Here is a 115,343-nt window from a genome sequence, read left to right on the forward strand (position 1 = left end):
ATAGCGCAGTACAACTCTTTTGGGTGCGGCAAGCGCACTATATCAAGCGGCTCGTAGCTGCGCACCAGCACAAAACCACCAAACAGTGCCGGGGCAACGTTGTCTGCATGGCCGTAGCCACAGGCCATTTCCTCGCCTTTCATGGCAAAGGGTAGCTGGTGTATGGGGTCGCTGGTATCGCCTAATAAGGTCTTGGCGGCAAACAGGCCCGCCACAGTACTGGCCGAACTTGAACCTAAACCACTGCCAATAGGCATTTTTTTATGCAGCTCAATATCCAGCCCTAAATCTGTACGGCCAATGCTCTCCAGGTAATGTTTAACACTCACGCTTACCGTGTTTTTAGCCGGGTCCATAGGCAGGCGGCCATCATCGCCGGTAATTTTACTGATGGCGATGCCGGGTGTGTTGGTAACCCGCATTACGACCTCATCGCCGGGCGCATTTACGGCAAAGCCCAAAACGTCAAACCCACAAACTACGTTGGCAACGGTTGCCGGGGCAAAAACCTGTATGCTGGCACCAACTGCAGGAGCAGCACCAACCGAGGATATTTCTTGTATGTTATTTTCCATAATTGTCATTCTTTATTTCCCTACCGGGGCTAAGCGGTTGCCACATTAATTAAATCAGCAAATACACCGGCAGCAGTAACTTCGGCGCCCGCGCCCGGGCCTTTTACTACCAGCGGGCGGTCCTGGTACCTGTCTGTCGTAAAGGATATGATGTTATCACTGCCAGATAGCATATAAAAAGGGTGGCTTTCGTCAACCATTTGCAGGCTGATAGATGCCTGCCCATTGTCAAGCTTGCCAATGTAGCGCAGCACTTTGTTTTCTGCCTGCGCGCTATCTTTCAGTTTAGCAAAGAAGGCGTCTTCGTCTTTCAGGGTCTGGTAAAAGTCATCCACCGTGGCGGCGTCAAGGCAGGCTTGTGGCAACATACTGTCTATCACTACATCGGCTGCTTCGAGGGCATACCCGGCATCGCGGGCAAGGATGAGCATTTTGCGCATAAAATCGGTGCCGCGCAAGTCATCGCGTGGGTCTGGTTCGGTATAGCCTTTTTCTTGGGCAAGTTTTACGGTATCATGAAAATTGGCATCACCCTTAAAATTATTAAACAGGAAAGATATAGTACCTGATAGTATAGCTTCGATCTTCTGCACACGGTCACCGCTGTTCATTAAATCTTTCAATGTGCGTATGATGGGTAAACCTGCACCAACGTTGGTTTCGTAAAAGAAATCAACCCCATGCTGACGGGCACTGTTCTTAAAGGTTTTGTACTGTTCGTACGAGCCCGAGTTACCTATTTTATTACAGGTAACAATAGATATGGTTGATTTGAGCACCTCATCATAAAACTGTATGGGTACCGGGCTGGCGGTGTTATCAATAAACACACAGTTGGGCAAGTTTAAGGCTTTCATTTGCGCGATGAACGCCGGCAGGTTAGCTTGCTCTGCCGATTGATCAAGCTCTTCTTCCCATTTAGCTAATGAGATGCCATCAGCATTAAAAACCATTTTGCGGGTGTTGCTGATCCCTACAATTTTTACTTGTATGCCATTATTCTCCTGCAAAAATGCCGCGTGTCCGCTTAGTTGCTTAAACATGGTTTTACCAATGTTACCGGTGCCCAGGCAAAAGGCATGTAAGGTTTTGGTTAGCTGCACAAAAAAGGCATCGTGCACGGCATTGACGGCTTTAGCCAGATCAATGGCCGAAATAATAACCGAAATATTATACTCTGACGAACCCTGCGCTATGGCGCGGACGTTAACCCCGTTACGACCAAGCGCGTGGAATAACTTGCCGGATACGCCCGGAGTTTCCTTCATGTTCTCGCCTACTACGGCTAGTATTGCAAGGTCTTTTTCAATGTCGATATGTTCTAATTTTTTTGCTAATAACTCCAGCTCAAACTCTTGTTCTATCACTTGTTTAGCACGATCGGTATCGCCAGGCGATACGGCGAAAGTGATGCTATGTTCTGACGATGACTGGGTAATCAAAATAACGTTGATCTGCTCGCGCGCCAAAAGCGAAAACAGCCTGCCGCTAAAGCCGGATTTACCCACCATGCCACTACCTTCTACATTAAGGATACTGATATTGTTGATAGACGAGATGCCCTTAATAGCTAACGGCGATGGCTGACACTGGTGCTTAATAACGGTGCCTTCAAAATCGGGCTCAAAAGTATTTTTTATAGCGATAGGGATCTTTTTGAAAAACGCAGGTATCATGGTAGGCGGATAGATAACCTTGGCACCGAAGTACGACAGCTCCATGGCTTCGGTATAAGTGAGCTCGGTTAATGAGAACGCCTTTTTCACCATACGCGGGTCGGCAGTCATCATGCCGTTAACGTCGGTCCAGATCTCAATCTGCGATGCATTAAGCGCCGCACCGAAGATAGCCGCGGTATAATCGCTGCCGCCACGGCCCAGGGTGGTAACCTGGCCGGCATCGTTACTTGCAATGAAACCGGTGACGAACAATACTTTGTCCTTATTTTCCTGGTACAGGCCGCGAATCAACTGTTCAGACAGCTCGGTATTAACCTTTGCCTGCCCAAAGTTGCTGTCGGTTTTTAACACTTCAGATGCATCAACAAATACAGCCGGGAAGTATTGCGCAGCAATTTTACTGATCATCAGTGTAGAACAACGCTCGCCATAGCTTACCACCAAGTCGCGGGTTTTTGGGGTTAACTCTTGCAAAGTAAGTATGCCTTGCAGCAAGTCCTCCAGTTGGTTAAAGTTGATCTTTAAGCGGGTTAGCGCCGGATTTTGATTTTGAATCTCGAGCAGGCTTTTAACCACCTCAAAATGGCGCTTCTCTAATTCTGCAAGTTGCGGGGCAAAATCATTTCCTTTAGCGGCATCTTCGGCCATAGCCAATAGTTGGTTGGTAACACCGCTCATGGCCGATAATACAACTACCGGCTTGTTGTCTGGAGATGGCGAAGCCTCATTTTCTTTTTTGAGGATGTTTAGTAGTAACTCAATACTTTGGGCCGAACCTACGGATGTTCCGCCAAATTTTAACACTTTCATTACAGGGTTGTTTATAACAAAAGCGCCTTCCTCTGTGTGGAGGAAGGCGCTTCGTATGGTTTGTATTTTTCTATTTTTTCACCAAACAGCTATCTTCCTCCGGGGCTTTTGCCGGTGGTTGTAATTGTTGTTGTGGTGGTGATTATCAGTTTCATATAATGTCGGTAAAGTAAGTAGATATTTATTTAATAAGCAAGGATAAAATAAAAAAAGTGCGATAAAGCCTAAAAAGGGCTAATTTTACAACTCAGAAATGCAGGGACTAATAACAAAATCTACCGGAAGCTGGTACCAGGTGCAAACACCTGATGGGGAAAGGTATGATTGCCGTATTAAAGGCAAGTTTCGTATCAAAGGCATCACTACAACTAACCCCCTGGCCGTTGGCGATGTGGTTAACTTTGACCTGGAACCCGATCAGGATACCGGGGTTATCAACACCTTGCACCAGCGCAAAAATTACATCATCCGCAAGTCAATTAACCTATCAAAACAGGCGCATATCCTGGCTTCAAATCTTGATTTGGCCCTACTTGTTGTTACCCTTGCTTCTCCCCGCACCTCGCTGGGTTTTATTGATCGCTTTTTGGTCACCGCAGAGGCGTACGACATCCCCGCTGTATTGGTGTTTAATAAGCTTGACCTGTTTAGCGACGAAGGATTAGCGATACTGGCCGATTACAAATCTATTTATCAAAACATTGGCTACCCCTGCTACCAGGTGTCGGCGTTAAAAGGCACAAATGTTAAAGAGGTGCAAGATCTGCTTAAAGATAAGGTCACCCTTATATCGGGACACTCGGGCGTTGGTAAATCAAGCCTGATCAACGCCCTGTTACCCGACCTTGACCTGCGCACCAACGAGATATCAGACTGGAGCGACAAAGGCATGCACACCACCACTTTTGCCGAAATGTTTAACCTGCCGCAAGGCGGATCAATTATTGACACCCCCGGTATCCGCGAGTTGGGTGTTATAGACATCGAAAAGGAAGTGCTTGCTCACTTCTTCCCTGAAATGCGGGAGCGTATGCACGACTGTAAGTTTAACAACTGCCAGCACATTAACGAGCCGGGCTGCGCCGTGCTTGCCGCCCTTGAAAACGAGGAGATTGAGCTATCGCGCTATGAAAGCTATCTGAGCATTTATAATAAGAATGATACGCGGTCGTAAAACTTTAAAGAGAAACACTTACTTATATGTTTAGTTAATAATTCATTAAACTAATACTGACATGAAAAAGTGGATTTCGCTATTTCCTGCACTACTGTTACTTTGCGCGGCTTTTTACGCTTTCCAAATCAGCGACTGGGCCGTAGTACCATCAACAAACAGCCCGGCATCCGCAGCGAAGGCGGGCTGGCAGCTACCAACAGCAAACTTTACCTGATAGGCGGCGATGGTGACGCCATGGCTGTAGAAATTTTTGACCCTGCAACGTCAAAATGGACCAGAGGCGCTACGGCTCCATCTATTATACACCACTTTCAGCCAGTGGCTTTAGGAGATAAAGTTTTTGTGCTTAGCGCTTTTTCTGATCGTAACTATCCTAATCAGGTTCCTTTAGCTAATGCCTACGCTTATGATACCAAGGCAAATACCTGGCAACAATTAGCTGGCCTGCCTGAAAGTCGGCGTCGCGGTGGTGCAGGAGCCGCCGTATACAAGGGCAAATTATATTTAGTAGCGGGCATAACCCACGGCCACAATAACGGGACCAATGGCATGCTTGATGTTTACGACCCAGCGACTAACACGTGGACCATCTTACCCGACGCGCCTCACATACGTGACCATAGCACGGCGGTGGTTGTAAAAGACAAACTGTACGCCATTGGCGGCCGCAATACCAGCTTGCATGATGCCAATAACTTTATGTCTTTTTTTGATAAAGTAGTGCTGGAGGTTGACTGCTTTGACTTTAAAACAAACAAATGGAGCACGCTCGATGCTAAGTTGCCCATGGGTACCGGCGGCGGGGCCTGTGTAAACCTTAACGATAAAATATACTATATAGGCGGCGAACGCGCCGCGGGGTCATTACCCAACGGCCCGCAAAAGGATGTGTATTACATGGACCCTGAAAAGAATAAACAATGGACTACAGGCCCATCAGTTAACAAAGCCCGCAACGGGGTTGGCTGCGCGGTAATAGGTAATTATATTTATATTGCAGGTGGCGCCAGTGGGGATATTGGATTAGAGAGGTTGTAGAGACGCAATGCATTGCGTCTCCCACCAGACATTCATACTAGAAATACAAAGATTATGTGTCTACAACTTATTCTCCTAACAATGCCTTCAAATTATCCAGCGTATCGGCTTCCTCTTTGGGCTTATCCTGCCGCCAGCGCAGTATGCGGGGGAAACGCAGCGCGATGCCCGATTTATGCCGGGATGATTTGTTAATCCCTTCAAAACCTATCTCAAAAACAAGTTCGGGTTTAACGGTACGTACCGGGCCAAACTTTTCGAGTGTGTTGCGTTTTACAAAGTAATCTACCTTATTGATCTCCGCATCGGTAAGGCCCGAATAGGCTTTGGCAAAGGGCACCAGTTTGTCGCCATCCCAAACGGCAAAGGTGTAATCGGTATATAAGTCGGCGCGCCGACCGTGGCCCTTTTGGGCATATATCATTACGGCGTCAACAGATAGCGGGTCGATCTTCCATTTCCACCAGTCGCCACGCTTGCGGCCAACCTGGTAGGTAGCGCTTTTACGTTTAAGCATAATGCCTTCAGCTATCATCGCTCTTGATTGTTCGCGCACTATCGCCAGGTCATCCCAACTCTTAAAATCAATCAGCGCCGAAATTCTGAAGATTTCCGGATACTCCGTTTTTGCTTGTACAGATTCTAATAATGTCCGACGTTCGCTTTGTGATTTACTTCGGATATCTTCCCCGGCATACTCTAAACAATCATAGGCTATTAAGGCAACCGGGCTTTCTTCCAGTATTTTCTTCGACAGATTTTTTCTGCCGATGCGGGTTTGCAAAACATTAAATGGCATGGGCTGCCCGTTAGTAAAACTCAGTATCTCGCCATCCAACACCGTACCATCAGGAAGGGCATTTAAAAATGGATGCAACTCGGGGAATTTTTCCGTCGCCAAGTCTTCACCGCGGCTCCATATAAAGATCTTGCCGTCGCGCTTTATTAATTGCGCGCGTATGCCATCCCATTTCCACTCGGCCTGCCATTCATCCGCGTCGCCTAAGGCTGATTTAAGGTCGCCTGCCGACTTCTGTTTTTCCGAGGTCTCTTGTATTGGGTAAGCTAAAAAGAAGGGATATGGGCGGGATATATCATCTGATGCGCCCTGCTCTTGTACTAATTGATCATAAGTATATGTGTCGGGCATCCAGTTACCCATAATACGGTGAGTTAGGGTAGCTGCATCCAATTTAGTGATGTCGGCTAAGGCTTTAATCACGAGGCTTTGTGATACGCCTACACGGAAACTGCCCGTAAGCAACTTGTTAAACACAAAGCGCTCCTGGGTATCTAGCATCGCCCATGAATCCACAAGCCACAACTTGCGCTCCCCTTCTGTTTTTGCTGACAGCTCATTTAACTCGCCTATCCAATCCGTCAGTGTTTTGCTGCTGGTGCTGTTAGTGTTTTGGGGCATCAGTAGTGCCATTGTTTCGGCAAGGTCGCCAACAACCTGGTAGCTTTCTTCGAATAACCAAATAGGTATGTTAGTTATCTCTGTTGCCCAGGTCCGTATCTGCGTAGCATTAATAATGCGTTTAGGCTTACGGCCGGTAAACAGCGCCAGCATGTGCATCTTATCGGTATCTGGCACGCAATTAAAATAGTCTTTTAAAACCTTAACCTTTTCGTTGGTCTTATTGGTTTCATCTAAGGATAGGAATAGTTGAGCGAAGGCTTTCATATAATATCGGCCCCCTCTAAATCCCCCCCGGCAGGGGAGACTTTTTTATTCGTATCTTCATAACCTTCATCATACTCCTCCCCTCCAGGGGGAGGTTGGGAGGGGGCTCCTTCATCATCGCCGTACAGTGTATGCACCTCGCGGGCATTAAAGCCTATCTCATTTAAATAACGTGTAAAAGTAGCGGTGCTGCCGTGCGTTAAATAAACATTCTCACAGCCGGTAGCATCAATAGCGCTAATCAGGCCATCCCAATCGGCATGATCTGACATCACAAAACCGCGGTCGGCGGCCCTGCGTTTTTTAGCTCCGCGGATAGCCATCCAGCCGGAGCAATAGCCAAAACTATAAGGCCCAAACTTTCGCATCCAGGGTGTGCCCACAGAAGATGGCGGGGCAATGATGATCCCTTTACGGACTTCTTCCTTCACCGAATCAATTGTAATGCGATTTGTGGGATTTAAAATTACACCATTTCGGCGCAAGGCTTCATTTGTGTTTTCGATAACACCGTGGGTATATACTTTACCAATGGAGAGATCCAAATTTTGTAAAATGCGTTGCGCCTTGCCTAACGAGTAGCCAACAATCACGGTGGCTGCCCCGTTGTTTACATTGTTGCGCCACCAGCTATTTACTTCGTCAAAAATCTGCGCTTGCGGTTTCCACTGGTAAACCGGCATGCCAAAGGTACATTCTGATATAAAGTGATGGCAGCGTACCGGCTCAAAGGGGGTGCACACCCCGTCATCTTCCGTTTTATAATCGCCGGATACCACCCAGATCTCGCCTTGATACTCAATTTTGATTTGTGCTGATCCGATGACGTGGCCCGCCGGGTAAAGCGTTATAGCTACGCCATTTTTGTTAACCGTTTCGCCGTATTCAATAGTTTCCAGGTTTATGTTGCCAAGGCGATATAACATTACTTGTTTTGACAGGTGATGTGCCAGGTAGCGTTTATGTCCAAAGTAGGCATGATCAGCATGGGCATGGGTAATAACGGCGTCATCTACCGGTTTCCAGGGGTCTATATAAAATTTGCCCTGGGCGCAGTATATGCCCCTGTCGGTAAACTCAAGTAACGGTTTCTTAGCCATGTAAGTAAAACCGTTGCGGCGACAATTAGTTTTAAAGCAAAAATCCCGGCTGTTGGGCCGGGATTTTTGCTTTTAGTTTTTCAATTTAACCTCTCGGTTAGTATTTACCTGGCTAACCTTGGTATCAAGATTAATGTAATCTACCAATACCTGCCCTGCCTCTAACTTAAACGGATCAAGGTCCTCTTTTTTAGGCTTGGCATCTCCTTTTTTCAAGGCGGGATGACCAAACGAAGTACGCAAAGAGTTTTCACGGGCAAGCGACTTTTGCTCATCAGCATCACGTTGTTTTTTTAGCTCAGCTTCGTTAAGGGTTACGCTGTTCTCTTTATCTTTTTTACTATAATCTGCAATGCTTTCGTTTATCGCCTTAAAGCTTAAGCTGCTGCTTAAGCGCTGCTCGTGCATTTTTGTCAACTGCGGAATAACCGGAGCCAAATCGCCAACTTTTACGTAATCGCTTTTAGCAATTACATCAAAAGGCAATGCAGATGGATCTATGCCTTCGCCATATTTATCCATAGGGATTGTTGACGGGAATTTGACATCAGGAATAACGCCTTTATGCTGCGTTGAACCACCGCTAATACGATAAAACTTAGCTATGGTAAGGTTCAACTGGCCAAAGGTATTTTCGCTACCGGTTGAAGTCGCTTTTTTAGTGATACCCAACTGCTCGGCAATTGATGGGGTGATAATCTTATCCAAATCAATTTGGTTTTGCACCGTGCCTTTACCGTAGCTTTGTGTACCTACAATTATACCACGACCATAATCTTGTATCGCGCCGGCAAAAATCTCTGATGCTGATGCGCTAAAACGGTCTATCAAAACAGCCATAGGGCCGGTATAAGCTATGGATGGGTCCTGATCTTTATCTACATCAATCTCATTACGCGAATCTCTTACTTGTACTACAGGGCCGGTTTTAATAAACAACCCTGTCAGCGAAACTGCCTCACTTAACAAACCACCACCATTTGAGCGCAAGTCGACAACTATACCGTCAACACCAGCGCGTTTAAGTGTGTCAAGTACCAGTTTCATATCACGGCTTGTGCTATTATAGTTAGTTGCACCTGCCTGCAAGGCACTCATATCAGCATAAAAAGCCGGCACATTAATGATACCTATTTTGTAGGTTTTGCCATTGGTATTATAAGTTTTAATTTCCTGCTTAACCAACTGATCTTTTAGTACGATTTTATCACGAACGATCTCTACGATCTTAGGCTGGTCTGCGGCTGTTTTGCCTGCCGGAAGAATTTTTAAACGCACTAGCGTTCCCTTTGTGCCCCGTATCAGTTTAATAGCATTATCAATTCTCCAGCCTACAATGTCTTGAAAAACGCCATCCTTACCTTGGGCTACCTCTAAAATACGGTCGCCGGCAGCAATCTGGTGGCTCTTATCAGCAGGGCCACCCGGCACTAAAGCTTGTATACTGATGTATTCGTTTTTGCTCTCTAAAGTAGCGCCAATACCTTGTAACGATCTTGACATCTCTACATTAAATTGTGCTGCATGGAAAGGATCGAAATAGTTGGTATGCGGATCAATGGACTCGGTAAAGTCGTCCATAAAAATCTGGAAAACGTCATTGGTATTTAGCTTGCTATTTTGCAGCAATAAATCTTCGTAACGTTTTTTAAGTTTCTCTTTATTTTTAGCAATGTCTTTGCTGGCCAGCGCCAGGTTAAGCATGTCATATTTAACACGCTTTGTCCACTCTACGTTCATAGCCGCTTCGTTAGCAACCCATGGCAGGTCTGCCCTGTCATAAGTAAAGCTTTCCTTTGGGGTAAAATCAAAAGTTTTATCAAGCTGTGCAATAGAGTATTTTATACGTTCAATATATCGTTTTTGAAAAACGTTGAATATGTAATAAACATCATTAAGATTGCCGTTTTTAACACCGTCAACCAATGAGCTTTTGTACTTATCAAAATCCTCAATATCCGAAGCCAGTAGATAATTATGACCCCCATCAAGGCTTTTTATATATCGCCCGTATATCACGCCAGATAATGAGTCATTAAGCTCAACCTTTTTGTAGTTATATTTAGTTATAAACGTAGCTACGGTTTTACAAACCATGCTTTGCTGCTCGGTAGGCTCAAGATTGGCAGATCCCGGTACAGGGGTAAGCTTTGAAGGGGCCGCGTTACAGGCCAATGCCGCGCCCAGGGCCAGCACAAAATAAAATCTTTTAAACATATGCTTTACTAATGTTAATTCAGGTAGTGTTATTGGGTAGTACATCAATACTTGTGCCTATTATTTGCTAATGTAAAAAAGAGACGGCAAATAACCATCTCCATAGTGTTAAGAGTAATAACAAGTAACAATATTACAATAATGTTTTACTGTTTTATTATTGCCCTAAGTATTTTACGTAAATGTTATAAATAAGGATTTTAGTTAACCGGGGCGGCCTTAATACTGTTGGCAATTTCTACAGCGTTGGCATACCGTAATTCAACTTTGGTGAGGGTAGTTTTATTGTTTTGCAGATTTTTTATCTTCTTGTCAATAGCGCTTATGTCTATCTTAACGTCTTTTGACATTGCTATCTTGCGGGCTTCTTGTAAATCAAGAAGAGCCAGGGCGGTTTCGCCTATCACACTTTTTATATCAGCAAGTATCAGCAGATTGCTGATAATGTGCCTGTTATTGTCGGTATTGCGGGCAATGGCATTGCTTTGCAACAGGAACCATTTAGCTTCAGAAAAACGATTTTGACGCACGTAAAGATCTGCCAAATCATTAAAGCTATAACTGGCATCAACATATTGCCTAAAGCGCATGTGATGCTTGGCTACTTTGATCATAGATGCTTCTTGTACGCCTTTAACATAGTCAGATACATCTAACTCCATTTCAATAATGGCGTTTAAAGGGATAGGTGCTTTTTTAATAGCAATAACAGGTGGTTGCATTTGCACTGCGGTTATTGCAGGCAGCGGCTTGCGCCACAGTCTCCAAAACTGGGCCGACGCGTTAAAACCTAAAATACAAAAAGTAAGGAGTAATATTAGTCTCTTCAATGAGTTTTATGGCTAATTAATCAAGGTAAATATAACGATAATTAATTGTCATTATTGCACAAGGGTTTTGACGATTATCTGCCGCTAACAGTAATCTAAGCATCAGCCAACGGGAGGCTCAAATAAAAGGTAGTGCCCCGCCCTAGTTCGGTTTCAAACCAAACCTTGCCACCAGCATTTTCAATAGAGTTTTTAACAAAGGCCAAACCAAGCCCGGTGCCTGAGCTTTTGGTCGTAAAGTTAGGCTCGAAGATCTTTTGGCGCATACCTTCCGGGATACCGTTACCATTGTCTTTAACTGTTAGCAAAATATTTTTGCCGCTAATGGTATAGTCTATAACTAATAGGCCCTCCCTGTCTTGCGGGGTAGCTTCAATGGCATTTTTTAGCAGGTTGTTAAAGCAGCGTAACAGTTGGTCGCGGTCGGCATTGATTATAAACGGTGTTACGGGCACCTCGTAAACAATACTGAAATTATCCATTTGTTTGAATATGATAACGGCCTGGTTAATAATTTCAAACAGGTTAAATTTATCCATCCGCGTATCAGGCATTTTAGCAAACGCCGAAAACTCCGACGCTATCTGCGATAAGCTCTCTATTTGCTCAACAAATGATTTGCTGAAACGCTCAAACTTTTGGTCGAATTTAGGGTCCTTTTCCCTCCATGATTTTTCCAGCAACTGTAAGCCAAGTTTTAACGGCGTCAACGGGTTTTTAATTTCATGGGCTACTTGTTTAGCCATTTCCCGCCAGGCGCTTTCTCTTTCAGATTGCGCTAAACGCGACGCGCTGTCTTCAAGTGCACCTATCATTTTATTATACTCTGTCACCAGGGCGCCAATTTCATCATCCCGCCCCCATTTTATAGGCTCGTTCTTTTTACCGTACATGGTACGGCTTAAACTTTCCTGTATAAAACTAAGCGGACTTGTAATTTGGCGCGCGATGATTACTGCAAACAGCCCTATGGCTATAAATATCAGCGCATAAATATTAATCATTATATTAAGTAATGATCCTATTTGCTCTTTATAATCAGCTTCGTTAGAGAAATAAGGTAGCTGCAAATAAGCTTTTATATCGCCTTTAGAATTACGGAGTGGTGCATAAACTGTTTTATAATTCAAGCCACCTATGTCTTCGTCTATGATATATTCAGACCTGCGCTGACTATTAAGCATGTATAACGCTTTAGGGTTCATGTGTCTTGATACCAGGCCGTACTCATAAATGCGGGGCTGTGTGGTCATAATATGTGTGCCATGACTATCAAACAGGATCAGGTCGGACGAGTAAGAACTTGCCAGGGCATCAAAATTTATTTGTCTCTGCTCTTCGTTGCTGTCCATGTATTGATCAAACATGCCATTTTCCAATGCGTCAGTAATTCTAATGATCTTATCCCTGATCATTTTTTCTTGCTGAATTTGATATTGCGCGCTGATGGACACATAAGTGATAATGCCCACTAAAAATAACGTTACTACTACTGCAAACACCATCGAAAACTGGATCCTGGTTTTGTAAAGGACCTTGTCAAGCGTTATTTTAAGCCCCCATTTAATTTTATTATTAGTGATCGTTAATATTTTGATGCGCAGCCAAGCCCAGCTTGCTACAAGCGCAATCATGCTAAATGCCAATAGGAGTACAAAAAAGAAAGTTACAGAAGTAACGCTATAGTACACGGCGTTTTCTTCTTTACTAATCACGATCAAATTACGATCGGTTGGCTTATAAATTAAATGGCTGTAAGTGGCAAAAGGCCTGAAACTAGTTGGGCTTACAACATCTGTTGTTTTAAAGTTGTAGGTCTTTGCGGGAAATTGGATTTTGTCGCGGACCAGTTTATAAACAAAAGCCCCACTTTGTGCAACCAGTTTATCGTCAAAATAAAAGGCATACGAATAGTTTTTAAGGTCGTCATTGCTTTTGAGATTTCCATCTATTAACAACTCAGGGAAACGGTTAGAAGTTTGTAAAGCCTTTGACTTAAGTTCGATCACGATAGAGCCCAGCCTTTCCTCTTTATCGTTTACGGGTAAAATGGCGAAGTAACTTTGGAAACCAAATGAATCGCTTTCGCGGTAAAAATATTTTGACACTTTAAATGAACTGGAGAGCACCATTTCTTTAAATACCTCTAACGAGTAATCGTTGTCGGCGGAAAGTGATTTGCCATTGGCATTAAATACATGGATCTTAAAGTCAAATTTTGACAGGTAGCCGTCAAAATATAATTTTTGGATACGGTTTTTTAATGCAGCGATGTTATGCGTAGTATCATTAAAATATGGAAATATCCATCCATTATGCGTAATCTGTTCTTCTGCTTTTTTGAACAGGTAATCAGCCATTACATCCCTAGGATTCTCCAGTTTTTTTACCAGGCTTCTGCGAACCTGATGCTCCTTAACTGTCTCGAAATGATTAAGCTCAATACTTGATATCAGCGCGCAAATAAACAATACGCCGGCAAACATAAAAGTGGTTATTTTGCCATTTTTATAGTGATGAGCATACCCCCGTATCGCTACCATCATTGACCATAAAATGTAGAATGTTACCAGTTCTTGCCTGCGAAAGCAATAATATAAGGTAACTACTACTATTGGCACCGCCAACAACTGTAACTGGCGTCTTGGTGGTACAGCTAATCGGCTTGACAGCGTAAGGAAAACTTCGGAAAGTAAGTAAAATATCAGGAAAGCAAAACATAACATCAGAATGCCACACATGCTGTAACCAGACAAATTGAGGACATTGTTTACATCGAAGTTAATCCGGGATTTTACCACCAGCCCGTAAAAAACGCTCAATAATACGGACGATGCTACGATAAGCGTAATAATACCCCCTATAACAACAGCATAGCTACCATTAATGCTTGTAGGTAGATGCTTAATTAATTTAAAACGCTGCCGGTAAAAGTATGTTACTAGCCAGCTTGACATCAATAAGTTTATGCAAAGGTCGCCAAGGTTTGGAAAAATTTTGTTTGCCGAGTATAAGTGCGGGTCAAATAACTCAAGTCTATAAGTAAAATTAGGCCAATGTAAGCTTAGATTAATGAACCTTAAGCCAACTACAAATACCCCAAGCGCTATAAAAGATAAAAAAAGATGCCCCCTGTTAGCTATGTAAATGCAGCTATTTTGTACTAGGGTACAAATAACTAAAAGTGTTAACATCCATAAAACAAGTTCGAAATAAAAAAAGCGATAGTTAACCTCGTTGTTTTTAACCTTAACTGAAAACAGGTAGGTATCGGCGATGGTGTGTATGTTATAAGTATTTTGGTCAGTAAAGTCGGCAATGTCAATATTGTCGTCCTCAATCAAATCCTTTGTAAAAGTGTTTTGCAGGTATCTGTTTTGTATGGTATAGTTGGTTTTAACCGGTATTAAAAAAATCACTGAAAAGTCGCCTTCAACCTTTTTAATTGCCTCATAGTAACCGTTACCTATAGTTTTATAACCAGCCCCCGTTTTTATGAACGAGTAACCCTCTTTTATGGCCCATGGCCTGTCTGGTATATAAGCAATATCGCTCCAAAAACGCAGCTTGTTACCTCTAAAGGTTAAAACCTTGATGTTGCGGTCGGTAGTGAAATTTTTAATATGCTTTAAGCCAAGTTCATAATTAACTGCTAAATGCTCAAAGGGCTTTAAGCCGGCGGGTGTATTAATTGCTTTTTTAACAAACTCTTCCTTTTCGTGAAGGTTGTTTTCTAAGATCTTGGCAGTTTGGATTAAATTTATGGCAGGAGTATACGTAGCCCTTACAATAATGGCCGTTAACAGTAAGCTGGCAGCCAACAGGCCCAGCATTAAACGTATTTTACCCGCGTAACTCAATGATGTGTTTTGTTTAGATGCGTAAACTTACAAATAAAAAAAAGCCGCTTTAGTTTGCGGCTTTAAAAATTATTATTGAATTGACGCACTCGACGTCGGTATGGCTCTGTCAACCTTTTTGACCAAACCTTGCAATACCGCACCCGGGCCAACCTCTGTAAACGATGTGGCTCCATCTTCAAGCATGTGTTTTACGGTTTGTGTCCACCTAACCGGGCCGGTAAGCTGGGCTATCAGGTTTTTCTTTATTTGCTCCGGATCAAGGTATGGCTTGGCATCAATGTTTTGATAAATGCGGCAAACCGGCTGATTAATGGTAGTATTTAATATAGCGTGCTCCAGCTCAACCCGGGCAGCCTCCATTAGCGGCGAGTGGAACGCTCCGCCTACGTTTAATTTCAATGCCCGTTTAGCGCCGGCCGCTGTCATTAATTCGCAAGCCTTGTCAATACCGGCAATTGTGCCCGATATTACCAATTGGCCAGGGCAGTTATAGTTTGCAGGTACTACAATATCGCTAATGCGCTGGCAGATATCTTCCACCGTAAAATCATCGAGACCTAAAATTGCAGCCATGGTTGACGGTTGCAGCTCGCAGGCTTTTTGCATAGCATTGGCACGCGCGGCAACTAAACGTAAACCGTCTTCAAACGATAATGCGCCGGCAGCGGTCAATGCAGAAAATTCGCCCAGTGAATGGCCGGCAGCCATATCAGGTGCAAAATCCGCTACTACCTTAGCTAAAATAACCGAGTGTAAAAATATAGCCGGCTGCGTTACATTAGTTTGTTTAAGGTCTTCGTCTGTGCCATTAAACATCACATCAGTAATGCGGAAACCTAAAATTGCGTTAGCTTGCTCAAATAATTCGCGTGCTTGTGCTGATTGGTCGTAAAGGTCTTTACCCATACCTACAAACTGCGCGCCTTGTCCTGGAAAAATGTATGCTTTCATGAGCCCCCTAACCCCCTAAAGGGGAATTTTAAAGTTATAATTAGTTTATATAATAGTCAATCATCCCTCCCCCTTTAGGGGGTTAGGGGGCTTAACTCAATTTAGACGTTATCAAATGTAAAAACTCAGCTCTCGTTTTTTCGTGATAAAAACCGCCTGAGAAAGCAGATGTGGTGGTAACAGAGTTTTGTTTTTGCACCCCACGCATACACATGCACATGTGGCGGCACTCAATTACTACCCCCACGCCTATGGGTTGCAGCGCATCTTGTATACAGTCGCGTATTTCGTTCGTTAAACGCTCCTGCACCTGTAGCCGACGTGCATAAGCGTCAACCACACGTGGTATTTTGCTCAGGCCAACTACGTACCCGTTAGGGATATAGGCAATGTGCGCTTTACCAAAAAATGGCAGCATATGGTGCTCGCACATCGAGTATACCTCAATGTCTTTAACCACTACCATCTGGCTATACTCCTCTTTAAATAAAGCCGAGTTTAATATCTCTCTTGGATTTAAATCGTAGCCGTGGGTTAAATACAACATGGCTTTGGCAACACGTTCGGGCGTTTTTAACAGGCCTTCGCGCTCGGGATTTTCGCCCAGTTGTTTAAGCACCTCCTTGTAATGGCCGGATAAGCTTTCAATAAGTTCGGGGTTGTAACGGTCTACCTTTTCGTAACCGTTTATATCATCACTCCTGTCGGGCAGGTTGTCGTCGTCGTAAATCATTGTGCAGGTTTAATCACCAAAATACTCGGCCGAATTGTTTTCGGTTTCGTGCAAGCGTACCGAGTGTAAAAACACGCCGGGATAAGCCTCAATAGGGCCCTTCAACTGGTTAAATATTTCAATGCAAAGCAGTTCGGTTGATGCCATTTTGCCTTTCATAAAATCAACATCAAGGTTAATGTTTTTGTGGTCAAGCTTTTCAATAACATAATCGTTAATGATTACTTTAAGCTCTTTTAAATCAATTAAATAGCCTGTGGCATGCGTAACCTGGCCCTTAACTGTCACAAAAAGGTTGTAGTTATGGCCATGCCAGTTTGGGTTGGCACATTTACCAAAAACTTCGGCGTTTTTCTCTGCGCTCCACTCATCACGGTACATTTTATGGGCCGCATTAAAATGTTCCTTGCGTGTTATGTGTATCATCATAATTAATAATGGTGCAAATATATAAACTTTTGGTTTGCAGTTTAGCTTTCAGTTTGCAGTTACCTTGGGCGATTTTACGTTGGCAGTAAAAAATTATTACAAGATGATTACCCGCAGAATAACTACCTGCTAAAGACTATATACCAGCAGAAATAAATATATTTTGCTGTAGCCTGAAATACTGCTTAGTGAAAACTGGCCACCGCCAACTTTATTTGACTACCTTGGATTATAAAACAAAATACTATGCGAATATTAATTGTTGCCGCTACACAGGGCGAAGTACAGCCTTTAATGGATGCGCTTGGTATGCAAAAATCAGACGAGGCCGATAACCTGTTTGTACCACGCCATATTTCTGTAGCAAATTGCTCGGTACTAATTACCGGCGCAGGTATGGTGCCAACGGCTTTTGCGTTGGGAAAGCATTTGCCACTTAACGTTTATAACCTGGTAATAAACCTAGGCGTAGCGGGCAGTTTTGATCGCGAGATCCAACTGGGCGATGTGCTCGAAATATCCAAGGACACCTTTGCCGAGCTTGGCGCCGAAGACGATAGCCAGTTCATCAATATTGAACAACTGGGCCTGGGCGCAAGTATTTTTAACCCTACCACAACGCTGTCGCACTTTACGGCTAAAGCCGGTTTGGCGACAGCAACCGCTATAACCGTAAATACCGTGCATGGTAATGAAGAAAGTATTGCCGCAGTGGCGGCCCGTGTTAAACCGCAGTTAGAAAGCATGGAGGGGGCCGCTTTCTTTTACGCCTGCCGAGAGCTTAAAGTACCCTGCGTGCAAATCAGGGCTGTGTCAAATTATCTAGAAAAACGCAATCGCGACAACTGGCAGATAGGGCTTGCTGTAAAAAATCTGAATACCTTTGCGCTTGATTTAATCAGGGAATTGTGAGTGGTGAATTGTGAGCAGTTAATGGTAAGTTGTTTTTACTATCTACGTTCATTACTCGCAAGTCTGCACTCACTCAGCACACAACTATGAAATTAACGCTCGGCTTTTCGCCATGCCCTAACGATACCTTTATTTTCGACGCGCTTATTCATCATAAAATTGATACCGAAGGATTGGACTTTGAGGTTTTTTATGACGATGTAGAAACTCTGAATCAAAAAGCGGTACGCGGCGAGCTGGATATTACCAAACTAAGCTATCACGCTTTTGCCTACGTAGCTAATCAATATGTACTGTTAGATGCAGGCAGCGCACTAGGTTTTGGGGTGGGGCCGATGTTGATTTGTAAAGATAATCCCGACGAGATCTCCTCAAATCTCAAGTCTCAAAATCCAAATCTCAAAATCGGCATCCCCGGTAAATACACCACAGCTAATTTTTTATTGGGATTGGCGTTCCCCAATGCGACAAACAAAGTTGAGCTGGTATTCTCTGATATTGAAAACGCAGTTTTAGAGGGCCGGGTTGATGCAGGCCTTATCATCCACGAAAATCGTTTTACTTACCAGGACAAGGGCCTCAAAAAGATCATCGACCTGGGCGATTACTGGGAAAAAGAAACCGGCTGCGCTATCCCGCTCGGCGGCATCGTAGCTAACCGTAATTTACCATTAGCTGTTCAGCATAAAATAAACCGGGTACTGCGCAAATCTGTTGAATATGCTTTTGCCAACCCAAAATCGGGCCTTAACTTCATCCGTCAACACGCCCAGGAAATGAGCGAAGAGGTGATGTATAAACACATCGACCTATACGTCAATAAATATTCTGTTGATTTGGGCGAAGAAGGAAGGAAGGCTATCCGGCTGTTGTTTGACACAGCGTTGGAGAAAGGGATCATCCCGGTGATTGAAAAGGGGCTATTTTTAACATAATATCATATTGTCATTGCGAGGAACGAAGCAATCGCACGCTGATAGGTGAGCTACTTTCCTTCTTGCGATTGCTTCGTTCCTCGCAATGACAAATCTAGTGACGGTTGGTCCTAATACAACAAATTATCATACGGATACCTATCCACATGTAACTGCATTACATATTTGTAAATCATGTCTCTAAACTCGTCGATGTTTTGTTTTTCTGTCGCTGATATGAAGATTGCCGGGCTGTTGTTTTTAGCCATCCAACTGTTTTTAAAATCCTCCAGCGTTACCGGTTCGGCTTCATCTTCGGGATGCATTTGAAAGGGCTTAAAAGCGTCTATCTTATTAAAAACCGTTATCATTTGCTTATCACTGGCGCCGATATCTTTCAGCGTTTCGTTTACCGCGCGTATCTGATCCTCAAAACTTGGGTGCGATACGTCAACAACGTGAATCAGCAGATCGGCCTCGCGCACTTCGTCTAATGTTGATTTAAAACACTCTACTAAATCGTGCGGTAGTTTGCGAATAAAGCCTACGGTGTCTGACAATAAAAAAGGCACATTCTCTATCACCACCTTGCGCACCGTCGTATCCAGCGTAGCAAACAACTTGTTCTCTGCGAACACTTCAGACTTCGAGATCATATTCATGATCGTCGACTTGCCTACGTTGGTATAGCCTACCAGCGCGGCCCTCACCATGGCGGTGCGGTTTTTACGCTGTGTTTCGTTTTGGCGGTCAATTACTTTCAGGCGATCTTTTAGTACCGAGATTTTGTCTAAGATCAACCTGCGGTCAGTCTCAATCTGGCTCTCACCCGGGCCACGCATACCGATACCACCTTTTTGACGCTCTAAGTGAGTCCACATACGGGTAAGGCGGGGCAGCAGGTATTGCAGCTGCGCCAGCTCAACCTGGGTCTTTGCCTGCGCAGTTTGCGCACGATTGGCAAAAATGTCCAGTATCAGGTTATTGCGGTCAAGAATTTTAACCTGTAGTTCGTTAGCTATATTTCGCAGTTGCGATGGGGTTAGCTCATCGTCAAACACTACAATATCAATCTCTTCTTCTTTTACAAAAGCTTTAATATCCTCCAGTCGGCCTGAGCCTACAAATGTAGCCCTATCAGGCTTTTGCAGTTTTTGGGTAAATGTCTTAACCGTTTCAGCACCGGCGGTGTCTACTAAAAATTTTAACTCTTCTAAATATTCTTTGGCGCGCTCGTCCGTCTCGTTAGCGGTAATAACGCCAACCAGTATAGCACGCTCCTGCTTCACAGCAGTATCATAAACTTTTTGTTTCATTAATAATTAAATAACAATCAAAGTGCCAATTTACAAAAAAGGCCAGTTTGTCATTACACCACAAGCAGAATACTTATGGTTTTACAGGCACGCCTATCGGATCATTGTTCCTCTGATCAGTTATTACAGGGTGATCCATGCCAACTATGGGCATATTGTATTTAGTAAGATCTACTTTGACGATAGGCATATTACGTGAAGTATTGGGAAGCTTTACCACAGGCATATTTTCGACATAAGCGAGGACTAATGGCTTATTTAATTGTTAGCAACTAAGCTTTTTTAATATAATTGGTGCCGTAGGGGTAGCGCTGCGTTCTGGATAACAGCTTATTAGCCTCTGCGTTGTTTTTAAACTTTTCTGTTTTAGGGTCCCAGTATAGTTTACCGGGTACTTTCATGGCAATATGAGCCACCAGGCAAGCACTGCATGAGCGGTGCGCTACCTCGGCCGGGCTGATTGTTGGTTTTTTATTTTCGATACAGTCCAGCCAGTTGCCGTGCTGCTCGTGGTCGTCGGCATACAGTTGTATCTCATTTTGGCCTATGACGGAACTGAGTATCTTAGGATCACTGGCCATTAGGGCGGCATTTTTACCAGCCACCGGATCAGATGCGGTAACACCTCCGCCATCCCGGGCCACAAAGATCCAGCCTTCGGTACCTTCAAACTTTATTCCGTTGGTGTTTTTGCTGTTAATGAGCATAGTAACGCCGTTGGCATACTTGGCTTTTATATCAAAGTCGAGGTGCACATCCCACAAGCCTGTTTTAGGGAACGACGCATGACCCTCAACCTCTATCGGGCCGGTATATTCGTTGTTCATGCCCCAATGCGCAATGTCAATATGGTGCACCCCCCAGCCGGTTATCATGCCCGCGCCAAACTGCTCGCAACGCAACCAGCCACCGCGAGAGCCTATATCTGTTGGCGAATGTGCCCTGTCTTGCGTGTAATAAATCCATGGGGTCGAGCCCAGCAGCATATTGTAATTCAGCCTCTCGGGGATAGGCATTTCAGCAGTATTGCCGCCAACAATATCAGCCGGAAGGCCCACATGTACGGTATGCAGTTTACCTATGCGTCCGTTACGCACCAGTTCGCAGGCTTTTTTGAATTGCGGCCATGGTTTATTGCCCCGCTGCTGGCTGCCTAACTGGAAGGTGACACCAGATTTAGTTACCGCATCGGCCATAGCCCTACCCTCTTCAATCGTTAGCGATGTTGGCTTTTGCAGGTAAATATGCTTACCTGCAAAAGCAGCTTCAATAGCAGGCTGCGCGTGCCAATGGTCGGGCGTGCTGATGATGACGGCGTCTACATCCTTATTAGCTAATAGCGCGTGGTAATCGTCATAAATTTTTATGTCGATGTATTTGCTGGTGGCCATCTTCTTATCGTACCAACCTTCTACCAACCGTTTACCACTTTGCAGGCGGTTGCGGTCTACATCGGCAATGGCCATAATGCGGGCCTGGTCGTATCTGAAAGTTTCTACCAGGTCATGCCCGGTAGCTATGCGCCCGCAGCCAATCTGGCCAATGTTGATCTTATTGCTGGGCGCGCTTTTACCGAATACCGACGATGGCACAATGGTAGGTACGCCGATAGCAGCCGTAGCAACAGCAGCAGTTTTAATAAAATTACGACGGGTGTAGGGGCTTTTAGCGTCCATATCTATTTGTTTAATGCATTGTAATAGTCTACCGGTGCGTCTTTAGCTGTTGCGTAAGCCTTGTTGTAATCAAGGTTTTTTGATATTGCTGTTATGTATTTAATGCCATCCAGGATATGATCAGCAAAGTCTGGCCGGCTGTAGTATTCTTTGTCATGCCCTAAGGTGGTTATCCAAATGTTGCCGCCGTCAAAACGTTGGTACCACTCGGCGGGTATTAAAGCAGCAAAGCTGCCTGCATTTTTTTTGATGGCTACAGAGTCGCGCTGGTTTAATGTAGCTATATCATGCACTGCGGTTACCTTAATGCCGGGGTAAAACTCTTTTAAAAAATAACACTCGTCGCCCAGGGCAGGTTGCCAGCTTGCCGGTAGTTTTTGTGTTGTAGGATGCGAGGGATCAATAACCCGCACCGTAAATTTTTGATGCGGCGGGTGCCAGGCAAAACTGCCGCCCAGCATTTGCTTAAACCAGGTCCAGTTGCGCTCTGTGCCAACGGCAGAATGCAGGCCTATAAAGCCACCACCCGCTTCTATATACCTGCGAAAAGCCAGGCGCTGCGCATCGGTATCAAAAACATTATTATTAGTACTGGCGAAGATGACCAGCGTATATTCCTTAAGGTTAGCTTCGGTATAAACCGTTGGATTGCTGGTGGTATCAACCGTAAAGCCATTGTCAACCCCAAGCTTTTGAATACACTTGGCAGTTGCAGTGGTGTTGTCATGCACATATCCCTTTCCATTACGGGTGTACACGAGTACTTTCTTATTTTTCAGGCTGATATTTTGCGCCATTGTAAAGGCCGGCAAGGCAAATACCCACGCAAACAGCAACACAGCTTTATACATTTTAATGGTCAGCATGAAATTATTACAACGGCAAGGCAGCCTACAGGTTAATATTGATTATACAATAATATTAAAGTTTACCCATGCTTTATGTTACTAATATAAAATAAACCAGTACTAAATTAGCAGCAACAAAAAAGGGAGACCGCTAGATCTCCCTTTTTTGTTTTCAATTAGTGTTGTTAGTTACCCATCGCGGCTATAGCTTCATTAGCAGCTTTTACCGAGGCGGCATCACCTTGCTTTTCGCGGCCGGTTTTAATCACAGTTATCAATTCAATAACGCGCGGACCAACGCCATAAGGCTTGTATTTAATACCAAGATCTTTAATTTGGCTTATAGCATCTTGCGCATACGCGGGGTTTTTAACCCTGCCCGCCATAGCGGCATATTCTGGCATTAATGCAAACTTGGTATTTAAGCCGGCATCATTAAACTGTTTTGAAACAAATGGCCATTCGGCATCTCCACCTGCGGTTGCATAGGCCCGTACCAATGCTTGTGTTAAAGCACCTTTGTTATCGCTTTCAAAACCTTTGGCAAGTGTTAAGCCTTGTTGCGGGTCTTGCAATAAAATAGCATTAACCGCAGCACCCTGCACGGCATACGATTGGCTTTTTAATGATTCGTTAAACAAGGTCATCATGCCTGCAGCTTTCATTTTACCCAAAACAGATATGGCGGAAGCCCGCACTAACGTGTTAGCATCATTTTTTGCAAGGTCCATTAAAATAGGTTGAGCAGCGTTACGCACATCATCATTACCCATGGTTAAGCCTTTGATAGCCTGTATCCGCAAACCAAAGTATTTATCTTTAAGCGCAGCCAACATCACTTTACGGGCACCGGCATTGCCTTGTTCAGGCGTTGCAGCTGTTATAGCTTCCATACGGTCCATCCATAATGGCGCATTAAAGTATTGGTAAACATACTCGTCCAATGTTTTGCTGTCGTTCTTTTTTGCCAATAAAATTTTATCGCCATCAACGTTAACCAGGTCAGGCTTTACGTCTGATTTAAAAGTCAGCGTGTCAGCTTTGTCGTTCATCCAAACGTTGTGGCGGGTTTTTTTACCACCGGCATAAATGTCAACCGCCATTGGCAGTATAAAACCATTGCCGTCCTGTGTTTGAGTAAGGTAAACGGTTTGCGTTTTAGTAGCCTCGTCCCATTTGTAGCCTATTTTAAGTGTAGGATGACCGGCACCATAATACCATTGGTTAAAGTACCAGCTCAAATCGCGGCCGCTGGCTTCTTCTAAGGCTAAGCGCAGTTGTTGTGCTTCGCCGGCTTTAAAAGCATTCGTTTTAAGGTAGATGTTTAAGCCTTTATAAAAAGCCTCTTTACCCAAATAGTTGCGCAGCATGTTTAATATACGGCCACCTTTTTGGTAGGTAACGCCATCAAACACTTCTTCCTTATCAGCATAATTAAAACGCACCAGGTTTTTGGTTCTGTTCTCCGGGTTACCCATATAACCCATCATACCGGCGTAGTTATGTGCGTCTGCTTCGTCTTGCCCATATTTATGTTCGGCCCAAAGCATCTCGCTAAAATCAGCAAACGACTCATTAACTGTCAAATTGCTCCAGCTTTCGGCAGTAACCAAGTCACCAAACCACTGATGGAACAGCTCGTGTGCAATGGTGCTGCGTCCGGCATCATAACCGGCATCAAGCAATTCGCGTGGGGTTAGCTGCACGTAATCGCCGTGTAAGGTAGCCGATGTATTTTCCATCGCACCACTCACATAATCGCGAACAACAATTTGAGCGTACTTAGCCCATGGATAATCGACACCTAAGGTTTTTGAGTAAAATTCAATTTGTTCCGGCGTATCGCCAAAAATTTGTTTGGCGTAAGGCGCGTACTTAGGCTCCAGGTAATAGTTTACCTCTTTGTCGCGCCATTTGTCTTTATAGATCTTAAAATCGCCAACGGCCATCATAAACAGGTAGGGCGAGTGTGGCAGGTCTTGCTTCCACACATCGGTACGGGTGCCATTTCCATTAACTTTTTGCGATGTCAGTTTACCGTTTGACAGTGAAACATATTTCGCAGGCACGGTCATCGCTATCTCCGCAGTAGTTTTTTGCTGACCCTGATCTATCGTAGGGAACCAGCATGACGATGCCTCAGTTTCGCCTTGCGTCCAAATTTGGGTTGGCTTATCTTTTTCGGTACCGTCAGGGTTAATAAAGTACAAACCTTTGGCATCGCTGATAGCCGCGCTGCCTTTTACATGCAGCTCGTTAGGTTTTGACGTATAATCAATGTAAACGATATAAGTTTCGTTGTTACGATAAACCTTATCCAGCGTAATAGCCAGGCTCAGGCTGTCCTGGTATTTAAATTTTAGCGGGATATTTTGGCCGTTTTTAACAATGGCAATGGTTTTAATGTCCATGCCTTTAGCGTCAAGCCTTAAAGTATCGGTTGGGTAAAAATGTGGCTTAAGTGTTATCCATTCTTTGCCGTACAGGTAGCGTTTTTTATAATCAAAACTTACGGCCAGCTTGGTGTGTACCAAATCATTAATACGCGGTGGCGTGGCCCGGTAGATATTCATTTTGGGGTTTGCTGGTTGCGTTTCTTGCGCGGTGGCAACACCCAATGAAGCGGTGGCAATTACAATACCGGCTGCTAAACCGGCGAGCGTGGTTTTTTTCATGTATTTAAGAGAGTCAGTTATAAGCTAAATTACAAGTTTTAACAATAGGTTAGACAGCTAAACGGAGAAAATGTTACAGCGGCCAGTATAACTATTGCTGGTATGGACAGGACTAAACAAAAATGATCGCTGCAAATTATTGCAGCGATCATTAATATGCGAAACATCAATGTTGTTTCTATTGATAATTCAAATTTGGCCCTAACCAGCGTTCAACCGTTTCCACAGTCATGTTTTTCCTGGTGGCATAATCTTCAATCTGATCTTTACTGATCTTGTTCAGGCCAAAGTATCTTGATTGCGGATGCGCGAAGTAAAATCCACTTACAGATGCTGCCGGCATCATGGCTAAACTTTCGGTAAGGTGCATATGCGCGTTATCTTCGGCTTTTAGTAAGTCAAACAGGGTGGTCTTTTCGGTATGCTCCGGGCAGGCCGGATATCCCGGTGCCGGGCGGATACCTTGATACTCCTCCTTTACCAATTCTTCCACCGTCAAGTCTTCTCCGGTTGAGTAGCCCCAGTATTCTTTACGCACCAGTTCGTGCATTTTCTCTGCAAAGGCTTCGGCCAAACGGTCGGCAATGGCTTTGGCCATAATGCTGTTATAGTCATCGTGGTCTTTCTCAAACTCGGCAACCAGTTCATCGCAACCAATACCTGTTGTTACAGCAAAACCACCAAAGTAATCTGCAACGCCGCTTTCTTTATCGGCTACAAAGTCTGATAAGGCATAATATGGATCGCCTTTAACTTTTTCTGACTGTTGGCGCAGGGTATGGATGCGCGACAATAACTGTGTGCGGCTTTCATCAGTATATAACTCAATGTCGTCACCCACGGTATTAGCCGGCCAGAAACCGATAACACCATTAGCTTGCAGCAGGTTATTGTCCACTATTCTTTTCAATAGCTCCTGTGCATCATCGTAAAGCTTTTTAGCTTCGATGCCTACAAACTTGTCGTCGAATATTTTTGGATAACTGCCGCGCAGCTCCCAGGTATGGAAAAAAGGTGTCCAATCAATATAAGGAACCAGATCTGCCAGCGGATACGCTTCAAAAACCTTGGTGCCTGTAAAGGCAGGTTTTGGCGCAACCTTATCAAGGTCGATCTTAAATTTATCAGCACGGGCCTGCTCAAGCGTTACAAATCGTTTGTCAGACTTTTTATTAGCGTGTGCCTCGCGGGCTTTAGCGTATTCGTCTTTTATGCCTTTTATGTAGGCATCACGGGTGTCTGCATTCATCAGGCTGCTGCACACCGTTACGCTACGCGATGCATCCAATACGTGTATGGCCGCGCCCGAGTAATTAGGGTCTATTTTTACTGCCGCGTGGATGCGGGAAGTGGTAGCGCCGCCAACTATCAAGGGGATAGTAAACTCCTGGCGTTCCATCTCTTTAGCAAAATGCACCATCTCGTCTAACGACGGGGTGATTAATCCGCTCAGTCCAATGATATCTACGTTTTGGTTTTTAGCTTCTTCAATGATCCTTTGCGCCGGTACCATAACCCCAAGATCAATAATCTCGAAATTATTACAAGCCAGTACCACGCCTACAATGTTTTTACCAATATCATGAACATCGCCTTTTACAGTAGCCATCAATATTTTACCGGCGTTGGCACGGCTTCCGCTCGAATCTTCTCCGGCATCAATAACACGTTGTTTTTCCAGCTCAATAAATGGCAGCAGGTAAGCCACGGCTTTTTTCATTACACGGGCCGATTTTACCACCTGCGGTAAAAACATTTTACCGGCGCCAAACAAGTCGCCTACAATATTCATCCCGTCCATTAACGGGCCTTCAATTACTTCTAGCGGCTTGGCATATTTCTGGCGTGCTTCTTCAACGTCAGCATCCAGGTATTCAATAATGCCTTTTACCAGCGCGTGCGATAAACGGGTTTCAACCGGTTCTTTGCGCCACTCTTCGTCGCGCACAATCTCTTTGCCTTTGCTTTTTACGGTATCGGCATATTCAACCAAACGTTCAGTAGCATCGTCTCTGCGGTTTAGCAGCACATCTTCTACTAAAACTAATAACTCCTTATCAATTTCCTGGTAAACCTCCAGCATCCCGGCGTTAACAATACCCATATCCATGCCTGCCTTAATAGCATGGTACAAAAAGGCCGAGTGCATTGCTTCGCGCACCACATTGTTACCCCTAAAAGAGAATGATATATTACTCACACCACCGCTCACTTTAGCGTAGGGAAGGTTTTGTTTTATCCAGCGGGTGGCATCAATAAAGTCAACCGCGTAATTGTTGTGCTCCTCTAAACCGGTAGCTACCGTCAGGATGTTTGGATCAAAAATGATATCCTGTGGCGGGAAACCAACTTCGTTAACTAATATATTGTAAGAGCGCTGGCAAATTTCTTTACGGCGCTCCAGGTTATCGGCCTGTCCGGTTTCATCAAAAGCCATTACTACCGTAGCGGCGCCATAGCTTAATATTTTGCGGGCATATTCTTTAAACTTTTCTTCGCCTTCTTTCAGCGAGATAGAGTTAACGATGCCCTTGCCCTGTATACATTTTAAACCAGCCTCAATAACCGTCCATTTTGATGAATCGATCATGATAGGCAGCTTAGAGATATCAGGCTCAGACGCAACCAGGTTGAGGAACTTAACCATCACGGCTTCCGAGTCTATCATACCCTCGTCCATATTGATGTCTATCACCTGCGCGCCGCCTTCTACTTGCTGGCGGGCAACGGTTAGGGCCTCTTCGTAATTCTCGGCCAGTATCAGCTTTGAGAATTTTGGCGAACCGGTAATGTTGGTACGCTCGCCTACGTTTACAAAAATGCTTTCGGGGGTAATGGTAACGGCCTCTAACCCGCTTAGGCGCATAAATGGAGCAACCTCAGGTACGAGGCGCGGCGAATATTTTTCGGCACGCTCGGCAATACATTTGATGTGATCCGGCGTGGTGCCGCAGCAGCCACCAACAATATTTACAAGACCTGATTTTATAAAGTCGTCTACCTGGTGGGCAGTCTCGTGCGGTGTTTCATCATATTGGCCAAACTCGTTTGGTAAGCCTGCGTTTGGATAGGCAGAGATAAACACATTGGCTTTCTCAGACAATTCCTGAATGTGCGGTCGCATCTCTTTAGCGCCTAAAGCGCAATTTAAGCCTACAGACAATAAATTAGCATGGCTTACCGAGTTCCAAAAAGCCTCAACCGTTTGTCCCGAAAGGGTACGGCCCGAAGCATCGGTAATGGTGCCCGATATCATGATAGGTAAATGCTTGCCGCTCTCTTGTGCGTATCTATCAGCAGCAAATAGGGCTGCCTTTGCATTCAACGTATCAAATATAGTTTCTATCAACAACACGTCAGACCCACCATCAACTAATCCACGGATCTGGTCGTAATAGGCATCGGCTAAATTATCAAAGGTAACAGCACGGTAACCCGGGTCGTTCACATCCGGTGATAGTGACGCTGTACGGTTAGTAGGACCAACCGCACCGGCCACAAAACGCGGTTTATTGGGTGTTTTTATATTGTATTCATCTACAACCTCGCGGGCAATACGGGCGCCTTCATAACTCATCTCGTAAGCCAGCTCCTCCAGGTTATAATCGGCCAGCGAAATTATCTGCGTGCTGAAGGTGTTAGTTTCAATGATATCCGCGCCGGCATCCAGGTATTCTGCATGTATGGCTTTAATCACATCCGGGCGCGTAAGGTTAAGCAGGTCGTTATTACCTTGCAGATCGCTCGGGTGATCTTTAAAGCGTTCGCCACGAAAATCTTTCTCGCTTAGCTGGTAACGCTGTATCATGGTACCCATTGCACCATCGATAATGAGTATACGCTTTCTTAATTCTTCTTTAATATCCATTTGCTGAGCTGCTTACTTAGAAAAGTCGGGCGGTGTATCTTGACTTTCACTTATTTGTCTCATGGCCCATGGCTCTACTGAGTAGAATGTAGCACCTTGTATAGTAACAGGTTGCTAAGACATCGCAGGGTCTAATCCCTCCATCTTTCTTTATAAGCAGCGCAAAGATGCGTAATAAGTTGGTAATTAGCAATTCAAATTAACGGGTGGTATCTGGGCGTGCAGCGTAATTCTTCTTACAATTTGGCCTGGTTTAAAATAGCCTTTGGTTGTAAAAACATGGGTTTATTCATTTCATTCATTGCGCAAATTGCTTATTTATTAAAAAGCTAGCTCTTAACTTTAAGTATTTAATTAAAGTACAATTAATCATGAATGTAGATACTCACTTAAGAGCCGTTGCTGCTAATATCAAAGACAGACGCACTGCTATGCGACTGTCGCAAGTGGATATGGCAAAGGAGCTTAACGTTACCCAAAATGCGTACAGCAAAATGGAAATGTCTAAAACCAAACTTACTATTGAACGCCTGTATAAAATTGCCGAAGTATTGGATATCGCCCCCGGCACGTTGCTGTCGACAAACATGGTGTCTATTCATCCGCCCAGTAAAGCAGAGTGAGGCCATCTGTTAACAATCAGACAGTGCATGACGGTTTTTGGATCTGAAATACTCAGATTTGGATAACCGATTTTACACCTGTAAGAGTTCCTGTAATGACTATCCAATTTAAACATACCATATTGTTAATGGCGCTGTCTGTTTTGTCTTTTGGCAATATCGCGACAGCACAAACTAAAAAATACGACATAGCAGCCTTTTTATACCCGGCCTACGTAAACGACGACCCGCGCCTGCGCCCCTTTTGGCCCAAAGGCATTGGCGAATGGGAAACCGTTACCAGCGTGCAGGACCGTTTCCCGGGGTTTTATTGGGACCGCAAGCCTATATGGGGCACCATTAATGAGGCTGACCCGTCTGTAATGGCGATGGAGATAAATGAAGCTACCAAACACGGCGTTAACGTATTCATTTTTGATTGGTACTGGTATGATGGCCGTGCGTTTATGGAGACTACCCTCAACAACGGTTTCCTGAAGGCGGAGAATAAGGACAAAATGAAGTTTTACCTGATGTGGGCCAACCACGATGTGGTAAACACCTGGGATGTACGCCTGAATAAATATAACGAGGACAACGTGATATGGCAGGGGCGTGTAAGCCGCGACGAGTTTGAGAAGATTTGCAAACGCACGATCGAAAAATACTTTAAGCAACCCAACTATTACAAAATAAACGGCAAGCCGGTGTACATGATCTACGATGTGCCCCAGCTGATAAACGGCCTTGGCGGTATGGAACAGGCCGTTGCTGCCTTGCAATGGTTTAAAGACGAAACTAAACGTGCCGGTTTCCCTGGCCTTGAGTTGCAGCTGACCATGTGGGGTATTAACCTAAATTACAGCGGTTTCGACGGCAGCAAGACAGAGCGACCGCAGAATGCCTTTGTTAAAAAGCTGGGCTTTACTAGTTCAACCCATTACCAGTTTGCGCATTTTGTAAATGTTAATGATGATTACCTTAACATTCTGGATAATGTAAAAAAAGAATGGGACCGCAACGACGCCCAGTTTGAGATACCCTACTACCCGCACATTAGCGTGGGTTGGGATAATAGCCCCCGTACCGGCCGTAGCGCCGTGGTTAAAAACAATACGCCCGAGAACTTTGCCAAGGGCTTGCGCATGGCCAAAGCCTATGTAGATGCGCACCCCAAACAAGTGCCGCTAATTACGATTAACAGTTGGAACGAATGGACCGAAACCAGCTATCTGCAACCAGACAACAAGTATGGTTACGGATATCTGCAGGCTATTAAACAGGTGTTTTTAGATGGTAAATAATCCTTAGTAACCGGTATAATCTTGCTTAGCCAGCAAGTCTCTAGCTACTTTTTTTATGAACATATAATTAGTCGAGCCACCTATTACCGCACCGACTACAGGCACCAGCCTGCGAGCAGATTTTGAGCCCAAAACGAGGAGGAGCTTAGAGGCTACCTCTTCAACAACTCTTTTTGATACTGCCAAACCAGCGTCGACACTTAATGATGAGGCTACGATGCCCAGAAGCTCCAGGAAGCTCACCTTGCTTCGGCCGGTTTTGTAGTAATTAACGGCCAGAGTTACCCTAAACTGCTGGGCAATCAAGTTGGTCATGTCTAACGGTACACCAACCAGCATGGTTGCAAAGCCACCCACACCCGTAACAGCCCCGCTACCTGCCGCCAACAACGCGCATTGGTTAACAAACTTGTCTATACCCATTTCGTCAACGCCCCTTTTAATGGTCTGCTGGTCAATATGATTATAGATGCGTTTAAAGCCGTCTTTAGCCAGGTTGGCAAATACTTGTTTTAAGCCGGCCTTCAGTGTGTCTTGCTTGTTATTAGGTAGTATGGTTAGCATAGTTTGGATGTTTTATGGGATAGTGCAGTTATTGTGCCAAATTGCAAATAATCGATGCATTACTCAATAGTTGTTCCCTTTGGTATTGAGTGGTTATTTATCGGTACAGCTTTTATAGGCCTTATTAGCATAGTAAATATTTTCTGCTGCAACAGGCATCCAAGGCAATCAGCACCACATAATTATCCTTTGAAAAATCAGTGTTAAGTTATTGTTAATACTTATCTAACGCTTTGCTAATTAACATGCTTGATGTATCTTGCGCCATTATTGACAGCCGAAATCTTTCGAACACAGCCTTTCCAACTGTCTCTTTAAGAGACAGAATATTGCCACCCTAATAAACTATTGAACCCACATTTAAACAACATGTTAACACCAACCAGCGAAGCTATTGAAGCGCAGGATCTTGCTGCTTTAGGCTTAATCAACACCTATCCCGGAGAGCTGCGACAGGCGGCTACCGGCCCTAACAACAGCGCCTACTTAGAAAGACAGGCGTCTACAGAGTCAAACGCACGGAGCTATCCGCGCAAACTTACTTTTGCTATAAGCAAGGCTAAGGGGATGTACATTAAGGACACCGACGACAATGTTTATTACGATTGCCTGTCGGGCGCCGGCGCATTGGCCCTTGGCCATAATCACCCGGTTGTTCAGGATGCCATACGGCAACAATTAGATGCCAATTTGCCAATGCTGACTTTAGACATTACCACCCCTGTTAAAGACGAGTTTGTGCAGGAACTGCTTAGTAGTTTACCTGCAGAATTTGCAAAAAACGCCAAGATCCAGTTTTGCGGCCCGTCCGGCGCCGATGCTGTTGAAGCTGCTATAAAGCTGGTAAAAATAGCTACCGGCCGACGCGGCATGATGGCTTTTCATGGCGGCTACCATGGCATGACACATGGCGCACTTGCCATGATGGGAAACCTGGGCAGCAAAAGCAAAATACCCGGCCTAATGCCCGAAGTGCAATTTCTGCCTTTCCCGTACACCTACCGCAGCCCCATGGGCGACGATGGCACTGCCTGCAGTGAGCTATGCAGCAACTACATTGACAATATTTTAACAGACGACGAAAGCGGTGTTGTAAAACCCGCAGGTATCATCATTGAAGCGGTACAGGGCGAAGGCGGTAAAATACCCGCATCGGCAGATTTTTTACAAAGACTGAGAAAAATCACCAAAGAGCAAAACATACCGCTAATTATTGACGAAGTGCAAACCGGCATTGGCCGGACCGGCAAAATGTATGCTTTTGAGCATGCCGGCATTATTCCAGATGTGGTTATCCTGTCGAAAGCGGTGGGTGGCTCACTGCCCCTGGCAGTGGTGGTTTACCATAAAGACCTTGACGTTTGGGGGCCGGGCGCCCATGCAGGCACATTTAGAGGCAACCAGCTGGCTATGGCTACCGGCACAGCGGTAATACGCCATATCCGTGAGCATAAGCTTATTGAAAATGCAGCTGCCATGGGCCAGCTATTTACAACTTTACTAGCAAACATACAGTTAACAAAACCATGTCTTGGCGATATCCGCGGACTGGGCCTTATGCTAGGTGTAGAAATTGTTAATCCTTATAGCCAGGAAACACTATGCGGCAAACCGCCACGTTATGAGCAACTGTCAAGGCGTATTCAAGCCGCATGTTTTTCGCGCGGGCTAATACTGGAGCTTGGTGGCCGTCAATCAAGCGTATTGCGCTTTATGCCACCTTTAACCGTTAACGAAAGACAGGTGCGTGCCATTTGCGCCATATTCGAAGAGGCTGTTACTGCGGCAGAGCTTGAACTTTTACCGCATCAAAATTAATTTAAGGTGATAGGACAAGACAACTTACAGGATGATCCTCTGGCGGCATCTGCCAGGGCCTTTAACCAATATTTTTTAACTAGCAGCAGCGATAGCGCCGCGCAGTATCGTACAATGATATCTGGCTTAGCCAATACCATTGCCAAACAAATAGAAAACCAGCAGCAGCCCTATAACGGCAAAAGCCCGGCAGAATTAAAAGCGGCGGTGGCCGCAATAGATATCTTCCCTGCCCAGGGTACCAGCTTGCAAGAGGTGCTAAAGCGTACGCATGAACTCATCATTGAGAGCAACATCTCGGTATACCACCCGCATTGCCTGGCGCACCTGCATTGCCCGCCCTTTTTGTCATCGTTAGCTGCCGAACTGATTATCAGCGTCTTTAACCAGTCTATGGACTCGTGGGACCAGGCGCCTGCTGCCAGCATGATTGAACAGGCGGTATGCGATCAGCTTTGTGCTTTATATGGTTTTGATACTGATGGCGATGCCGTGTTTACCGGCGGCGGTACCATGTCTAATTTTATGGGATTGTTGCTTGCACGCGACAGGTACAGCAAACAACAACTTGGCTGGGATATTCAACGCCAGGGCTTACCGGCAGATGCTCACCGTTTTCGCATCCTTTGTGGCGAAGACGCGCATTTTACAGTGGCACAATCGGCTTCAATTTTAGGATTAGGCAGCAACGCAGTCGTAAAAATACCCGGCGGAAGACAAGAAACCACTCAACACCTGGAAACGGCCATCAGCGCGTTGACGGCCGAAGGGCTATTACCTATTGCCTATGTTACTACCGCCGGCACAACCGACTTTGGCGCAATAGGCAATTTAGAGCAGCTTGCAAATTGCGCACATCAGCATAAAATGTGGTTTCATGTTGATGCCGCTTATGGCGGTGCGTTAATGTTTAGCCAAACTCATAAACATAAATTGCGTGGCATAGCCGCTGCCGACTCGGTGACGATAGATTTCCACAAGCTTTTTTACCAGCCTATATCATGCGGGATCTTTATGTTGAAAAACAAGGCTGATTTTGAATACATCCGGCTGCATGCAGACTACCTCAATCCTGAACGAAATGAGGAAGCGGGTATGTTAGACCTGGTTTATAAATCTATCCAAACCACACGCCGTTTTGATGCTTTGAAGCCCTTTATAGCCATGCAGCACATCGGTATCGAAAAATTTGGAGAGATGATTGACGCCACTATAGCATTAGCCGCGCAGGTGAGCGATCATATAGAAAGCGACCCCGATTTTGAACTGGCTTACCGCACGCCTATAAATGCTGTGGTGTTTCGCTATCTGCCACAAAATGATGACGATGAACAGCTTGCCGATCTGCTTAACGAGCAAATTAAAACCGATCTTTTATTATCAGGCAAAGCCATTATTGGCCAAACCAGTATTAACGGCAAAGCATTTTTAAAGTTTACATTGCTTAATCCAACAACAACATTTAATGATGTAACCAACTTGCTTGGGCAAATTAAAACCTTGGGGCAAACGCTGCAATTAACGCTGCAAACCACCTCATTGGCATGAAGCTCGCGAGCAAAATAATGGAGTGGGTAAAGCGCTACCTGCCTGCAGAAGTGATATCTACCGCTGTAACAGTGCTGTCGGCCTGGTTTATAAAACAGCAGGGGGGCAGCGCGCTCACCATTGCACTGGTAGGCACCTGGACCGGCAATATCACCTATTTTGGATACATTATAGCGGCCGATATAAGGCGTTCTATAGCTGTGCAGAAGCAGCAGCATTTACCTTACACAAAAAGAAACCTGGCGACAGATCTGCGCGGTGTATTTGTTGAGTTTGGGCTTGCCGAGATATTGGATAGCCTATTGATAAGGCCGGCAATGATGTATTTTGTACCACGGATAGTACCGGGGTTCACCGCTGGCATTATAGCAGCCAAACTAGCAGCTGATCTATTATTTTACGTGCCGGCCATCATCGGCTATGAAGTAAATAAGAAATATCTGAAGGAAAAATCGGCGACCACGCCCAATTAGTAACTTAAGCTTATAACAAAAAAGCCGCCTCAATACATGAGGCGGCTTTTGTTATTATGGTCTTTGCAATTTATAACCTAAGCCAATGTTTACGTTTACAAACACGCCGCTTTGTTTATCGGTTGGGCCGTTATTTAACCTGTAATTATCGTCAAAACGCCATTGGCTGTTTGAGGTTTGCAGGTAATAACCAAACCTTACCCCAATAGGCAAGCTACGATGGATGGTGTAATTGTCCACCGTTTTGTCTTTCATGCCAATAAGGTAGTCAAAGCCGGCGCCAAACTCCAGACCAAAACGCGGGTTCCATAGCGTTTTGCTGGCTGACAGGTTCAACAGTTCCGTCGAAAATTCTGAAGTGCTTTGCGTACGGGTATCATCCTTAATACGCAACCTTGCTGCCGACAAATTGATACCGACAAAAGGGAAAGCGCGCATTTTATCGGTAGTGGCTACATTATAGCCAAGCCTGCCGAATGCCTGATACTGGTTATACTTGGCTTTAATACCATTGGTGGTATTAGGTGCCGAGTTAGACATAATGCTTATGCCTATACCGTCTTCTATGATCCAGCGCTTTACAGAGTGGTTCATGGACAAGTTAATCCAGTAATTGTTTTCTGGCAGGGCGGGTATGCCATTAGCATTAAGCACAGTATTAAGCTGTCCTAACTTGCTTTGCCGGTACATACCTTGCACTTGCATGGTTCCCGAAATCTCTTTTTTCCAGTCGCTTTGCGCGTTGGCATTGGCTGCTACAGCCAGAGTGCCTGCTGAAAGTATTAGTGTTTTTAGTAGTCTTCTCATAATGGTATAATACGCAAAGAAACTTTTTTGTTTTAAAGAAAAACAGCCACCTCCTTTTACGGGGGCAGCTGCTCTAACCACATTTACTATTTGATGGTATTGTTTAAAATAAAGAGAACTCTACACGACGGTTTTGTTGACGTCCGGCAGCAGTTTTATTAGTGGCGATTGGCTGGTTAGGGCCGTATCCTGTAGCTTCGATAGTTGAAGCGTTAGCGCCTTTTTGTACCAGGTAAGATTTTACCGACTCGGCTCTGTCTTTAGACAAACGTAAGTTTAAGCTCATTGAGCCGGTATTATCAGTATGACCTGCTAATTTCAAGCTAAAGTTTTTCTCAACCAATAAGGCCGCAACGCGATCTAAGGTAGCGTATGAACGCTCTTTGATCGTTGCTTTACCGGTTTCAAACTCTAAGTTTTTAATCGCTTCGCCTACAACCTGACGGTCAGCTTCAGTAACAATTACTTTTTCGCGGATGATTTGTTGCGGAGCCGGAGCTTTAATAGGGCAACCTGCACCATCAACTACAGTACCTGTTGGGGTGCCTGCACATTTGTCAAATTTGTTAGCTACACCATCCATATCGTCGTCGCCAAGGTCTTTCATATATTGTTCCTGGTCGCGCATACGGGCTTGTTCAGCAGCAGCTAAGCGGGTGCGTAAAGCACTAGCTTCGGCAGCGCTTTCTTCGCGCAGGGCAGCAATAGGGCTAAAGTTTTGCAATTGCGAAGTGTTCTTTTTGCCAAGGGCAATTTCGATACCAGCATGTGCATAAGCAAAACGATCATTAAAGTTACCTACCACGCCATCAAAGTTGCGCGATTTCATGAAGTTAACGTCATAACCAAAATCAAGGTTAACTACTTTTGACAGGCCTAATTTAAAACCTGCACCAACCGGCACAAAAAAGTTATTGTGGAAAGTTGTGTTAGCAGCACCCGGCGTGTTTTGAACGTTAACGCTGTTTGACATGTAACCCGCACCGGCAGTTAAGTAAGGCGACAAAAAGCTACGTTTTTGGTTAAGGCTCAGGTTAGCTACTGTAAAGTTAGCTTTTAATGAACCCGCCCAGTTAATACGTGCATTGTAGCTGCTGGCATCCTGTGCAGCACCCGGCGCAATCGTGTTTGCGCGCACACCTTTAACGGTACCCGCTAAGAAATCGGCTTGTAAGCCAAAGCTTGGCAAAATTTGTTTTTTAATGTAAGCACCGTAACCCCAGCTAATTTGCGGGCTGCGGAAATCGCCATTATTCTCGCCATTAAAAGGCGTAGCAGCAGTTAGTATACCACCGTTAAGGCCGATAGACCACGTGCGGAAATCTCTTTTCTGAAAGTTGTCTGTTGACTCAGTACCCATAGTTTGGGCTGACGCTGCAGAAGTTAAACCTGCTATAGTTAGGGTAAGCAGCGATTTTGTAAAATTGTATTTCATGTTAATATATATAACGTCGGTCAGGAATATTCCTGACGATACGCCCCTTGCCAAAACCTTGCCGAGATAATAATAAACCAGCTTATTTGTGTTAAATAGCCTGACTAACTGTATTTAACATAAGTTTAACAAGGTTGCCTTACTCCAAATTTGTGTGCAGTATAACCGACAGTATGTAGTCTGCACACCAATTTTTAAGCCTTGCAGCTGGTATAGAGGTAACTGGACCGACTGAAAAGGAACATAACAGCGTCCGCAAAAGGTAAAATTCTGATCGGTGAGGTGATTTAGACTCGACAGGCGACCAGCTTCTTCTATCCGCACGTCATTGCAAGCAATAGCGTGGCAATCTCTCCATAGGTCCTCCAACCTGAAAATCACACGCGGCACGCGTGGGCCAGCGGAGGGGAATATTAGACCCCAGGGTCGCAAACTTCTTCCATCCGCGCGTCATTGGGAGCGATAGCGTGGCAATCTCTACTTAGGACATTCACTACCTGATCGTCCGGTTTTTGATCCCGGGACCATAGTGTTCACTATTCCGCGTTAAGGATAGAGCGGACACTTGCCCCAACACTTTTAGCGCAGACTTTATATAAAATACTTTATACACGCGACAGCAAATATCCCTGCCGCCTATTAGAGACGCAAAGCATTGCGTCTCTACGCACATCCATAGCGCCTCCGTTGGCCGGATCTGTGATACAGAACCATAATGTACACAATCCCCGCGTTAAGCATTGCAGCGGATACACGCCTCGCGCATAATACCTATTCATAGTACTTAGACACCAGCAACATGCGTGCGCCAACGCGTGGGATAACAGGCTATTAAAGACAGTTAAGCGTATAATTAGGACGCTCCTATGGAGCGCGTTACCAAACAAACAGATTTCTATAAACAGGTGACTCCTAACGGAGTCGACCTATGATCGACGGATTCGACCTATAATCGTCGGAGTCGAACTTATAAATCCCGTAGGGATAACCTGTTTATAGGATTAATAAATAAAGCTCTCCCGCTCCGTAGGTGCGTCCTGTCTATGTATGAGCAGTCGCGTTCTCAGAGTGAGAATGGCCCATTAGCGCCGCAAATTGGGCGGCGATAAAACCGGAGACCTATTGCTATATCCCGCTCTTGCTTTCTTTGATGATTTTATCTATCCAGTAGCCGCCATTAAACGGGGCGCTTACATAATGCAGGCGCACCTCTCCTTTTTTATTAATAACAACGTTGGTTGGGTACATATTGATGTTGTATTGATGGGCTGTGTCGCCCGCATCGCTAACCAACCGGTAGTCAAAAGGCAACTTTTTGATAAACTCTTTGATATCATAGGCATCATCTAAAGCAAAACCCACAAATACTACTTCGGGGTCGTCTTTATACTTTTGGGCTATCCTGCTCAGCTCGGGGATTTCGGCACGGCAGGGTGGACAGCCGATGAACCAAAAGTTGAACACAATGGTTTTGCCCGCCCAATCTTTCGCCTCTAGTTTATTACCCGCAATGTCTTTTATTTTGAAGGGCTTAATTACCTGTCCGGTTTTAAAAAAAGGACTGTCTTCGGGCTTAGGCATGCGCTCAGACCAGTAATCTTTTTGTTGCTGTGTGTATTTAACCAACAGAAACGGGGTGTCTTTGCTATTGGGCTGCAGAGGCTTGAGCCAATAGTCGTTAGATTGCAGCATTTTTTGCCATAACATAGCCGGATACTTCATCCCCGTCGAATCAATCACCACTGAGCTTGCCGTAGCTCTAGGCGCATCGGTTTGAGCCGCGGCGTAAAGTACCGGGAATAATAACAATAGGGATAACAACAGCTTTTTCATGACGATTGGTTTAGACCACGACAAGATAAATAATTGATTGCTTTTAGCAACAATTTTCCATTCACATTATAAACCAATTCTCGCTGCTTTTTAGAGGAAAGGTCTTTACCCTTCCGTTAGTCCGGATATGTGATCCTGCTGCCACAACGGAGACGCAAAGCATTGCGTCTCTACGCACACCCATCAGCGCCATCATAAAAAATCAGGGGTTTAAGCAATTGCTAACCTGCGCGTCGGCCACGTTAAGGCATGGCCGGATGCAGGCCGAGATCACACGTTGGTCCGAAGCTGCGATCTCAGACCACAATCACAAAGCGATCACATCTCCATTTTTGGTGCCTGATCAGCGCTGGGTCGCGCGGCACTAATAGCCGGGTATTTATTGATAATATCGTTGGATTTGTTTGAAATTTGACGCACCACCTCATCAAGCTCGGTAGCTGATATATCGATGTAATTCACAATGTCGGCCTGATCCTGCTTGTCGGTCGAAGCCACCAGCAGCGGTATTAACCCCATGATTCTTGCCAGCGGGGCCCTAACCAGGTGAGACTGCATCCAGGAGATCTCTCTGAAGGTTTTGTTTTGATCTTCAACCGTTTTTAAATACCGCTTACGCACCGTAATATCACGGCCGCTTAAGCTAATGCCGTCTACCGTGGCGCCGTTATACACGGGCGTTAGGGTGTAACGGATCCAACTTAAGTCGCCATTAACCGTACGGTACCTTCTATCGTAATCCACTAATTCGCCGTTGCTTACCTTAGCAATTACGGCTCTAAAGTAGGGCAACCTTGCGGGTTGAACAAAATCGAAGATACTTCTGCCGGTTTCAAACTCCTGCTTTCCGTCATTTAACCTAATTAATTCTGTTGCCCGGCCATTAAATAACTTAATGTTAAACTTTGAATCAAGCAGTACAAAACCGTCTACAGTACTGTCAAACACGGCGCGCAAATTGGCTTCAGATTCTTTTACTTTTTTGTGGGTATCAAAAGCCTCAAACTGGTGCTCTACCTGGTCGGTTATGTCGGTAGCAAGCACTAGCCGGGTCTTATTATTATCCAATTCTAACAGGTTGCTTTCTATTTTTACATAAATGTAACTGCCATCTTTTTTAATATGTTGCGATGTACCCTCGTAGTAAATACCTGATTTTTTGTTAAGATCAACCACCTGCTCTGTAGCAGGCACCCATTCTGCCGGCCGTATATCCCTTATGGTCATTGCCTTAAACTCTTCTTCGGTATAGCCGTAATGTATTACAGCCGCTTGGTTAACTTCTAAAAACGCAAGCGTTTCTGTATCGAAGATCCACATGGGTAAGGGGCTTTTGTCAAAAATACTTTTATAACGATGTTGCAATTGGTCTTTCTTTAAAATAGCAACCTGCAATCTTTCAAAGATCCGGTGAATAAGCGTCACCAAAACAAAGCTGGCAAAAACTAAATTTGAACTAAATGCAAGCCATGACGCGGGACTGTAAACCGCTGATAAAACAGTATTAAAGAGGTTGAATTTAATGATTAAAGCAAACACAGCCAGCATTACCGTATTGACAATAACCGACCAATAGCCGAAACGGATAGGCAATACCAGCGATATCAATATGGTTAAAAAAAGCAAATAAATTACACCCGGCCCCATATAGCCCAATGAATTGATGAGGACAACTGATAAGAGATAAAAAATAGCGATAGCGGCTACTTTTTTTCGAGGCAGGGTAAGTTTACCTGTAAATGTAATACCTAACAGAAAGGTAAAAACAAACAAGTCGACAAAGGCGATAAGAAAAAACTTAGCCTGTATGGCTATATATACGCAGGGCAACAGCGCGATTAAACTAACCGGTAAGCAGTAAACCAAAAAGGTTACAAAAAGCTGATCTTGCCAAAACCTAACGCCCGTAACCTCTTTATCACTACTAGGGGCAAGCTTAGACTTAATTAATGCGGTATACCGTATCCATAAATTCTTCATATCCGCCAATACTTAATTTTACGCAATAGCGCTTATAAGTTAGTTATATTAATTGATTTACGTTAAAAAAATGATCGAAAAACGGATTTGACATCAGCCCGTTTGCCGGTTTTTCTATTGTATTAAATATACTTTAGCTTATCATCTAAACAAATTCTCCCTGCTTTCCATGACAACTGCTTTCCTTTCCAAACAAATAAGCCCGTGTTTGCGGGCAGGTAATATTTCACCCTTTAAAAGCAGGTATTTAATCGGTTAACGCTAACAAATTGCCCTGTTTTTATCAGCGGACACCTCCGTTTTAGTGATTAAACCCCATCATTTACCTACGAGGAACGAGTGAAAAATCAATCTCTGCTCAATTGGTTTTTTGTTAAATCGGTTTTAACAGGGCTATTTTGTGTCAAAAATTCAAAAAACGATCATTTTTAAGCTGTTCATAATCAGATCTTTATACCAAAATCTTGTTTCATTTTGTTTCACTCCTTTTTTACAAACAGCTAATAATCAACTTATTGATTCAAAAACTTGTTTCACTTGTTTCATCTGTGTCACACACGCGTGAAACAAGCAGCTGTTAATGCCGGTATTACAATGCCCTCCCTACTCAGACAGCTAAACGATACTACAACTTAAACACGTTTTCGCCGCTTTTTAATGGCAATTGCTTGCCTTTCCAAACAAACAGACCCGTTGTTTTAGCCGGCAGCGTTAGCTTGATCTGCCAGGCTTTGCCATCAAAGGCATAGTCGGCCGATACTTTGCCGTTAGGGTGTGGTATCTCGCCGCTGGCTGTCTTAAGCTCGCCGAGGTGCGGTTCAATCTTCACTTTGGCAAAGCCGGGGGCATAGCTGTCAATCCCCAGTATCACCCTAAAAAACTCCACGTTAGGGCTTGATCCCCAGGCGTGGCAGTCGCTGCGGCTGTTGGGCACGTCGCTCATTTCGGCCCAGGTGGTAAGGCCCAGTTTAATGTCTTCGCGCCAAATGTCCAGCCATTTCATATAGTCGTTGCCCATGCCGGCCTCAACCAAAGCCAGATGCAGGTAGTACTTAAAGTAGATGGTGCATTGTATCAGGCTGGCATCGGCAAGCATCTTTTTGGCAATGGCAGGGGCCACCGTCTTAGCGGCTACGCCGGTCAGTATCGCCAAGGAGTTGGCATGCTGCGAATACACCTTCTTGTCCTCGTTGTCGGCATATAGCTGCCGGGTCGCATCCCAATACCTACGTTGGATGGTCTGCTTGAGCTGCGCGGCTTTGGCGGTATACAGCGCAGCATAGGCCGGCATACCTATTTTGGCTTCCATCTGCGCTGCTTGTTGTAAGGCGGTAAGCAATTGCATATCCAGCACCGCCGAGCCACCTTTGCTGCCCACCTGCGGCTGGCCGTTATTGAAACCATTGCTCCAATCTACAAAGGTCCAGTAAGGCACGCCCTTGAGCGTGCCGTCGGCTTGTTGATACCGGCTAAAGAAGCTGAGTACGCCACGTGCACCGTCCAGTTTGTCTTTAATAAACAGCGCGTCGGGCCGGTACATCCAGTAATCGTACAACACACCTACATACCATAACGAGAACGTAGAGATAATCTGTGGACTGTAAGACGGGTGCCTGCTCAGCGTTATGCCCTCGCCCAAACGGCTTTGATCCATCAGGTTAATGGCGTTGCGCATCAGGCGGTCGTCGCCACTGTTATAGTAGCTTACCATGGCCTGTATGCGGGTGTCGCCAATATATTGCAGCTGCTCGTAATATGGGCAGTCCATATAGGTTTCAAGGGCGTCCATGCGGGCGGTGCGCCAGCCAATGTCAAGCATCTGCTGCATTTCGGGGTTATCCGTCTTCAGGCTGGCGTTCATGGTAAACGGATAGCTTGTGGCGGTGCCATATATATCGTCAATAGTCAGAGGTTCATCTTTGGTAGTTACTATCAGGCGGATGTATCTGAAAGTGCGCCAGTATAAGGTTGTAAAGGCCTGCCCATTGCTGCCATCAGCTAATATGCTGTCTTTACGTCCGCCTATCTCTTTACCCTCCACCGCGTTACGGTCGCCTTTGCGAATACCGAATTTCTTGAGGTTATCAAACATCGATTCGGCATAGGTCATAGAGATACCCGCGCCCTTACCTTTGCTGAAATTAAGGGTTAGGTAAGCATTGGTTAAAAACGTCTGATCTAATATCAAAGTCGCCGTTGTATTTGCCGGAACAGTAAGCGGCGTTTTCGTAGCCGGGAAGCCCAGTGGCGCGGTCATGCCCACGATTGTTCGCAATGATGGTATCCGCTGATGTACCATCTCCATTTGCGGTATAGTTGATTTTACCAGCATCCAGCCAAAAGCATCAGCGACACCTTTTGGTTTGGCCTGCCCCAAATGCGCAGCGGCGGGCCAGGCTTTATCATCCAATGACGGCGACATGGCGTTCTTTATAGTTTTGCTTTGGTCAACCAGTTCACCCGGCCCGGCAACATAATACGCGCCGTAACCCAGGCTAACACCCAGTGGTTTATACGCGTTATCGCGAATGACTTTCCATGAGTTGTTAGTATTCAACACCTCCTCTACTGGCGTAGCGCCTTGAAGTATAAATGCGGTGCGAAGGGTTATCTGCGCTTCGGGGCGCGACTCGGCTTCGTTCCATACAGTTGCGGCTATGGTGTTCTTTCCGTGCACAAGGTAAGGGGCCAGATCCACATGTTCATAATTCCAGAAGTAAGTATCGCCCCTTGCCGGGCCTAGTGAAACCAACGTGCCGTTAACATACAATTTATAGCGATTGTCTGCCGATACATTCACAAAGAAAGTAGCTGGCTTTGCCGGCAGATCGATGGTCTTACGGAAATAAAATACACCGTATTCTTTGCCTGTTTCATTTGGGGCGCTTATCCAAATGGCATTCCATGGCCTTGTGGCGACAGGTTTATGTGATGGCTGCGCGATGCTAGTTTTATTAGACAGCAAAGCGCAAACAAGTACAAGGACGGTAAGGAGTGATTTCATACAGGTATATACAAGTTGAGCTAATATAGGACTAAGATTCGTGGGAATAGGCAGACACCTGAATTTTTTATCTGAACGACGGTTGTAGGATTAACTATTATCACATTAAGGCAACCGTAAATCCTAAAATCATGGTTCAACAATTACTGTTATCTTTGCAGTATCTGGGATAAAAACTCAGCAGCACTATGATCAAAGAAATTGAAATAGTTTGTCCACCAGGGCAGCAGGACGACCAGGACGTTTTAAAGAGACTGTCTGCATCGGCCTTAGATATATCGCCACAAAAAATTACCGGGGTACAGGTTTTTAAACGCTCTATTGACGCGCGCAGCCGCCGTGTGGTATACCGCATGCAGGTGCGGGTTTATATTGACGAGGTTTACCATCCCGAAACCTACACTCAACAATATCCTGATGTTAAAAATGCCAAGCACGTTGTCATAGTAGGTGCGGGGCCGGCAGGGCTGTTTGCCGCATTGCAGTGTATAGAATTGGGTTTAAAGCCCATAGTGCTCGAGCGCGGCAAATCCGTAAAGGACCGCCGTAGAGATCTGGCCAATATCAACAAAGAAGGGCTCGTAAATCCAGAAAGTAATTATTGCTTCGGTGAGGGTGGCGCGGGCACTTACTCGGACGGTAAGCTCTACACCCGCAGCACAAAACGCGGCGATGTAAACGCGGTGCTGAAAGCCTTTGTGGCACACGGCGCTACCGAAGATATTTTAGTAGATGCACGCCCCCATATTGGCACCAACAAGCTACCTCAAATCATCACCGCCATGCGCGAAACGATACAGAATGCGGGCGGCGAGGTAATATTTGATGCCAAAGTAATTGAGCTTTTAGTGCAGTTTGATAAGATACAGGGCGTAAAGCTGGAGAACGGCGAAACGTTGAAATCGAATGCGGTAATACTAGCTACCGGCCACTCGGCGCGCGATGTGTTTGAGATGCTGCGCCTACAAAATATTTTAATAGAGGCCAAGCCTTTTGCGTTGGGTGTACGCATTGAGCATCCGCAGGAAATTATTGATCAGGCCCAATACCATTGCGAGTACCGTGGGCCCGATCTCCCCCCATCCTACTACAATTTGGTTGAGCAGGTTGACGGCCGTGGCGTTTTTTCGTTTTGTATGTGCCCGGGTGGTATTATCGCCCCTTGCGCTACAGATCATGATGAAATTGTGGTTAACGGCTGGAGCCCGTCGAAACGAAACAACCCTTTCGCTAACTCGGGCACTGTGGTACAGATCAATATGGAAGATGTTAAAGGCAGTGATGCCGACCCGTTTAAAATGCTTAACTTTCAGCATAGTATAGAGCAGGCTGCTTTTAAGGCTGGAGGCGGGCGATTAGTAGCCCCGGCGCAGCGCATGGTGGATTTTGTGAATGGAAAACTATCTATAGATTTGCCCGAAAACTCATACCTGCCCGGCACAAAAAGCACCGAACTAAAAGAAGTATTGCCCGACTGGATAAACGAGCGCCTGCGCCTTGCCCTACCGGTTTTTGGCCGTAAAATGAAAGGGTATTTTACTAATGAAGCGATACTGGTTGGTGTGGAATCGCGCACCTCATCGCCGGTGAAGATACCAAGGGATAAAGAGACCATGCAGCATCCGCAGATACAGGGTTTGTTTCCTTGCGGCGAAGGTGCTGGTTATGCAGGCGGCATAATTTCTGCTGCTATTGATGGGATTAATTGCGCGATAGCGGCAGGGAAAGTTGTCTGAATCCCTGATATAATGATTAATAGGTTACGCTCATTGGTAACAATTAACTTTGATGGCCATCCTATAATGAAGAAATTGATGACCAGTCCGGATAGATCAACCAAAATTATTTTGGTTATTTTTCTGCTATTGATGATAGCATCAACTTTTATTGGTATCCCTTTAAACGGCGGCGATAAGGGTTGGATATACGTGTATGACGGCGAGTTGGGTTTGTTTACCTACACCATATTGGGATCAAGCGGGAAGCTGTGGCGCGATGTTTTATTGGCAATACAAGTTATTACTCACATGGCCTTGTTTACCCTACCATTTTTGCTTAACTACAAACGCTTTACCTATTTACTTGTTAGTATACCATTGTTATACCTGTTATTACAGGCCTTAACATTTTATTATTTATTAATTTTATTGATCCCATTTATGATATTATGGGCCATGGTCTTAATAGCTTGGATAAGGCGAGATGCATAAATATGACGACATCAGAAAAACTTAAAAACGACCTACAAACCATCCTATCAGGCCAGCCCTGGTACGGAGAATCGATATATAACATCTTCGACAAAGTAAACTTTGAAGCTGCCTACACCCGTGCCGGCCACGCGCATACCATTGCAGAAATCTTGCTGCACCTAATAAGCTGGACCGAAGAAGTAATGGACCGGCTGAACGGGAAACCGGCTTCATTACCTAACAGCGGCAACTGGCCTCATCCCGGCGAACCTGACGAAGAAAGGCTAAAAATCTGGATAGACGATTTTAAGCTGGTGAGCTTAAATTTGCTTAAAACCATTGAAGATTTCCCGGAAAACAAATGGGATGAAATTTTCATTGACGAGCGCAATAATGAACCTACTAACACGTACCGCGAATTAATTTACGGCTTTATCCAGCACCAGGTTTATCACTCTGCGCAGGTATCATTATTGGTAAGCGCCATTATTGGGTAATAATCTACCCAGCCTGTCATGCTGAGGAACGAAACATCCGCCAGTGCGCGGCAAGTTTGCATATCCTTCGCTATCGCTCAGGATGACAAAAAAGGACAGCCTAATACGCTAACTCCGCGCACTCAAAACCTGCGTTATTCAGCAAAGATTCAATATATCTTGGCGGCAGGTCATGTGATACTACACGAAGGATATGGTCGCAATCTTCAAGATCAAAGTTCCAATCCTGTATAGCTTGCACCGATGTCAATATCGGCTGTACTTGTTGTACCTGGTCTGCGTTGTTTACGCTTGTAGAAAATATAAGTATGTCCATTGTTGTGAAGGTTAACTAATTTGTCATTGCGAGCGTCGCGTGGCAATCGCAAGTAGAAAAGTAGCACGCGACCTCACAGTTCGCGCTTGCTTCGTTCTCGCAATGACAAAAAGCTGGTGGTTATTCTGTTTCCTTTTTCGGTTCTTCCGTATCAAACTTATCCCAGTCGCGGTCAAAACCACCACTACCCCATGGGCCGCAGGCAGTGCGATCGCGCATTTTTTGTTTGAACTTTTCTTTCTGCTCTGGGGTCATGCTTTTAAAGCGTTCTTCCATTTTATTACGCATCCATGGGGCACCACCGCCACGTCCACCGCGCCAGCCGCCGCCTTTACCAAAACCGAAGAGAATTTTACATAGGATGAATATGCCCATAGCCTGCCAAAAGGTTATAGTAGTTACGTGCAGCACATCGGGTAGTAAGCAGTTCCATAACTGCATTACCACATAGCTAATAATGGATAGGAAAGCGGCCACTGCAATGGGTATAAAAATGAACCGTCCTTTATAAAATATTTGTTTCATGTCTTTTTGTGTTTTTAATATTTTGTTATCTCTTGATATAATTGTTGTAACCTATTGCGTAAATGCAGCACCGCGTAACGTTTACGTGATACTAAGGTGTTTACATTTACCCCCGTCAATTCAGCTATTTCCTGGAAGGTCATGTCATCCATTTCCTGCCAGATAAATACTTGCTTTTGCTCTTCGGGCAGCTCATCAAGCGCTTTAAAAAGCTGCTCCCAAAAAAGGTTGCGCATGTATTCCGTTTCGGGCGTGCTATCGTCCGGCATCAGCAAATCTTTAAAGCTTGACGTATCACCATCTCCTTCACCATCGCCGGGGAACAGGTCGTCAAGTAAGGTTTCTGATTTCTTTTTATGCTTGTCTGTTATTTTATTCCTTGCCACTTTATACAGCCAGGCGCCTGTCTGCTCAATTGGTTCAGAGTTTACCAGGTTGCTAAACTGGTACCATACATCCTGCAGGATATCTTCAGCATCGGCATCATTATTTACCCGTTTACGGATAAAGCCCAGCAAATTTTTACCATAAGCCTTAATGGTGCTTATGATGTGGCTGTCTCTTTCTTCGGGCATTAATGCTGTTATCAATTTGTTACTTGCTTAAAGATAAAGACGATTCATCTTTAAAAACATTTTAAAAAATTTAAAAAAACTCTGTGATAGTGCTTTGACATCAAAAACCGCCTTTTATTACATACTGGCGTAATTTTTGAAGATGTATATACAACCTCTCCCCACATACAGAATATATAAGCAGATAAAAAATGACCGATAAAAAAACAATGATCATAGGTGCTACGCCAAACTCTGGCAGGTACGCTTATATGGCTGCACACCGCCTGACAAGCCATGGGCACACCATATTAAATGTTGGCTTAAAGGCGGGAGAAGTGGCGGGCGTTAAAATACAGAAGCCCGAGAAAGTTTATAGTGATATTGATACCATAACACTGTACGTGGGCCCACAAAACCAACCGCCGTTATATGACTATATATTAGCTAACAAACCAAAACGTATCATCTTTAACCCCGGCACGGAAAACACAGAACTGCAACGCATGGCCGATGCCGAGGGAATTGAAACGCAGTATGCGTGTACGTTGGTGCTGCTGAGTATCGGAGAATACTAATTTGATGGAATACATTAAGTAAGCTTTTGTCATTTCGACCAACGGGAGAAATCTATACATTGCCAAGTCGGCTATTTGGTGGGTGTATATATTTCTCCTATCGTCGAAATGACAGCGTTCGATAAACACAAAGGCGATGAGTTAACCTCATCGCCTTTGTGTTGTAAATCCGATTGCCGATTCCTAATCTTCAATCACTAATCCTTTAACAACCTAATTATGCTTCGCTGACATAAAGAAGGTCAATTCGCCGCCTTTCATCAAGTCTTTGTGGTTAAGGAAAGGGGTGGTAAGTGGTTTGCCGTTCAATAGCATTTTTTGCACGTAAACGTTCTTAGGGCCCTGGTTATTTACAGTGATCTTAAAGGTTTTATTGCCCCCAACCTGTACAGTAGCGCCGTCAACAGCCGGGCTGCCAATAGCGTATTGCTCAGATCCTGGCGCTACCGGGTAAAAGCCAATAGAACTAAAAATGTACCACGCGCTCATTTGGCCGGTATCATCGTTGCCGCCTAAACCATCTGGCGTAGCTTTATACATGCGCGGCAATATCATACGGATTTTCTCTTGTGTCTTCCATGGCTTGTCGGTCCAATTCCACAAATAAGCGATGTGGTGCGATGGCTCGTTACCATGCACATAGTTGCCAATGATACCATCCTTGGTGATGTCCTCTGTCTCGGCAAAGTATTTATCAGGCAGGTTGTAGCTGAACAAGCTATCCATATAAACATTAAAGCGTTTTGGTCCCATCAGTTTAATCAGGTCGGCAGGGTCTTGCGGAACATGTAGTGTATAGTTCCAGGCGTTGCCCTCAATAAAGCCCTGCCCGATTGTAGTAAACGGATCAAACTTTTTACGGAACTTACCATCCGCTGTTTTAGGGTGCATGAAGCCCGATTTAGGGTTGTACACGTTGCGGTAGTTAAGCGCCCGTTTGCTAAATTCCTGGTAAATGGCATCGTTGCCTAACTTTTTAGCCATTTGAGCAATACACCAATCATCAAAGGCATACTCAAGGGTTGACGATACCGAGTTACCATCCTTTTCGTCAGGAATATAACCCAGATCCATGTAATATCCTATCCCCTGGTAATCGCGATTACGAGCCGTGGTTACACAGGCCTCTAAAGCTTTCTTAGTGTCAAAATCGTCATTACCCTTTATCACCGCGTCAGCAATTACTGTTACTGAGTGGTAACCGCTCATACACCAGTTTTCGTTACCAGAGTTGCTCCAAACCGGCAGCATATGTTCCGGGCTTTGGTCATAATGCGCCAGCATAGATTTGATCATGTCTTTATTACGATCAGGGTCTATTATATTAAACAGCGGGTGTAGTGCGCGATAGGTATCCCACAAACTAAACGTAGTATAGTTGGTAAAGCCTTTGGCGGTGTGTATGTTTTGATCCAGGCCTTTGTATTGTCCATCAGTATCCATGTAAACCGTTGGGTTTATCATGGTGTGGTACATGGCGGTATAGAAATTCTCTTTGGTGTCTTTAATACCTGTAATAGTGATCTTATCCAGCTCTTTTTCCCACTGGTCTTGACCATCTTTTTTCACTTTTTCAAAATCCCAGGTCTTGGCTTCAGCAGCTAAGTTGGCCTGAGCGCCGGCCATACTTACCGGCGATATAGCAAATTTGATCTCGATCTTCTCGCCTTCTTCGGTATTGAAGTTAAAGTAAGCACGCAGATCTTTACCCGCTATCTCCGGGAAATTCTTTACGTTATTAAACTTGCCCCAAAAACCACCATAAGGAGATTTTGCAGAGAAGTTTTTGTAACCATGGCCCGTAAATGGCTTTGAAAACTCTATAGCAAAGTATAGCGCCCTACTCCGTGCCCAACCATTGGTTAAGCGGTAGCCAACAACGTGCGTATCGTCAATTACACGCATGTAGGTCCACACGTTTTTGCCCGGATAATTATAAATACCGGCCATCAAATCAAGTATTATATGCGCATTGTCTGATTTTGGGAAGGTATACTGATGAAAGCCAACACGGGTAGTAGTGGTCATTTCGGCAGTTATATTGTGTTCGTCTAGTTTTACTTTGTAGTAATTAGCTTCGGCAACCTCGTTAGCGTGCGAGAATGGCGAGCGGTAACCACTGTGCGGTTTATCAACCGTACCCGGGTTAAGTTTTAACGGTCCCACGGTAGGCATAATTAAAAAGTCGCCCAAATCAGAATGGCCTGTACCGTTGAAGTGCGTGTGGCTAAACCCTACAATGGTTTTATCCTCGTACTGATAGCCTGCACAATACTCATAAACTTTAGGGTTGTACTTCCCGTCCTTTTCGTAGCTGGCGGTGTCAGTTTCCGGGCTTAATTGCACCATACCAAATGGCACAGTAGCACCCGGAAAAGTGTGGCCCATACGCTCGGTGCCTACAATAGGCTTAACGTATTGTACTAATTTTTCTGTTGATCTTTGAGCGTTTGCAAACAGAGCAGTGCAAACAAACAGGGAGGTAAAAATTTTCTTCATGGATTTTATAGAGCAGTTCAATTAATTTTATAAGCCAAATATAATTTTTTAATGCGATAAATTAGCACGTAGTTGCCTGTAAGCTACCTATATTTACGCAGGCGACTTGCCATAATGACAGGCAAATACAAACATTGTAACACGGTATGTGTTTTGTACTCTAAACATCACAACAATTAAATAAATCAAACAACAATGAAAAAATTATTCACAGCAATATTGGTAGTGGTTGCCGCTATGTCTTTAAGCTCATGCAGTTATAACAGCATGGTAAAGTTAGATGAGAACGTAAAAGGTAAATGGGGTGTAGTACAAACCCAATATCAACGCCGTTCAGATTTGATACCTAACCTGGTTGAAGCTGTAAAAGGTGCTGCAAATTTTGAAAAAAGCACCCTTACCGCTGTTATTGAGGCCCGCGCTAAGGCAACAGCTATACAAGTTGATCCATCAAAATTAACGCCTGAAAGCATTAAAGCTTTCCAGGATGCTCAAGGCCAGTTAGGGTCTGCATTGGGCCGTTTAATGGTAGTATCAGAACAATATCCTAACCTAAAAACAAACGAAAACTTTTTAGGCTTGCAAGCACAAATTGAAGGCACAGAAAACCGAATAACCGTAGCGCGTAACGACTTTAACACCGCCGTTCAGGATTACAATACAAAAATTCGCTCTTTCCCGGCTAACCTTACAGCTAAAATGTTTGGTTTTGCAGAAAAAGGCTACTTCCAGGCCGAAGCCGGTTCAGACAAGGCGCCGAAGGTAAAATTTTAATTAAGAAGATTGAAGACTAGCGATTGAAGATTGAGCTTATCAATCTTTAATCCCTAGTCTTTCCAATACACCAATCTTTAATCTTCAATATTTAACAATAATCAACCATGGCTATATTCAATGACGAAGAGCAGCAGCGCATTAGCGCAGCAATAGCTGAGGCTGAGAAATGCACATCGGGAGAGATCCGAATCTCTGTTGAGAAAACTTGTGCCGAGGAAGTGCTTGACCGTGCCGCCAAATACTTTTACCAGCTGGATATGCATAAAACCAAGCTGCGCAATGGCGTATTGATTTATATGGCAGTTGTAGACCGTAAGTTTGCCATTATTGGCGATGCCGGCATAAACAAGGTGGTAAGCGAGGATTTTTGGGATTGTACCAAAGAAGAAATGCTTTCCTACTTTAAAAACGGCAATATAGTTGAAGGCATAATTGCCGGTATAACGCAAGCAGGTACGCAATTAGGCAAATACTTCCCGCACGATTTGGGTAACGACTCTGACGAATTATCAAACGATGTTGCCTTTATGGACGGCAAATAATCAACAATATCATGTTTAAAAAATTAATACTATTTGTTGGTTTGTTAGTGGCGTCGCTGTGTGTTTTTGCGCAGGAACTGCCCGAAAAATCAAATACGTTAGTTACCGACTATACCAACACCCTTACCAGCGAACAAAAGCAGGCGCTTGAGAACAAGCTGGTTGCCTTTGGCGATTCATCATCAACCCAAATTGCGGTTGTGATCATACACAGCATAGGCCAGTACGATGTTAACGATTATGCCCAGAAACTCGGCCGAGCCTGGGGTGTGGGTCAAAAAGATAAAAACAACGGCATTGTTGTACTTGTGGCCTTGGACGATCGCCAACTATCAATCCAAACCGGCTATGGCGTTGAAGGTGCTTTGCCCGATGTAATTACGCAGCAGATACGCACCCGCGAGATAAACCCGAGGTTTAAAGCGGGCGATTATTATGGCGGATTAGACGCCGGCACCGATGCCATTATAAAGTATACTAAGGGAGAATATAAGGCCGAGAAAAAAGCAGTTAGTGGCAAGAAAGGCGGTGGTTTTCCACCCGCTATTATTATAGCTATTGTGGTTATTATGATTGTGCTGATATCGCGCAAAGGCGGTGGTGGCGGCGGCAGGCAGGTAATAGGCAGTCGTGGCGGTGCCAGTCCGTTCTGGTGGCTATTGGCGGGTTCAGCATTGGGTCGTGGCAGTAACGGGGGCGGCTTCGGAGGATTCTCCGGCGGCGGAGGAGGGGGCGGCGGCTTCGGCGGATTTGGTGGCGGTAGCTTTGGCGGCGGCGGGTCTGGCGGTAGTTGGTAATTTAAATTACTGATATGTATTTAACTGATATGGTAGTTGATGAAGCGCGACGAATGGCGCTGATCATAGCGAAGCTTTTGGGTATTAAGGCAACCGGTACGTTTGACGAATATAGACAGGAGTTTAACAATATATTAGAAAGCGAGTATAATACTGAACTTGAAAAACTAATACACTTATCACAGGAAGATTTCGATTCGCTTATTAAAGGAGACCTATACAGCTCAGAAAAATTAAATGCGCTAAGCCAAATGCTCTATGTATTTGCCGAGCCTTTTGAACGAAATGAGGAAACGCAACTGCTGCTAAAAAAAGTGATGGCTATTTTTGATGTATTAGAAGAAAAGTACCACTTTCAATCTTTTGATAATTTAACTAAACGCAGTGCCATATACGGCTATTTCAATATTAAACTATGAGTAACGATTTAAAGTGGAGCATCTGCGAATCTGAATACATCCACAAAGGCCCCTGGGCTACCTTACGGTCTGACAAGTGCAAAATGCCTGATGGCCGGATTGTTGACCAATATTACGTGCTTGAATATCCAAATTGGGTAAACGCAGTTGCTATAACGGCCGAGAACAAGATTATCATGGTGCGCCAGTACCGCCACGCGGCGGGCATTGTATCGCTCGAGATCCCCGGCGGTGTAATTGACGGCGATGAAGCACCTGTCGATGCCATGCGCCGGGAGTTGTTGGAAGAGACCGGTTACCAGTTTGACAATATTGAATTACTTAGTGTCGTACATGCTAATCCATCAACCGCGACGAATCATACCTATTGCTACCTTGCTAAAGGCGGTATTAAGGTGCAAGAGCAGTCTTTAGACGAACATGAGGAGATCATAGTAGAAGAATACACCATAGCCGAAGTAAAGCAACTACTCGCTGATAATAAAATAGCTCAATCGCTACATTGCACAAGTTTGTTTTATGCATTGATGAAGTTGGACGAGTTGAAGTAATATCTCCGCATCTCTCCCCTGTCAGTTTAACGAAGAGAGCGATCTATTACTGCAGCAATAACAGACTTTCCTGTTGTATCGATTCCCCCTTTGTCGAAATGACACACTTCCTTTTTTTATAAATCCCAGGCGCTTACTGCCTTTCTCAATTTTTCTTAAATAAAACTTGCACATCTCATTCTTTATTATTTACTTTGAAACACAAAGTGCTTTATATGAAACAAACTGATATTAAAGACGATCTGGCATCTATCCGCAGCCTGATGGAGCGGTCCTCTAAGTTTATATCTTTAAGTGGCCTGTCAGGCGTGTTAGCGGGTGTATACGCTTTAATTGGCGCGGGCTACGCCTACAAATTGCTTTACACCGGGCCAAGTCGAACCAGCTATTATTTTGCGGAGGCAGTAAGCCTAAATGAAATTATGGTTACTGATATAGGTAAGTTAGTATATGTAGCGCTCGCGGTGTTGTTTGCTTCTGTCACTACCGGCATTATGTTATCATACAAAAAAGCGCACCGCAAGGGTCAATCTGTAGTTAACAATACTAGCAAACAATTGCTATTCCATATGTTAACACCGCTATTAGCCGGTGGCATATTGATGATGATATTGCTAACCCGGGGTTATTTTGGCATTATCGCTCCCGCCTCTCTTATATTTTATGGCCTGGCATTAGTAGGCGCAAGCAACTTTACTTTTACTGATGTTAAATACCTCGGTTTGCTTGAAATTGCGCTAGGATTAATTTGCGCTTTGTTTCCCGGTTACGGTTTGTATTTTTGGGCGATAGGTTTTGGTGTGCTGCATATTATATATGGCAGCGTAATGTACTTTAAATACGATAGGTGAAAATACCATTTGATAAATTAGATAAAGCTTTTGAGAACCGCCTGCGCTTGCAAATTATGAGCGTGCTGGTGGCTAATCAAAAGTATGATTTCAATTCGCTTAAGGAATTGTTGGGCGTTACCGACGGCAACCTGGCATCGCACCTTAAAGGTTTAGAGAAAGAAGAATACATATTGGTTAATAAATCATTTTTAGGGCGCAAGCCTAATACCAATTACGAGGCTACCACTAAAGGCAAAAAAGCATTTGCCGATCACCTGGATGCTTTGGAGCAATTAATAAAATCATCAAAAAGTTAAACTATATTTTTTTACCTACTTACTTTGAAATACAGAGTACTTTTAATTACTAATTTACTAAAATATATCACTATGCAATCAAGTCAATATTGGATAAACCATTTCCGCGCAAATGGAAACGAACAGAGGGTAAATTGGGACCTTGAGCCCAACATTACAGACTTAGAGGTAGCTGAGATACTCTCCTCTCTGCAAGCCTGGCAGCTCGGCGAAACATCTGAAGGAAAAAACCTTATCGCTGCGGCAACCCGCTATGCTACTAAAGTTGCCGATCCGCAATATTTAATAGCGGTGCGACTATTCATCAAAGAAGAACAAAAGCACGGCAATCACCTTGGTACTTATCTTGACCGTATTGGCAAACCACGTATTAAAAAAGATTGGGGCGACTCGCTTTTTAGACGGGTGCGGTACTTTAACACCAGTATGGAGATCTGGACACTGGCAGTAATCATTGTCGAAAGCACCGCTCAGCTATTCTACCAATCACTTAAAGATGCCACCAAATGTGTTCTGCTAAAACAAATCTGTAATGATATATTAATAGACGAAGCCTATCACATAACTTTCCAGACGGAGCGGCTGGCAATCATCTTTGAAAACAAGAACGGATTTTCGCGTAGCTGGCGGGCCTTCATTTATAAGTATTTTTTCTTCGCCACTTCTACCTTGGTATGGATAGCTCATAAAAAACTGTTTAAAGCGGGTGGCTTAACGTATAACGCTTACGCCCGCAAAATGCATCTCAAATACCTTAAAACTTTCAATGTCATCACAGATGCACAGCGCGCCCTTTGGATATAAAGTAGCGCAAACCAAACCTTATCCAAATAAAAACGCCTCCCCACATAGTGAGAAGGCGTTTTTGTTACGACTTATAAAATATAATATTATGCTAATCTTACATCTACTGCGTTAAGGCCTTTTTTGCCTTGTTGTGGTTCGAAAGTAACGCTGTCGTTCTCGCGAATTTTGTCTATTAAACCTGAAACGTGTACAAAGATCTCTTCGCCGCTGTCAGTTTTGATAAATCCGAAGCCTTTAGTTTCATTAAAAAATTTTACTGTTCCTGTTGCCATTATAATTGTTATTTAAATTATTGCAAGGTAATAAAATATTTGAAATACAATAGTATCAACAACATTTAGCTATTTTCTCTCTTTTAGCCTCACTTCAATGTTGTTATTGATAGTTTTTAGGTGTGCAATAAAAGCTGTTTTATCAGGCGGAGATATCACAACGCTATCATAGCGATTATAAAAAACCTCAAGTCTGCCTAATGAAAATGTGGCCGCGCTCCATAAAGTGGGGGTGTCTTCAATGTACTTTATTGCTGCCACATCGATACCAATTTTATTGAAACCTGTATGTACGCTTAAAACATTGTCTGCAATCACATAATAAGTATTCATAAAAAGGTAAGCCATAAAACCGGATATTGAAAGTAAAATCAAAAATGCTGGCCATTTACCGTCTATTATGAGGGTAATGCCTAGAGCAACAAACAGCGCCAATACCGGCGCCGAAATAGTCAATCCTGTTTTTTTTCTATAAACCATGCTTTTAGTGCTTTCTAACAAACAAATTAAACAAAAATGAGCAATTTTGCAGCATGCCCAATGGAACACTTTTTTTAATACCGGTACCGCTTGCAGAAAATGCAACGGCCAAGACATTTACACCTTACCTGGTTGATACCATTAACCATATATCAGAGTACATTGTAGAGAACGAGAAAACGGCGCGTCGCTTTTTAAAAGAGGCGGGGCTAAAAACACCGCAAAGCGAACTTACTGTACATGATTATGGTAAACACGCGCGCGGTGCCAGCATTAAACCTTACTTTGTTGGCCTGCAGTCTGGCAAAGATGTTGGTTTTATGAGCGAGGCTGGTTGCCCCGGCGTAGCCGACCCCGGATCGGAAATTGTTGCCGAGGCGCATAAGCGCGGCATTAAAGTGGTGCCATTGGTAGGCCCAAGCTCTATCTTACTAGCCCTGATGGCATCCGGCTTTAACGGACAGGGCTTTGCCTTTCAGGGATATTTACCTATTGATAAGGCCGAACGCAGCCGCCGTATCCGCGAGCTGGAAGGTTTGGCAGACAGGCTGAATCAAACACAGATATTTATTGAAACCCCTTTTCGCAATAATCCGATGTTAGAAGAGATTTTAAGAACCGGCCATCCAAAAACCAAGCTTTGCATTGCAACCAACCTAACCGGCGAGGATGAGTCTGTGCAAACCAAAACCATTGCCGACTGGCAAACCCAAGTGCCCGACTTACATAAAAAGCCAACCATTTTCTTATTATCGCGTTCAATATAAGTGTTAATTACAGAGCAGCATACCAAAGTATTAATTGTAGGGGCCGGCCCCTCCGGGCTAATGATGGCTGCTCAGCTAATAAGGCACGGGGTGCAGCCTATCATAATTGATATTAAACAAGGGCCAACCAATCAATCTAAAGCACTTGCCGTACAGGCGCGCTCCTTAGAGATCTATCGCCAGCTGGGCATTGTAGAACGCGCCTTACAGGGCGGCAAACAAGCCCACGGCTTGGTGCTCAATCAGGATGGTAAAGAGGTTGCATCACTTGCCATTACCGACGTGGGAACGCAACAAACGCCTTATCCCTTTGTACACCTATATCAGCAAAGCAAAAATGAACGCCTGCTGCTTGATCTGTTGACACAAAATTGCTGCCCTGTTTATTGGGACACCACGGTAGTGTCTTTAAAACAAAACGCGCGACAAGTAGAGGTTCAATTACAATCGGACCAAGAAATAACAACTTTAACCTGTGATTACGTGGTTGGTGCGGATGGCGCACACAGCACGGTGCGCAAGCAGTTAAATATTCCGTTTACCGGGGATACGTATGCCAATGAGTTTTTCCTGGCCGATTTGGAATTGAACAACGCTGAAGTTAAAGATACGCAGTTACAAATATTTTGGGGCAAGGCCGGCATGTCTGCATTTTTCCCTTTGCCAGAAACTAATAGCTACCGCGTAATTGGTAGCCTTAGCCTGGCCAGCCAGGCTAAGGCCGATTTGCAATTAGATGAAGTGCTACCGCACATAGCGGCCATTACGGGCATAGCGCTTAACGTGGTACAACAAAATTGGTTTACCACCTACAAGCTGCACCACCGTATGGCCGACAATTTTAGAAAGCAACGCTGTTTTTTAATTGGCGATGCCGCACACATCCACTCGCCTGTCGGCGGGCAGGGTATGAACACGGGCTTACAGGACGCCTATAATCTTGGCTGGAAACTTGCCGGCGTAGTAACGCATCAGCTTAAAGAGACCATTTTAGACAGCTATGCCACCGAGCGGATGCCGGTGGCCAAAGAGCTCCTGGATACGACAGATCGTGCTTTTAAAATAATTGTATCGCGCAGCTGGTTTTGGTTAGCCGTTAAAAAATGGATAATGCCTACCGGAGTTCGGTTTTTCTGGAAAAGCGAAAGCCTGCGTTCAGTGTTTTTCAAACGATTGTCGCAAATCGGCATTTCATATCGCGATAGCAATATAAGCCTGCATTTAAGCAATTCTAAAGGCATAAAAGCCGGCGACCGCCTACCTTACCTGAAAGTGTTTGACGAAAAGAAACAATTGGAAACCGACCTGCACGAATGGTGCGCCAAGCCTGGTTTTACCCTGATAGTGCTGGGTAAATTGCAGGAGATTGATCTCTTTACGGTAGCTAAATGGATAACGCAAAATTACACCCCTGCACTAAACTTTTTTTACCTGCCACCATCAAAAAAGAACAGGGAGGTATTTGAGGTTTTTGAGGTGACAGAAAATAAAAAGAAAGCTTTGATCATCCGCCCGGATATGCATATCGGGTTAATAAATGATGTGGTGGATATAGAGATGATGGAAAATTATTTAACTACTATTGTGGGACTAAACAAAACCGTGCCTGCCTTATAATATGCGCAAAATACACCAGGGAATAAGACGAAGCATTATTTCTATTATCGATCTATTTTACCCGTTGTTTAACAGCTTTTTCAGTATTCAAACTTTTAGGTATGCGGCCTGCGGTGGCGTAAATACCTTACTGGATATCGCTCTTTTTGCTGTTAGCTACCACTTTGTGGTTAAAAAAGATGACATGGATTTAGGCCTTATAACTTTAAGCCCGCATATTGCCGCCCTGTTATTAGGTTTTTGCGTTTCGTTACCCATTGGATATTACTTAAACAGGTATGTAGTTTTTCAGCAGTCGGGGTTACGCCGGCGCAGCCAGTTGTTACGATTTTTATCTGTTGTAATAATGTGTATAAGCCTTAATTACCTGCTGCTTAAAATATTTGTTGATGGATTAGGCTGGTATGCTACGCCATCAAAAGTGCTTACCACAATTCTTGTCGCCGCATTTAGTTATCTCATCCAAACTTATATCCTATTTAAAAATAAGCAGCCTATTGATGCTATGGGCTAAAAACCAAAAAGCGCCCCGGTTTACAAAGCGTTTCAAATAAATATTAAACCAGGGTAAAAAGAGTTTAATTTAACCGTGTATGGTTTCAGACTTGCCGTAGTTTTTTACAACCTGGGCTTCATAGGTCAAAAAATCTTTCCAGCGTTTATCTACGTCTATAGTTTCGGCATATTTCCTGGCCAGGCCAATAAACATAGTGTAGTGAGTTGCCTCGCTAATCATGAGCTCATGGTAAAAGGCAGATAACTCGTCGTCGTTAATATTTTCAGACAGCACCTTAAAACGTTCGCAGCTACGGGCTTCAATCATTGCAGAGAACAATAACCGGTCTATCAACTGTGCTTCGCGACCGCCGCCAATAATAATAAACTTGCGTAGCTCGTTAACGTAATCGTCTTTACGCTCTTTACCAAGTACGTAGCCGCGCTTTAAAATAATCTCGTGCACGCGTTTAAAATGATCCATCTCTTCTTGTACCAAAGCAATCATTTGCTGTACCAGATCGCTCAAATTGGGGTTTTGCACAATAAGCGTAATACCGTTAGTAGCCGCCTTTTGCTCGCAGTAAGCATGATCTATCAGTAATTCTTGAATATTGCTTTCTACCACATTTTTCACCCAAAGCGGATCTGTAGGCAACTGTAATTTAAGGATGGTCTTTTCGCTCACAAGGCAAAGATAGTGGTTAATCTTCGTCGGTAAAAGTTGGATTGTTGCTTAGTAGGCGGGCGTGGTGGTGAATGGTGAGGATCTCTAATACGTCTTCCGTTTTATAGCGGTAAATAATAAGATAATTTTTAAAGACGAATTGCCGTGCGTCAATAGACCTGTAATCAAATGTTCGGCCCATATCCGGAAAATCAAGCAATTGACTTATAGCTCGGACAATTAACTGCTTCTCCAATTTTGCATACTTAATTGAGCGTTGAGCAATAAAAGAGACGATTTCCTTTAAATCAGCCTTTGCAGTAGGTAAAATTTCAATTCTTACAGCTCTTCGCTTAGCCATTCTGATTTGAATTGTTCCCAATCCTGACCCAAGCCTTGCTCAGATTCGTTAAGTGCCTGTTCTATTTTTGCCAATAAAAGTATTTTGTCAAATACTTCTTCAACATCAATTTTTTCCGGCATGGCGTTTAAAATATTTTGAAGTTTATCTTTAGTAATAACCATAGTCTTACCCATTTTCATAAAGTTAAACAATTACTTATACAAACTTTTACCCTCTATAAACTTTAAAACAGCATCTGGCACAAAAAATTGCACGTTCTTTTTTTCGGCAATGGATTTTCGTATAAAGGTGGCAGACAGCTCCATTTGCGGGGTCATGGTAATATTGACTGACGGATGTGAGGCCAGTTCGGCGTTCTCATAGCCGGGGCGCGGATACACATAAATCTGGTAATCGCGCAGTATAAGCTTGTAGTTTTTCCACTTGGGTAGGCTCACCAAATTGTCTGACCCCATGATTAAAGCAAACTCATGCTGCGGGTACTTTTCTTTAAGGTGCGTCAGCGTATCAATGGTGTATGAGGGTTGTGGCAATTTAAGTTCGACGTCGCTTACTTCTATATTTTGCGCGTTTTCTATAGCCAGACGGGCCATTTCTAACCTATCGTAAGCATTTATTAAGTCGCCGTATTTTTTTAATGGATTTTGGGGCGACACCACCAACCAAACCTTATCCAACGTTGTGTGGTTGGCCAGGTAATTGGCAATTATTAAATGCCCAATATGGATAGGGTTAAAAGAACCGAAGAGTAGTCCTATTTTCATTGCGTGGATCAGTTAAACTAGCAAAACAAAAGCCGGCTACCGGATAAACTTAGTCACCAAAGCCTCTGCTTCTGCACATGCCGTTTCAAGATCGTAATTTTTGAGTATAATATCAAATTTTGGAGCGTAGTTTAATTCCTTTTCGGCTTTGGCAAAACGCTCTTTAAGTTTTTCCTCGCTATCTGTACCGCGGCCTACCAATCGTTCCTTTAAAACATCTAATGACGGTGGCCGAACAAATATAGCCAGGGCCTGCTCTTCGTACTTGCGCTTAAGGTGCAGGCCGCCCTCAACATCTATATCAAATATCACCGTTTTGCCTTCGTTCCAAATACGCTCAATCTCAGACCTTAAGGTACCATAAAAGGTACCGCTATACACTTCTTCAAATTCAACAAACTGCTTTTTAGCTATCTGGTGCAAAAACTCTTCTTTACTAATAAAGTAATATGCTTTACCATCCTGCTCATCGCCCCGGGCGTCGCGGGTAGTAGCCGAAATGGAAAACTCCAGCTCCGGGAATTTAGTAAGCAAGTGCCTTACAATGGTTGTTTTACCAGCCCCGGATGGTGCAGAAAATATGATGAGTTTGCCTTCCTTAGTCATTGGTCATTGGTCATTGATCACCGGGACTGCGCCATTAGCTAATTACCAATGACACCTACCCAATGACTAATTACTATAATACGTTAAGTAATTGTTCCTTTATTTTTTCAAGCTCTTCTTTCATGCCTACAACAAGTTTTTGTATGTTGGCGTCGTTTGCCTTTGAGCCTAAAGTGTTTATTTCGCGTCCAATCTCTTGCGAGATAAAGCCTAATTTTTTTCCATTTGCATCGGCGTTTTTCAATGTCTCGATGAAGTAATCGCAATGGGTTTTTAAACGTATTTTTTCTTCGGTAATATCAAGCTTATCTATATAATAGATTAGCTCTTGTTCTAACCTATTTTGGTCTATACCCTCACGTCCGGCTGCTTCAGCCAAAAAGCTATTTAGGCGTTCGCGGATAACCGGCACACGGTTAGGCTCCTCAACCTCCACCAGTTTAAGGTTTTTAAGTATAATCTCTATCCGGTATTTAATATCCTGCTCAAGGGTGTTGCCTTCATCGCTTCTAAACTGTTGAAATGCAGCCATAGCCTGGTTAAAGGTTTTTTCCATCTGTTTCCATTCATCTTCTGATACCGTTTCCTCATCATACTTTACAACCTCAGGCAAACCCAAGGCTAATTGTAGCAAATTTGAGGCGGGCTCGTTCAACTCTTCGCTAACAGACTTAAGCTGCGCATAGTAGTTTTTAAGTAAAGCGGTATCTATCCCGGCAGCCTTCACGGGCGCAGCACCTGCTTGCTCAACGTTGATAGAAAGGTTTACCTTACCGCGTTCAATTTGCTTGCTGCAATCGTTACGAAGTTGAAACTCTTTCTCAGAAAACATTTTAGGCAAGCGCAATGACAATTCAAGAAACTTACTGTTCAGTGATTTCAACTCGACGGTGTATTTTGTAGTACCCGAGTCGAAGGTAGCGATCCCATATCCGGTCATGGATTTTATCATGCGGCAAAGATAACTTTTTTTGGTGATGCTATTTAAGATTGATCATCAAAGAATAAAGATTGGTTGTTCATAATTGTAGCCATGCGCCAGCCTATTAACATCTTCTATCTGAATCGCCAACCCCTCCGCCACAATTAACACTTTTTTACATTTCTCGTCGTTAACAATGTGTAAGTTTGAGGATTGATTAAGCTATATACATATCGACGTTTAAGTGCTTTGGTGCTGCTGTGTTTTTGCTACGCCTTTGACGCTTCGGCGCAGCAGCTTTTTACAGTTACCGGCACGCTCTTTAAAAAAAACTCGCCCGTAACTATTTCCTTCGCCACAGTAACTAACATCAGCCGCAAAACTCCTGACCTGTTGAGCGATTATCTTGGGGGTTTTAAAATTGAAGCTTCCCTTGGCGATACTTTGCTATTTAGAAAGAGCGATTACACTCCGCAAATTTTGGTTGTGCTTAACCGTGGGGTTCAAACTATATACCTCCAACCCATCATTCACCTGGAACAAGTAACGGTTAAAGAAACCAGCAAGAAACTTGAACTGCAGAATACGCTAGAAAATTATAAGAAAAAGGGGCAATATAACTCGCTAAACCCAAGTGTTATGTCGGTTATCAGTTCGCCATTATCCGGCCTGTATGATCTGTTTGGTAAATCGGCCAACCAAGCCCGTAAGTTTCAAAAATTTACGCAGGAAGAATTAGAGCGGATTGAAATTGCCAAGCGTTATAATCGGCCGCTGGTAAAAAAAACGGTAGAAATTTCGGATGAGGACCTCGAGACTTTTATGCTCAATTTTCAGCCTTTTTACGAAGACATTAAAGTTTGGAGCGATTATGATATCATAACCTATATAAAAAAGTCGTACGGCTACTTTAAAGACAATAAGGCGCAATACAAGATTCAAAAGCTTTATTAACTATCAACCCACTATATTACTGATATTAAATACCCAAGCCTTCGCAGGCTTTTTCGGCGGCAAGCTTTTCGGCATTCTTTTTACTGAACTCTTTGCCAAGGCCCATTATCTGCCCGTCAACGCTAGCTTGTACAGTAAATAGCTTTGTGTTCTCGCCGTCGCCATTTTCAATAACATCAAAAGATATATCCTTGCTGTGGCGTTGGCACCACTCAATTAATTTGCTTTTAAAGTTAGTTTCGGTTTGCTCAAGCGTGTGTATGTCAATGTGAGATTTGATGATATGATTAACCAAAAAGTGCTTGGTAAATTCATATCCCTTATCAAGGTATACTGCCCCAACAACTGCCTCAAAGGCATCGCCCAGTAATGATCCCTGCCGGGTTGGGCCCAAGGCGCGGTTATCATAATCAATTAGTTTTTCAAAACCAAGTTTGCGGGCCAGTTGGTTTAAGTTGTTACGGCTAACAATTTTTGATCGAAGCTCGGTTAAAAAGCCCTCATCCTCGTACGGATAAAGCTTAAAAAGTACTTCGGCAACAACGCTGCCTAAAACCGCGTCGCCTAAAAATTCAAGGCGTTCGTTACTATTCTTTACACCTTTTTTAACGTTTTGCGCTACCGATTTATGGCGAAATGCCAATCGGTATAAAGACAAATTGCCCGGCACAAAGCCGAGCAAATTCTTTAAAACCTTAACGTATTTTCTGTGTGGAGAAAGGTATAACTTATATAAGCGGCTTACAGGCATCCACTATTATTCTTCGTACTTTTTAAAAATTACAGAAGCATTATGGCCGCCAAAACCAAAACCATTGCTTTGCACAATTCTAACATCGCGTTTTTGAGCCGTGTTAAACGTAAAATTTATTTTAGGATCAAAAGTTGGGTCGTCAGTAAAGTGGTTAATAGTTGGTGGTATTATGCCAGTATTTAAGGCTAATATTGATGCAATAGCTTCAACAGCGCCGGCAGCACCAAGTAAATGGCCTGTCATTGATTTTGTTGAGCTGATGTTTATGCGATAAGCATCTTCGCCAAATACGTCTTGTATCGCTTTAATTTCCTGCGGGTCGCCAATTGGGGTCGACGTACCGTGCACGTTTACGTAATCTATATCAGCAGGTGTTAAACCGGCGTCTTCTAAAGCGGCACGCATAACGTTGGCAGCGCCTAGTCCGTCAGGGTGCGGTGCAGTCATGTGGTAAGCATCGGCACTCATGCCTCCGCCCATCATTTCTGCATAAATTTTAGCGCCACGTGCTTTAGCGTGTTCAAGTTCTTCTAAAATAATGGTACCGGCACCTTCACCTGCAACAAAACCGTCGCGATCAAGATCAAACGGGCGCGAAGCGGTCGCCGGATCATCATTACGGACAGAGAGTGCATGCATAGCATTAAATCCGCCTATACCGGCTTCATTAATAATAGCTTCAGAGCCACCGCTTATAAACATATTAGCTTTACCCAAACGGATATAGTTAAAAGAGTCTATCAGCGAGTTGTTAGAAGATGCGCAAGCAGATACTGTAGAGAAGTTTGGACCACGCAGTCCGTATCTGATAGAGATATGACCAGGGGCAATATCCGCAATCATTTTAGGGATAAAGAACGGGTTAAAACGCGGTGTACCATCGCCTTTAGCAAAATTGGTAACCTCGTCTAAAAACGTTTTTAAACCACCTATTCCTGATCCCCAGATAACACCTATACGGTTAGTATCTAATTTTGAGAAATCTAAACCGGCATCTTTAACTGCCTCTTCAGTGCTATACAAGGCGTATTGCACAAAAGGGTCAAGTTTACGTGCGTCTTTACGGCCCAAATAGGCATCGGCATCAAAGCCTTTAACTTCGCACGCAAATTTGGTTTTGAACAACGTAGTGTCAAAACTTTTAATAAAAGCTGCGCCACTTACTCCATTGATCAATGAGTTCCAGTATTCTGGAACGGTATTGCCAATTGGAGTAAGTGCCCCAAGCCCGGTTACTACAACTCGTTTAAACCCCATTTAATGTTTAATTAAATTAAGGAGAGCCTACTTAACGTTTTTTTCAAGGTAAGCCACGGCTTGACCTACTGTGCCGATAGTCTCAGCTTGATCGTCAGGGATAGCCACGTTAAATTCTTTTTCAAATTCCATGATTAGTTCCACGGTATCTAAAGAGTCAGCACCAAGGTCGTTGGTGAAGCTAGCCTCAGGTGTAACTTCACTTTCGTCAACACCTAATTTTTCTACGATTATAGCTTTTACTCTTGAAGCGATATCAGACATAGTAATATAATTTAATGATTAATAATTTCAGTGCAAAGAAAAATAAAATCTATCAAATATCAAATCTAAAACTTTTTGATTTATTGGGTAACAAAGTTTTAGTTGAAACTGTTTCAATTTGTATTTTTACCGGGGCAAATATATATCTAATAATTGAATAGAAAATTTTTAAAATTTGAGATAGACCTGGATTTTGTTCTGATAGCAGTAACAACTTCGCTCAAAGACTATCGGGTTTGTTATTTAATTAATAAACATTTAAATTTTAACTTTACTAAATTTGATGACCTGGAGGTTGACATTCACCCCGGTGCGGCCCCGGTTTATTTTTCATTGTATCAATTTAGCTGGCAGGACAGCGAGACAGATTTTTATTTTATAGCTAATAAAGGCACAAATGGGTACTTAATACCCGAAATGAAAAAGGCAGACTATTTTATAATGATTAAAAATTATATTGATGATACAGACCTTGAGAACCTAATTACAGGCGTTAACCGCATACAAGAAGTTGTGGCCGCGGTAAAGATTGATCCTAAAAAAATAAAATCACGCGAAAATCTCCTATTTTAGCGGCGAATTTGAACTGACCATAATGCATCATAACGATGCGACATTATAATATTGAACCCGATAAATATGAATATACCGTATAACCGTACTAAAATTGTTGCGACAATGGGCCCGGCCTGTTCCAAAAAAGAAACATTGCTGGCCATGATTGAAGCCGGCGTAAATGTTTGCCGCTTAAACTTTTCGCACGGAAAACCAGAAGATCACAAAAAGTTTGTTGATCTGATTGCCGAAATTAATGAACAATACAAAACCAACGTATCAATACTTGCAGATTTGCAGGGGCCTAAGATCCGTATCGGTATGGTAAAAGATGGTGGTATACATTTAATTAACGGAACAAGAGTAAATATTACTACCAAAGAGTGCATTGGCGATGAGAATGGTATATACATTACCTACGAAGCTTTCCCGCAGGATGTACAAGCCGAAGAAATTATTTTATTGGATGACGGTAAACTGCAATTGCGCGTTATTGAAACCAATAAAATTGATACTGTACTTTGCGAGGTTGTACACGGTGGTATCTTAACATCACGTAAAGGTGTTAACCTGCCAAACACCAAGGTATCTATCCCTAGCTTAACCGAAGAGGATCTTGAAAACCTGCAATACGCCTTAGAGTGGGATATTGACTGGATAGGCTTATCGTTTGTGCGTAATGCCGACGATATTACTGAGTTAAAACAAGTTATTGCACGCAGTGGCAAGGCAGCTAAGGTTATTGCTAAAATTGAAAAACCAGAGGCTATTGACAATATAGACGCAATTATTGCCGCTACAGATGGCGTAATGGTTGCCCGTGGTGACCTGGGTGTTGAAATGCCTTTAGAAGAAGTGCCGTTGTTGCAAAAAATGATTGCACGCAAATGTCGCGCGGCTTCAAAACCGGTTATTGTTGCTACGCAAATGTTAGAATCGATGATCACAACCCCCCGCCCTACACGAGCTGAGGTTAATGACGTTGCAAACTCTGTATTAGACGGCGCCGACGCGGTTATGCTTAGCGGCGAGACATCAGTAGGCGAGTTTCCACTGATCGTTATCGAAACCATGGCTAAAATTGTTCGTAATGTCGAAGAGCTAGGTTATCCTTTCAACTCTCCTAAAGGATCAATATCTGACAGTAGCTCTGAAACATATTTAAGCGACGCGGTTTGTGAGTCGGCAGTTTATCTGGCTAACCATACCAATGCAGTAGGGGTTGTTTCAATGACTACATCTGGTTACACAGCGTACCAGATATCAAGTTATAGGCCCGCTGCCCGTACCTTTATCTTTACATCAAACAAACACCTGTTAAACTCATTAAGCCTTGTTTGGGGTGTACGTACGTTTTATTATGACAACGTTGAAAGTACCGATCAAACTATTGGTGATGTGAATGCTATTTTAAAGGCTGAAGGCTTGGTTGGCGAGGGTGATGTAGTTATCAATACCGCTGCTATCCCAATAGTTAAGCACGGAAAAACTAATATGCTTAAAGTAACCGTTATTGAATAGTAGCTGTTGTAGCAAATAGAAAAAGGGGCTGATGATTTGATCATTAGCCCCTTTTTTGTTGGTTAGTAAATGCCTGCCTGGCATACCAAATCGGACACTTTAGCCGGGTTGGCAAAATAATAGTTCCAATAAATGCTCACTATCCTCATAGCTTTAAATTTTAATGTACTTGGTTTGACAAATTAATTTAAATAAGGTTTAAAATTTTTTAATCTTTTTGTAACATTAGATTTAAAAACGTTTCAATTATTACAAACTTATAAAATGTATCAGTTTTGTTACATTTTATTTTGTTTTCGTTTGGGTTTCATTATATTCGTAATATAAACCCTCTATAAAATAAATTGATACGATTTGTGCGGAAGCATGCTTTTACAGCTTGCATGATATTAAGTAGTACCGGAACATTATTCGGACAGGAAAAGCAGGATTCGCCCGAGACACTGCGTAAACAAACAGATGCTAAACAAGTAATAAGCAGTTTTTTTAGCGGTAAAAAACCGGACACCACATCTACGGAAAAAACACACTCTACCTTTTCAACACTGCCATCGGCAGGTTATAATCCAAGTGTGGGTTTTTCTGTCGGGTTAACCTCCACTGGGGGGCATGTATTTGGCAATCCTAAAACTACCACCTTCTCTGTTGTAAATGCCAATGCTTACGTGTCAACCATGGGTATGGCCACCTTTGAGATCAAAAACAATATTTTCACTAACGATGATGTATACAATCTTCAAGGAAGCGTACAAGTTGGCAAAACCGTAGCGCTAGATTATGGCGTTGGCACCGGCCACCGTGTACAGGGCGATGGCTCGTTTATCTTGAATGACCTGCCGCTGGACAACAATTCAGATGTGTTCCCCATCAAATACTCCTACATAAAATTTACTGAACGTATATACCGCAAGATAGTTGAACACGTTTATGCCGGCGCAGGTATTGTTATTAACAAATACAGCAACATTGACGACGAGCATCAAACCGGCCCCAATATCAATACCCATAACTACAGGTACAGCATGATTAACCGTTATCCAACTTCGGGCTACTCTGCTAACGGCTGGTTAGTAAATTTTGAGTACAACTCTCGCGATCATATCAACCGTACTTACAGTGGCATGTATGCCGATGTGGTTTTGCGGGTTAACCAAAAATGGTTGGGTAGTGAGCACGGCGCCATACAGCTTAAAACAGAGCTGCGTAAATACTGGAGCTTATCAAATAAAAACCCGGAGCATGTGTTTTCCTTTTGGTATTGGGGATGCTATTTGCTCGGAGGCAGATTACCTTACCTTGAGTTACCTGGCACCGGCAGCGATCAAACCAATCGCCTGGGGCGTGGCTATACTATTGGGCGCTACAAAGGCACCTCATTTGTATATGGCGAGGCCGAGTATCGTTTCCCAATCACTCAAAACAAACTGATTAGTGGCGTGGCCTTTGCTAATGTCGAGTCGGCCAGTAATAGCCGCAGTATAGGTATAGGCCAGTTTGTTGAACCGGGAGGCGGCGTAGGTATTCGCCTGCTGTTTAACAAGTACTCGCGCTCCAACCTATGCATAGACTATGGCATAGGCAACTATGGCTCTAAGGGGATATTTTTAGGCTTAAACGAGGTGTTTTAATCACCTTAGTAACCATAAAGCCTTAAAGCAAAAAGCGGGTTCAATTTTCATTGAACCCGCTTTTGTATATGGTGTTTAAAATTTCTTCTTAGTGATGCTGATCTAAACGGCCTTCCAACGAATCGGTAGAAGTAACACCAGTCTCAGGCAACGCGCGATGCGGCCTGGTTAAAAATGGCGAATCCTGAGCAAATACACCTTTGATGGTTAGTATTAAGCCCATTAAAAAGTGAGGCCAAAATACTACATGGCAAAAACCATAAATCATCGGCAATGACAGTAAGAAAGTACCCATCAATACATCAAAAAGATTTTGCATTTGCATAGGGAAAACTTTCAAAAAGCCAAAACCAGTTGGGCTCTCGCTAAATGCCGACATAATAAACTGCAACCAACCCATTAGTAAAGGCATAAAGAAAGCAGCAGCAAACGTAGTACGCACATCAGCAAAACCGAATAGCCAGGGCGACGATAATAATACCACTGCCATTAAGTAGTTTAAAATTCCGTAAAATGTTTTTGAAATAAAAGGCTTCATTGTATGTTGTTTTATTTACAGTCGATACGGCAAAAGTAATAATTTATGCATAAAATTTAAGCTTATTTAAAAAAAATGCTAAGTAAACCGTCACAATTAAACTTCTTCATTCTTCTTTACTACTTTCGACGCTATCAGCGCAAAAAGACCCAGGATAATGCCAAACATTACGCCAAACAACGGGCCCAATAACAACATCATCAGGCGTGGGTGTGTGCCATACATAGACATCATATCCTGGTGATTGGCAGCATAGCTATCGTAAAAATACAGGTGAACCAGCGTTATCCATACGCTGTTAAACATAGCCAATATAAAACCATGCAAAAAGTATTTGCCCGGCGCTACCCTGGCTATTACAAATGCACTAAATATAAAAGTCATCAGCCAAAACGGTGGTTCCATTTTGGTCGAGATAACCGACACCGATGCAAAGGCCATAATCAACCCAAATACCGATAGCTGTGTAATTAGTTTCCACTTTATCATATTAATAAGTACTTACTTTCATTCCTTCTCCTGTTTCACGGATATCCGCCGGCGCTAGTTTAAACACAACAGGTAATTGATACTGCACCCGTATGGCCTGCCCTGCTTTATCTAATCCCGGCTCCCATTTGGGCAATAGCTTTGTTATACGCACCGCTTCTTCTAAAGAGCCCCGACCAGGACCCTTTAATGGCCTGATGTTACTTAGTTTACCATCTTTTTCAACAACAAACTGTACTAGTACTTTGCCTTCAACCTCGTACTTTAACATTAAAGGCGGATATTTCAGGTTTTTATTAATAAAGGCTACTAAGCCGTCTACCCCGCCGGCAAAGGCCGGGTACTTCTCGGCCTTTGTATAAATGGTGGTATCATTAGCCTGCAGGGCAGCCCGCTGTGTGTCCCCAGCAAATACAGCGTTGGTATCAAGCCAAAAAATTACTGCTAAAATGCAAACAATGATCTTGGTTATGGTTTGCTGTAGTGGAGATGTCTTCATTTATACAATCGTTAAAAGTACCTCTTTATTATTTATCCGCTGTAGGTGTTAAAGTAAAATCAATAGTTATACTATGATATACCCGTACAAATTTACTACCTTCATGCAGCCCGGCGCGCCATTTAGGCGATATCGACAGCAGACGGAGCGCCTCTGTTTTCATGGCATCAGTTGGCCCGCTTACGGCTTCAAGATTGGTCAGTGTTCCGTTTTTTTCTACCACGCACTCTACAACTACCTTTCCCTGCGTTTTATTCAGGCTATCTGTTTTCGCGTAATGTCTATTTTGATCAATAAACTTGGTGAACGCCTCGTCCCCTCCGGGGAAAAATGGCTGGCGGCTCACTACCGTAAAAATTTCATCAGTATAGCCCTCATGTAGCGCGGCCTTACCAAACGGCACTGGCACCGTATATGCTACCCTTACCGCTTTACCGGCAACATAACCCGGCTCCCATTTAGGCGATGCCATTACCACCCGCACAGCTTCGTTTTTCAAGCTATCATTAGTGCCTTGTATGGCTTTAGCGTTGGACACCGCACCATCCGGCTCAACTACAAAACTGACAATTACCTTACGTTGCAATGGGTCAACAACATCAATATCGCGGTATTTTATATTATTACCAATGTATTGTAAAAACATATCTAAACCATAGGGATACATGGGCGGTTTGTCAGCTTTGGTATAGATGCTATCCCCGGGCGAAACGTTAATCTCTGTTAGCAATATATCATGGGACAGAAACGACCTGCCGCCAGCACGCACATCCTGCGTAGCAGAAAATATCGTTGCTGATACACAAACTAACAATAAACGTATCGATCTGTAAACGCTGACCATAATAAGGCTGTAAAGTTGAACTAAGATAGGTATTGTATTCTCAAACAAAAAACCCTGCACGGTTATACACCGGCAGGGCTTACTTAATTGTACTATGAGGTTTGGGTTACTTACTTTTTAGCCTTTTTTGTGGTGATGATAATCACTCCGTATTTACCTGCATCCCCATAAATGGCTGTGGCGGTGCTATCTTTTAATACATCAATGCTTGCAATATCTTCTTGCTTAATTTCAGATAGCGGGCTAACGCCTTTAGCTTTCGGGTTTGGTTTAACCACCTTACCGTCTATTACGTATAGCGGGCTGGTGGGGGTCATTTTGCCTTTAAGGGCCTGCTGTAACATTGTTGTACTATTTGTTGATATGCCAAGCGCTTTGCCTTTTAAAGCAGTAGGTGATTTAGCACTGGTTAGCCCTTTTACAACCGCGGGTGGGTTAAATGATTTTTGCCCTTTAGTAGTTGTTATTAAAATTACGCCATATTTCCCCCTGTCGCCATACAAGGCTGTAGCCGTAGCATCTTTCAATATCTCCATGCTGGCAATATCTTCCTGCGGGATAAGGCTAAGCGGGCTTACCCCCGGTGCCATTTGATCAAGGCCATATTCTGAAGCTTTAGCGGCATCTAAAACAACTCCGTCTATCACATATAACGGGCTTGTTGGCGTAAGGAGGGTAGAGCCGCTACGGATGCCGATAGTTGTACCTGGCAGCGTAGTAGTGCCCGAATTAATTTTAATGCCCGGTACAGTGCCAACTTTTTTATCATCCGTATCTAAATTGAAAGCTATAGGCACGGTATACGATACTCTTACAGCATGCCCATTTTGATAACCCGGTTGCCATTTCGGCGACATCTTTAACACACGTACAGCTTCGTCCATCATTGCTTGCGACGGTCCTCTTATAGCTTTAATGTCTGACAAGGTTCCATCTATTTCGGTTGTAAATGTCGCGATAACCTTACCCTGTACTTTGTTATCGCGATCATCCTTTGGATATTTTATATTTTCGCTTAAAAACTTCGCAAATCCTTCCAATCCACCCTGAAAACTTGGTTGTTTTTCAACTTGAGAGAATAGCATATTATCGATTGATTTTACATAACCACGGATAACAACTTCATTAGTCTGCAGATAGCCTGATGGAGAAGTAACAGCCTTAGTCTCAGATCCTGTTGTTGATATAGCAACACCAGCTTTACTTTCTGTTTTGACTACATTCCCGTCTTCTATTTCTAAAGCAAAATTAACTGGTGTAACAAATGCAAATCTTGCTGCTTTACCGTCTTTTGTACCGGGGTTCCATTTTGGCGATTTCTTCATTACCTTTATCGCTTCATCTGTCAATGTTTGCGACGGGCTACGCACCGATTTAATGTCAGACAGCGTTCCGTCGGCTTCAACAACAAAGGTTAGTATTACTTTACCCTGTATGCCTGCATTGCGATCAACTGCTGGATATTTAATATTACTAGCTAAATATTTACCGAAGGATTCCATCCCGCCAGGAAACGATGGTTTATCATCATCCGCTTCAAGCGTAAAAGCAATTGGTACGGTGTATGACACCCTTACCGGTTTATCGGCCTGCGTACCTGGTTGCCATTTGGGCGACAATTTAAGCACTCTTACAGCTTCGGCCTTTAAGGTTTCTGAAGGCCCGCGCACAGCGTCCAGATTTGACAAACTGCCATCTTTTTCAACCACGAACGATACGATAACCTTGCCCGAGGTACCGTTCTCTCTATCACCGGCAGGATAAATTACCGTATTGCCTATAAACTTTCCGAAGGCCGCTATACCACCCGGAAAAGATGGCTGCACGGATACCTGGCTGTACACCTGACTCGTATCAACCGGGGCCAGATCGGCTGGTAGCTCTACGGGTTGTACATTGTACAAACCAAATGGTAGCTCTACAATAGCTTTTGGCTCTTCAGTAAGGTTATCGTTGGGTATCTGCGCGTTGTCAGTGATAGATTCTATGACCTCAGTAGCCGGCATGGCTAAAGCGTTTTCTGTTTTCTCGGTGATAGCTGCGACAGCTTTACTGTTATTAATGGTAGCCGATGAGAATATCATCATCATTATAAATAACGGTGCCGACAGGCCATACTTTGCCAGGGCTATGCGGTGCGATTTATTTTTTTGTAACATCATAATACGTTTCTTTAATAGGCTGTGGTTATAAAATTGGTTAACCAGGTTATGGCTCTGCACATCAAAACTTTGCGTTAATAGCAACATGGCATAGTCTGCCTTGTCTGTACCGGCATTTATCACATGGCTATCGGCAATAAACTCGTGGATGTATTTTATGGCAAATCGGTACAGGTAAACCACCGGGTTAAACCAGTTTATAATCATTACCGTTTCTATAATCATCACATCAATAGAGTGCCATTGGTTGGCGTGTACCTGCTCGTGGTCGTTAATTACTTTTGAGTGGATCATGTTTTCGCCCAAACTGATCTTTTTAAAGAAGGTGTATGCGGCAGATGGTGTGGGTTTTTCAATGGCTTTCTTTAATACTATTAATTGCCAGGCTAACCTTATTAATAAAAACAAAGTAACGCTGATGTATACTACATTTAGCACCTGGCCAAGCGTTATTCCGCTTTCAACCGCGGGAGCAAATATTATTGGGATACCTACGGGCATATTATAAATGGTATGCTGCACCTCTTGCGTTATAAAGAGGCTCTTCACCCAATCGGCCTCAATAACCGGGATGATGAACGACAGCAATGCCGCCGCCACCAGGTATACCCGGTTAAGCTGAAAAAACGTTTCGCGCCGTAAAAACAGCACGTAAAAGCCGAAGAATAATACCAGGTAAAAGTTTACCAGTAATAAATAATGCCACCAGGTCATAGCTATTGCTTTTTAAGTTTTTCAATCAGTTTCATGATCTCATCAGCCTCTTTCAAGTCTATTTTTTCTTTTTTCACGAAGTACGAGAACATATGTTGAACCGAATTATCAAAGTAGCCCTGCATCAGCTTATCAGTAGCAAAGTTTTGGTATTGCTCTTTACTGATAACCGGGTAATACTGATGGCTTTTACCAAACGCGTTATAGGCAACAAAGCCCTTAGCCTCTAGTATCCGTATTATGGTTGATACGGTGTTGTAAGCGGGTTTGGGCTCTGGCAAATGTTCAATAACATCTTTTACAAAGCCTTTCTCTAACTGCCAAAGTATTTGCATTAATTGCTCTTCGGCGCGGGTTAGTTCTTTAATTTCCATGGTAATACTTTTGGGGTATATTTACTTTACTAATTAGTTAAAACGAAGTTATTAGTTATAAATGATATTAACAACTAAAATTTTAGTTTATTTTATATTAAACTTTTTTTCGTCACTTTCGTTTTTCAACATCGACCTATATTATACTAAATGGATATAACTTTTCATGGCGCGGCGCGCAACGTAACCGGCAGCAAACACCTGCTACATTTGCCGGATGGTACCGGGATATTATTAGATTGTGGCATGTTTCAAGGCATGGGTGAGCATACCGAAGACATGAATGAGCATTTTGGCTTTAACCCTAAAAAGGTCAGTTGCATGATCCTATCGCACGCGCATATTGATCATTGCGGGCTTATCCCCCGCTTGGTTGCCCAGGGTTTTAGCGGGCAGATCTTCTGCACATCGGCAACAATGGACCTTGCGCGAATACTCTTGATGGATTCCGCAAAGATCCAGATGAGCGATGCAGACTACAGCAACAAGCATCGCAAAAAAAAGGGCATGGAACTAATCGAACCTCTATACAACGAAGAACAAGCGATAGAAGCCTTGCGCCTTTTTAAGATTGTAGAGTATCACGAAGAATATGCCATTACGCCCCAATGCAAATTTCATTTTAGCGATGCCGGGCATGTGTTAGGGAGTTGCGCCGTACATTTGGTAATTACCGAGAATGAGAAAGAAACCCACGTAACTTTTAGTGGCGATGTTGGCCGCTACGGCGATCTGCTGCTTAAAAACCCGCAACGTTTTCCACAGGCTGACTATATATTGTTAGAGTCGACCTATGGCGACTCCCTGCATAAAGAGCTGGAGCCAATTGAAGATGCGCTATTAGAAATTATTAATCAAACCTGCCTGATTAAAAAGGGCAAGGTTATCATTCCTGCATTTAGTGTGGGCCGTACGCAAGAATTATTGTTTGCTCTCAACGGATTAGAACTAAAAGGCAAGCTTCCAGACCTGTCTTATTATGTAGATAGCCCGTTATCAGAAAAAGCTACAACAGTTTTAAAAGAACACCCCGAAGTGTATAACCGCGATGTGAAAGAGGTGTTAAAAGTGGATGATGACCCGTTTGCTTTTAAGGGCTTGCGCTTTGTACAGTCTACCGAAGAATCTATTGCGTTAAATGAGGATAACCGCCCTTGCGTGATCATTTCCTCGTCGGGTATGGCCGAAGCCGGCAGGGTAAAGCATCATATCAAAAACAACATTAATAACCAAAAAACTACCATACTTATTGTTGGCTACTGCGAGCCAAACTCATTAGGCGGGCGCCTAATGCGCGGCGACAAAGAAGTATTTATTTTTGGCGAAAAGTACCAGGTTAATGCTGATGTACGCGCCATTAAATCAATGAGCGCTCACGGCGATTACGAGGATCTGCTGCACTTTTTAAAATGTCAGGAACCCGGGAAAGTTAAAAAGATCTTTTTGGTGCATGGCGAGTACGATGTACAGCAACGCTTTGCCGCCCGGTTAAATGAGCATGGTTTTACGAATATAGAAATACCGCATCAGCATCAGAAAGTGGTGCTGGAATAATTCAAATTCTCAAAGAGAAAGGGGTGTCACTCTGAGCTCTGTCGAAGGGTGTGTGTAGAAGCCTTTACAGGGATGCTTCGACCGAGCTCAGCATGATAGCCAGCGCATTTGAAGAGCTTATTCCGCATACACCTCATCTAGCTGCCTGCTCAAAAACTTGTAACTCATTGTGGCATCGGCGGGGGTATAGGGCGCAGTTGCTTCAATAAATATGGGGCCTTTGTATTTGGCTTTTCTGATAGCGCGCAAGTAGGGTTTTAAGTCGTCGCCTTTCATGCCGGGCAGGGTGCGTTTCTCCAGTTCAGCAATTTCGCAGTGGACGATCAGGTCGGCATTGTCAACAATAACCTGTGGCGACTCTTTCATGCGGCCCATGTGATAAATATCTACATTGAGCCTAAAATTAGGGTTATTAACAGCGCGCACTACTTCGGCGGTTTCTTTAAGGTTTACCAAAAAGTTAGTCTCGTCGGTCTCCAAACTTTCTAACACCAGCATAATTTTATGCATTTGGGCCAGCAGGGCCAGTTTGCCGCATAGCACAGTAAAATCAACCTGCGCCTTTTTGGCATCATAGCCATCAGGAATACGGCGTGCGCCACCGCTGCCAAGTATCAGCCAGTTAACGCCGGCTTGTTTTGCGCGCATAAAAAGGCTATCGGCATAAGGTAAAACACACTGCTCATTAACTGCGGGGCCGGCAATTTTCATGCTTGACGAAAAAAGGATATTGCACATATAAACCTGGCATTGCGCCTTCTTGATCCGTGTAATATTGGTTTGCAATTTCTCCTCCGTAAAACTTGGGGATATACTTCTGCTTACCGCTTCGCCTATCATTTTAAAGCCTGCAGCATATACAATGCTGTCTTTATTTAAATTCTCTATCATCCCCAATGCGTGCGGCGATTTAGGCTGCGGCTTAAAACTAAACAACAGCGTAGCAGAACATAAAGACAATACAATTCCTGATCTCAGTTTCATTGGTGTGGTTTAATGGTTCAATAAAACTAAATAATAAATAGGGTAATAGAATGGACTCAATAACTAAACTATGCAATCGTTATCGTGCTTATATTATTTCCATCGCTATACATGATAGTCTAGAGACTACAGACTAAACAATTAAAGCCCCGTGACCGGGGCTTTTATTGTTTAGTTTTTTGGTGGCTGCGCCACTGGCAGCGGCTTGCGTGGTAGCATTTCATCGCGTTGCGATGTGTTATATACCAACGAAGCGACAATAGTTGAGGCTTGTTTAAGATCATCTTCGCTTAGCTTGTCATAAGTATCCTGGTTAGTGTGGTGCGTGCGGGTATTGTAATCCATGCCATCCTGTATAAACTGGAATCCCGGGATGCCCACTGCGTCAAAAGACAGGTGATCCGTTCCGCCGGTATTGCTAATGGTCACGGTTGTTGCCCCAAGATCTTTAAATGGAGCAAACCAGCTTTTGAACAAGTCGCCCGCCGCGGCATTACCTTGCAAGTAAATACCGCGAATTTTTCCGGTTCCGTTGTCTAAGTTATAGTAGGCTGATACTTTAGCATGTTCAGGCTTTAACACCATCGTTTTAGCGTCGCCAAAGTGATTAAGCACATAGTTGTGAGAACCGTGGATACCCTGTTCCTCAGAACTCCACAATACAATGCGGATAGTGCGGCGCGGCTTAAAGCCAACACGTTTTAAAATACGCATAGCCTCCATCATTACAGCACAACCTGCAGCATTATCTGTAGCGCCGGTAGCAGCATGCCATGAATCAAGGTGACCGCCAATGATCACTAACTGATCTTTCAGTTTTGGGTCTGTGCCGGGCAGCTCGCCCACAACATTATAGCCTTGCAAATCATTAGTAAAAAATTCTGTTTTAATATCAGCTTCTAAACCAACCTTAACCCCGGCTTTGCTTAAGCGCAAAATACGTTGGTAATCTTCGGTGCTGGTTTCAATTTCGGGGGCAACCGCTTTAGCGGTATCCGCGTAGGATGCGCCGTTGCTGGTGAATACGGTACCATCTGTACCCCGCGCCTGGCTTAATACCAGCGATACCCCTTCGGCCAGGTAAAACTTAGGTAATGCCTGGCGCAATGCGGCGGCGGCTGCCATATTACCACGGGCACCTGGGCCGCCTCTGCGTTGGCCGCCGCCTGCAGGTGCAAGGGTAGCGTTACCCATAGCCGTTAACGCCGAATCGGTATAGCGTGATGCATCAGCGCGGTAAGTTTGGCCACCGGTACCTTTAACATCCATCATTACAATTTTACCCTTTAGCTTGCCCTGGTATTTAGCCAAATCCGGTAGGCTGTCAACCTTTAATAGTACTACATCTCCTTTTACAAGGCCATTGGTACCTGGTGTCCAGGCTTTGGGTATAGCTATAATATTGTGGTAATAAGGCGCCGTGATAGCAACATAGTTTTTCTGGATCTCCCAGCCTTTACCAAATTTACCCCAAGGCTCGCGTTTAGCGTTTACGGCGCCCCAGGTTTTTAATTCATTAACGGCCCAATCCTGGGCACGCTTAAGGCCCGGCGAGTTAGCCAAACGGGGGCCGGCAACGTCTGTAAATTGCAGAGCCGTAGCCATTACCTGCGATTTCAACATGCCTTCTTCCCTAATCCTTGCCAACATTTGTTCGTCGGTTTGAGCGGATACCGATGACATTGTCCCTGCCGTCAAAAGCAGGGCGTAAAGTAATTTTCTTTTCATGATGTAAGTGAGTCAGTTATCTAACAAACTTATCTAATTGCAGCCGTAAAAGCAAAAGGGCAAAGCCGGAAAACCCGCGCTTTGGCCTTTTGCATAAAATTTTTACAATGCAGCTTATTACTGCCTATTTAGCTACCTGAACCTCAATAGCTACCGACACCTCGTTACCCATTACCAAACTTTTACCACCGATACCAAAATCAAGGCGGTTAAGCTTTAGGCCGCCTTTAAAGGTAGCCGTGTTTGACGGATCGGTAGTGTAGGTAAATGGCACCTCGAAAGTTTTGGTTTTATCTTTAATGGTCAGGCTAAACTGCCCGGTATATTTGTCGCCGCTTTTGTGTTTAAGCGATACAGATTTCATGGTGATAGTTGGATATTTAGCCACATCAAAATATTCTTCGCCACGAAGGTGGCTATCACGTAAGTCATTATCGGTATTGATGCTATTAACATCTAAAATAGCTTCTATAGCACTGGCATCTAAATTTTCGGGATTAAACACCATGCTGGCCTGCAAGCCATTGATTGAGCCGCCTGTATTAACCCCCAAGTTTTTAAGCTGAAATTTGATGGATGTTTTAAGTATAACAACCTTTTGCGCCGAAGCTGCGGTTGCCAGAATCAATAAGGGAAGTATCAGGATAACTATACGTTTCATGCTGCTAATTACGGTGTTTAATATGGTAATGATAATCGGTGGTGATTTTTTTACTTTTTGACGATGGCCGGCTCAAAGGGTTTACTCCACCTCTAAATAAAACTGCTTCAGATATTGCTCCATAAAAGCGTGGCGCTGTTCGGCAAGCTGTTTACCGGTGTCGGTATTCATCTTATCCTTTAACAATAATAGCTTCTCGTAAAAATGATTAATGGTAGGCGCGGTGGTATTTTTATAAGCCTCTTTACTCATATTCAAATCCGGCGCTATCTCGGGGTTATAAATCTCTCTGCCTTTATGGCCACCGTAACTAAACGCCCGGGCAATGCCAATGGCGCCAATAGCATCAAGGCGGTCGGCATCCTGTACAATGGCAAGCTCAATGGAATGGAAAGCGGGTTTATCAAAACTCGCTTTAAAAGACATATACCTGATGATATTTTGAACGTGTAGAACGGTATCGGCATTAATACCTATACTTTGCAAAAAACGCCCGGCAGTAGCGGGGCCAATCTCTTCATCGCCATTGTTAAATTTACTGTCGGCAATATCATGTAATAAGGCAGCCAGTTCAATAGTGAGCCTGTCTGCGCTTTCTGTTTCAGCTATAGCTTTGGCGTTGGTCCAAACACGGTGTATATGCCACCAGTCATGGCCGCCTTCGGCATTTTTTAAGGTCTCCTTTACAAATAATACTGTCTTGTCTATAATTTCCCGGTGTTCCATATTTGCATGTTTTCGTGCAAATATAAAATATGCTAATCGCTGCCGGTAGGTAAAAATTTATGCTCAGCTTCTTCTAGCTCGCCTTCAAGCAAATCAATGGCGTTTAATTCTAAAACTTCGGCTATCTGGAATAATCTTTCAACTGTGATTTTGGTATAACCCAGTTCAATTTTGCTATACGCGTTTTGAGAAATATTAAGCTTGTAGGCCAAATATTCCTGCGTGTAATTCTTCGACTCTCTTTTTTTACGGATGCTTACTGCAATGGCATTTATTTTTGCCTTATTAGTATTACTCATGTTGTGGTTAGGGGTTGTTACCCCTAAGTACGAAATATTTATAACACCGGATTTAATTTTTTTTTAAAAATTACGTCTAAGTGTTTTTTATTTCGACAATGTGTAATTCACAATCACGGCGGGTAATAAGGTAGCCTCGTCTAAAGGCACCTGGTCAAGGGTTACTACAGGTTTTCGGTTAATGTTAAAGTTATATACCGCCTTTTGCAAGGCAGCGCTAGCCGTGGCTGGTGGGGTAAGTTTAATGTTAAAGGTAATAATAAAATCATGCAGCTTTTGGCGGTCTGGTATAATCCATTTCCCGTTTGATCTTTTTAAGGCCTCAATAATTGGCGGGGTGAGCTGTATATCATCAGCGTAAAAAATGATGATCTTTTTGATGGCGCCGTTTTCATCAGCCGTGAATTTGAATACTGCCGCGCCGCTTGCCTTTAAAGCTTTTATTTCGGGCGTTACGGTAAGGCTATCTTTAAAAAAGCGCGTCATCACATCTTTACCACCCTGAAACGGAAAGGCCAATTGGCCCTGCGCATAGCTGCAAAAAGTGGCCGATATTAATAGGATAATTAAGGTTAGCTTTTTCATGTATTGATGCGTGTCCATATAATTTGGTTACTATTCAACCCATATCAACACGCTTTATTGTTTATTTGTTCGATATTAATCCTCTCTGGGCTCGCGCTTGGTACCTTCGTACATTTCATATTCAAGCAAGCGGCAGTCAAGCTTACCGTTATAAAACTCGATTTTGCGCGATGCACGCAGGCCTATCTTTTTAGCCAGATCGGGGTTACCCGTAAAAATATACCCTTTGTAGCCCAGGCACTTTTTCTTCATAAAGTCGCCCATGCGTTTGTAGGTGGCTTCAAGCTTGCTATGCACACCAAGGCGCTCGCCATACTCGGGGTTAAACATTACTATACCGGCAGCTTCGGGCACTTCGGTTTCTTCAAAATCGCAAACTGCAAACTCAATCAAATGGTCTACGCCCGCAGTTTTAGCGTTTCTTTGTGTTACATCAATAGCATCCTGCGATATATCTGTAGCGATGATCTTAAAGTTAATGTCTTTTGTTGATTTATCTTTCAACGCACGGCGCTCATTAAAAAACACCTGCTCATCATAGCCCAAAACGTGCATAAAGCCATAATTCATTCTAAACAAGCCGGGGCGTTTGTTGGTAGCCAGTAAAGCGGCCTCGATAGCCAGGGTACCAGAACCGCACATGGGGTTAATAAAAGTGCTGTTAGCATCCCAACCGGTAGCCATAATGGTTGATGTGGCCAGGGCCTCTAACATTGGCGCCTTGCCCGGTATTTTGCGGTAGCTGTGCTTAGCTAAAGTTTCGCCCGATGTATCTATAAATACTTCGGCTTGGTCATCTTGCCAATATAAGTGTATTACAGTTTTATTAGCATCGGCGCCAGAGTTTGGGCGGATCCCTTTTTTTGATTTGATCCGGTCAACAATAGCATCTTTAACCTTAACGTTAGCAAACAGCGGCGTTAAAATATGCTCGTTATTAACATTTGATGTTACAGAGAAGTATCCGCTAAAGTCAATCAGCTCTTCCCACTCAAGTTGCACCAGTTCATTATATAAAGCCTGCGGGTCAGCCGCAGTAAAACTTGCTATACGGTATAGTATTTGGCTGCCGCAGCGCAGGTTAAGGTTAAGAGGGATAGTATCCGTAACGGTACCCAGCAATTCAACACCGGTTTGGAAAACGCGTGTTGGGGTATAGCCTAATTCTTCTACCTCTTGCTGCAAATAAGGCGACAACCTTTTATTGCAGGTGATGATGATTTTACTTTCAGTGTGGAAAACTTGCATAATATTTTGCAAAAATACACTTCTTTATCTGTTAACTTTACATTTTAATTTTTTGAATTATGGAAATTAAGGGCAAAGTACACGAAGTATCCCCAACCGCACAGGTAACTGAGTCTCTGAAAAAAAGAGAACTAATTGTTGAATATGTTGAGAATCCGCAATACCCGGAGTACTTAAAATTTGAAGCCATACAAGACCGCTGCGCTTTATTAGACAGCGTGAAAGCAGGCGACGATGTTGAGGTTTTCTTTAACCTTAAAGGCCGGCCATGGACAGATAAAGCAGGCAAAAAGAGTTACTTTAACTCTATGCAGTTATGGAAAGTCAACGTATTAAGCGGCGCCGGCGCACAAGCGGCTGCACCGGCTTATGCTGCTCCTGCTGATATCAGCGCGGCTGCAGAAGACGATGATCTGCCCTTTTAATTCGCTATAATAGCCTGTCACAAAGCTTTTATTTATTGCAACAAAACCCTGCTTCGGTGGGGTTTTGTTGTTTGTGCGCTTTGCTACTGCTCCCCGACGGGGAGTCGCCGTCTGGCTTCGCCATTTGTTAAAAATTGTTAAACACTCTTTATATCTCCTTATTTAAAATATTTTTGTTTAGGTAAAAATCCTTCCTCAATTTGAAAAAGAGCAGCATACGTATAATTATAGGCTTAATGAGTTTCGCGCTTTTAGGTGTTATGGCTATGCAGCTGTATTTTTTAGTGCAGTCATACGATATGCAATCAAAGGTGTTTGACCGCTCTGTTAAAGAAGCGCTTGATAATGTGGTAACTAAGCTGAGCCGTCGCGATGCCGACAAGTTTTTAACCCGTAAGGCACGCCATCGCAACGATTTAAAAAATCAGTTTAATGCCGTCAATGCTGTAGAGATTTCAGAAAAACCTGATCTGCGGTACGGTGCGCTCATTATTAATGACTCGGCGCAGAAAGTAAAAAAAGCCTCTACTGCACGTGCAAAACAACTCAGCATATTACGCGACAGCCTGCAACGCATGATCAACGATCAGCGCATGGCAGAAATGCTGGGCTCGCTTACCTTCCAGATGCGTATGGAACAATATGTAGACGATTTTGGCGTGGTACATATGCGCTACATACCGGTAATTACCAAAACAGTTGTAGACCCCAGGCAAAAACTCAATAAATACGACACCTTAAAAATCATTTATCCTGACCCTCAATTTGGCAACCAGGTATTGGTATCCCGTCGTATTAATCCACAATGGCTTGCCGAGCAAAAGCGAAAGCAGAAAGAGCGTCAAATGCGCACAGTGAAGCAATTGCTGGCGGCCGATTCGATACAAAACTTACAAACCGGCAGGCCCAATGTAATAAGCAGCCTGATGGAAGAATATCAAAAGTCGGGCGAATCATTGCGCGCACGTCTTGATCCCTATTGGGTTGACTCGTTGCTGCGGTTTGAGCTGCATAATAAAGGCATTTACCTACCCTTTAGTTATGAAGTAAGCAATGCTAATGGCGACTCCATCATATATTCGAAAGCGATGGATGTAAAGGGAGAGAAACCCGTCTTTACCCTGGCTAACACCTACCAAACACCGGTATTTAGTAAAGAAGTAGTTAACGATCCGGGGATGATCAAGCTGGCGTTTCCGCAAAAAACCACGTTGATACTGGGCCACATGAAAGCTACCATGGCTATCACCGGCGGGTTATTAGTTGTTTTGTTGTTCTGTTTTGGTTATACGCTGTTCTCTATCATCAGGCAGAAAAAGATCTCTGAGATGAAAACAGATTTCATCAATAACATGACCCACGAATTTAAAACTCCGGTATCAACCATCATGATAGCCGCCGAGGCTTTAAAAGATAATGACATGGCTATTGACAGGAATCGCATATCACGCCTGGCCAATATTATTTTTGAGGAGAACGAACGTTTGGGCAGCCACATAGAGCGCGTGCTAAACATTGCCAAAATAGATAAAAACGACTTTAAGCTGGAGAAAAGGCCGTTGGATGTCAACGAAATGATAAGCATCGTGGTTGACAGCATGGCGCTTAAACTGCAAAAACATGAGGCCGACATAAGGCTTGAGCTTGGTGCAGACAATGCGGTTATTGTTGCCGACGAGCTGCATTTCTCTAACGTGCTGTACAATTTGATTGACAATGCCATTAAATACAGCGACGAGAAACCGCAAATAACCATAAGCAGCGCAAATAAGGCCGGTCAGGTTATTATTCGTGTGGCAGACAAAGGCATTGGCATGAGCCGCGATCAGCAATCAAAAATATTTGAACAATTTTACCGTATCCCTACGGGTAATGTGCATAATGTGAAAGGGTTTGGGTTGGGGTTGAGTTATGTTAATACCGTAGTAAAAAGGCTTAACGGCACAATAAACGTACGCTCAGAGAAGGACAAAGGGTCAGAGTTTGAGCTGAAATTTCAGGGTACCTGATAGATATGATAATGCCAACATTGCCGTTATAGCAAACATAAACCAACACAAACCTCACCTATGAAAAAAATCCTACTGGTTGAAGACGACCCTAACTTGGGTTTATTACTCCAGGACTACCTGCAACTTAAAGGAAAATTTGACGTAGTGCTATGCACCGATGGCGAACAGGGTTTACAGGCATTTACCAAAAACACCTTCGACCTTTTGATACTGGATGTGATGATGCCTAAAAAGGATGGATTTACGTTGGGTAAAGACGTTAGAAAGATCAACCCCCATGTGCCTATTATTTTTGCTACAGCCAAGGGAATGATAGAGGATAAAACTGAAGCCTTTACTTTAGGCGGCGACGATTACATAACCAAACCGTTCAGGATAGAAGAATTATTACTCCGCATTAACGCCCTGCTTAAACGCAGCGAGAGCGTCGAAAAGAAAGAGGACCAGCAGCCTACCAAATTTACCATTGGCAGCTACGAATTTGATTATACCACCCAAATTATAGCCATAAACGGCACCCCCCAAAAGCTATCAACCAAAGAAGCAGAATTGCTGCGGCTGCTTTGCATTAAACGCAACGAAGTGCTTACCCGCGAAGAAGCCCTGCTGCATATTTGGCATGACGACAATTATTTTAACGGCCGCAGCATGGATGTTTTTTTAAGCAAAATCCGCAAGTATTTAAAGGATGACCCCACTGTAGAGATCATTAACGTGCATGGCAGGGGCTATAAGCTTTTGATAAATTAAAAGCCGGCAAATTTTAATCTAACCTTAACATAGCACCTTTCCTATCATCGCTCAAAAAAAGTAACTTTACCTTGTTATGAAGTTACGTGTATTAGTTTTTATTAATGCCCTGGCGGTGGCTATCACCATATCGGCGGTAAACTGGTATTTCCAGCATAAGCTGTATGATCTGGCCATCACTTTTATTGCTACCATTATCAGCAGCTTTTTGGTTTTTTATTACCTGATAGAAAAGTATGTCTACTCAAAAATAAAGCTCATATATAAGCTTATACACAACCTTAAGCTGGGCCGCGACCTGCGCGATGCCCTTGGCGAACACATGAGCAGCGACCCTATCAATGATGTGGAGCAAGAGGTGCAAGAGTGGGCACGCGAGAAGAAGAACGAAATTGATAACCTGCGCACACAAGAAAGATTTCGCCGTGATTTTTTATCCAACATATCGCACGAGTTTAAAACGCCGCTATTTGCTATACAGGGTTATATAGAAGCGCTTCAGGATGATGATTTTGACGATCGGGATTTGGCACGCCAGTTTTTAAACAAAGCATCTAAAAACGTTGACAGGCTGAGCTATCTGATCCAGGATCTGGATGAGATCTCGAAATTAGAGTCGGGCGAATTACCTATCAATTACACTAAATTTAAGATCAACGACCTGATAAAAGAGGTGATCGAGGCGTCAGAACTTAAAGCGCGGCAACACAAAGTTAAAGCTATATTTAAACAAAAATATGATGAGGGCATACAGGTAAATGCCGACAGACAGAAAATTACACAAGTACTGGTAAATCTGATAGACAACTCCTTTAAATACGGCAAAGAAGGCGGCAACACCTGGATAACACTATTTGATTTGCACGACCAGGTGCTGATTGAGGTTACTGATGATGGCGTAGGTATTGAAGAAAAGTTTTTACCTCGCCTGTTTGAACGCTTTTTCCGCACCGACACCAGCCGTTCCAGGCAAATTGGCGGTTCGGGCTTAGGTTTAGCAATTGTTAAGCATATTGTAGAGGCGCATCAGCAAACCATAAATGTGCGCAGCACTGAAGGTGTGGGTTCTACGTTTGGCTTTACGCTCCAAAAGGCGAAACAAAACCTACCCTTCCCGGTGATACCTATATTAAAAAGTTAACATTAACTTAACATACACACATTACCTTTACGCCATAATCATACAATATGTCATTAAATAGCATTTTTCAGTATTTTGTTCCTAAGGACAAAAAAGTGTTTTTTCCATTATTTGAGCAGGCATCAAACAACGTTGTGGCTATGGCTACCATACTTGTTGAAACTGTTAACTGCACAAACCCGGCAACCCGCGAAGAACTATTCAAACAAATTGACAAATTAGAGAATAAAGGAGACGAGATTACGCACCAGGTTTACCTGGAATTAGGTAAAAACTTTATCACCCCGTTTGACCGCGAGGATATCCACGCGCTTACCAGCGCTATTGATGACGTAGCCGATTATATACAAGGTGCAGCAAACCGCATGAACCTTTATCGTATTGACGATTACAATGAGCATATATTAAAACTATCTGAACTTGTATTGCAGGCAAGCATTGATCTTGAAAAAGCAGTACGCGAGTTAAAGGATCTTAAAAACGTACGCGCCATTGCAGATTCATGTATCCGCATTAACAGTGTTGAGAATCAGGCCGACTATGTGTTTGACCGCGCCGTAGCCGATTTGTTTTTGTATGAGAAAGACGCTATCCGCCTTATAAAATACAAAGAGATATACGCTGCACTTGAAACCGCTACAGACATGTGCGAAGACGCTGCCGACGTTATGGAATCTATCTTAGTTAAAAACGCCTAATCAACGGTTATCAATAAATGGTTACTTCCCTTTTAGTTTTTGTAATTGCGCTGGCGCTGATCTTTGATTATACCAATGGTTTTCATGATGCTGCCAACTCTATTGCTACCATCGTTTCAACTAAAGTGCTTACGCCGTTTCAGGCTGTGTTTATGGCGGCTGTATTTAACTTTGCCGCATACTTTTTTATTAAAGACCATAAAGTAGCTAACACCGTTGCCAAAATTGTTCACGAAGAGTTTATTACCCTAAACGTAATCAGTGCCGGCCTCATAGCGGCCATTACCTGGAATTTAACCACCTGGTGGTTTGGCATCCCTTCAAGTTCTTCGCACACGCTGATAGGCGGATTTGCCGGGGCGGGTATCACTAATGCTTTATTCCTGGGTTCGCATGGGTTAGACGCAGTTAACATGGGGTACATTATCAAAATTATATCATACATTGTACTGGCACCTTTTATCGGTTTATTTATAGCCTACTTTATAACCATAATGATATTACACATCTGTAAGCGCGCCAAACCAGCCGCTGCCGACAGATGGTTTAAACGCTTGCAAGTGGTATCGGCAGCGGCCCTAAGCTTTGCACACGGTACTAATGATGCGCAAAAGGTAATGGGTATATTATACGTGGCCTTAGTAGCAGCAAAAATCATTCACACCGGCGATAATATGCCTGAGTGGATCCCATTGGCTTGTTACTCGGCTATCGCGGCAGGCACCATGTCCGGCGGTTGGAAGATCGTTAAGACCATGGGATCAAAGATTACCAAAATAACCCCGTTAGAGGGTGTGGCTGCCGAAACTGCCGGCGCGGTAACTTTATTTATTACCGAGCATTTGGCTATTCCGGTTTCTACCACGCACACCATTACCGGTTCAATTATCGGTGTGGGCTTAACAAAACGTGTATCGGCAGTACGCTGGGGCGTAACGGTGAACCTGATTTGGGCATGGATCATCACTATTCCTATATCTGCGCTTATTGCAAGCCTGGTATTTGTTGTTATACACGCTATCTGGTAAAAGCGGCTTCATTTTTGCTAATTTTATAGCATGAAGAAAACTTTACTCTTTGCCGCAATACTTTTGAGCATTAGCTTAACAAGCACCGCACAACTCGTTCCTACATCTACAGAAATTGGTAGCGCTTTAAAACAGGCGCTTGAACAAAGCTCTGTTAAAAGCGCCGACAAACTGTCTACCATTGACGGTTTTTTTAAAAATGCGGCTATAAAGATCTTACTGCCACCCGAAGCACAGAAAGCTGAAAGGACCTTACGCAGCTTAGGCATGGGTAAACTTTGTGATGATGCCATACTATCATTAAACCGCGCCGCCGAAGACGCCGTAATACAAGCTAAACCCATATTTGTAAGCGCCATCAAAAAAATGACCTTAAAGGATGTTACCAACATCCTATTAGGCGAGAAAGACGCCGCCACGCAATACTTTAAATTGTCAACTACTTTAGACCTTACCGGCAAATTTCAGCCGATAATACAGAGCAGCCTTAACAAAGTTAACGCCACACGATACTATACCCTGCTGGCCAATAGCTATAATAAGGTACCCTTTACACGCAAAATCAATCCGGATATAGCTAACTATGCTACACAAAAAGCTATTGATGGTTTATTTATTGAGATTGCAGCGCAGGAGTTAAAAATTCGCGATAACCTTGGCGGTGCACGCTCAACCCCGTTATTGAAGAAAGTATTTGATTTTGCTGATAAAGCTTTAAAACTGTAATAACTTTAGTAGGGTTGTCTTTCGACAACGGGAGAAATCTATACAAATTCCAGGTTTGCTACCTGTCGCTGTCTAGATTTCTCCTTCGTCAAAATGACATTTGTTAGTCTAATTCTTCTCCGGCAATAAAATCAGCTTGATTAAATTACTGCCCAAATACTTGTTTAACGCTGCCTTAACACTTTGTGGGGTAGCCTGGTCTAACTGTTGTATACGGTAAAGTATCTTACCCGGGTCCTGCTGGTTTTGGGCGGCGGTGCTTAATGACGCCTGCCAGAATGTATTTTGCTTATACTGGCCTTGAATGTTACGGGCCTGGCGCAATATAAACATCTTGATTTCTCCTTCCGTTGGACCGGTCTGTTTTAGCTTGCTTATCTCTGTTAATATGTATTCAACCGCTTTATCAGTATTGGCAACATCAGTTAAAAACGCTATTGTTACTTTATAATTTCCTTCAGGATTTTTAGCGTAATTTACCCTAATGCTTGGCGACAGGATGCTGGCATCTTTCAACGAATCCGCCAGGCGGATATTCAGCACTTCTTCCAGCGCGTCCATCTGTAAATTGTTGGCCTCGCTATAATCGTACTTGCCGCTATAGACCAACTGAACGGTAGCGCGTGTGCTGGCGCCTTTATAAACGGTTTTAGTAACCTGCCCTGTTGGCGGGTGGATGCCCAAGTTCTTAAAAGTCTCTTTGCTGTTAGTGCCCGGCAAACTACCTAAATAAGTTTCCAGGTAAGGTATTACCGCATCCGTATTAAAATCACCTGTTAGTGTGAAGGTGAAATTACCCGCGTCCGCAAAACGGGCTTTGTAAAAATTGTAGGCTTTATCTAGGCTCGCCGCGTTTAGTTTAGCTGCTGTCATGGGCATAAAGCGTGGGGCATAGCCATTAAGCACAGCTACAATGGTATCCTGATAAACAACACCCGGCTCATTGGCGCCTTGCGTTAAGGCAGTTTGCGCTTGGTTAACATAGGCTTTCCAAACATCAGCGTCTTTACGTGGGCTGGTAAAATATAAGTGAATCAGCTGCATAGCGTCGTCAAAGTTATCAGCAGTAGTGTAGCCCGAGATCCCCTGGGTAACATCGCCAATATATGGGCTTACGCTAACGCCCTTATCACGCAGCTTCTTAACTAATTGTGTTTGGGTATATCCCGCTACGCCACTATTACTAATAACAGAGGCAGCCAGGTTTGCCGACACAAAATCTGCATCAGACGCTAATGAAGTACCACCAAATGCGAAACCACTTACCAAGACTTGGTTAGGGGTAAATTTGGTAGGTTTTAATATCACCTTCATTCCGTTAGATAGCGTTAAGTTGGTTACCTGTAATATACTATCAACCTTAATGCTTTCGGCCTTGCCCGGTTCAGGCAATTTGCTCATTAGTGGGATAGAGTTATCGTCGACATATTCTTTTAAGCCTACGCCTGCATCGCTTACCCATTTTAACAAAGTTTGCTCCGTTGGCAGATTAGCTTTCTGGCTTTCGGGTGCTTCAACGATCAGCACACGGTTTTGATCTGTAATGATCTTTGCGGCTAAAGCGTTCATCTCTGCCAGTGTTATTTTACCAATATTGTCAATATAGGTGTTGTACTCGTAATCAATACCCGGAATGCCCTGCCTGGTTATAAAATGACGATCGTACTCGTTAGTATAATTAGCCGATGGCTTATTGGCCTTGGCCGAATACACATTGGTAATCTGTGCAATGGCCGATTGCTTGGCCTTCTCCAATTCGGTAAGGGTAAACCCAAACCTGCGCGCCTGTTCGGTCTCGCCAACTATAGCTTTAACCGCACCCTCAAGTCCCTGCGCTGCGTTAACTACAGCCAATGCAGAAAACGCGTCCTGGTTACCCATAAAGTCTGCGTACGACGCCTGTCCGTAAGTGATTGGACGTATGGGGATCTTGGTCAAATCTGTTATACGGGTGTTTAAAATTTGGTTAAACAGATTTATGCGGACAGCCCTTAACAAGTCGGCCTTGGTTTTAGTTATTGCCGGCGGATGCTTGATCAGCATTTGAAACAGCGTGTACGGAAAGTCTTTATCGGTAGCAAATTTAACTACAGTGCCTGCCACCGGCGCCACGTTAAACTGCGGCTGTGGCTTGGCGGGTGTTGGGTTTCTTAATGTCGAGAAACTGAATTTTATCATCTCCTCAACTTGTTTTGGGTTGATATCGCCTACCACAATAACCGCTATCATATCCGGGCGGTACCAATCTGTATAAAAGTTTTTTAACGATGCTGCAGTAAAGGTATTTATAGCAGCCGCAGCACCTAGTGGCGCCCGCTTGGCATATTGCGAGTTATTAAGCAATACCGGCAAAGTTTGCTCCATCAGCCGGTCCTCGGCAGTTTGCCCGCCCGCTGCGGCTTTAGCACCTAATAACGCTTTAGTAGTGTTTACGGCGTTTTCATCAAAGTTGATGTGCGATGCCCAGTTGGCCAACAGGTTAAGCCCGGTTGACAAGGCTTTACCACTATCTGCAGGTACCGTTAGCTGGTAAACCGTTTCATCATAGCTGGCAAAAGCACTGGTGTCTGCGCCATATCTGCCACCAAGTTTAGACAGGTAGGCATTCATTTCGCTTTGCGAAAAATCGCGTGTGCCCTTAAATGCCATGTATTGTATAAAGTTGGCCATTCCGCGCTGGGCATCCGTCTCAATAACAGACCCTGCTTTGCTAACCAATACTAATTGTGCCTTTTTAGCTGGTTGGCCGTTAGGGCGTATGTAATAGGTTAATCCGTTTGGCAACTTGCCTATGGTTACATAAGGATCTACCGGTAATACCGCAGATATGGCATTGGCTATAGCAGTAGGCTTAGCAGCGGTTGCCGCAGGTTTACGTGCCGGTGTTTTACTTTTTTTAACCTGGGCAAAGGTGCTGCTGGTAATTAATAAAGCAGCGGCCCATATATAACCGGTATTTTTGAAATTCATGTTAGGGTAATAGAAAAATTAATTTGTGCTAAAGATGCAAAAACGAAAAAATTAGTTAAAAATTATTATCAACTGATTTTAAGCTGATTTATACTTTAATAAAGATGCGCCGCTTGTACAACACCAGCATAATAACCCAAAGCAATAACAACGTAACTACAGCGGATACCAGCGATGCATTATTTGGTGAAAAGTGCGGCAGAAAAACGATTTGATAGAGCGACGCGTCATTGATCCTGATAAGGTTAATATAATGCGGAATAAAATCAGACAGCACATAGGCGGTTATGGCATTGGCGCCAAAAGGCAAAAAGAAACTCGTCCAGTTTTTATAGCCCTGCACATCTATCAACCAATAACAAATAGCAAACCCAATGATGGACCAGCCGCCTGCATATAGCACAAATGAGCTTGTCCATAAAGCTTTATTAATAGGGAAGAACAGATCCCAAAATAAACCCAGTACGATGGCAGCTATGCCCCAGGTAAACATCCAGCTTACTTTAACGCTGTCATCGCGGTCTTTACGCTTTAGCCAGGTGCCAATGCGTATGCCGAACAGGCCGGTAGCAATAGCGGGCAAAGTGCCTAATAAACCTTCAGGGTCCCAGGTGCGCGATTGCACCCATAAGTGATTGGTGGTAAATACCACCCTATCTAACCAGGCGCCCATGTTTGTTTCGGGCTCAAGGCTGGGTGCGCCGGTATCCGGCACCGGCAAAAAGCACATAATGATGTAGTAGCCTACTAAAGAGATCACACAAACCCAGTCTCGCACCCGTTGCGATGTTTTGATATATAGCACCGCGCAAATAAAGAACACCAAACCAATACGCTGCAACACACCCGGATACCGCAATTGCGCAAAGCCGGGATGCAGTATAACCTGTATGATTAAACTGATCAGTATCAACAAGGCCCCACGACGCAGGGCGCCCAATATCAGCTTGCCATGATTTGCCGGGTTACCGAGCTTGCGCTCCATAGCATAAACGATAGATACGCCCACCAAAAACAAAAATGTAGGGAAAACCAGGTCGGTAGGTGTGCAGCCGTTCCATTTTGAATGCTCAAGCGGGGTGTAGATATTACCCCAACTGCCGGGGTTGTTAACCAATATCATTAGCGCCACGGTAATACCGCGAAAAACGTCCAGGGATAGTAGTCGTTGGGTTTGGGTTTTGCTCATAAAACAGGCGTATTGTTTTGTAATGTAGCTATAAATATGCTATCCCGCAAAACTAAACTTACCCATTAACACCGCCGGATTATTGCCAATTACCGATGGTTCGCCGGCCAGCGCCTCGTTTCCTAATAGCGCAAAAAGGATAGCCTCCTTAGCATCGGGGTTAATGCCAAGCGCTGCGGTATCGGTAATAGTTATTGCAGACAAGGCGTGCTTTAGATACTGCATTACAAACCGGTTATTGGCCCCGCCCCCGCTAACAAATAGTTTAGCATCCTTAGGTAAATAAGCGGCTACAAAATCAGCGATGGCTTTACCGGTGAAGGCGCTGAGCGTAGCAATCACATCTTTTGGGTCAATATGCGTAGTGCCGGATCGCTCTTGCGCCTTACTTACATACTCTTCATTAAACAACTCGGGGCCCGTCGTCTTTGGTGGCTGCTCACCAAAAAACGGATGTTTAAGTAACGAGTTCAACAAACCTTCATTAACCTCGCCCGAAAAAGCGATAGCCGAATCTTCATCAAAAGCCTTATCAAAATACTTGCGGCAAAACATATCTATCAGCGTATTACCCGGGCCAATGTCTGAGCATAGCACTTTGGCCATATCGCTATCAGCAGGTAAATAGGTAAGGTTTGATATGCCGCCAATGTTCAATAGTATCCTATCCTCGCCGGGTTTGCTGCCCAGCAACACATCGCCATATAAGGCCAGCGGAGCGCCTTCGCCGCCTGCGGCAATATGTTTCTGCCTGAAATCGCTGATGGTAAGTATGCCTGTTTTACTGGCTATATGGTCGCCGTCGCCTATTTGTAAGGTGGCGTTATGGTAACCTTCCTGCCCGTGCAGGCGTTTGGGTGCATGATAAATGGTTTGCCCGTGGCTGGCTATAAAATCCACATCAGTCGGTTTAACATTCCACTCAGCCAATGCTTGCAAGATCAGTTCGGCATGATAGCTACCGATATGATCATTGAGCAGGCAAACTTTTTCCAGATCAACCTGCCTGCGCGAGAAAATAGTGCGCACCTCGCTTTTAAAAAAATCCTGATAGGGCACCGTGGTAAACTGCAGCAGCTGGCACCGGGTTTGCAAACCTGCACCGGTAAACTTACACAGCGCAATATCTAAACCGTCTAACGATGTGCCCGACATCAGGCCGATACCGATGCGGGTATCTTTTTGGGCAATGTTGACTAAATGCTGGATGTTATTGTTGAGTTGTGCCATAGTGTAATTCCGCCCCCTCTAAATCTCCCCCGAAAGGGGAGACTTAAGCTATCTTTAAAGCCCTCCCTTCCGGGGGAGAGTTTGGGAGGGGCTCCGCCACTCAATTTAGGAAATTACCCTCAACAGGCAAAACTTAAATTAATAATTACCGATATTTGCCGCTCCGACCAACCTGTATTTTATATGGCCAGATTAAATCTGTTAGAAGAAACCCGTTACGAAAAACTACCCGTAACCGTTTGTCCCAACCCCGCTGCCGGTGCTGTTGCTGTGGCTAAACGCATTGCCAGCCTAATTAAAAGCAAGCAGGCTAATGGCGAAAAAGCGGTGCTTGGCCTTGCTACCGGTGTTACGCCTATTGCGGTTTATACCGAGCTTATCCGCCTGCATAAAGACGAAGGGCTGAGCTTTAAAAACGTGATAACTTTTAATCTGGACGAATATTACCCTATGCGCCCCGACGCGCCGCAAAGCTATGTGCGGTTTATGAACGAGAACTTGTTTGACCATATTGATATTGACCGCGCCAACATCCACATACCAGACGGCACACTGCCCGAAGACAAAATTGCCGGCTTTTGTATTAATTACGAAAAGCAAATTGAGGACCTTGGCGGGCTTGATTTACAGATACTCGGCATTGGACGTACCGGCCACATAGGTTTTAACGAGCCTGGCTCGGCACCCAACTCGGGCACCCGTTTGGTTACTTTAGATGACCTTACCCGTACCGATGCTGCCCGCGATTTTGGTGGTAAAGGAGCTGTGCCTACCAAAGCCATCACCATGGGTGTAGGCACCATATTTAAGGCCCGCGAGATTATCCTGATGGCTTGGAGCAAGAAGAAAGCAACCATCATCAAGAAAGCTGTCGAAGGCGAGCTATCAGGCGAAGTACCTGCCACCTACCTGCAACTGTCAGACAATGTTGAGTTTATTTTAGATGAACCTGCCGCGTCTGAACTTACCCGCTTTGACACCCCTTGGCTGGTTAAAGATTGTAATTGGGATAACGAGCTGAAAAAGAAGGCAGTTATCTGGCTCTCAAACACCGTTAACAAGCCTATTTTAAAACTGATAGACGAGGATTATAATACTCATGGCATGGCGCATTTGGCCACAGAGCAAGGCCCGGTATACCAGATCAACATTGATATTTTTAACCAGATACAACATACCATTACCGGCTGGCCGGGCGGCAAACCGGGTGCTGACGATAGCCAACGCCCCGAGCGCGCGCAGCCTGATAAAAAGCGCGTGCTGATCTTCTCGCCGCACCCTGATGATGATGTGATATCAATGGGTGGCACATTCATTCGTTTGGTTGACCAGGGGCATGATGTGCACGTCGCCTACCAAACCTCAGGCAATACCGCAGTTTGGGATGACGACGTTTTACGCTACATGGAGTTTGCCATTGATTTTAACAGCAGTATTGGCGATGATAACAGCAAACTTAAAGGAATACACAGCGACATGCGCCGGTTTTTTGAAACCAAGCACCCCAACCAGATTGACACCCCCGAGGTGCGCGATGTAAAAGGCTTTATCCGCAAAAGCGAGGCGATAGCCGGCGCGCGTTTCGCAGGCTTGCAGGATGATCATATCCACTTTATGGCCCTGCCATTTTATGAAACGGGTAAAGTGACTAAAAATTCGGTTAGCCAGGTTGATGTGCAAATGACTATCGACCTGCTTAAACAGGTTAAGCCACAACAGATCTTTGCGGCCGGCGATTTTGCTGATCCGCATGGCACGCACATCGTTTGCTTCAATATTATCCTTGCCGCTTTGGCCGAGCTTAAAAAGACCGAAGACTGGGTGAAAGATTGCTGGCTGTGGATGTACCGCGGCGCCTGGTTTGAGTTTGCCACGCACGAAATTGAGATGGCCGTACCGCTATCCCCCCAAGAGGTTATTCGTAAGCGCCTGGCCATATTTAAACATCAGTCGCAAAAAGACCCCGCAGTCTTCCCGGGCGAAGATGCCCGCGAGTTCTGGGTACGGGCAGAAGACCGCAACCGCGAAACCGCCGAAAGTTATGATAAATTAGGCTTCGCAGAATATGCGGCTATGGAGGCGTTTAAGCGGTATTTTTATTAAGAAGATTTTGATGATTTATGTAAGAGACGCAATGCATTGCGTCTCTTTTTATTTAAGGCCTTGTATCCTGATTAACGTCGTGCTCCCCGGGTTTTAACTCCGATTGCATTTGTTCTTTTTCAAATTTCTTTTGATCTTTAAAATTGCGCATTATCAGCCATATCACTAATAAAGCTAACAGTAACAGGCCCAAAATGGCCCACCAGTAATTTACTACAGCATCCATAACTGATATACATTAAGTTAGCTATAAATGTAAGCATAAATTTGTACGCCAAAGTTAAGTTTGGGTTAAGTAGCTGTGACAGTTATCGTCGTTGTAAACCTTACGCTGTCCGAAGCCAGAGCCTTCGGACAAATGAGGAGTTAGCTCATTAGTAGATGCATCACTTAACAGCTAAATATATCAGTATATTCACAACATTATTTAACCTTTAAATTATCAACAATGGAAGCTTACATGAGCAGTATTTTATTATTTGCAGCTGGTTTTGAACCAGTAAACTGGATGTTTTGTGATGGACGTTTATTAGACATCCAAAACAACACTGCATTATTTGCCTTACTTGGTACACAGTACGGCGGCGATGGTATTAAAAACTTTGCATTACCAAATCTTAACACCGACACTACAGGCCCCGCTAAGTACATTATCTGCACAAGCGGTCTTTTCCCAAGCAGACAGTAATTATTTACATTTAACTAAGAAGGGCAGGCAGGCATCCTATTGGTGTTTATCCGCCCTTTCTTAGTTAGTATATCTTGTTAAATATTTACGACGATTTAGAGCGAATATAAATTACATCCCCAAGCCTTCAATTATTCACCTCTAATCACTAATCACTATCTTAGCGCAAAAAAAACACACCCCATGAACGCATATTCTATTGTACAGCACCTGCACTCGGGTTTCAGGTATATTGTATTGGTATTGTTTATCTATACCATTATTGCAGCTTTGTTAGGCTGGTTTGGCAAACGCCCGTACACTAACGGCAACAGGCTAACCAATTTATTTGCCATGATATCGGCACATACACAGTTGTTAATTGGTATTGCTTTATACTTTTTAAGTCCGTTGGTACAATTTGCCGGCAGCACCATGAAAGACCCTGTCCTGCGATACTATACCGTGGAGCACCAGGTTATAATGCTTATTGCATTGGTACTGATTACCATAGGCCACAGCAAGAGCAAAAAGGCGCTTTCGGCCGAGGCTAAGCACAAAACAATTGCCCTGTTTTATGGCATTGCACTACTCATAATTATTGGCGCATTGGTTCATGGCAAAATTTCTGTCTTATAAAAAATTGCAAAAAAGTGAACAAAAAGTTTGCTAATTCAATTTTCTTTATAAATTTGCGTCCACAATGATCAAAAAAACAAATATTAAAAGCTGGTGGCACCAATTAAATTTGGCAGCCGGATAATTTTTTGACCATAGGACACTAACCAATTGTAAACCTAATACGAAAACCCGGAGCCCCCAATGCCCCGGGTTTTTTGTTTTACAAAAGTTTTGAAACTACAACAATGAAAAAGTATAAAATTAACACCACCTATAAAAAACTACTTGCCGATACCACTACACCGGTAAGCATATATTTGCGCTTGCGCGACGTTTTCTCTAACTCGCTGCTATTAGAGAGCTCTGACTACCACAGCCGCGAAAACAGCACCAGCTATGTTTGCTGCGACCCGATAGGCGGCTTAACCCTTAACGACGGCGAGCTTAACAAACGCTATCCGGATGGCACCGAAGAAACTTTAAAAGCCGGCGAGTTTGAGCTGATAGCAGATCTGACCAACTTTTTAAACAGTTTTGAGACTACCGAGATCCCCCTTAAAATTACAGCGAATGGCTTATTTGGCTATTTTACGCACGAAGCGGTGGAGCATTATGAAACCATTCGCCTAAAACAAAGCGACGACGTTACCCGCCAAATACCGGTAATGCAGTATAATATATACCGCTATATTATCGCTATTGATCACTTTAAAAACGAGCTGTACATTTTCCATAATCAGCCCGAAGGCGAAACGGATCCCGCCGGTATTGATCGTATAAATGACCTGATCAAAAACAAAAATTTCCCTGAATATCATTTTCACAGCAAGGCCGAAGAAAAATCAAACCTTACCGATGAGCAGTTTATAGCGATAGTAGAAAAAATGAAGACGCACATTTATCGCGGCGATGTTTTCCAGATCGTGCCGTCGCGGGCTTTCTCTAAAGAGTTTACCGGCGATGAATTTAACGTTTATCGCGCCTTGCGCTCTATTAATCCATCTCCTTATCTGTTCTATTTTGATTATGGCAACTTCCGCATCTTTGGTTCATCGCCAGAGGCGCAGATCACCATTAAAAACCGTAAGGCCACTATATACCCCATTGCGGGAACTTTTAAACGTACCGGTGACGATGAGAAGGATGCCGAACTGGCTTTCAGCCTGAAAAACGACCCAAAAGAGTCGGCTGAACACGTGATGCTGGTAGACCTCGCCCGTAACGACCTGAGTCGCCATTGCCAGCATGTAGAGGTTAAGGCTTTCAAAGAGGTGCAATATTATTCGCACTTAATTCACCTGGTATCCATGGTAAGCGGCGAGTTGCTGGCAGACGTACCAACGTTTAAAGTTGTGGCCGATACCTTCCCGGCGGGCACCCTGAGCGGCGCACCAAAATACCGTGCTATGGAAATTATTGACGAGAACGAGAATATAAAACGCAGCTTTTACAGCGGCGCCATAGGTTATTTAGGCTTTAATGGCGACTTTAACCACGCCATTATGATCCGTTCGTTTTTAAGTAAAAACAATACGCTGCATTACCAGGCAGGCGCGGGCATAGTTGCCGGCTCTGTGCCAGAAAGTGAGCTAAATGAGGTTAACAACAAAATTGCCGCGCTGCGCAAAGCGCTTGAACTGGCAGAAGAGCTATAACACCTGTAGTTGTAACAAAAAGTATCAGGGTATCGTTTAATTGATACCTGTTAATTTAAATAATGATGGAACCCACTAACAAGATAAGTTCTTCGTCTGCCACAGTTGGGCAGAGCGGAAAAATTTTAATTATCGATAATTACGATTCGTTTACGTACAATTTGGTACACCTGGTAAACGAGTTGGGCCTGCAGTGCGATGTTTGGAGAAACGACAAGTTTAAGCTTGAGGATGTTGACGCCTACGATAAGATCATCCTTTCGCCGGGCCCGGGTATCCCGTCAGAAGCTGGTTTATTGCTTGATGTGATAGCCATGTACGCCCCTACAAAAAGCATTTTTGGTGTGTGCCTTGGCCAACAAGCCATTGCCGAAGTTTTTGGCGGTACACTATACAACTTAAAACAACCTATGCACGGCATAGCCACACCCATTACAGTTACTGATGATACCGAGCAGCTTTTTTCAGGCTTGCCGCAGCAGTTTAAAGTGGGCCGTTACCACTCATGGGTAGTTGATGAAAAATCAATTCCGGATACACTGATCATTACTGCTATTGACGAGGTAGATAACTCGGCTATGGCTTTAAGACACAAAGAATATGATGTGCGCGGCGTACAGTTTCACCCGGAGTCTATTTTAACAGAGTTTGGTAAAGAAATGCTGCAAAACTGGTTAGCATCCGGTAAATCAAAAATTGGTAATTTAGCCAACGTTAATACGATCGTTTATAACTAAACACATATACCTCCCGGCGGTTAAGCCGGGAGCGCATGCCCATGAATATCCTTGATAAAATTGTTCTGAATAAAAAAGCCGAGGTAGCATCGGCAAAAAAACATATCAGTATTAAAGAGTTAGAGTCGTCGGCACTGTTTAGCCGCCCCACCTATTCTTTTAAAGAGTTTTTGCTTGACCCAGCACGCACCGGTATTATCGCCGAGTTTAAAAGACGCTCGCCATCAAAAGGCATTATTAATGATAAAGTGGGTGTTGAGGCAGTAACTACGGCTTATGCCGCGGCCGGAGCCTCGGCATTATCTGTATTAACAGATACCGACTTTTTTATGGGGACCAAAACTGATCTGTTTAAGGCGCGCCAGGCTAACAATATCCCCGTTTTGCGTAAGGATTTTATGATTGACGAGTTCCAGGTGATTGAAGCAAAATCATTAGGTGCCGATATTATTTTGCTGATAGCCGCCATACTTACCCCTAAAGAAATTGACACTTTGGCCAAACTGGCAAAAAGCCTGGGCCTTAATGTGCTGCTTGAGGTGCATAATATGGAAGAGTTGCAGCGCAGCATAAACCCAAATCTTGATGCTATTGGCGTAAATAACCGCAACCTGGCTGACTTTACGGTATCGGTAGATACTTCTTACCAATTAGGCGAACATATCCCTGCCGAGTTTATGAAGATCTCTGAAAGTGCCATAAGCGATACCGAGACCATAAAAGGCTTGAAACAAGCGGGCTTCAACGGCTTTTTAATAGGCGAAAACTTTATGAAGCAGGTTGATCCGGGCGTGGCGATGCAGGAGTTTGTTAAGGGGTTAAAATAAATATATTATCTGACTAATATTAGGAGGCTCCGATGGAGCCTTTTTTATGTCGTCAATTTTTTCTATAAACAGGGTGCTCCGATGGAGCTTTAACGCGGATAAGAAGCTCCCGAGGAGCGGCCTGTTTATAGCATACGATGGAGAAGTTGTGTGACTCCGTAGGAGTATCCTATATATGTTTATTTTAAAAAGGCCCGGTACTTTTTCTCGAAGTCTTCCACGGTATAGACATTGCCACTTTTAGCATCTTCCTTACCCTGACGGATACCTTCCTTCATGTGGGCCGGAATGATAAACACCTCTTCCTTATTAGTAAGTATAGCTGCAACATGCTCTAAAAATTGCTGCTCGTTTAAATCATCTATCTTTTCATGAAGTGATTTTTTAAGCTTTACCAATGTCATAACATAAAGTTAGCAAGTTTTTACAGATAACCGAAATCAATGAAAACTGGTTTTATCTTTGCTTCATGAGCGCCACCATCCTCGACGATAAAACCTTTACCGAATTAAACTACGCAAAGACCACGGAGCGCAACACGGAGTTTAATAACTGCGTATTTAAAAAGTGCGATTTTAGCGATGCCATTTTTGCCGGGTGTAAATTTATAGACTGTATTTTTGATAACTGCAACCTATCCATGATGAAATTGGATCGCAGTACGTTAAATAATGTCAGCTTTAAAGATTGCAAAATACTGGGTGTAAACTTTAGCGCTGCCGAAGACTTTTTGTTCACCGTAGCATTTGAATCGTGCTCGTTGGATTACTCATCGTTTATGCGCAAAAAGATGCCAAAGACAGTATTTAAAAAGTCGTCACTAAAAGAAGTAACCTTTACCCAAGCCAACTTAGCAGGTTCTGTTTTTGACGATTGCAACCTGCTGGAAACTGTTTTCAGGCAAACAAATTTAACCTCGGTAAATTTCAGCACCGCCTTAAATTATATTATTGACCCCGAGTTGAACACCATGAAAAAGGCTATATTTTCATCGCATGGGTTAGAGGGTTTACTTTTTAAATATGATCTTAAGATAGTTTAAATCTTACCAGCTACCCATCACCTATAAAACCGTCAGGAATTCTAATCATCCGCACAAAAGATTACGTACTTTGTTATCCTGATAATGATGACACCCGGGCAACAAGTTATACGGCAATGGTACAAGCAAAAAAGCTGGCAGCAGTTTCCGTTTCAAAAAGAGATGGAGCGCACCTACCTGGCCGGCAACTCAGGTTTGTTAAACGCGCCTACGGGCAGCGGTAAAACCTTCGCGCTGTTTTTGCCTTTCCTGGCCGACTTCATTAATAAGCACCCTGACTATAAAACCCGGCAGAACAACGGTTTGCAAATGCTTTGGATAACCCCGCTAAGGGCGCTAACCAACGATATCCGCAAAGCCATGCAGGAAGTCTGCGACGATCTTGGCATTCCATGGAAAATTGCCACCCGCACCGGAGATACCCCAGCTGCCGAAAAAGCCGCGCTAAAAAAGAAACTACCAGAAGTTTTACTCACCACCCCCGAAAGCCTGCACCTGATGCTGGCCCAAAAGGACTACCCCGCCATATTTAAAAGTCTGCAGGTATTAGTGGTTGACGAGTGGCATGAATTGCTGGGGACCAAACGCGGCGTGCAAGTGGAACTAGGCCTGTCAAAACTGAAAGTTTTGGGAATACCGCCGGAAGATCAAAGTCACAAAACAAGGTTAAAAATTTGGGGCATATCGGCTACCATTGGCAACCTTGAGCAAGCCGCAGATGTTTTGCTGGGCAATGACTTTCCTCCTGAAAATATTAAAATGGTGCGGGCCAACGTAGAGAAGAAACTGGTGATCAAATCTATTATCCCGGAGAACGTAGAGAACTACTCCTGGGCCGGGCACATTGGTTTAAAATTGTTGCCGCAGGTGATGGAACTGGTAGCCAAAAGTAAAACCACGCTGATTTTTACCAATACGCGGTCGCAGTCAGAGATTTGGTATCATGCTATATTGGACAATTACCCCGAGTATGCCGGCGTAATGGCCATGCACCACGGGTCGCTGGATAATGAGCTGCGCAACTGGGTCGAGGCCGCACTGCATGCCGAGGCATTGAAGGTGGTAGTCTGCACATCCAGCTTAGACCTTGGGGTTGACTTTCGCCCGGTGGACACGGTGATACAGGTGGGCAGCCCCAAAGGCGTGGCCCGTTTTATGCAACGCGCGGGGCGTAGCGGGCACCATCCCGGCGCGATATCCAAAGCTTATTTTGTGCCGACACACTCTATGGAGTTGTTGGAAGGCGCCGCCCTTAAGCAGGCCATCAAACAGGGCATTTTTGAAAGCCGCGACCCGATGCTGCTGGCCATGGATGTATTGATACAATACATGGTGACGCTGGCGGTATCCGAAGGGTTTAAGGCGGATGAGCTGTTCAAAGAAGTGAAATCAACCTATGCATTTGCCGATTTGACCAGTAAAGAGTTTAGCCAACTGCTTGACTTTATTACCAATGGCGGCAAAACACTGGCGCAGTATGATGAATTTTTGAAGGTGGAGATAGAGAACGGCGTGTACAAAGTGTTCAGTCGCCGGGTAGCAATGCGGCACAGGTTGAGCATTGGTACCATTACCAGTGAAATGAGCATCCGCGTTAAATGGCTAAGCGGCGGCAGTTTGGGTACGTTAGAAGAATCATTTATATCTAAACTTAAACCGGGCAACACCTTTTGGTTCGCGGGGCGAAGCCTGGAGTTTGTGCGCATTAAAGAAATGAGCGCCTACGTTAAAAAATCGACCGCTAAAAAAGGGTTGATACCTAGCTGGGCGGGCGGGCGTATGCCGCTGTCATCGCAGCTATCGGCGGTTTTTCGCGACAAGCTGGACGAGGTAGCGCACGGTATTGAAAAGGATGAAGAAGTAATAGCTCTTAAACCCCTGTTTGATCTGCAGAAACAATTATCGCACCTGCCGCAAAGCCATGAGTTTTTGATCGAGTCGTTCAAATCCCGCGAGGGGCATCACTTGTTGTTTTACCCTTTCGAAGGTAGGTTAGTGCATGAGGGTATGGCGTCTTTGCTGGCTTACCGCATCTCGCGGGTAAAACCGGCCAGCTTCTCTCTCGCTATGAATGATTATGGCTTTGAGTTGTTGACCGATGAAGACGTCGATATCGAGCAGTTTTTAGAGGATGCTGATTTCTTTTCTATCGAGGGTTTGTTGGACGATATCCAGCACAGCCTTAACGCCAACGAAATGGCACGCCGCCGCTTTAGAGACATTGCCCACATTGGCGGCCTGGTGTTTACGGGTTACCCGGGGCAGCAGGTTAAAAACAAACACTTGCAGGCTTCGTCATCCCTGCTGTTTGATGTGTTTAGCGAGTACGAGCCGGATAACTTATTGGTGCGCCAAGCCTATAATGAGGCATTGGCATTTCAGTTAGAAGAGTTTAGGATGCGGATGGCCCTGCAGCGCATTGTTAAACAAAATATTATACTAAAACACATTGACAGGCCCACCCCATTTGCCTTCCCGATTATGGTGGATAGCCTTGGTCGCGAGAAATTGACTACCGAAACCATGGAAGACCGTATAGGCAAAATGGCCCGCCAGTATGGTGCCGAAGGTGTGGGTATTGAACAAAACAAGAAACAGCGCAAACCCGGCGTAACAAGGAAGAAAGGATTTTAATACCCCTCGGCTTCAGCCGGCGGCGCAAAGGTTAAGCGCTTTTTAAAGTACACATCCCAGCTGCGTTGTTGCTCTTCGTCGCGCATATTTTGGGTGCCGGCGTCATAGTTGCGGTTAAGCTCCTCGTATTTAGCGTGGATCCGGTTAAACAGGTTACTCGCCTGGTATTTATAATTATAAGCATCAAAGGTAAGGCGGTTTACCTGCCGGGTTAGCTCCTGCTGCTCCATGTACGATATCATGTAATGCCCTTGCTCATGGTTCAATATCCTGTCCAGTTGTTTTGGCGATGTTACACGTTTTAAATCTATCCAGGAGTAGTAAGGGTCTACCATCAAACTTACGTTACTCACAAGCCTGAAGCTATTACCCTGGCCTACGCCCTCGTACCTAAAATTAATGGAACATTTGGTGTGGGCAATGGCGCCGTTTGCGCCGGGGCGCGGCGTACCTCTAAAATCGCTGGTGGTTAACTGCCTGTATGGTTGGGCCGCTGCGGGGTTAGCTATGTTTAAGCACAGCAAGCCAAACATCATGGCCACAAATCTATCTCTCATTAAATAATAGTTTAAAACCTTTGCCTTTAAGACTGTGCCCACAGGCAAAGGTTTATCCTATTACTTCTTTGTGTTTTGTATTTTATCAGCCGATAATACATTTAAGCTCATCATCTCTTTCATGGTACGTTGCATCCCGTCAGCCGAGCCATCCAGGAAGATCACGTTGCCTTCAGAGTTTTCTGCAAAGTGCTTGATAGACTCCGTCCACATGGTAAACAAAATAACAGACGTATCCATGTGAGCCGACTCCATTTCTTTAGCGGCAACGGTCATACCCTTAGCAACTTCCTGGCGAAATAGCGCTACGCCCTGCCCGCGCAACTGCGATGCCTGACGCTCAGCCTCGGCCGAAATTTTGATGGCATTACCATCAGCTTCGGCCGCTTTAGTCTTAGTGATCAATAGCGCCTGTCCTTCATTTTCGGCAGCAGCCTTCAAGTTGTTTGATGCCACTACCTGGCTCATTGATTTCATGATCACCTCATCGAAGGTAATGTCGTTTAACTGCAAATCTTGAAGATGATAGCCCCAACCTTCTAATATCACATCCAATTGGTCTTTTACATGTTCAACAATGTCGCGACGTAAGATCAATACTTCAGATTGGCGTTTGGTAGCCACAAAAGCACGGATAGAGCCTTCAACAGTACGTATCAGCGCTTGCATCAGGTTACGCTCATCAACAAACTTAAAGGCCACGTTCTTAATGGTTTCTTCTTGCTGATCAAGTACCGAGTACAGCAGCATAGCCTTAAAATACACATTGGCCTGATCAAATGTTACTGCCTGAAATTCCAGCTCGACCGAGCGGTTCTGGATAGATATTTTTGAGTAGATGTTTTCTACCAACGGGATCTTAAAATTTAGCCCCGGGGTAAGTATACGGCGGTATTTGCCAAATATGGTGATAACGGCAATAGTGCCTTGTTTAACAGTTACAAACGACGAAAAAACAATAATTATTAAAATAAAAATGATTACAAATGAAACTATTTGGTTTGTCATGACTTATTAGATTTAGTTGAATAAAGATAGTATTTACTATCGGTCTATCAGTTTAAAATTTAGCATAAAAAGCCATGAACGTTAAAAGAACTTTCGGAACCATCCTTACCATTTTAGGCATCATCGGTTTAATATATACCGGGGTAAATATTATATCGCATGCCGACAACTATACCACATTGGTGGTGATAGGAGTAATTAGCATTATATTTTTCTTTACCGGCATAAGCCTGGTTAGAAACACAAAAGACGAGGCATAACCCTTAAAAGGGGTGTTACAAATGCCACAACGTGTGGTGTTTAACTAATATTCCCGAATTATACTACCCGGCAGCTAAAACGGCTGCCGGGTATGACTTTACTGGTAGGCTTAACCATGCTGAACAAAAGCTAAACGCACGAATAAGCTAATCGCTTTTCTGAATCGGCGATGATATCGTGGTGCTGTTTTTAAAACTATATTTGCCTATAGCGATAGTTGCTGCTAATACCTCATTTGCAGTATTGATAGCATTTATTAAATGATCGATTTTGGATCGGTCAAATTTTCGACTATTGATTAAACACATGAAACAGAAAGCTAATAGCGGCCGTAGAACTAAAATCATAGGCACTTTATTAACCGTTGCAGGCGCAGCCGGACTTATTTACGCCGGGATCTCGCAGTTTGCAGACGGTATGGACAAACGCGCGGCGGCAGGCGTATTGCTATTCTCGCTAATTGTAGTTTTTATTGGTATAAGCCAGCTCTACAAAAAACATTCTGACGACTATTAACTACCGTCCCCCCTGTATTAGTCAACACAATCCTACCTCTTTCTTAATTTTTAATCGACTTAATAAAATTCTGTTTCGGTAAGTATAACGCTGCCCGGGTAATGGCGTGTTTTAGCGTGAACAAACTGTGTTTCCATAAAAGCTTCGACAGATTTAATGACAAAAAAAATCCCTCTCATTTTTACATGAGAAGGATTTATATGATGTATCTAAATATCTTATTTAATCTTCGCTAACCTCGGCTGCTGCAGTAGTAGGCAAATCCTTTTTAAAGGCTTGCAAAACGCGGCCACCTTTATAAAAGTAACGGCTGTAATAAGCATCGTCAAGGCTGCTAATAGCTACACCTTTTAATGATGCATGTGCAAAACGATTATCGCCTAAATAAATACCGATGTGCGATATGCTGCGGCTATGAATTTTAAAGAAAACCAAATCGCCTTCTTTTAACTCATCTTTAGCAATGGGGTTAACCATGCTGAAAATATCGCGCGAGTTGCGTTTTATATCCAGATTAAAAACCTGGTTGTAGAGCTGTTTTGTAAAAGCAGAACAGTCAATACCTTTTTTAGTGCTGCCACCAAAACGATACGGGGTGCCTATCCACTCGTATACAAAATTAAAAAGTTTTAGGTTTGATGTTGCAGATACCGCAACATGCATAATTTGAGAAAGATAATCTTTTGCTAAGCTTTCTTGTTCATCACCAGGCTTATCTGCCTGACTTGGAGCACTTTTTGTTTGAGCCTGGGCTACTAAAACGCTGAAAAATAAGGCCGTGGCCAGTACAATTTTCTTCATTTAATTCTCGATTTCGTCTCTTTAAACGCACAAAGCGTCCGTTTTGTTATACATATTCGATCAGGTTGGATACAAAACTATCCATTTTTTTCAATTACGCAAATAAAAGGCTGTTTTTATGCTGATTATTTAATTTTCAATAGTTGGGGATTAAATGATTGACGGGGAAGATTTAGATTAGTAATTAACGGTTAAACTGAATAATACTGCCCTTACGCTTATCAGATTTTAATAATAAAACTTCGCTGTCTAATGCCCCGATAATTATTCTTAAATCTACCGCCGTTTATCACTAAAAACGTTTCGATTATTTGCAATATATATTTAGATTTGCGCTTCTACTAAAATAGATTGTTTGCAAATGAGTTCAATCGAAATAAATAAAGACACCTACTTAAAGTGGTACGAGTCTATGTACTTGATGCGTAAATTCGAAGAAAAAGCAGGACAGTTATATGGTCAGCAAAAAATACGTGGTTTTTGCCACCTATATATTGGCCAGGAAGCGGTTTTAGCCGGCGCCATGTCTGTTTTGAAAAAAGGAGACAGCATGATAACCGCGTACCGCGATCACGCTCATGCTATCGCCCAGGGCGTAACTTCAGACTCTATCATGGCCGAGCTGTATGGTAAAGCTACGGGATGCTCAAAGGGTAAAGGCGGCTCTATGCACATGTTTAGCAAAGAGCATCACTTTTACGGCGGCCACGGTATTGTAGGCGGCCAGATCCCTTTGGGTGCAGGTGTAGCTTTCGCTGAAAAATTTAAAGGTACCGACTTTGTAAACGTTGCCTACATGGGCGATGGCGCTGTACGCCAGGGTGCCCTTAACGAGACCTTTAACATGGCCGCGTTATGGAAACTGCCGGTAATATTTATTTGCGAGAACAATGGTTACGCTATGGGTACATCTGTAGCCCGTACTACTATACAACCTGATATTTTTAAATTGGGCTTGCCTTACGGCATCCCTTCATCGGCTGTTGACGGTATGGACCCTGTTGCTGTACACAATGCGATGGACGAGGCTGTTGCCCGTGCACGTGCCGGCGAAGGACCAACCTTTTTAGAGATGCGTACCTACCGCTATAAAGGCCACTCGATGTCCGATCCGCAAAAATACCGCACCAAAGAAGAGCTGGAAAGCTATAAAGCAAAAGATCCTATTGAAACCGTGAAACAAGCTATTACCAAAAACGGTTATGCTGATGAGAAATGGTTTGAAGAGATTGAAGCTAAAGTAAAAGCAGAGGTTGACGCGGCGGTAAAATTTGCCGAAGAGTCGCCATGGCCTGAAGCGTCAGAGCTTTATACTGATGTTTACGTGCAGAAGGATTACCCATACATCATGGACTAACCTTTAAACAAATACTGAATTTAAATATTCTAATTCATCCTAAATATATATGGCCGAAGTAGTTAAAATGCCTAAGATGAGCGACACCATGACCGAAGGTGTATTGGCTAAATGGCATAAAAAAGTTGGTGACAAGGTAAAATCAGGCGATGTATTGGCCGAAATTGAAACCGACAAAGCCACTATGGATTTTGAATCGTACCAGGACGGCGTATTGCTTTACATTGGTATTGAAGAGGGCGCAGCTGCCCCTGTTGATGACGTAATTGCCGTAATAGGTAAAGAAGGCGAAGATTATAAGGCTGCATTAGAAGGTAGCGCTCCTGCTGCTGCCCCGGCCGAAAACAAGGAAGAAAAACCCGCTGCAGAGAAAGCTCCGGCCGCTGATAAAGCACCCGCTGCTACACCTGCTCCTGCTGCTAAGGTTGATACATCAAGCATCCCGGCTACGGTTATACGTATGCCTGCCTTGAGCGATACCATGACCGAAGGGGTTATTAATAAATGGAACTTTAAAGTTGGCGATAAAGTAAAATCTGACGACTCGCTGGCTGATGTGGAAACCGACAAGGCTACCATGGAAGTTGTAGGTTATGAAGAAGGTACTTTACTATACATTGGCCCTAAAGAAGGCGAAGCTGCGCCGGTTAATGGCATTATAGCTATTGTAGGTAAAGAGGGTACAGACATTACGCCGCTATTGCAGGATGATGCCCCTGCGGCAAGCGCAGAAGCTGCCCCGGCTGCTGATGCTGCACCTGCAGCGGAAAGCGCGCCTGCTGCCGAAGAGGAAGAAAAAGAGACATCGCATAGCGATGGCCGCGTAAAAGCATCGCCGCTGGCACGTAAAATAGCCAAAGACAAGGGCATTGATATTAACGCTGTAAAAGGTACTGCCGAGGGTGGCCGCATTGTTAAAAAAGACATTGAGGACTTTAAACCGGGTGCCGCACCAGCAAAAGCTGCTCCTGCTGCAGAAAGCGCTACGCCTGCTAAAGGCGCCGATGCTCCTGCAAAAGCTGCACCTGCTCCAATCAATTTGCCAACATTTACCGGCGAAGAGAAATTTACTGAAAGACCGGTTACCCAAATGCGTAAGGCTATTAGCCGCCGCTTAAGCGAAAGCTTGTTTACCGCGCCGCATTTCTTTGTAACCATGTCTATTGATATGGACCAGGCTATTGCTGCACGTGCCAAGATCAACGAGGTTGCCCCGGTTAAAATTTCATTTAATGATTTTGTGGTTAAAGCCTGCGCTGTTGCTTTAAAACAACACCCTGCTATTAACTCGGCTTTCCAGGGCGATAAGATCCGTACTAACGAGCATGTACACATTGGTGTAGCCGTAGCGGTTGACGAAGGTTTACTGGTACCGGTTATCAAGTTTGCCGATGGTAAATCATTAACTCATATTTCGCTTGAGGTTAAAGACCTGGCCGGTAAATCAAAAAGTAAAAAACTACAGCCTGCCGAAATGGAAGGCTCAACCTTTACCATATCTAACTTAGGTATGTTTGGCGTTGACGAGTTTACCGCTATCATTAACACACCAAACGCGTGTATACTTGCAGTAAGCGGCATACAGGCAGTACCGGTGGTTAAAAATGGTGCAGTAGTACCGGGCAACGTTATGAAAGTTACCCTAAGCAGCGATCACCGCGTGGTTGATGGCGCTTTAGCCGCAGCTTTCTTACAAACGCTAAAACAGTTATTAGAAGAACCGGTAAGGTTGTTGATATAATTTTTAATATTGGATATCGAATTTTCGATGTCGGATTTAAAAAGCGATGGGTTTAAGCCTGTCGCTTTTTTTGTTTGTAGGAAAATACCTACTATTACCCGGATTTTACCCCGCTGTTCCAAGTCTTTGGCGACCAACGACTATGCTTTTAGTGGTTGACTACCGCGTTTAACAACGGCGATAGTGTACTTTGTAAGGGTGGGAAAGTCGTCGAAATGATAACCTTTTACTCTTAAAATTCCGGTATTTGACCGAAATCCTGTTTCATTTTGATTATTTTTGGCCGATTTACAATCAACTCATTATCAATTATTTAAGCCAAAATCTTGTTTCATTTTGTTTCACTCAATTTTTTCAAATACCTCAATATCAGAGCGTTGACCCAAAATGTTGTTTCATCTGTTTCATCTGTGTCACACGCGCGTGAAACAAACGCTTAAAAGTCCTTATTCAGCAGCTTCTCTAGCTCCGCAAAGCTGATATTCATCTTGACCTTACCTTGTTTGGCGTAGCTGATTTCGCCCGTCTCTTCGGATACGATGATAGCCGTTGCCTCGTTAGCCTCTGTAACGCCAATTCCGGCCCTGTGGCGCAAGCCAAACTGCGGAGGCAGGTCAACCTTGTCCGTCAACGGCAAAATGCAGCTTGCCGACTTGATCTTGTTCTCTGCTATTACGACGGCCCCGTCATGCAAAGGGCTGGTTTTCTGAAAGATGCTCTCCAGTAACCGTTTGGAGATCCTGGCATCCATCACCTCGCAGCTGTTTTGGTAGAACTGCTCGTCATAATACTTGGCAAATACAATAAGAGCGCCGGTGCGGGTTTGCTTTAGTATCTTACAGGCATCGATTATGGGCTTAATACGGGTGTAGTTGTTCTTCTCGTCCTGTGCACGGCCAAAGAAGTACTGCCACCAGGCCTTGTTGCGTTGCAGCGAGGCGTTTTTACCCACCAACAGGAAGAACCGCCTTATCTCTTGCTGAAACACCACCACAACGATGATGATGCCAACCTCTTTGAAATAGCCCAATATGCCGGTAAGCAACTGCATGTTGCTCCATTTAACCACAAAGTACAACGCGTAAATAACAGCCATACCTATCAGAATATTTACAGCTATGGTGCCGCGTATTAAGTTATATAGCTGGTAAATCAAAAACGCTACCAGCACGATATCCAATACGCTATACCAGGTTATTTCAAAAAGGCTGAGATCTAAATTGAGCATCCACGAAGTTAAGGTTTAGATACCAAATTTGGGACATGCGAGGCAATAAGACGCAGGTTTACTTTGATATGAGCATTGCAGTCACCGTTAACCAATGTAAGGCCCACCGGGCACGCCCCAATCCCATTTAGGCATGGGTGCATTGGTGTCCATATCCAGGTCTTCAAGGTTAGAGTTTAGTACTGCAATGCGGGTGCCCCACTCCAGGTAAGCCATAAAAGCAGACCGGAACTCCGGATCATCCGGAAGCTGCAAGCTGTCAGCAGTCTCCAGTAACAACTCAATCCAACGCTTACGGTGTTGTTGTGTTAGGTGCTTTGCCACATGCTTTTGAACCATGGAAAAGTGGCTGCCTTCTGCTTCGCTGTATAGTTTTGGACCACCAAAAACCTCAGCTACGAAATGGGCAACGTGCTCCCGGTGTTGCGCCGACATATGCTTAAATACCGGCTCAAGAATGTCATCGGCTAGCACCCGATCATAAAACTGATCAAATAGTTTTACGAATACGGGCATCCCTCCCGCCCAATCAAAAAGCGAAGGAATAGTTCTATGATTATTAGCCTCCATATTATTAAGCTGTTTTATGCTTCCCTTTAGGAAATACCAATGATGCCACCACACTAATAGCCAGTATACCAACAATGATGAGTAAAGACCGGCCTGTGGTTAATCCTATTGCTTCTGCGTAGTGTGACAGCAGCATTTTCAAGCCAATAAAGGCCAGCAAGGCTGCTAACCCTATCTTCAGGTAATGGAACTTATCAATGATGTTGATCAGCAAGAAAAACATCGATCTTAAACCTAATATAGCGAAGATGTTAGAGAAGAAGACGATGTAAGGATCTTTAGTGATAGAGAATATAGCCGGTATGGAATCAACCGCGAAAACAAGGTCGGTAGCCTCGATGATCAGCAGCACCAGGAACAGGGGGGTGATCATCTTTTTTCCATCCATCTTCACAAAAAATTTGCTGCCCGCAAAGTGAGGGTGCACCGCAAAAAAGCGCGAAGCAAACTTAACAACCGGGTGCTTATCCGGATCTATCTTTTCTTCCTGGTTACGGTTAATAAACATCATTACACCGGTGTAAATCAAGAACGCTCCGAAAATATAAAGGATCCAATGGAACTGGTTGATCAACGCTGACCCCAGGAAAATGAACAGGAAACGCATTACTACGGCACCTATAATCCCCCAAAGTAGTATCTTATGGTAATATCGCTTATCGACAGAAAATGCTGAAAAGATAAGCA

General features: G+C 43.9%; 108 protein-coding genes and 1 riboswitch (2 of these 109 cut by a window edge). Of the genes, 48 read left to right on the forward strand and 60 right to left on the reverse strand.

What is annotated here, in order from left to right; translation table 11 throughout:
- Positions 1-575 carry the 5' portion of a homoserine kinase gene (locus tag ACFSYC_RS01260; protein WP_377122670.1) on the reverse strand. The gene continues 406 nt to the left of window position 1, outside the view, so only the first 575 of its 981 coding nucleotides appear in the window; its start codon is at positions 573-575; the stop codon falls past the left edge of the window.
- A 29-nt stretch (positions 576-604) separates the two neighbouring features.
- Complete coding sequence (gene thrA / locus ACFSYC_RS01265) at positions 605-3,064, reverse strand: bifunctional aspartate kinase/homoserine dehydrogenase I (RefSeq protein WP_377122673.1); 2,460 nt, start codon at positions 3,062-3,064, stop codon at positions 605-607.
- 253 nt (positions 3,065-3,317) lie between these two features.
- Between thrA and rsgA the strand changes: the two genes are divergently transcribed.
- On the forward strand, positions 3,318-4,238 hold the full coding sequence (rsgA, locus tag ACFSYC_RS01270; protein ID WP_377122676.1) for a ribosome small subunit-dependent GTPase A: 921 nt from the start codon (positions 3,318-3,320) through the stop codon (positions 4,236-4,238).
- 69 nt (positions 4,239-4,307) lie between these two features.
- Entirely contained in the window at positions 4,308-5,279 is a 972-nt protein-coding gene (locus tag ACFSYC_RS01275; RefSeq protein ID WP_377122679.1) for a Kelch repeat-containing protein, read from the forward strand.
- 67 nt (positions 5,280-5,346) lie between these two features.
- On the opposite strand, the gene ACFSYC_RS01280 is transcribed toward ACFSYC_RS01275, so the two are convergent.
- The 8 genes from ACFSYC_RS01280 to ACFSYC_RS01315 all read right to left on the reverse strand — a co-directional run bounded on the left by ACFSYC_RS01280 (position 5,347) and on the right by ACFSYC_RS01315 (position 17,086).
- Positions 5,347-6,966, reverse strand: coding sequence for an ATP-dependent DNA ligase (locus ACFSYC_RS01280; protein ID WP_377122682.1), 1,620 nt, complete (start codon positions 6,964-6,966; stop codon positions 5,347-5,349).
- A complete protein-coding gene (locus ACFSYC_RS01285) occupies positions 6,963-8,066 on the reverse strand; it encodes a ligase-associated DNA damage response exonuclease (RefSeq protein ID WP_377122685.1) in 1,104 nt (367 codons plus the stop codon). Before ACFSYC_RS01285 ends, ACFSYC_RS01280 begins: the two co-directional genes overlap by 4 nt.
- Positions 8,067-8,138: 72 nt before the next feature.
- Entirely contained in the window at positions 8,139-10,283 is a 2,145-nt protein-coding gene (locus ACFSYC_RS01290) for a carboxy terminal-processing peptidase (protein WP_377122688.1), read from the reverse strand.
- A 200-nt stretch (positions 10,284-10,483) separates the two neighbouring features.
- The gene (locus tag ACFSYC_RS01295) at positions 10,484-11,113 is read right to left on the reverse strand and encodes a hypothetical protein (protein WP_377122691.1); all 630 of its coding nucleotides are present in this window, start codon (positions 11,111-11,113) and stop codon (positions 10,484-10,486) included.
- 95 nt (positions 11,114-11,208) lie between these two features.
- On the reverse strand, positions 11,209-14,973 hold the full coding sequence (locus tag ACFSYC_RS01300; RefSeq protein WP_377122694.1) for a sensor histidine kinase: 3,765 nt from the start codon (positions 14,971-14,973) through the stop codon (positions 11,209-11,211).
- A 72-nt stretch (positions 14,974-15,045) separates the two neighbouring features.
- Positions 15,046-15,927 carry an ACP S-malonyltransferase gene (fabD, locus tag ACFSYC_RS01305; RefSeq protein ID WP_377122697.1) on the reverse strand — a complete coding sequence of 294 codons (882 nt, stop codon included), beginning with the start codon at positions 15,925-15,927 and terminating at the stop codon, positions 15,046-15,048.
- Between the two features lie 91 nt (positions 15,928-16,018).
- Positions 16,019-16,660 (reverse strand): GTP cyclohydrolase I FolE, encoded by a 642-nt coding sequence (gene folE / locus ACFSYC_RS01310; RefSeq protein WP_377122700.1) that lies wholly within the window; start codon positions 16,658-16,660, stop codon positions 16,019-16,021.
- Between the two features lie 9 nt (positions 16,661-16,669).
- Positions 16,670-17,086: a 6-pyruvoyl trahydropterin synthase family protein gene (locus ACFSYC_RS01315; RefSeq protein WP_377122913.1), complete on the reverse strand. Its 417-nt coding sequence runs from the start codon at positions 17,084-17,086 to the stop codon at positions 16,670-16,672.
- 249 nt (positions 17,087-17,335) lie between these two features.
- On the opposite strand from ACFSYC_RS01315, the gene mqnB reads away from it, so the two are divergent.
- Together mqnB and ACFSYC_RS01325 are read left to right on the forward strand one after the other, a co-directional pair.
- Positions 17,336-18,001, forward strand: coding sequence for a futalosine hydrolase (mqnB, locus tag ACFSYC_RS01320; RefSeq protein ID WP_377122703.1), 666 nt, complete (start codon positions 17,336-17,338; stop codon positions 17,999-18,001).
- 86 nt (positions 18,002-18,087) lie between these two features.
- On the forward strand, positions 18,088-18,936 hold the full coding sequence (locus ACFSYC_RS01325) for a menaquinone biosynthesis family protein (RefSeq protein WP_377122706.1): 849 nt from the start codon (positions 18,088-18,090) through the stop codon (positions 18,934-18,936).
- 110 nt (positions 18,937-19,046) lie between these two features.
- Here ACFSYC_RS01325 and hflX read toward each other — a convergent pair whose 3' ends face one another.
- The 5 genes from hflX to metH form a co-directional block, all read right to left on the reverse strand.
- Positions 19,047-20,231: a GTPase HflX gene (hflX, locus tag ACFSYC_RS01330; protein WP_377122709.1), complete on the reverse strand. Its 1,185-nt coding sequence runs from the start codon at positions 20,229-20,231 to the stop codon at positions 19,047-19,049.
- Positions 20,232-20,503: 272 nt separating this feature from the next.
- Positions 20,504-21,907, reverse strand: coding sequence for a Gfo/Idh/MocA family oxidoreductase (locus tag ACFSYC_RS01335; protein WP_377122712.1), 1,404 nt, complete (start codon positions 21,905-21,907; stop codon positions 20,504-20,506).
- Positions 21,908-21,909: 2 nt separating this feature from the next.
- Positions 21,910-22,773 carry a ThuA domain-containing protein gene (locus ACFSYC_RS01340; protein ID WP_377122715.1) on the reverse strand — a complete coding sequence of 288 codons (864 nt, stop codon included), beginning with the start codon at positions 22,771-22,773 and terminating at the stop codon, positions 21,910-21,912.
- A 167-nt stretch (positions 22,774-22,940) separates the two neighbouring features.
- Positions 22,941-25,430: a M1 family aminopeptidase gene (locus ACFSYC_RS01345; protein WP_377122718.1), complete on the reverse strand. Its 2,490-nt coding sequence runs from the start codon at positions 25,428-25,430 to the stop codon at positions 22,941-22,943.
- A 178-nt stretch (positions 25,431-25,608) separates the two neighbouring features.
- Positions 25,609-29,298, reverse strand: coding sequence for a methionine synthase (gene metH / locus ACFSYC_RS01350; protein ID WP_377122721.1), 3,690 nt, complete (start codon positions 29,296-29,298; stop codon positions 25,609-25,611).
- 47 nt (positions 29,299-29,345) lie between these two features.
- Positions 29,346-29,457: riboswitch (SAM riboswitch) on the reverse strand.
- A 212-nt stretch (positions 29,458-29,669) separates the two neighbouring features.
- On the opposite strand from metH, the gene ACFSYC_RS01355 reads away from it, so the two are divergent.
- Positions 29,670-29,921: a helix-turn-helix domain-containing protein gene (locus ACFSYC_RS01355; RefSeq protein WP_377122724.1), complete on the forward strand. Its 252-nt coding sequence runs from the start codon at positions 29,670-29,672 to the stop codon at positions 29,919-29,921.
- Between the two features lie 95 nt (positions 29,922-30,016).
- On the forward strand, positions 30,017-31,204 hold the full coding sequence (locus tag ACFSYC_RS01360) for a glycosyltransferase WbsX family protein (protein WP_377122727.1): 1,188 nt from the start codon (positions 30,017-30,019) through the stop codon (positions 31,202-31,204).
- Positions 31,205-31,207: 3 nt separating this feature from the next.
- On the opposite strand, the gene ACFSYC_RS01365 is transcribed toward ACFSYC_RS01360, so the two are convergent.
- Entirely contained in the window at positions 31,208-31,768 is a 561-nt protein-coding gene (locus ACFSYC_RS01365; protein ID WP_377122730.1) for a hypothetical protein, read from the reverse strand.
- A 369-nt stretch (positions 31,769-32,137) separates the two neighbouring features.
- Between ACFSYC_RS01365 and ACFSYC_RS01370 the strand changes: the two genes are divergently transcribed.
- From ACFSYC_RS01370 to ACFSYC_RS01380, 3 genes are read left to right on the forward strand one after another with little or no spacing between them, the layout of a single operon-like run.
- Positions 32,138-33,586 (forward strand): diaminobutyrate--2-oxoglutarate transaminase, encoded by a 1,449-nt coding sequence (locus ACFSYC_RS01370; protein WP_377122733.1) that lies wholly within the window; start codon positions 32,138-32,140, stop codon positions 33,584-33,586.
- 6 nt (positions 33,587-33,592) lie between these two features.
- Entirely contained in the window at positions 33,593-35,134 is a 1,542-nt protein-coding gene (locus ACFSYC_RS01375) for a pyridoxal phosphate-dependent decarboxylase family protein (protein ID WP_377122735.1), read from the forward strand.
- A 17-nt stretch (positions 35,135-35,151) separates the two neighbouring features.
- Positions 35,152-35,607 carry a hypothetical protein gene (locus ACFSYC_RS01380; protein ID WP_377122737.1) on the forward strand — a complete coding sequence of 152 codons (456 nt, stop codon included), beginning with the start codon at positions 35,152-35,154 and terminating at the stop codon, positions 35,605-35,607.
- Positions 35,608-35,661: 54 nt separating this feature from the next.
- On the opposite strand, the gene ACFSYC_RS01385 is transcribed toward ACFSYC_RS01380, so the two are convergent.
- The 5 genes from ACFSYC_RS01385 to ACFSYC_RS01405 all read right to left on the reverse strand — a co-directional run bounded on the left by ACFSYC_RS01385 (position 35,662) and on the right by ACFSYC_RS01405 (position 44,666).
- Positions 35,662-36,414, reverse strand: coding sequence for a hypothetical protein (locus tag ACFSYC_RS01385; protein ID WP_377122739.1), 753 nt, complete (start codon positions 36,412-36,414; stop codon positions 35,662-35,664).
- A 103-nt stretch (positions 36,415-36,517) separates the two neighbouring features.
- Positions 36,518-37,849 carry an OmpA family protein gene (locus tag ACFSYC_RS01390; RefSeq protein WP_377122741.1) on the reverse strand — a complete coding sequence of 444 codons (1,332 nt, stop codon included), beginning with the start codon at positions 37,847-37,849 and terminating at the stop codon, positions 36,518-36,520.
- Between the two features lie 1,125 nt (positions 37,850-38,974).
- Positions 38,975-39,682, reverse strand: a complete 708-nt coding sequence (locus ACFSYC_RS01395) for a peroxiredoxin family protein (protein WP_377122743.1) — start codon at positions 39,680-39,682, stop codon at positions 38,975-38,977.
- A 318-nt stretch (positions 39,683-40,000) separates the two neighbouring features.
- The gene (locus ACFSYC_RS01400) at positions 40,001-41,662 is read right to left on the reverse strand and encodes a PAS domain S-box protein (protein ID WP_377122745.1); all 1,662 of its coding nucleotides are present in this window, start codon (positions 41,660-41,662) and stop codon (positions 40,001-40,003) included.
- A gap of 625 nt (positions 41,663-42,287) precedes the next feature.
- Entirely contained in the window at positions 42,288-44,666 is a 2,379-nt protein-coding gene (locus ACFSYC_RS01405; protein ID WP_377122747.1) for an alpha-L-rhamnosidase-related protein, read from the reverse strand.
- Positions 44,667-44,854: 188 nt separating this feature from the next.
- Between ACFSYC_RS01405 and ACFSYC_RS01410 the strand changes: the two genes are divergently transcribed.
- The 3 genes from ACFSYC_RS01410 (at position 44,855) to ACFSYC_RS01420 (ending at position 47,355) form a co-directional block, all read left to right on the forward strand.
- Positions 44,855-46,402, forward strand: coding sequence for an NAD(P)/FAD-dependent oxidoreductase (locus tag ACFSYC_RS01410; RefSeq protein ID WP_377122749.1), 1,548 nt, complete (start codon positions 44,855-44,857; stop codon positions 46,400-46,402).
- Positions 46,403-46,468: 66 nt separating this feature from the next.
- On the forward strand, positions 46,469-46,876 hold the full coding sequence (locus ACFSYC_RS01415) for a hypothetical protein (RefSeq protein WP_377122751.1): 408 nt from the start codon (positions 46,469-46,471) through the stop codon (positions 46,874-46,876).
- A gap of 2 nt (positions 46,877-46,878) precedes the next feature.
- Positions 46,879-47,355, forward strand: coding sequence for a DinB family protein (locus ACFSYC_RS01420; protein ID WP_377122753.1), 477 nt, complete (start codon positions 46,879-46,881; stop codon positions 47,353-47,355).
- A gap of 100 nt (positions 47,356-47,455) precedes the next feature.
- Here ACFSYC_RS01420 and ACFSYC_RS01425 read toward each other — a convergent pair whose 3' ends face one another.
- The 3 genes from ACFSYC_RS01425 to ACFSYC_RS01435 all read right to left on the reverse strand — a co-directional run bounded on the left by ACFSYC_RS01425 (position 47,456) and on the right by ACFSYC_RS01435 (position 48,786).
- A complete protein-coding gene (locus tag ACFSYC_RS01425; protein ID WP_377122755.1) occupies positions 47,456-47,671 on the reverse strand; it encodes a hypothetical protein in 216 nt (71 codons plus the stop codon).
- Positions 47,672-47,791: 120 nt separating this feature from the next.
- Positions 47,792-48,196 carry a hypothetical protein gene (locus ACFSYC_RS01430; protein WP_377122757.1) on the reverse strand — a complete coding sequence of 135 codons (405 nt, stop codon included), beginning with the start codon at positions 48,194-48,196 and terminating at the stop codon, positions 47,792-47,794.
- Positions 48,197-48,210: 14 nt separating this feature from the next.
- The gene (locus ACFSYC_RS01435; protein ID WP_377122759.1) at positions 48,211-48,786 is read right to left on the reverse strand and encodes an RNA polymerase sigma factor; all 576 of its coding nucleotides are present in this window, start codon (positions 48,784-48,786) and stop codon (positions 48,211-48,213) included.
- A gap of 176 nt (positions 48,787-48,962) precedes the next feature.
- Between ACFSYC_RS01435 and ACFSYC_RS01440 the strand changes: the two genes are divergently transcribed.
- Positions 48,963-49,328 (forward strand): CoA-binding protein, encoded by a 366-nt coding sequence (locus ACFSYC_RS01440; RefSeq protein WP_377122761.1) that lies wholly within the window; start codon positions 48,963-48,965, stop codon positions 49,326-49,328.
- A 213-nt stretch (positions 49,329-49,541) separates the two neighbouring features.
- Here the strand turns inward: ACFSYC_RS01440 and ACFSYC_RS01445 are convergent, their stop codons facing one another.
- On the reverse strand, positions 49,542-51,827 hold the full coding sequence (locus ACFSYC_RS01445) for a GH92 family glycosyl hydrolase (RefSeq protein ID WP_377122763.1): 2,286 nt from the start codon (positions 51,825-51,827) through the stop codon (positions 49,542-49,544).
- Between the two features lie 195 nt (positions 51,828-52,022).
- On the opposite strand from ACFSYC_RS01445, the gene ACFSYC_RS01450 reads away from it, so the two are divergent.
- The 8 genes from ACFSYC_RS01450 to ACFSYC_RS01485 all read left to right on the forward strand — a co-directional run bounded on the left by ACFSYC_RS01450 (position 52,023) and on the right by ACFSYC_RS01485 (position 56,867).
- Positions 52,023-52,601 (forward strand): LemA family protein, encoded by a 579-nt coding sequence (locus ACFSYC_RS01450; protein ID WP_377122765.1) that lies wholly within the window; start codon positions 52,023-52,025, stop codon positions 52,599-52,601.
- 107 nt (positions 52,602-52,708) lie between these two features.
- The gene (locus ACFSYC_RS01455) at positions 52,709-53,146 is read left to right on the forward strand and encodes a TPM domain-containing protein (protein WP_377122767.1); all 438 of its coding nucleotides are present in this window, start codon (positions 52,709-52,711) and stop codon (positions 53,144-53,146) included.
- Positions 53,147-53,157: 11 nt separating this feature from the next.
- Entirely contained in the window at positions 53,158-53,943 is a 786-nt protein-coding gene (locus ACFSYC_RS01460) for a TPM domain-containing protein (RefSeq protein ID WP_377122769.1), read from the forward strand.
- 14 nt (positions 53,944-53,957) lie between these two features.
- The gene (locus ACFSYC_RS01465; protein ID WP_377122771.1) at positions 53,958-54,362 is read left to right on the forward strand and encodes a hypothetical protein; all 405 of its coding nucleotides are present in this window, start codon (positions 53,958-53,960) and stop codon (positions 54,360-54,362) included.
- Complete coding sequence (locus ACFSYC_RS01470; RefSeq protein ID WP_377122773.1) at positions 54,359-54,913, forward strand: NUDIX hydrolase; 555 nt, start codon at positions 54,359-54,361, stop codon at positions 54,911-54,913. The genes ACFSYC_RS01465 and ACFSYC_RS01470 overlap by 4 nt, the downstream gene beginning before the upstream one ends.
- A gap of 215 nt (positions 54,914-55,128) precedes the next feature.
- Positions 55,129-55,764, forward strand: coding sequence for a hypothetical protein (locus ACFSYC_RS01475; RefSeq protein ID WP_377122775.1), 636 nt, complete (start codon positions 55,129-55,131; stop codon positions 55,762-55,764).
- A complete protein-coding gene (locus ACFSYC_RS01480) occupies positions 55,761-56,063 on the forward strand; it encodes a winged helix-turn-helix domain-containing protein (protein ID WP_377122777.1) in 303 nt (100 codons plus the stop codon). The genes ACFSYC_RS01475 and ACFSYC_RS01480 overlap by 4 nt, the downstream gene beginning before the upstream one ends.
- 72 nt (positions 56,064-56,135) lie before the next feature.
- Positions 56,136-56,867: a ferritin-like domain-containing protein gene (locus ACFSYC_RS01485; protein WP_377122779.1), complete on the forward strand. Its 732-nt coding sequence runs from the start codon at positions 56,136-56,138 to the stop codon at positions 56,865-56,867.
- An 86-nt stretch (positions 56,868-56,953) separates the two neighbouring features.
- Here the strand turns inward: ACFSYC_RS01485 and ACFSYC_RS01490 are convergent, their stop codons facing one another.
- Positions 56,954-57,142: a cold-shock protein gene (locus ACFSYC_RS01490; RefSeq protein ID WP_377122781.1), complete on the reverse strand. Its 189-nt coding sequence runs from the start codon at positions 57,140-57,142 to the stop codon at positions 56,954-56,956.
- A gap of 69 nt (positions 57,143-57,211) precedes the next feature.
- The gene (locus tag ACFSYC_RS01495) at positions 57,212-57,622 is read right to left on the reverse strand and encodes a PH domain-containing protein (protein WP_377122783.1); all 411 of its coding nucleotides are present in this window, start codon (positions 57,620-57,622) and stop codon (positions 57,212-57,214) included.
- 53 nt (positions 57,623-57,675) lie between these two features.
- Between ACFSYC_RS01495 and ACFSYC_RS01500 the strand changes: the two genes are divergently transcribed.
- From ACFSYC_RS01500 to ACFSYC_RS01510, 3 genes are read left to right on the forward strand one after another with little or no spacing between them, the layout of a single operon-like run.
- Positions 57,676-58,389, forward strand: a complete 714-nt coding sequence (locus ACFSYC_RS01500; RefSeq protein WP_377122785.1) for an SAM-dependent methyltransferase — start codon at positions 57,676-57,678, stop codon at positions 58,387-58,389.
- Positions 58,390-60,006 carry an FAD-dependent monooxygenase gene (locus ACFSYC_RS01505; RefSeq protein WP_377122787.1) on the forward strand — a complete coding sequence of 539 codons (1,617 nt, stop codon included), beginning with the start codon at positions 58,390-58,392 and terminating at the stop codon, positions 60,004-60,006.
- Position 60,007: 1 nt separating this feature from the next.
- Positions 60,008-60,520 carry a GtrA family protein gene (locus ACFSYC_RS01510; RefSeq protein ID WP_377122789.1) on the forward strand — a complete coding sequence of 171 codons (513 nt, stop codon included), beginning with the start codon at positions 60,008-60,010 and terminating at the stop codon, positions 60,518-60,520.
- 69 nt (positions 60,521-60,589) lie between these two features.
- Here ACFSYC_RS01510 and miaE read toward each other — a convergent pair whose 3' ends face one another.
- The 6 genes from miaE to ACFSYC_RS01540 form a co-directional block, all read right to left on the reverse strand.
- The gene (gene miaE / locus ACFSYC_RS01515) at positions 60,590-61,189 is read right to left on the reverse strand and encodes a tRNA-(ms[2]io[6]A)-hydroxylase (protein WP_377122791.1); all 600 of its coding nucleotides are present in this window, start codon (positions 61,187-61,189) and stop codon (positions 60,590-60,592) included.
- Positions 61,190-61,205: 16 nt separating this feature from the next.
- Complete coding sequence (locus ACFSYC_RS01520) at positions 61,206-61,529, reverse strand: type II toxin-antitoxin system RelE/ParE family toxin (protein WP_377122793.1); 324 nt, start codon at positions 61,527-61,529, stop codon at positions 61,206-61,208.
- Positions 61,508-61,711 (reverse strand): hypothetical protein, encoded by a 204-nt coding sequence (locus tag ACFSYC_RS01525; protein ID WP_377122795.1) that lies wholly within the window; start codon positions 61,709-61,711, stop codon positions 61,508-61,510. Before ACFSYC_RS01525 ends, ACFSYC_RS01520 begins: the two co-directional genes overlap by 22 nt.
- Before the next feature lie 12 nt (positions 61,712-61,723).
- On the reverse strand, positions 61,724-62,296 hold the full coding sequence (gene nadD, locus ACFSYC_RS01530) for a nicotinate (nicotinamide) nucleotide adenylyltransferase (RefSeq protein ID WP_377122797.1): 573 nt from the start codon (positions 62,294-62,296) through the stop codon (positions 61,724-61,726).
- Positions 62,297-62,332: 36 nt separating this feature from the next.
- Positions 62,333-62,902, reverse strand: a complete 570-nt coding sequence (gmk, locus tag ACFSYC_RS01535; RefSeq protein WP_377122799.1) for a guanylate kinase — start codon at positions 62,900-62,902, stop codon at positions 62,333-62,335.
- A 73-nt stretch (positions 62,903-62,975) separates the two neighbouring features.
- Positions 62,976-63,854 carry a YicC/YloC family endoribonuclease gene (locus ACFSYC_RS01540; protein WP_377122801.1) on the reverse strand — a complete coding sequence of 293 codons (879 nt, stop codon included), beginning with the start codon at positions 63,852-63,854 and terminating at the stop codon, positions 62,976-62,978.
- A 219-nt stretch (positions 63,855-64,073) separates the two neighbouring features.
- On the opposite strand from ACFSYC_RS01540, the gene ACFSYC_RS01545 reads away from it, so the two are divergent.
- Positions 64,074-64,778: a hypothetical protein gene (locus ACFSYC_RS01545; protein WP_377122803.1), complete on the forward strand. Its 705-nt coding sequence runs from the start codon at positions 64,074-64,076 to the stop codon at positions 64,776-64,778.
- Positions 64,779-64,803: 25 nt separating this feature from the next.
- On the opposite strand, the gene rnc is transcribed toward ACFSYC_RS01545, so the two are convergent.
- The 3 genes from rnc to ACFSYC_RS01560 are packed head-to-tail and all read right to left on the reverse strand — an operon-like array spanning position 64,804 to position 67,053.
- On the reverse strand, positions 64,804-65,529 hold the full coding sequence (rnc, locus tag ACFSYC_RS01550; protein ID WP_377122805.1) for a ribonuclease III: 726 nt from the start codon (positions 65,527-65,529) through the stop codon (positions 64,804-64,806).
- 6 nt (positions 65,530-65,535) lie between these two features.
- Complete coding sequence (gene fabF / locus ACFSYC_RS01555) at positions 65,536-66,789, reverse strand: beta-ketoacyl-ACP synthase II (RefSeq protein ID WP_377122807.1); 1,254 nt, start codon at positions 66,787-66,789, stop codon at positions 65,536-65,538.
- A 27-nt stretch (positions 66,790-66,816) separates the two neighbouring features.
- A complete protein-coding gene (locus ACFSYC_RS01560) occupies positions 66,817-67,053 on the reverse strand; it encodes an acyl carrier protein (RefSeq protein WP_031266521.1) in 237 nt (78 codons plus the stop codon).
- 153 nt (positions 67,054-67,206) lie between these two features.
- On the opposite strand from ACFSYC_RS01560, the gene ACFSYC_RS01565 reads away from it, so the two are divergent.
- From ACFSYC_RS01565 to ACFSYC_RS01575, 3 genes are all read left to right on the forward strand, one after another.
- Positions 67,207-67,626, forward strand: a complete 420-nt coding sequence (locus ACFSYC_RS01565) for an IPExxxVDY family protein (RefSeq protein ID WP_377122809.1) — start codon at positions 67,207-67,209, stop codon at positions 67,624-67,626.
- Between the two features lie 66 nt (positions 67,627-67,692).
- The gene (pyk, locus tag ACFSYC_RS01570; RefSeq protein ID WP_377122811.1) at positions 67,693-69,129 is read left to right on the forward strand and encodes a pyruvate kinase; all 1,437 of its coding nucleotides are present in this window, start codon (positions 67,693-67,695) and stop codon (positions 69,127-69,129) included.
- A gap of 383 nt (positions 69,130-69,512) precedes the next feature.
- A complete protein-coding gene (locus ACFSYC_RS01575) occupies positions 69,513-70,757 on the forward strand; it encodes a BamA/TamA family outer membrane protein (protein WP_377122813.1) in 1,245 nt (414 codons plus the stop codon).
- Between the two features lie 88 nt (positions 70,758-70,845).
- Here ACFSYC_RS01575 and ACFSYC_RS01580 read toward each other — a convergent pair whose 3' ends face one another.
- The 6 genes from ACFSYC_RS01580 to ACFSYC_RS01605 all read right to left on the reverse strand — a co-directional run bounded on the left by ACFSYC_RS01580 (position 70,846) and on the right by ACFSYC_RS01605 (position 76,377).
- On the reverse strand, positions 70,846-71,295 hold the full coding sequence (locus tag ACFSYC_RS01580; RefSeq protein ID WP_377122815.1) for an SPW repeat domain-containing protein: 450 nt from the start codon (positions 71,293-71,295) through the stop codon (positions 70,846-70,848).
- A gap of 96 nt (positions 71,296-71,391) precedes the next feature.
- A complete protein-coding gene (locus ACFSYC_RS01585) occupies positions 71,392-71,784 on the reverse strand; it encodes a hypothetical protein (protein ID WP_377122817.1) in 393 nt (130 codons plus the stop codon).
- Between the two features lies 1 nt (position 71,785).
- Positions 71,786-72,283, reverse strand: coding sequence for an energy transducer TonB (locus ACFSYC_RS01590; protein ID WP_377122819.1), 498 nt, complete (start codon positions 72,281-72,283; stop codon positions 71,786-71,788).
- 28 nt (positions 72,284-72,311) lie between these two features.
- Positions 72,312-73,127 carry an energy transducer TonB gene (locus ACFSYC_RS01595; protein ID WP_377122821.1) on the reverse strand — a complete coding sequence of 272 codons (816 nt, stop codon included), beginning with the start codon at positions 73,125-73,127 and terminating at the stop codon, positions 72,312-72,314.
- Between the two features lie 110 nt (positions 73,128-73,237).
- On the reverse strand, positions 73,238-76,003 hold the full coding sequence (locus tag ACFSYC_RS01600) for a TonB family protein (RefSeq protein WP_377122823.1): 2,766 nt from the start codon (positions 76,001-76,003) through the stop codon (positions 73,238-73,240).
- 2 nt (positions 76,004-76,005) lie between these two features.
- Positions 76,006-76,377, reverse strand: a complete 372-nt coding sequence (locus ACFSYC_RS01605; RefSeq protein ID WP_377122825.1) for a BlaI/MecI/CopY family transcriptional regulator — start codon at positions 76,375-76,377, stop codon at positions 76,006-76,008.
- Between the two features lie 150 nt (positions 76,378-76,527).
- Between ACFSYC_RS01605 and ACFSYC_RS01610 the strand changes: the two genes are divergently transcribed.
- Positions 76,528-77,931: an MBL fold metallo-hydrolase RNA specificity domain-containing protein gene (locus ACFSYC_RS01610; RefSeq protein ID WP_377122827.1), complete on the forward strand. Its 1,404-nt coding sequence runs from the start codon at positions 76,528-76,530 to the stop codon at positions 77,929-77,931.
- Between the two features lie 117 nt (positions 77,932-78,048).
- On the opposite strand, the gene ACFSYC_RS01615 is transcribed toward ACFSYC_RS01610, so the two are convergent.
- The 7 genes from ACFSYC_RS01615 to ACFSYC_RS01645 all read right to left on the reverse strand — a co-directional run bounded on the left by ACFSYC_RS01615 (position 78,049) and on the right by ACFSYC_RS01645 (position 84,162).
- Complete coding sequence (locus ACFSYC_RS01615) at positions 78,049-78,915, reverse strand: sugar phosphate isomerase/epimerase family protein (RefSeq protein WP_377122829.1); 867 nt, start codon at positions 78,913-78,915, stop codon at positions 78,049-78,051.
- Between the two features lie 171 nt (positions 78,916-79,086).
- On the reverse strand, positions 79,087-80,643 hold the full coding sequence (locus ACFSYC_RS01620; protein WP_377122831.1) for a M28 family metallopeptidase: 1,557 nt from the start codon (positions 80,641-80,643) through the stop codon (positions 79,087-79,089).
- A 124-nt stretch (positions 80,644-80,767) separates the two neighbouring features.
- Entirely contained in the window at positions 80,768-81,304 is a 537-nt protein-coding gene (locus ACFSYC_RS01625; RefSeq protein WP_377122833.1) for a YceI family protein, read from the reverse strand.
- A gap of 81 nt (positions 81,305-81,385) precedes the next feature.
- Positions 81,386-82,030 carry an HD domain-containing protein gene (locus ACFSYC_RS01630; protein ID WP_377122835.1) on the reverse strand — a complete coding sequence of 215 codons (645 nt, stop codon included), beginning with the start codon at positions 82,028-82,030 and terminating at the stop codon, positions 81,386-81,388.
- Positions 82,031-82,062: 32 nt separating this feature from the next.
- Positions 82,063-82,329 (reverse strand): helix-turn-helix domain-containing protein, encoded by a 267-nt coding sequence (locus ACFSYC_RS01635; protein ID WP_377122837.1) that lies wholly within the window; start codon positions 82,327-82,329, stop codon positions 82,063-82,065.
- 87 nt (positions 82,330-82,416) lie between these two features.
- Positions 82,417-82,932 carry a hypothetical protein gene (locus tag ACFSYC_RS01640; RefSeq protein WP_377122839.1) on the reverse strand — a complete coding sequence of 172 codons (516 nt, stop codon included), beginning with the start codon at positions 82,930-82,932 and terminating at the stop codon, positions 82,417-82,419.
- 57 nt (positions 82,933-82,989) lie between these two features.
- Entirely contained in the window at positions 82,990-84,162 is a 1,173-nt protein-coding gene (locus tag ACFSYC_RS01645) for a THUMP domain-containing class I SAM-dependent RNA methyltransferase (RefSeq protein WP_377122841.1), read from the reverse strand.
- A gap of 59 nt (positions 84,163-84,221) precedes the next feature.
- Here ACFSYC_RS01645 and ACFSYC_RS01650 point away from each other — a divergent pair, with 59 nt between their 5' ends.
- The 7 genes from ACFSYC_RS01650 (at position 84,222) to ACFSYC_RS01680 (ending at position 90,942) form a co-directional block, all read left to right on the forward strand.
- Positions 84,222-84,587 (forward strand): DUF3127 domain-containing protein, encoded by a 366-nt coding sequence (locus ACFSYC_RS01650; RefSeq protein WP_377122843.1) that lies wholly within the window; start codon positions 84,222-84,224, stop codon positions 84,585-84,587.
- Positions 84,588-84,823: 236 nt separating this feature from the next.
- Positions 84,824-86,596 carry a sensor histidine kinase gene (locus ACFSYC_RS01655; protein WP_377122845.1) on the forward strand — a complete coding sequence of 591 codons (1,773 nt, stop codon included), beginning with the start codon at positions 84,824-84,826 and terminating at the stop codon, positions 86,594-86,596.
- Between the two features lie 60 nt (positions 86,597-86,656).
- A complete protein-coding gene (locus tag ACFSYC_RS01660; protein WP_377122847.1) occupies positions 86,657-87,349 on the forward strand; it encodes a response regulator transcription factor in 693 nt (230 codons plus the stop codon).
- 76 nt (positions 87,350-87,425) lie between these two features.
- Positions 87,426-88,490, forward strand: coding sequence for a sensor histidine kinase (locus tag ACFSYC_RS01665; RefSeq protein ID WP_377122849.1), 1,065 nt, complete (start codon positions 87,426-87,428; stop codon positions 88,488-88,490).
- Between the two features lie 47 nt (positions 88,491-88,537).
- Positions 88,538-89,188 carry a DUF47 domain-containing protein gene (locus tag ACFSYC_RS01670; protein ID WP_377122851.1) on the forward strand — a complete coding sequence of 217 codons (651 nt, stop codon included), beginning with the start codon at positions 88,538-88,540 and terminating at the stop codon, positions 89,186-89,188.
- Positions 89,189-89,205: 17 nt separating this feature from the next.
- Positions 89,206-90,216 carry an inorganic phosphate transporter gene (locus ACFSYC_RS01675; RefSeq protein WP_377122853.1) on the forward strand — a complete coding sequence of 337 codons (1,011 nt, stop codon included), beginning with the start codon at positions 89,206-89,208 and terminating at the stop codon, positions 90,214-90,216.
- A 30-nt stretch (positions 90,217-90,246) separates the two neighbouring features.
- Complete coding sequence (locus ACFSYC_RS01680) at positions 90,247-90,942, forward strand: DUF4197 domain-containing protein (protein WP_377122855.1); 696 nt, start codon at positions 90,247-90,249, stop codon at positions 90,940-90,942.
- A gap of 108 nt (positions 90,943-91,050) precedes the next feature.
- On the opposite strand, the gene ACFSYC_RS01685 is transcribed toward ACFSYC_RS01680, so the two are convergent.
- From ACFSYC_RS01685 to ACFSYC_RS01695, 3 genes are all read right to left on the reverse strand, one after another.
- Positions 91,051-93,912, reverse strand: a complete 2,862-nt coding sequence (locus ACFSYC_RS01685) for a M16 family metallopeptidase (RefSeq protein WP_377122857.1) — start codon at positions 93,910-93,912, stop codon at positions 91,051-91,053.
- Between the two features lie 88 nt (positions 93,913-94,000).
- The gene (locus ACFSYC_RS01690) at positions 94,001-95,101 is read right to left on the reverse strand and encodes an acyltransferase family protein (protein WP_377122859.1); all 1,101 of its coding nucleotides are present in this window, start codon (positions 95,099-95,101) and stop codon (positions 94,001-94,003) included.
- A 39-nt stretch (positions 95,102-95,140) separates the two neighbouring features.
- Positions 95,141-96,331: an anhydro-N-acetylmuramic acid kinase gene (locus ACFSYC_RS01695; protein ID WP_377122861.1), complete on the reverse strand. Its 1,191-nt coding sequence runs from the start codon at positions 96,329-96,331 to the stop codon at positions 95,141-95,143.
- A 183-nt stretch (positions 96,332-96,514) separates the two neighbouring features.
- Here ACFSYC_RS01695 and nagB point away from each other — a divergent pair, with 183 nt between their 5' ends.
- A complete protein-coding gene (gene nagB / locus ACFSYC_RS01700) occupies positions 96,515-98,434 on the forward strand; it encodes a glucosamine-6-phosphate deaminase (RefSeq protein WP_377122863.1) in 1,920 nt (639 codons plus the stop codon).
- 52 nt (positions 98,435-98,486) lie between these two features.
- On the opposite strand, the gene ACFSYC_RS01705 is transcribed toward nagB, so the two are convergent.
- Positions 98,487-98,660 carry a hypothetical protein gene (locus ACFSYC_RS01705; protein ID WP_377122865.1) on the reverse strand — a complete coding sequence of 58 codons (174 nt, stop codon included), beginning with the start codon at positions 98,658-98,660 and terminating at the stop codon, positions 98,487-98,489.
- A gap of 222 nt (positions 98,661-98,882) precedes the next feature.
- Here ACFSYC_RS01705 and ACFSYC_RS01710 point away from each other — a divergent pair, with 222 nt between their 5' ends.
- The 5 genes from ACFSYC_RS01710 to trpC all read left to right on the forward strand — a co-directional run bounded on the left by ACFSYC_RS01710 (position 98,883) and on the right by trpC (position 102,941).
- Entirely contained in the window at positions 98,883-99,122 is a 240-nt protein-coding gene (locus tag ACFSYC_RS01710; protein WP_377122867.1) for a phage tail protein, read from the forward strand.
- A 183-nt stretch (positions 99,123-99,305) separates the two neighbouring features.
- Positions 99,306-99,740: a cytochrome B gene (locus ACFSYC_RS01715; RefSeq protein ID WP_377122869.1), complete on the forward strand. Its 435-nt coding sequence runs from the start codon at positions 99,306-99,308 to the stop codon at positions 99,738-99,740.
- 227 nt (positions 99,741-99,967) lie between these two features.
- A complete protein-coding gene (locus tag ACFSYC_RS01720; RefSeq protein WP_377122871.1) occupies positions 99,968-101,377 on the forward strand; it encodes an anthranilate synthase component I family protein in 1,410 nt (469 codons plus the stop codon).
- 62 nt (positions 101,378-101,439) lie between these two features.
- A complete protein-coding gene (locus ACFSYC_RS01725; protein ID WP_377122873.1) occupies positions 101,440-102,114 on the forward strand; it encodes an anthranilate synthase component II in 675 nt (224 codons plus the stop codon).
- Between the two features lie 41 nt (positions 102,115-102,155).
- Positions 102,156-102,941: an indole-3-glycerol phosphate synthase TrpC gene (gene trpC, locus ACFSYC_RS01730; protein ID WP_377122915.1), complete on the forward strand. Its 786-nt coding sequence runs from the start codon at positions 102,156-102,158 to the stop codon at positions 102,939-102,941.
- Positions 102,942-103,120: 179 nt separating this feature from the next.
- Here the strand turns inward: trpC and ACFSYC_RS01735 are convergent, their stop codons facing one another.
- Positions 103,121-103,345: a hypothetical protein gene (locus ACFSYC_RS01735; protein WP_377122875.1), complete on the reverse strand. Its 225-nt coding sequence runs from the start codon at positions 103,343-103,345 to the stop codon at positions 103,121-103,123.
- A gap of 65 nt (positions 103,346-103,410) precedes the next feature.
- Here ACFSYC_RS01735 and ACFSYC_RS01740 point away from each other — a divergent pair, with 65 nt between their 5' ends.
- Entirely contained in the window at positions 103,411-103,983 is a 573-nt protein-coding gene (locus tag ACFSYC_RS01740) for a pentapeptide repeat-containing protein (protein WP_377122877.1), read from the forward strand.
- An 87-nt stretch (positions 103,984-104,070) separates the two neighbouring features.
- Complete coding sequence (locus ACFSYC_RS01745; RefSeq protein ID WP_377122917.1) at positions 104,071-106,617, forward strand: ligase-associated DNA damage response DEXH box helicase; 2,547 nt, start codon at positions 104,071-104,073, stop codon at positions 106,615-106,617.
- On the opposite strand, the gene ACFSYC_RS01750 is transcribed toward ACFSYC_RS01745, so the two are convergent.
- Positions 106,614-107,174, reverse strand: coding sequence for a DUF922 domain-containing protein (locus ACFSYC_RS01750; protein ID WP_377122879.1), 561 nt, complete (start codon positions 107,172-107,174; stop codon positions 106,614-106,616). The two genes, ACFSYC_RS01745 and ACFSYC_RS01750, sit on opposite strands and share 4 nt — an antisense overlap.
- 60 nt (positions 107,175-107,234) lie before the next feature.
- A complete protein-coding gene (locus ACFSYC_RS01755; RefSeq protein WP_377122881.1) occupies positions 107,235-108,182 on the reverse strand; it encodes an SPFH domain-containing protein in 948 nt (315 codons plus the stop codon).
- Positions 108,183-108,256: 74 nt separating this feature from the next.
- Between ACFSYC_RS01755 and ACFSYC_RS01760 the strand changes: the two genes are divergently transcribed.
- On the forward strand, positions 108,257-108,442 hold the full coding sequence (locus ACFSYC_RS01760) for a hypothetical protein (RefSeq protein WP_377122883.1): 186 nt from the start codon (positions 108,257-108,259) through the stop codon (positions 108,440-108,442).
- Between the two features lie 307 nt (positions 108,443-108,749).
- Positions 108,750-108,959 (forward strand): hypothetical protein, encoded by a 210-nt coding sequence (locus ACFSYC_RS01765; protein ID WP_377122885.1) that lies wholly within the window; start codon positions 108,750-108,752, stop codon positions 108,957-108,959.
- A 222-nt stretch (positions 108,960-109,181) separates the two neighbouring features.
- Here the strand turns inward: ACFSYC_RS01765 and ACFSYC_RS01770 are convergent, their stop codons facing one another.
- The gene (locus tag ACFSYC_RS01770; RefSeq protein WP_377122887.1) at positions 109,182-109,760 is read right to left on the reverse strand and encodes a C40 family peptidase; all 579 of its coding nucleotides are present in this window, start codon (positions 109,758-109,760) and stop codon (positions 109,182-109,184) included.
- A 361-nt stretch (positions 109,761-110,121) separates the two neighbouring features.
- On the opposite strand from ACFSYC_RS01770, the gene pdhA reads away from it, so the two are divergent.
- Both pdhA and ACFSYC_RS01780 read left to right on the forward strand, forming a co-directional pair.
- A complete protein-coding gene (pdhA, locus tag ACFSYC_RS01775) occupies positions 110,122-111,117 on the forward strand; it encodes a pyruvate dehydrogenase (acetyl-transferring) E1 component subunit alpha (protein ID WP_377122889.1) in 996 nt (331 codons plus the stop codon).
- A gap of 49 nt (positions 111,118-111,166) precedes the next feature.
- Positions 111,167-112,858 carry a 2-oxo acid dehydrogenase subunit E2 gene (locus tag ACFSYC_RS01780; protein WP_377122891.1) on the forward strand — a complete coding sequence of 564 codons (1,692 nt, stop codon included), beginning with the start codon at positions 111,167-111,169 and terminating at the stop codon, positions 112,856-112,858.
- 436 nt (positions 112,859-113,294) lie between these two features.
- On the opposite strand, the gene cdaA is transcribed toward ACFSYC_RS01780, so the two are convergent.
- From cdaA to ACFSYC_RS01795, 3 genes are all read right to left on the reverse strand, one after another.
- Entirely contained in the window at positions 113,295-114,086 is a 792-nt protein-coding gene (gene cdaA / locus ACFSYC_RS01785; protein ID WP_377122893.1) for a diadenylate cyclase CdaA, read from the reverse strand.
- 87 nt (positions 114,087-114,173) lie between these two features.
- Positions 114,174-114,656, reverse strand: coding sequence for a group II truncated hemoglobin (locus ACFSYC_RS01790; RefSeq protein WP_377122895.1), 483 nt, complete (start codon positions 114,654-114,656; stop codon positions 114,174-114,176).
- Positions 114,657-114,660: 4 nt separating this feature from the next.
- A protein-coding gene (locus ACFSYC_RS01795; protein WP_377122897.1) for a TerC family protein crosses the window boundary here: on the reverse strand, positions 114,661-115,343 show its 3' portion. It continues 367 nt past the right edge of the window; 683 of the gene's 1,050 nt are visible here — the last part of the coding sequence; its start codon lies beyond the right edge, outside the window — the gene reads right to left on this strand; it ends in the stop codon at positions 114,661-114,663.

Origin of the sequence: Mucilaginibacter antarcticus, from assembly GCF_042686155.1 — a bacterium.
GTDB lineage: Bacteria > Bacteroidota > Bacteroidia > Sphingobacteriales > Sphingobacteriaceae > Mucilaginibacter > Mucilaginibacter antarcticus.

Bases quoted from the DNA above. Each gene is read 5' to 3' on its own strand.
- ACFSYC_RS01400 (WP_377122745.1), bottom strand. From the start codon at position 41,662: ATGAAGAATTTATGGATACGGTATACCGCATTAATTAAGTCTAAGCTT.
- ACFSYC_RS01710 (WP_377122867.1), top strand. From the start codon at position 98,883: ATGGAAGCTTACATGAGCAGTATTTTATTATTTGCAGCTGGTTTTGAA.
- ACFSYC_RS01410 (WP_377122749.1), top strand. From the start codon at position 44,855: ATGATCAAAGAAATTGAAATAGTTTGTCCACCAGGGCAGCAGGACGAC.
- ACFSYC_RS01665 (WP_377122849.1), top strand. From the start codon at position 87,426: ATGAAGTTACGTGTATTAGTTTTTATTAATGCCCTGGCGGTGGCTATC.
- folE (WP_377122700.1), bottom strand. From the start codon at position 16,660: ATGATTTACGACGACGACAACCTGCCCGACAGGAGTGATGATATAAAC.
- ACFSYC_RS01290 (WP_377122688.1), bottom strand. From the start codon at position 10,283: ATGTTTAAAAGATTTTATTTTGTGCTGGCCCTGGGCGCGGCATTGGCC.
- ACFSYC_RS01690 (WP_377122859.1), bottom strand. From the start codon at position 95,101: ATGAGCAAAACCCAAACCCAACGACTACTATCCCTGGACGTTTTTCGC.
- ACFSYC_RS01745 (WP_377122917.1), top strand. From the start codon at position 104,071: ATGACACCCGGGCAACAAGTTATACGGCAATGGTACAAGCAAAAAAGC.
- ACFSYC_RS01750 (WP_377122879.1), bottom strand. From the start codon at position 107,174: ATGAGAGATAGATTTGTGGCCATGATGTTTGGCTTGCTGTGCTTAAAC.
- metH (WP_377122721.1), bottom strand. From the start codon at position 29,298: ATGGATATTAAAGAAGAATTAAGAAAGCGTATACTCATTATCGATGGT.
- ACFSYC_RS01430 (WP_377122757.1), bottom strand. From the start codon at position 48,196: ATGAAACAAATATTTTATAAAGGACGGTTCATTTTTATACCCATTGCA.
- ACFSYC_RS01415 (WP_377122751.1), top strand. From the start codon at position 46,469: ATGAAGAAATTGATGACCAGTCCGGATAGATCAACCAAAATTATTTTG.
- ACFSYC_RS01455 (WP_377122767.1), top strand. From the start codon at position 52,709: ATGGCTATATTCAATGACGAAGAGCAGCAGCGCATTAGCGCAGCAATA.
- cdaA (WP_377122893.1), bottom strand. From the start codon at position 114,086: ATGCTCAATTTAGATCTCAGCCTTTTTGAAATAACCTGGTATAGCGTA.
- ACFSYC_RS01625 (WP_377122833.1), bottom strand. From the start codon at position 81,304: ATGAAACGTATAGTTATCCTGATACTTCCCTTATTGATTCTGGCAACC.
- ACFSYC_RS01340 (WP_377122715.1), bottom strand. From the start codon at position 22,773: ATGCTGACCATTAAAATGTATAAAGCTGTGTTGCTGTTTGCGTGGGTA.
- ACFSYC_RS01605 (WP_377122825.1), bottom strand. From the start codon at position 76,377: ATGGAAATTAAAGAACTAACCCGCGCCGAAGAGCAATTAATGCAAATA.
- nagB (WP_377122863.1), top strand. From the start codon at position 96,515: ATGGCCAGATTAAATCTGTTAGAAGAAACCCGTTACGAAAAACTACCC.
- ACFSYC_RS01575 (WP_377122813.1), top strand. From the start codon at position 69,513: ATGATATTAAGTAGTACCGGAACATTATTCGGACAGGAAAAGCAGGAT.
- ACFSYC_RS01580 (WP_377122815.1), bottom strand. From the start codon at position 71,295: ATGAAGCCTTTTATTTCAAAAACATTTTACGGAATTTTAAACTACTTA.
- ACFSYC_RS01725 (WP_377122873.1), top strand. From the start codon at position 101,440: ATGATGGAACCCACTAACAAGATAAGTTCTTCGTCTGCCACAGTTGGG.
- hflX (WP_377122709.1), bottom strand. From the start codon at position 20,231: ATGAAACAAAAAGTTTATGATACTGCTGTGAAGCAGGAGCGTGCTATA.
- ACFSYC_RS01660 (WP_377122847.1), top strand. From the start codon at position 86,657: ATGAAAAAAATCCTACTGGTTGAAGACGACCCTAACTTGGGTTTATTA.
- ACFSYC_RS01500 (WP_377122785.1), top strand. From the start codon at position 57,676: ATGCCCAATGGAACACTTTTTTTAATACCGGTACCGCTTGCAGAAAAT.
- ACFSYC_RS01720 (WP_377122871.1), top strand. From the start codon at position 99,968: ATGAAAAAGTATAAAATTAACACCACCTATAAAAAACTACTTGCCGAT.
- rsgA (WP_377122676.1), top strand. From the start codon at position 3,318: ATGCAGGGACTAATAACAAAATCTACCGGAAGCTGGTACCAGGTGCAA.
- ACFSYC_RS01525 (WP_377122795.1), bottom strand. From the start codon at position 61,711: ATGAAAATGGGTAAGACTATGGTTATTACTAAAGATAAACTTCAAAAT.
- ACFSYC_RS01485 (WP_377122779.1), top strand. From the start codon at position 56,136: ATGCAATCAAGTCAATATTGGATAAACCATTTCCGCGCAAATGGAAAC.
- ACFSYC_RS01780 (WP_377122891.1), top strand. From the start codon at position 111,167: ATGGCCGAAGTAGTTAAAATGCCTAAGATGAGCGACACCATGACCGAA.
- ACFSYC_RS01755 (WP_377122881.1), bottom strand. From the start codon at position 108,182: ATGACAAACCAAATAGTTTCATTTGTAATCATTTTTATTTTAATAATT.
- gmk (WP_377122799.1), bottom strand. From the start codon at position 62,902: ATGACTAAGGAAGGCAAACTCATCATATTTTCTGCACCATCCGGGGCT.
- pyk (WP_377122811.1), top strand. From the start codon at position 67,693: ATGAATATACCGTATAACCGTACTAAAATTGTTGCGACAATGGGCCCG.
- ACFSYC_RS01380 (WP_377122737.1), top strand. From the start codon at position 35,152: ATGGAGTGGGTAAAGCGCTACCTGCCTGCAGAAGTGATATCTACCGCT.
- ACFSYC_RS01355 (WP_377122724.1), top strand. From the start codon at position 29,670: ATGAATGTAGATACTCACTTAAGAGCCGTTGCTGCTAATATCAAAGAC.
- ACFSYC_RS01470 (WP_377122773.1), top strand. From the start codon at position 54,359: ATGAGTAACGATTTAAAGTGGAGCATCTGCGAATCTGAATACATCCAC.
- ACFSYC_RS01765 (WP_377122885.1), top strand. From the start codon at position 108,750: ATGAAACAGAAAGCTAATAGCGGCCGTAGAACTAAAATCATAGGCACT.
- ACFSYC_RS01285 (WP_377122685.1), bottom strand. From the start codon at position 8,066: ATGGCTAAGAAACCGTTACTTGAGTTTACCGACAGGGGCATATACTGC.
- ACFSYC_RS01445 (WP_377122763.1), bottom strand. From the start codon at position 51,827: ATGAAGAAAATTTTTACCTCCCTGTTTGTTTGCACTGCTCTGTTTGCA.
- ACFSYC_RS01790 (WP_377122895.1), bottom strand. From the start codon at position 114,656: ATGGAGGCTAATAATCATAGAACTATTCCTTCGCTTTTTGATTGGGCG.
- fabF (WP_377122807.1), bottom strand. From the start codon at position 66,789: ATGGGGTTTAAACGAGTTGTAGTAACCGGGCTTGGGGCACTTACTCCA.
- mqnB (WP_377122703.1), top strand. From the start codon at position 17,336: ATGCGAATATTAATTGTTGCCGCTACACAGGGCGAAGTACAGCCTTTA.
- ACFSYC_RS01760 (WP_377122883.1), top strand. From the start codon at position 108,257: ATGAACGTTAAAAGAACTTTCGGAACCATCCTTACCATTTTAGGCATC.
- ACFSYC_RS01685 (WP_377122857.1), bottom strand. From the start codon at position 93,912: ATGAATTTCAAAAATACCGGTTATATATGGGCCGCTGCTTTATTAATT.
- ACFSYC_RS01465 (WP_377122771.1), top strand. From the start codon at position 53,958: ATGTATTTAACTGATATGGTAGTTGATGAAGCGCGACGAATGGCGCTG.
- fabD (WP_377122697.1), bottom strand. From the start codon at position 15,927: ATGAAAGCATACATTTTTCCAGGACAAGGCGCGCAGTTTGTAGGTATG.
- ACFSYC_RS01315 (WP_377122913.1), bottom strand. From the start codon at position 17,086: ATGATACACATAACACGCAAGGAACATTTTAATGCGGCCCATAAAATG.
- ACFSYC_RS01610 (WP_377122827.1), top strand. From the start codon at position 76,528: ATGGATATAACTTTTCATGGCGCGGCGCGCAACGTAACCGGCAGCAAA.
- ACFSYC_RS01595 (WP_377122821.1), bottom strand. From the start codon at position 73,127: ATGGTCAGCGTTTACAGATCGATACGTTTATTGTTAGTTTGTGTATCA.
- nadD (WP_377122797.1), bottom strand. From the start codon at position 62,296: ATGAAAATAGGACTACTCTTCGGTTCTTTTAACCCTATCCATATTGGG.
- ACFSYC_RS01675 (WP_377122853.1), top strand. From the start codon at position 89,206: ATGGTTACTTCCCTTTTAGTTTTTGTAATTGCGCTGGCGCTGATCTTT.
- ACFSYC_RS01670 (WP_377122851.1), top strand. From the start codon at position 88,538: ATGTCATTAAATAGCATTTTTCAGTATTTTGTTCCTAAGGACAAAAAA.
- ACFSYC_RS01335 (WP_377122712.1), bottom strand. From the start codon at position 21,907: ATGGACGCTAAAAGCCCCTACACCCGTCGTAATTTTATTAAAACTGCT.
- ACFSYC_RS01475 (WP_377122775.1), top strand. From the start codon at position 55,129: ATGAAACAAACTGATATTAAAGACGATCTGGCATCTATCCGCAGCCTG.
- thrA (WP_377122673.1), bottom strand. From the start codon at position 3,064: ATGAAAGTGTTAAAATTTGGCGGAACATCCGTAGGTTCGGCCCAAAGT.
- ACFSYC_RS01510 (WP_377122789.1), top strand. From the start codon at position 60,008: ATGCGCAAAATACACCAGGGAATAAGACGAAGCATTATTTCTATTATC.
- ACFSYC_RS01585 (WP_377122817.1), bottom strand. From the start codon at position 71,784: ATGATAAAGTGGAAACTAATTACACAGCTATCGGTATTTGGGTTGATT.
- ACFSYC_RS01325 (WP_377122706.1), top strand. From the start codon at position 18,088: ATGAAATTAACGCTCGGCTTTTCGCCATGCCCTAACGATACCTTTATT.
- ACFSYC_RS01645 (WP_377122841.1), bottom strand. From the start codon at position 84,162: ATGCAAGTTTTCCACACTGAAAGTAAAATCATCATCACCTGCAATAAA.
- ACFSYC_RS01440 (WP_377122761.1), top strand. From the start codon at position 48,963: ATGACCGATAAAAAAACAATGATCATAGGTGCTACGCCAAACTCTGGC.
- ACFSYC_RS01715 (WP_377122869.1), top strand. From the start codon at position 99,306: ATGAACGCATATTCTATTGTACAGCACCTGCACTCGGGTTTCAGGTAT.
- trpC (WP_377122915.1), top strand. From the start codon at position 102,156: ATGAATATCCTTGATAAAATTGTTCTGAATAAAAAAGCCGAGGTAGCA.
- ACFSYC_RS01640 (WP_377122839.1), bottom strand. From the start codon at position 82,932: ATGGACACGCATCAATACATGAAAAAGCTAACCTTAATTATCCTATTA.
- ACFSYC_RS01420 (WP_377122753.1), top strand. From the start codon at position 46,879: ATGACGACATCAGAAAAACTTAAAAACGACCTACAAACCATCCTATCA.
- ACFSYC_RS01650 (WP_377122843.1), top strand. From the start codon at position 84,222: ATGGAAATTAAGGGCAAAGTACACGAAGTATCCCCAACCGCACAGGTA.
- ACFSYC_RS01460 (WP_377122769.1), top strand. From the start codon at position 53,158: ATGTTTAAAAAATTAATACTATTTGTTGGTTTGTTAGTGGCGTCGCTG.
- ACFSYC_RS01520 (WP_377122793.1), bottom strand. From the start codon at position 61,529: ATGGCTAAGCGAAGAGCTGTAAGAATTGAAATTTTACCTACTGCAAAG.
- ACFSYC_RS01590 (WP_377122819.1), bottom strand. From the start codon at position 72,283: ATGAAGACATCTCCACTACAGCAAACCATAACCAAGATCATTGTTTGC.
- ACFSYC_RS01360 (WP_377122727.1), top strand. From the start codon at position 30,017: ATGACTATCCAATTTAAACATACCATATTGTTAATGGCGCTGTCTGTT.
- ACFSYC_RS01405 (WP_377122747.1), bottom strand. From the start codon at position 44,666: ATGAAATCACTCCTTACCGTCCTTGTACTTGTTTGCGCTTTGCTGTCT.
- ACFSYC_RS01630 (WP_377122835.1), bottom strand. From the start codon at position 82,030: ATGGAACACCGGGAAATTATAGACAAGACAGTATTATTTGTAAAGGAG.
- ACFSYC_RS01390 (WP_377122741.1), bottom strand. From the start codon at position 37,849: ATGAAATACAATTTTACAAAATCGCTGCTTACCCTAACTATAGCAGGT.
- ACFSYC_RS01280 (WP_377122682.1), bottom strand. From the start codon at position 6,966: ATGAAAGCCTTCGCTCAACTATTCCTATCCTTAGATGAAACCAATAAG.
- ACFSYC_RS01695 (WP_377122861.1), bottom strand. From the start codon at position 96,331: ATGGCACAACTCAACAATAACATCCAGCATTTAGTCAACATTGCCCAA.
- ACFSYC_RS01620 (WP_377122831.1), bottom strand. From the start codon at position 80,643: ATGAAAAGAAAATTACTTTACGCCCTGCTTTTGACGGCAGGGACAATG.
- rnc (WP_377122805.1), bottom strand. From the start codon at position 65,529: ATGCCTGTAAGCCGCTTATATAAGTTATACCTTTCTCCACACAGAAAA.
- pdhA (WP_377122889.1), top strand. From the start codon at position 110,122: ATGAGTTCAATCGAAATAAATAAAGACACCTACTTAAAGTGGTACGAG.
- ACFSYC_RS01450 (WP_377122765.1), top strand. From the start codon at position 52,023: ATGAAAAAATTATTCACAGCAATATTGGTAGTGGTTGCCGCTATGTCT.
- ACFSYC_RS01735 (WP_377122875.1), bottom strand. From the start codon at position 103,345: ATGACATTGGTAAAGCTTAAAAAATCACTTCATGAAAAGATAGATGAT.
- ACFSYC_RS01600 (WP_377122823.1), bottom strand. From the start codon at position 76,003: ATGACCTGGTGGCATTATTTATTACTGGTAAACTTTTACCTGGTATTA.
- ACFSYC_RS01705 (WP_377122865.1), bottom strand. From the start codon at position 98,660: ATGGATGCTGTAGTAAATTACTGGTGGGCCATTTTGGGCCTGTTACTG.
- ACFSYC_RS01680 (WP_377122855.1), top strand. From the start codon at position 90,247: ATGAAGAAAACTTTACTCTTTGCCGCAATACTTTTGAGCATTAGCTTA.
- ACFSYC_RS01385 (WP_377122739.1), bottom strand. From the start codon at position 36,414: ATGAGAAGACTACTAAAAACACTAATACTTTCAGCAGGCACTCTGGCT.
- ACFSYC_RS01345 (WP_377122718.1), bottom strand. From the start codon at position 25,430: ATGAAAAAAACCACGCTCGCCGGTTTAGCAGCCGGTATTGTAATTGCC.
- ACFSYC_RS01560 (WP_031266521.1), bottom strand. From the start codon at position 67,053: ATGTCTGATATCGCTTCAAGAGTAAAAGCTATAATCGTAGAAAAATTA.
- ACFSYC_RS01395 (WP_377122743.1), bottom strand. From the start codon at position 39,682: ATGAAAAAGCTGTTGTTATCCCTATTGTTATTATTCCCGGTACTTTAC.
- ACFSYC_RS01370 (WP_377122733.1), top strand. From the start codon at position 32,138: ATGTTAACACCAACCAGCGAAGCTATTGAAGCGCAGGATCTTGCTGCT.
- ACFSYC_RS01635 (WP_377122837.1), bottom strand. From the start codon at position 82,329: ATGAGTAATACTAATAAGGCAAAAATAAATGCCATTGCAGTAAGCATC.
- ACFSYC_RS01740 (WP_377122877.1), top strand. From the start codon at position 103,411: ATGAGCGCCACCATCCTCGACGATAAAACCTTTACCGAATTAAACTAC.
- ACFSYC_RS01770 (WP_377122887.1), bottom strand. From the start codon at position 109,760: ATGAAGAAAATTGTACTGGCCACGGCCTTATTTTTCAGCGTTTTAGTA.
- ACFSYC_RS01540 (WP_377122801.1), bottom strand. From the start codon at position 63,854: ATGATAAAATCCATGACCGGATATGGGATCGCTACCTTCGACTCGGGT.
- ACFSYC_RS01365 (WP_377122730.1), bottom strand. From the start codon at position 31,768: ATGCTAACCATACTACCTAATAACAAGCAAGACACACTGAAGGCCGGC.
- ACFSYC_RS01495 (WP_377122783.1), bottom strand. From the start codon at position 57,622: ATGGTTTATAGAAAAAAAACAGGATTGACTATTTCGGCGCCGGTATTG.
- ACFSYC_RS01655 (WP_377122845.1), top strand. From the start codon at position 84,824: ATGAGTTTCGCGCTTTTAGGTGTTATGGCTATGCAGCTGTATTTTTTA.
- ACFSYC_RS01490 (WP_377122781.1), bottom strand. From the start codon at position 57,142: ATGGCAACAGGAACAGTAAAATTTTTTAATGAAACTAAAGGCTTCGGA.
- ACFSYC_RS01615 (WP_377122829.1), bottom strand. From the start codon at position 78,915: ATGAAACTGAGATCAGGAATTGTATTGTCTTTATGTTCTGCTACGCTG.
- ACFSYC_RS01425 (WP_377122755.1), bottom strand. From the start codon at position 47,671: ATGGACATACTTATATTTTCTACAAGCGTAAACAACGCAGACCAGGTA.